Annotated in this window: 100 protein-coding genes, 2 tRNA genes and 3 pseudogenes (2 of these 105 only partly in view); 48 read left to right on the plus strand and 57 right to left on the minus strand. The window is 39.0% G+C overall.

Annotated elements, in window-relative coordinates:
- On the plus strand, positions 1 to 610 hold the 3' portion of the coding sequence (locus CNR22_17380) for a hypothetical protein (protein PBQ33473.1). The gene continues 3,500 nt to the left of window position 1, outside the view; 610 of the gene's 4,110 nt are visible here — the last part of the coding sequence; its start codon lies off the left edge, out of view; it ends in the stop codon at positions 608 to 610.
- Between the two features lie 74 nt (positions 611 to 684).
- Positions 685 to 760: transfer RNA gene (locus CNR22_17385), tRNA-His, on the plus strand.
- Between the two features lie 395 nt (positions 761 to 1,155).
- On the opposite strand, the gene CNR22_17390 is transcribed toward CNR22_17385, so the two are convergent.
- The 3 genes from CNR22_17390 to CNR22_17400 all read right to left on the minus strand — a co-directional run bounded on the left by CNR22_17390 (position 1,156) and on the right by CNR22_17400 (position 4,714).
- Complete coding sequence (locus tag CNR22_17390) at positions 1,156 to 1,374, minus strand: hypothetical protein (protein ID PBQ33474.1); 219 nt, start codon at positions 1,372 to 1,374, stop codon at positions 1,156 to 1,158.
- Between the two features lie 112 nt (positions 1,375 to 1,486).
- Positions 1,487 to 1,963: a GyrI-like domain-containing protein gene (locus CNR22_17395; protein PBQ33475.1), complete on the minus strand. Its 477-nt coding sequence runs from the start codon at positions 1,961 to 1,963 to the stop codon at positions 1,487 to 1,489.
- A gap of 93 nt (positions 1,964 to 2,056) precedes the next feature.
- Positions 2,057 to 4,714: a DNA topoisomerase I gene (locus CNR22_17400; GenBank protein ID PBQ33476.1), complete on the minus strand. Its 2,658-nt coding sequence runs from the start codon at positions 4,712 to 4,714 to the stop codon at positions 2,057 to 2,059.
- Between the two features lie 190 nt (positions 4,715 to 4,904).
- On the opposite strand from CNR22_17400, the gene CNR22_17405 reads away from it, so the two are divergent.
- The 7 genes from CNR22_17405 (at position 4,905) to CNR22_17435 (ending at position 11,505) form a co-directional block, all read left to right on the plus strand.
- Positions 4,905 to 6,341 carry a tRNA (N6-isopentenyl adenosine(37)-C2)-methylthiotransferase MiaB gene (locus tag CNR22_17405; GenBank protein PBQ33477.1) on the plus strand — a complete coding sequence of 479 codons (1,437 nt, stop codon included), beginning with the start codon at positions 4,905 to 4,907 and terminating at the stop codon, positions 6,339 to 6,341.
- 94 nt (positions 6,342 to 6,435) lie between these two features.
- Positions 6,436 to 6,795 (plus strand): four helix bundle protein, encoded by a 360-nt coding sequence (locus CNR22_17410; GenBank protein ID PBQ33478.1) that lies wholly within the window; start codon positions 6,436 to 6,438, stop codon positions 6,793 to 6,795.
- Positions 6,796 to 6,865: 70 nt separating this feature from the next.
- Positions 6,866 to 8,092 carry a sigma-54-dependent Fis family transcriptional regulator gene (locus tag CNR22_17415; protein ID PBQ33479.1) on the plus strand — a complete coding sequence of 409 codons (1,227 nt, stop codon included), beginning with the start codon at positions 6,866 to 6,868 and terminating at the stop codon, positions 8,090 to 8,092.
- 43 nt (positions 8,093 to 8,135) lie between these two features.
- Positions 8,136 to 8,645: a hypothetical protein gene (locus CNR22_17420; protein PBQ33480.1), complete on the plus strand. Its 510-nt coding sequence runs from the start codon at positions 8,136 to 8,138 to the stop codon at positions 8,643 to 8,645.
- 5 nt (positions 8,646 to 8,650) lie between these two features.
- Positions 8,651 to 9,694, plus strand: a complete 1,044-nt coding sequence (locus tag CNR22_17425) for a hypothetical protein (protein PBQ33481.1) — start codon at positions 8,651 to 8,653, stop codon at positions 9,692 to 9,694.
- A gap of 110 nt (positions 9,695 to 9,804) precedes the next feature.
- Complete coding sequence (locus CNR22_17430) at positions 9,805 to 10,158, plus strand: preprotein translocase subunit SecG (GenBank protein ID PBQ33482.1); 354 nt, start codon at positions 9,805 to 9,807, stop codon at positions 10,156 to 10,158.
- A gap of 75 nt (positions 10,159 to 10,233) precedes the next feature.
- Positions 10,234 to 11,505, plus strand: coding sequence for an aspartate kinase (locus tag CNR22_17435; protein ID PBQ33483.1), 1,272 nt, complete (start codon positions 10,234 to 10,236; stop codon positions 11,503 to 11,505).
- Positions 11,506 to 11,566: 61 nt separating this feature from the next.
- On the opposite strand, the gene rfbB is transcribed toward CNR22_17435, so the two are convergent.
- The 4 genes from rfbB to CNR22_17455 all read right to left on the minus strand — a co-directional run bounded on the left by rfbB (position 11,567) and on the right by CNR22_17455 (position 15,677).
- Positions 11,567 to 12,619 (minus strand): dTDP-glucose 4,6-dehydratase, encoded by a 1,053-nt coding sequence (gene rfbB / locus CNR22_17440; GenBank protein ID PBQ33484.1) that lies wholly within the window; start codon positions 12,617 to 12,619, stop codon positions 11,567 to 11,569.
- Between the two features lie 43 nt (positions 12,620 to 12,662).
- Positions 12,663 to 13,949, minus strand: a complete 1,287-nt coding sequence (locus CNR22_17445; GenBank protein PBQ34940.1) for a UDP-N-acetyl-D-galactosamine dehydrogenase — start codon at positions 13,947 to 13,949, stop codon at positions 12,663 to 12,665.
- A 37-nt stretch (positions 13,950 to 13,986) separates the two neighbouring features.
- Entirely contained in the window at positions 13,987 to 15,021 is a 1,035-nt protein-coding gene (locus CNR22_17450) for an oxidoreductase (GenBank protein ID PBQ33485.1), read from the minus strand.
- A 74-nt stretch (positions 15,022 to 15,095) separates the two neighbouring features.
- Positions 15,096 to 15,677, minus strand: coding sequence for an N-acetyltransferase (locus CNR22_17455; protein PBQ33486.1), 582 nt, complete (start codon positions 15,675 to 15,677; stop codon positions 15,096 to 15,098).
- A gap of 120 nt (positions 15,678 to 15,797) precedes the next feature.
- Between CNR22_17455 and CNR22_17460 the strand changes: the two genes are divergently transcribed.
- Both CNR22_17460 and trxA read left to right on the plus strand, forming a co-directional pair.
- A complete protein-coding gene (locus CNR22_17460; protein PBQ33487.1) occupies positions 15,798 to 18,482 on the plus strand; it encodes a hypothetical protein in 2,685 nt (894 codons plus the stop codon).
- A 107-nt stretch (positions 18,483 to 18,589) separates the two neighbouring features.
- Entirely contained in the window at positions 18,590 to 18,907 is a 318-nt protein-coding gene (gene trxA, locus CNR22_17465; protein PBQ33488.1) for a thioredoxin, read from the plus strand.
- A 72-nt stretch (positions 18,908 to 18,979) separates the two neighbouring features.
- Here trxA and CNR22_17470 read toward each other — a convergent pair whose 3' ends face one another.
- Positions 18,980 to 21,079, minus strand: a complete 2,100-nt coding sequence (locus tag CNR22_17470) for a hypothetical protein (protein ID PBQ33489.1) — start codon at positions 21,077 to 21,079, stop codon at positions 18,980 to 18,982.
- A 177-nt stretch (positions 21,080 to 21,256) separates the two neighbouring features.
- On the opposite strand from CNR22_17470, the gene CNR22_17475 reads away from it, so the two are divergent.
- The gene (locus tag CNR22_17475) at positions 21,257 to 23,665 is read left to right on the plus strand and encodes a transketolase (GenBank protein PBQ33490.1); all 2,409 of its coding nucleotides are present in this window, start codon (positions 21,257 to 21,259) and stop codon (positions 23,663 to 23,665) included.
- Positions 23,666 to 23,720: 55 nt separating this feature from the next.
- A complete protein-coding gene (locus tag CNR22_17480) occupies positions 23,721 to 24,305 on the plus strand; it encodes a hypothetical protein (GenBank protein PBQ33491.1) in 585 nt (194 codons plus the stop codon).
- 77 nt (positions 24,306 to 24,382) lie between these two features.
- Here the strand turns inward: CNR22_17480 and CNR22_17485 are convergent, their stop codons facing one another.
- On the minus strand, positions 24,383 to 25,654 hold the full coding sequence (locus tag CNR22_17485) for an AAA family ATPase (protein PBQ33492.1): 1,272 nt from the start codon (positions 25,652 to 25,654) through the stop codon (positions 24,383 to 24,385).
- A 76-nt stretch (positions 25,655 to 25,730) separates the two neighbouring features.
- On the opposite strand from CNR22_17485, the gene CNR22_17490 reads away from it, so the two are divergent.
- Together CNR22_17490 and msrA are read left to right on the plus strand one after the other, a co-directional pair.
- Positions 25,731 to 26,282: a hypothetical protein gene (locus CNR22_17490; GenBank protein PBQ33493.1), complete on the plus strand. Its 552-nt coding sequence runs from the start codon at positions 25,731 to 25,733 to the stop codon at positions 26,280 to 26,282.
- A gap of 22 nt (positions 26,283 to 26,304) precedes the next feature.
- Positions 26,305 to 26,979 carry a peptide-methionine (S)-S-oxide reductase gene (gene msrA, locus CNR22_17495; GenBank protein PBQ34941.1) on the plus strand — a complete coding sequence of 225 codons (675 nt, stop codon included), beginning with the start codon at positions 26,305 to 26,307 and terminating at the stop codon, positions 26,977 to 26,979.
- Between the two features lie 119 nt (positions 26,980 to 27,098).
- On the opposite strand, the gene efp is transcribed toward msrA, so the two are convergent.
- Positions 27,099 to 27,662, minus strand: coding sequence for an elongation factor P (gene efp / locus CNR22_17500; GenBank protein PBQ33494.1), 564 nt, complete (start codon positions 27,660 to 27,662; stop codon positions 27,099 to 27,101).
- A 72-nt stretch (positions 27,663 to 27,734) separates the two neighbouring features.
- The gene (locus CNR22_17505; protein PBQ33495.1) at positions 27,735 to 28,706 is read right to left on the minus strand and encodes an acetyl-CoA carboxylase carboxyl transferase subunit alpha; all 972 of its coding nucleotides are present in this window, start codon (positions 28,704 to 28,706) and stop codon (positions 27,735 to 27,737) included.
- A gap of 237 nt (positions 28,707 to 28,943) precedes the next feature.
- On the opposite strand from CNR22_17505, the gene CNR22_17510 reads away from it, so the two are divergent.
- Genes CNR22_17510 through CNR22_17525 form a run of 4 tightly spaced genes read left to right on the plus strand, consistent with a single transcriptional unit; the run spans position 28,944 to position 31,968 of the window.
- On the plus strand, positions 28,944 to 29,756 hold the full coding sequence (locus CNR22_17510; GenBank protein ID PBQ33496.1) for a hypothetical protein: 813 nt from the start codon (positions 28,944 to 28,946) through the stop codon (positions 29,754 to 29,756).
- The gene (locus tag CNR22_17515; protein ID PBQ33497.1) at positions 29,756 to 30,802 is read left to right on the plus strand and encodes a cytochrome-c peroxidase; all 1,047 of its coding nucleotides are present in this window, start codon (positions 29,756 to 29,758) and stop codon (positions 30,800 to 30,802) included. The genes CNR22_17510 and CNR22_17515 overlap by 1 nt, the downstream gene beginning before the upstream one ends.
- 17 nt (positions 30,803 to 30,819) lie before the next feature.
- Positions 30,820 to 31,194 (plus strand): hypothetical protein, encoded by a 375-nt coding sequence (locus CNR22_17520; GenBank protein ID PBQ33498.1) that lies wholly within the window; start codon positions 30,820 to 30,822, stop codon positions 31,192 to 31,194.
- 6 nt (positions 31,195 to 31,200) lie between these two features.
- Positions 31,201 to 31,968 (plus strand): MBL fold metallo-hydrolase, encoded by a 768-nt coding sequence (locus CNR22_17525; protein PBQ33499.1) that lies wholly within the window; start codon positions 31,201 to 31,203, stop codon positions 31,966 to 31,968.
- A gap of 10 nt (positions 31,969 to 31,978) precedes the next feature.
- Here CNR22_17525 and CNR22_17530 read toward each other — a convergent pair whose 3' ends face one another.
- Together CNR22_17530 and CNR22_17535 are read right to left on the minus strand one after the other, a co-directional pair.
- Positions 31,979 to 32,590 (minus strand): hypothetical protein, encoded by a 612-nt coding sequence (locus CNR22_17530; protein PBQ33500.1) that lies wholly within the window; start codon positions 32,588 to 32,590, stop codon positions 31,979 to 31,981.
- Positions 32,591 to 32,921: 331 nt separating this feature from the next.
- Positions 32,922 to 33,329: a hypothetical protein gene (locus CNR22_17535; protein ID PBQ33501.1), complete on the minus strand. Its 408-nt coding sequence runs from the start codon at positions 33,327 to 33,329 to the stop codon at positions 32,922 to 32,924.
- Between the two features lie 336 nt (positions 33,330 to 33,665).
- On the opposite strand from CNR22_17535, the gene CNR22_17540 reads away from it, so the two are divergent.
- Both CNR22_17540 and CNR22_17545 read left to right on the plus strand, forming a co-directional pair.
- The gene (locus CNR22_17540) at positions 33,666 to 34,142 is read left to right on the plus strand and encodes a diguanylate cyclase (protein PBQ33502.1); all 477 of its coding nucleotides are present in this window, start codon (positions 33,666 to 33,668) and stop codon (positions 34,140 to 34,142) included.
- Between the two features lie 12 nt (positions 34,143 to 34,154).
- Entirely contained in the window at positions 34,155 to 36,185 is a 2,031-nt protein-coding gene (locus tag CNR22_17545; GenBank protein PBQ33503.1) for a DNA ligase (NAD(+)) LigA, read from the plus strand.
- Here the strand turns inward: CNR22_17545 and CNR22_17550 are convergent.
- The 8 genes from CNR22_17550 to CNR22_17585 all read right to left on the minus strand — a co-directional run bounded on the left by CNR22_17550 (position 36,182) and on the right by CNR22_17585 (position 47,585).
- Complete coding sequence (locus CNR22_17550) at positions 36,182 to 37,000, minus strand: SAM-dependent methyltransferase (GenBank protein ID PBQ33504.1); 819 nt, start codon at positions 36,998 to 37,000, stop codon at positions 36,182 to 36,184. The genes CNR22_17545 and CNR22_17550 overlap by 4 nt on opposite strands.
- A complete protein-coding gene (locus CNR22_17555; protein ID PBQ33505.1) occupies positions 36,990 to 38,351 on the minus strand; it encodes a hypothetical protein in 1,362 nt (453 codons plus the stop codon). The genes CNR22_17550 and CNR22_17555 overlap by 11 nt, the downstream gene beginning before the upstream one ends.
- Positions 38,352 to 38,483: 132 nt before the next feature.
- Complete coding sequence (locus CNR22_17560; protein ID PBQ33506.1) at positions 38,484 to 39,011, minus strand: hypothetical protein; 528 nt, start codon at positions 39,009 to 39,011, stop codon at positions 38,484 to 38,486.
- A 104-nt stretch (positions 39,012 to 39,115) separates the two neighbouring features.
- The gene (locus CNR22_17565) at positions 39,116 to 40,285 is read right to left on the minus strand and encodes a 3-hydroxybutyryl-CoA dehydrogenase (protein ID PBQ33507.1); all 1,170 of its coding nucleotides are present in this window, start codon (positions 40,283 to 40,285) and stop codon (positions 39,116 to 39,118) included.
- A gap of 3 nt (positions 40,286 to 40,288) precedes the next feature.
- Complete coding sequence (locus tag CNR22_17570; GenBank protein ID PBQ33508.1) at positions 40,289 to 42,154, minus strand: hypothetical protein; 1,866 nt, start codon at positions 42,152 to 42,154, stop codon at positions 40,289 to 40,291.
- A gap of 10 nt (positions 42,155 to 42,164) precedes the next feature.
- Positions 42,165 to 44,045, minus strand: a complete 1,881-nt coding sequence (locus CNR22_17575; GenBank protein PBQ33509.1) for a hypothetical protein — start codon at positions 44,043 to 44,045, stop codon at positions 42,165 to 42,167.
- Between the two features lie 25 nt (positions 44,046 to 44,070).
- Complete coding sequence (locus CNR22_17580) at positions 44,071 to 45,645, minus strand: hypothetical protein (GenBank protein ID PBQ33510.1); 1,575 nt, start codon at positions 45,643 to 45,645, stop codon at positions 44,071 to 44,073.
- Between the two features lie 179 nt (positions 45,646 to 45,824).
- A complete protein-coding gene (locus tag CNR22_17585; GenBank protein PBQ33511.1) occupies positions 45,825 to 47,585 on the minus strand; it encodes a hypothetical protein in 1,761 nt (586 codons plus the stop codon).
- Between the two features lie 63 nt (positions 47,586 to 47,648).
- Here CNR22_17585 and CNR22_17590 point away from each other — a divergent pair, with 63 nt between their 5' ends.
- Together CNR22_17590 and CNR22_17595 are read left to right on the plus strand one after the other, a co-directional pair.
- The gene (locus CNR22_17590; protein ID PBQ33512.1) at positions 47,649 to 48,722 is read left to right on the plus strand and encodes a hypothetical protein; all 1,074 of its coding nucleotides are present in this window, start codon (positions 47,649 to 47,651) and stop codon (positions 48,720 to 48,722) included.
- A gap of 77 nt (positions 48,723 to 48,799) precedes the next feature.
- Positions 48,800 to 49,111: a hypothetical protein gene (locus tag CNR22_17595; GenBank protein PBQ33513.1), complete on the plus strand. Its 312-nt coding sequence runs from the start codon at positions 48,800 to 48,802 to the stop codon at positions 49,109 to 49,111.
- Positions 49,112 to 49,435: 324 nt separating this feature from the next.
- On the opposite strand, the gene CNR22_17600 is transcribed toward CNR22_17595, so the two are convergent.
- The 14 genes from CNR22_17600 to CNR22_17665 form a co-directional block, all read right to left on the minus strand.
- Positions 49,436 to 51,220: an ABC transporter ATP-binding protein gene (locus CNR22_17600; protein ID PBQ33514.1), complete on the minus strand. Its 1,785-nt coding sequence runs from the start codon at positions 51,218 to 51,220 to the stop codon at positions 49,436 to 49,438.
- 138 nt (positions 51,221 to 51,358) lie between these two features.
- Complete coding sequence (locus tag CNR22_17605) at positions 51,359 to 52,111, minus strand: hypothetical protein (protein ID PBQ33515.1); 753 nt, start codon at positions 52,109 to 52,111, stop codon at positions 51,359 to 51,361.
- 121 nt (positions 52,112 to 52,232) lie between these two features.
- Positions 52,233 to 53,015 carry a hypothetical protein gene (locus tag CNR22_17610; protein PBQ33516.1) on the minus strand — a complete coding sequence of 261 codons (783 nt, stop codon included), beginning with the start codon at positions 53,013 to 53,015 and terminating at the stop codon, positions 52,233 to 52,235.
- 201 nt (positions 53,016 to 53,216) lie between these two features.
- The gene (gene clpB, locus CNR22_17615) at positions 53,217 to 55,829 is read right to left on the minus strand and encodes an ATP-dependent chaperone ClpB (protein PBQ33517.1); all 2,613 of its coding nucleotides are present in this window, start codon (positions 55,827 to 55,829) and stop codon (positions 53,217 to 53,219) included.
- 175 nt (positions 55,830 to 56,004) lie between these two features.
- A complete protein-coding gene (locus tag CNR22_17620; GenBank protein ID PBQ33518.1) occupies positions 56,005 to 58,314 on the minus strand; it encodes a hypothetical protein in 2,310 nt (769 codons plus the stop codon).
- Positions 58,315 to 63,432, minus strand: a complete 5,118-nt coding sequence (locus CNR22_17625) for a hypothetical protein (GenBank protein ID PBQ33519.1) — start codon at positions 63,430 to 63,432, stop codon at positions 58,315 to 58,317.
- 57 nt (positions 63,433 to 63,489) lie between these two features.
- Positions 63,490 to 64,059: an NADPH-dependent FMN reductase gene (locus CNR22_17630; GenBank protein ID PBQ33520.1), complete on the minus strand. Its 570-nt coding sequence runs from the start codon at positions 64,057 to 64,059 to the stop codon at positions 63,490 to 63,492.
- Positions 64,060 to 65,080: 1,021 nt separating this feature from the next.
- A complete protein-coding gene (locus tag CNR22_17635) occupies positions 65,081 to 65,890 on the minus strand; it encodes a short chain dehydrogenase (GenBank protein PBQ33521.1) in 810 nt (269 codons plus the stop codon).
- 1 nt (position 65,891) lies between these two features.
- Complete coding sequence (locus CNR22_17640) at positions 65,892 to 67,070, minus strand: acyl-CoA dehydrogenase (GenBank protein ID PBQ33522.1); 1,179 nt, start codon at positions 67,068 to 67,070, stop codon at positions 65,892 to 65,894.
- A gap of 31 nt (positions 67,071 to 67,101) precedes the next feature.
- Positions 67,102 to 67,758, minus strand: coding sequence for a hypothetical protein (locus tag CNR22_17645; protein ID PBQ33523.1), 657 nt, complete (start codon positions 67,756 to 67,758; stop codon positions 67,102 to 67,104).
- Positions 67,759 to 67,880: 122 nt separating this feature from the next.
- Entirely contained in the window at positions 67,881 to 69,539 is a 1,659-nt protein-coding gene (locus tag CNR22_17650) for an FAD-binding dehydrogenase (GenBank protein PBQ33524.1), read from the minus strand.
- A 15-nt stretch (positions 69,540 to 69,554) separates the two neighbouring features.
- Positions 69,555 to 70,373 carry an aldo/keto reductase gene (locus CNR22_17655; protein PBQ33525.1) on the minus strand — a complete coding sequence of 273 codons (819 nt, stop codon included), beginning with the start codon at positions 70,371 to 70,373 and terminating at the stop codon, positions 69,555 to 69,557.
- Between the two features lie 258 nt (positions 70,374 to 70,631).
- Complete coding sequence (locus CNR22_17660) at positions 70,632 to 70,946, minus strand: hypothetical protein (GenBank protein ID PBQ33526.1); 315 nt, start codon at positions 70,944 to 70,946, stop codon at positions 70,632 to 70,634.
- Positions 70,947 to 71,013: 67 nt separating this feature from the next.
- Positions 71,014 to 71,535, minus strand: coding sequence for a methyltransferase type 11 (locus CNR22_17665; protein ID PBQ33527.1), 522 nt, complete (start codon positions 71,533 to 71,535; stop codon positions 71,014 to 71,016).
- A 215-nt stretch (positions 71,536 to 71,750) separates the two neighbouring features.
- Here CNR22_17665 and CNR22_17670 point away from each other — a divergent pair, with 215 nt between their 5' ends.
- Both CNR22_17670 and CNR22_17675 read left to right on the plus strand, forming a co-directional pair.
- Positions 71,751 to 72,071 (plus strand): hypothetical protein, encoded by a 321-nt coding sequence (locus CNR22_17670; GenBank protein PBQ33528.1) that lies wholly within the window; start codon positions 71,751 to 71,753, stop codon positions 72,069 to 72,071.
- 5 nt (positions 72,072 to 72,076) lie between these two features.
- The gene (locus tag CNR22_17675; GenBank protein PBQ33529.1) at positions 72,077 to 72,259 is read left to right on the plus strand and encodes a hypothetical protein; all 183 of its coding nucleotides are present in this window, start codon (positions 72,077 to 72,079) and stop codon (positions 72,257 to 72,259) included.
- 36 nt (positions 72,260 to 72,295) lie between these two features.
- On the opposite strand, the pseudogene CNR22_17680 reads toward CNR22_17675, so the two are convergent.
- The 3 genes and pseudogenes from CNR22_17680 to CNR22_17690 all read right to left on the minus strand — a co-directional run bounded on the left by CNR22_17680 (position 72,296) and on the right by CNR22_17690 (position 73,587).
- A pseudogene (locus tag CNR22_17680) lies at positions 72,296 to 72,409 on the minus strand (Crp/Fnr family transcriptional regulator).
- Between the two features lie 178 nt (positions 72,410 to 72,587).
- The gene (locus CNR22_17685; protein ID PBQ33530.1) at positions 72,588 to 72,992 is read right to left on the minus strand and encodes a cupin; all 405 of its coding nucleotides are present in this window, start codon (positions 72,990 to 72,992) and stop codon (positions 72,588 to 72,590) included.
- 133 nt (positions 72,993 to 73,125) lie between these two features.
- On the minus strand, positions 73,126 to 73,587 hold the full coding sequence (locus CNR22_17690) for a hypothetical protein (GenBank protein ID PBQ33531.1): 462 nt from the start codon (positions 73,585 to 73,587) through the stop codon (positions 73,126 to 73,128).
- Positions 73,588 to 73,822: 235 nt separating this feature from the next.
- Between CNR22_17690 and CNR22_17695 the strand changes: the two genes are divergently transcribed.
- From CNR22_17695 to CNR22_17725, 7 genes are all read left to right on the plus strand, one after another.
- Positions 73,823 to 74,044, plus strand: coding sequence for a hypothetical protein (locus CNR22_17695; protein PBQ33532.1), 222 nt, complete (start codon positions 73,823 to 73,825; stop codon positions 74,042 to 74,044).
- A 196-nt stretch (positions 74,045 to 74,240) separates the two neighbouring features.
- Positions 74,241 to 74,783: a YbhB/YbcL family Raf kinase inhibitor-like protein gene (locus CNR22_17700; protein ID PBQ33533.1), complete on the plus strand. Its 543-nt coding sequence runs from the start codon at positions 74,241 to 74,243 to the stop codon at positions 74,781 to 74,783.
- Between the two features lie 141 nt (positions 74,784 to 74,924).
- Complete coding sequence (locus tag CNR22_17705; protein ID PBQ33534.1) at positions 74,925 to 75,764, plus strand: AraC family transcriptional regulator; 840 nt, start codon at positions 74,925 to 74,927, stop codon at positions 75,762 to 75,764.
- Between the two features lie 679 nt (positions 75,765 to 76,443).
- On the plus strand, positions 76,444 to 76,791 hold the full coding sequence (locus tag CNR22_17710; GenBank protein PBQ33535.1) for a hypothetical protein: 348 nt from the start codon (positions 76,444 to 76,446) through the stop codon (positions 76,789 to 76,791).
- Positions 76,792 to 77,002: 211 nt separating this feature from the next.
- On the plus strand, positions 77,003 to 77,407 hold the full coding sequence (locus CNR22_17715) for a heat-shock protein Hsp20 (GenBank protein ID PBQ34942.1): 405 nt from the start codon (positions 77,003 to 77,005) through the stop codon (positions 77,405 to 77,407).
- Positions 77,408 to 77,488: 81 nt separating this feature from the next.
- On the plus strand, positions 77,489 to 77,980 hold the full coding sequence (locus tag CNR22_17720; protein PBQ33536.1) for a hypothetical protein: 492 nt from the start codon (positions 77,489 to 77,491) through the stop codon (positions 77,978 to 77,980).
- 721 nt (positions 77,981 to 78,701) lie between these two features.
- Positions 78,702 to 79,151: a hypothetical protein gene (locus tag CNR22_17725; GenBank protein ID PBQ33537.1), complete on the plus strand. Its 450-nt coding sequence runs from the start codon at positions 78,702 to 78,704 to the stop codon at positions 79,149 to 79,151.
- Between the two features lie 262 nt (positions 79,152 to 79,413).
- On the opposite strand, the pseudogene CNR22_17730 reads toward CNR22_17725, so the two are convergent.
- From CNR22_17730 to CNR22_17775, 10 genes and pseudogenes are all read right to left on the minus strand, one after another.
- A pseudogene (locus CNR22_17730) lies at positions 79,414 to 80,259 on the minus strand (DDE transposase).
- A 133-nt stretch (positions 80,260 to 80,392) separates the two neighbouring features.
- Positions 80,393 to 80,749, minus strand: coding sequence for a transposase (locus CNR22_17735; protein ID PBQ33538.1), 357 nt, complete (start codon positions 80,747 to 80,749; stop codon positions 80,393 to 80,395).
- Between the two features lie 166 nt (positions 80,750 to 80,915).
- Positions 80,916 to 80,990: transfer RNA gene (locus CNR22_17740), tRNA-Glu, on the minus strand.
- A gap of 421 nt (positions 80,991 to 81,411) precedes the next feature.
- Positions 81,412 to 83,031: a hypothetical protein gene (locus tag CNR22_17745; GenBank protein ID PBQ33539.1), complete on the minus strand. Its 1,620-nt coding sequence runs from the start codon at positions 83,029 to 83,031 to the stop codon at positions 81,412 to 81,414.
- A gap of 196 nt (positions 83,032 to 83,227) precedes the next feature.
- Positions 83,228 to 84,235 (minus strand): hydrolase, encoded by a 1,008-nt coding sequence (locus CNR22_17750; GenBank protein PBQ33540.1) that lies wholly within the window; start codon positions 84,233 to 84,235, stop codon positions 83,228 to 83,230.
- Positions 84,236 to 84,238: 3 nt separating this feature from the next.
- Positions 84,239 to 85,252, minus strand: a complete 1,014-nt coding sequence (locus CNR22_17755) for a hypothetical protein (protein ID PBQ33541.1) — start codon at positions 85,250 to 85,252, stop codon at positions 84,239 to 84,241.
- Positions 85,252 to 86,694 (minus strand): membrane-bound O-acyltransferase family protein, encoded by a 1,443-nt coding sequence (locus CNR22_17760; protein ID PBQ33542.1) that lies wholly within the window; start codon positions 86,692 to 86,694, stop codon positions 85,252 to 85,254. Before CNR22_17760 ends, CNR22_17755 begins: the two co-directional genes overlap by 1 nt.
- A gap of 97 nt (positions 86,695 to 86,791) precedes the next feature.
- Complete coding sequence (locus CNR22_17765) at positions 86,792 to 88,084, minus strand: toxin HipA (GenBank protein ID PBQ33543.1); 1,293 nt, start codon at positions 88,082 to 88,084, stop codon at positions 86,792 to 86,794.
- A complete protein-coding gene (locus tag CNR22_17770; protein ID PBQ33544.1) occupies positions 88,084 to 88,440 on the minus strand; it encodes a transcriptional regulator in 357 nt (118 codons plus the stop codon). Before CNR22_17770 ends, CNR22_17765 begins: the two co-directional genes overlap by 1 nt.
- A gap of 736 nt (positions 88,441 to 89,176) precedes the next feature.
- On the minus strand, positions 89,177 to 90,580 hold the full coding sequence (locus tag CNR22_17775; protein PBQ33545.1) for a hypothetical protein: 1,404 nt from the start codon (positions 90,578 to 90,580) through the stop codon (positions 89,177 to 89,179).
- 464 nt (positions 90,581 to 91,044) lie between these two features.
- On the opposite strand from CNR22_17775, the gene CNR22_17780 reads away from it, so the two are divergent.
- From CNR22_17780 to CNR22_17790, 3 genes are all read left to right on the plus strand, one after another.
- Complete coding sequence (locus tag CNR22_17780) at positions 91,045 to 91,524, plus strand: hypothetical protein (GenBank protein ID PBQ33546.1); 480 nt, start codon at positions 91,045 to 91,047, stop codon at positions 91,522 to 91,524.
- Positions 91,525 to 91,652: 128 nt separating this feature from the next.
- Positions 91,653 to 92,729, plus strand: coding sequence for a radical SAM protein (locus CNR22_17785; protein ID PBQ33547.1), 1,077 nt, complete (start codon positions 91,653 to 91,655; stop codon positions 92,727 to 92,729).
- Between the two features lie 383 nt (positions 92,730 to 93,112).
- Positions 93,113 to 93,478, plus strand: a complete 366-nt coding sequence (locus tag CNR22_17790; GenBank protein ID PBQ33548.1) for a hypothetical protein — start codon at positions 93,113 to 93,115, stop codon at positions 93,476 to 93,478.
- Positions 93,479 to 93,783: 305 nt separating this feature from the next.
- Here CNR22_17790 and CNR22_17795 read toward each other — a convergent pair whose 3' ends face one another.
- Positions 93,784 to 94,536 (minus strand): short-chain dehydrogenase, encoded by a 753-nt coding sequence (locus CNR22_17795; protein PBQ33549.1) that lies wholly within the window; start codon positions 94,534 to 94,536, stop codon positions 93,784 to 93,786.
- A gap of 244 nt (positions 94,537 to 94,780) precedes the next feature.
- Here CNR22_17795 and CNR22_17800 point away from each other — a divergent pair, with 244 nt between their 5' ends.
- Complete coding sequence (locus tag CNR22_17800) at positions 94,781 to 95,056, plus strand: hypothetical protein (protein ID PBQ33550.1); 276 nt, start codon at positions 94,781 to 94,783, stop codon at positions 95,054 to 95,056.
- Between the two features lie 21 nt (positions 95,057 to 95,077).
- Here CNR22_17800 and CNR22_17805 read toward each other — a convergent pair whose 3' ends face one another.
- From CNR22_17805 to CNR22_17820, 4 genes are all read right to left on the minus strand, one after another.
- Positions 95,078 to 95,740, minus strand: coding sequence for a hypothetical protein (locus CNR22_17805; protein PBQ33551.1), 663 nt, complete (start codon positions 95,738 to 95,740; stop codon positions 95,078 to 95,080).
- Positions 95,741 to 95,756: 16 nt separating this feature from the next.
- The gene (locus CNR22_17810) at positions 95,757 to 96,539 is read right to left on the minus strand and encodes a hypothetical protein (GenBank protein ID PBQ33552.1); all 783 of its coding nucleotides are present in this window, start codon (positions 96,537 to 96,539) and stop codon (positions 95,757 to 95,759) included.
- Positions 96,526 to 97,185 (minus strand): hypothetical protein, encoded by a 660-nt coding sequence (locus tag CNR22_17815; GenBank protein PBQ33553.1) that lies wholly within the window; start codon positions 97,183 to 97,185, stop codon positions 96,526 to 96,528. Before CNR22_17815 ends, CNR22_17810 begins: the two co-directional genes overlap by 14 nt.
- A gap of 192 nt (positions 97,186 to 97,377) precedes the next feature.
- Positions 97,378 to 98,226, minus strand: coding sequence for a hypothetical protein (locus CNR22_17820; GenBank protein PBQ33554.1), 849 nt, complete (start codon positions 98,224 to 98,226; stop codon positions 97,378 to 97,380).
- 206 nt (positions 98,227 to 98,432) lie between these two features.
- Here CNR22_17820 and CNR22_17825 point away from each other — a divergent pair, with 206 nt between their 5' ends.
- From CNR22_17825 to CNR22_17835, 3 genes and pseudogenes are all read left to right on the plus strand, one after another.
- Positions 98,433 to 99,482: a hypothetical protein gene (locus CNR22_17825; protein ID PBQ33555.1), complete on the plus strand. Its 1,050-nt coding sequence runs from the start codon at positions 98,433 to 98,435 to the stop codon at positions 99,480 to 99,482.
- Between the two features lie 94 nt (positions 99,483 to 99,576).
- Positions 99,577 to 100,599 (plus strand): hypothetical protein, encoded by a 1,023-nt coding sequence (locus CNR22_17830; GenBank protein ID PBQ33556.1) that lies wholly within the window; start codon positions 99,577 to 99,579, stop codon positions 100,597 to 100,599.
- Positions 100,600 to 100,801: 202 nt separating this feature from the next.
- A pseudogene (locus CNR22_17835) lies at positions 100,802 to 101,141 on the plus strand (hypothetical protein).
- A 56-nt stretch (positions 101,142 to 101,197) separates the two neighbouring features.
- Here CNR22_17835 and CNR22_17840 read toward each other — a convergent pair.
- Positions 101,198 to 101,671 (minus strand): hypothetical protein, encoded by a 474-nt coding sequence (locus tag CNR22_17840; protein ID PBQ33557.1) that lies wholly within the window; start codon positions 101,669 to 101,671, stop codon positions 101,198 to 101,200.
- 457 nt (positions 101,672 to 102,128) lie between these two features.
- On the opposite strand from CNR22_17840, the gene CNR22_17845 reads away from it, so the two are divergent.
- From CNR22_17845 to CNR22_17860, 4 genes are all read left to right on the plus strand, one after another.
- The gene (locus CNR22_17845; protein PBQ34943.1) at positions 102,129 to 103,481 is read left to right on the plus strand and encodes a regulator; all 1,353 of its coding nucleotides are present in this window, start codon (positions 102,129 to 102,131) and stop codon (positions 103,479 to 103,481) included.
- A 12-nt stretch (positions 103,482 to 103,493) separates the two neighbouring features.
- Positions 103,494 to 106,361 (plus strand): hypothetical protein, encoded by a 2,868-nt coding sequence (locus tag CNR22_17850; protein ID PBQ33558.1) that lies wholly within the window; start codon positions 103,494 to 103,496, stop codon positions 106,359 to 106,361.
- 315 nt (positions 106,362 to 106,676) lie between these two features.
- The gene (locus tag CNR22_17855) at positions 106,677 to 107,135 is read left to right on the plus strand and encodes a response regulator (protein PBQ33559.1); all 459 of its coding nucleotides are present in this window, start codon (positions 106,677 to 106,679) and stop codon (positions 107,133 to 107,135) included.
- 136 nt (positions 107,136 to 107,271) lie between these two features.
- Positions 107,272 to 108,156 (plus strand): hypothetical protein, encoded by an 885-nt coding sequence (locus CNR22_17860; protein PBQ33560.1) that lies wholly within the window; start codon positions 107,272 to 107,274, stop codon positions 108,154 to 108,156.
- Between the two features lie 124 nt (positions 108,157 to 108,280).
- Here the strand turns inward: CNR22_17860 and CNR22_17865 are convergent, their stop codons facing one another.
- Positions 108,281 to 108,502: an iron-binding protein gene (locus CNR22_17865; protein ID PBQ33561.1), complete on the minus strand. Its 222-nt coding sequence runs from the start codon at positions 108,500 to 108,502 to the stop codon at positions 108,281 to 108,283.
- Positions 108,503 to 108,753: 251 nt separating this feature from the next.
- Between CNR22_17865 and CNR22_17870 the strand changes: the two genes are divergently transcribed.
- Both CNR22_17870 and CNR22_17875 read left to right on the plus strand, forming a co-directional pair.
- Positions 108,754 to 109,983, plus strand: coding sequence for a hypothetical protein (locus CNR22_17870; protein ID PBQ34944.1), 1,230 nt, complete (start codon positions 108,754 to 108,756; stop codon positions 109,981 to 109,983).
- Positions 109,984 to 110,011: 28 nt separating this feature from the next.
- A complete protein-coding gene (locus CNR22_17875; GenBank protein PBQ33562.1) occupies positions 110,012 to 110,458 on the plus strand; it encodes a hypothetical protein in 447 nt (148 codons plus the stop codon).
- A 44-nt stretch (positions 110,459 to 110,502) separates the two neighbouring features.
- On the opposite strand, the gene CNR22_17880 is transcribed toward CNR22_17875, so the two are convergent.
- On the minus strand, positions 110,503 to 111,171 hold the full coding sequence (locus CNR22_17880; GenBank protein PBQ33563.1) for a hypothetical protein: 669 nt from the start codon (positions 111,169 to 111,171) through the stop codon (positions 110,503 to 110,505).
- A 213-nt stretch (positions 111,172 to 111,384) separates the two neighbouring features.
- Positions 111,385 to 112,107: a hypothetical protein gene (locus CNR22_17885; protein PBQ33564.1), complete on the minus strand. Its 723-nt coding sequence runs from the start codon at positions 112,105 to 112,107 to the stop codon at positions 111,385 to 111,387.
- A gap of 85 nt (positions 112,108 to 112,192) precedes the next feature.
- Here CNR22_17885 and CNR22_17890 point away from each other — a divergent pair, with 85 nt between their 5' ends.
- From CNR22_17890 to CNR22_17900, 3 genes are all read left to right on the plus strand, one after another.
- Complete coding sequence (locus CNR22_17890; protein ID PBQ33565.1) at positions 112,193 to 113,221, plus strand: MBL fold metallo-hydrolase; 1,029 nt, start codon at positions 112,193 to 112,195, stop codon at positions 113,219 to 113,221.
- An 18-nt stretch (positions 113,222 to 113,239) separates the two neighbouring features.
- Positions 113,240 to 113,545, plus strand: a complete 306-nt coding sequence (locus CNR22_17895; GenBank protein ID PBQ33566.1) for a hypothetical protein — start codon at positions 113,240 to 113,242, stop codon at positions 113,543 to 113,545.
- 136 nt (positions 113,546 to 113,681) lie between these two features.
- A protein-coding gene (locus CNR22_17900; GenBank protein PBQ33567.1) for a hypothetical protein crosses the window boundary here: on the plus strand, positions 113,682 to 115,343 show its 5' portion. The gene runs 207 nt beyond the window's last position; the window shows 1,662 of its 1,869 coding nt (coding positions 1-1,662); its start codon is at positions 113,682 to 113,684; its stop codon lies beyond the right edge, outside the window.

Consider the following 115,343-nt stretch of genomic DNA (forward strand, 5'->3'; position numbering starts at 1 on the left):
TTCTGTAACGATAACAACTTCTGATATTGTAAACAATCAAAACTGTAAATTCTTATTAATCGCTGCAGTGAGGGTAGATGTTTTATCTGCTACCCAAATCGGTGCCTTTGCGAATCCTACATTAATTGATGTGGGGGATAATAGTACCTTGACCTATGTAGGAGATCCCGGTGCTTTTGTTACCTGGCTACCACCGGGAAGTACAAAGCCAGCTACAGGTTATACCGTTACCGCGTCGCCTGTTATCCCTACAACCTATACGGCTTCTGCACGACGTGGAGAATGCGAGGAAGATGTAACTGTTCATGTAGATGCCTATACGGAAGGTTGTATCGAAAGTGACGCGTTTATTCCAAATACATTTACACCAAATGGTGATGGAGAAAATGATCTTTTCCGTGTGAAGGGATTAAAATTGTATGAAGTCAACCTCGCTATTTATAATCGTTGGGGAGAAAAGGTGTTCGAAACCAACGACCTTGAAAAAGGCTGGGATGGTAAATACAAAGGTAAAGCTGTTGATGTGGGGGTATTTGGCTGGTACCTGAAAGTGAAGTGTTTAAACGGCGCCGAAACTTTTAAAAAAGGAAATGTGACTTTGATCCGATAATTCTTATATTTTTTTCTATTCTGTAAGAAAAAAATTATGTAAATTTGCCAACCTTAACTGAAAGGTTAAACACGGTAGGTATAGCTCAGTTGGTTAGAGCATCGGTTTGTGGTACCGAGGGTCGTGGGTTCGAGTCCCATTACTTACCCAAGCAAAAACAAAAGTAACCCCGCTCCGCGGGGTTTTTTTATTTTAATCTAGTCGTGTCGAAAGCTTGCTTTCGTAAGCGAATGGATTAAAATAAAAACGACGAAGTCGACTTTAGTTTTTGCTTGGGGGAACCCGCGTAATATCGGGACCGGCGTAGCCAATCCCATTAAAATTCATTAACGTGCTTTCGTAAGCGAATGGATTAAAATGAAAACGACGAAGTGCGGCAGCGGACATCCTCGCTCAAACTTTTACAAAAGGTTTGCCGTGTTTTTGCTTGTAGGAAGCCGCGTAATATCGGAACCGGAGTAGCCAATCCCATGAAATTCCTTGACGTGCTTTCGTAAGGAAAAAAAAATCAAATTCTTTAAATAGAAGAGAGCGCTGGAGCTTTTCTAATCTGAAAATCTCATACTTGGAACAATAGTTCGTTCAATGGATTGAAGAGCCGCCCTTTTAGCGCCATCCATCGTTGTGATTTTTTGTCCGCCAGCCTGGTTGGTGCTCCTGCGTAAATCTGGTTTTAGCGGATCAATATAAGATACGATTCCATCTTCAAGTATCACCTCGTAATTTTTGTTCCGGAACTGAACATTGGTTTTTTGAATGGTCATGACGCTAGTGGTTAGTTTTTACTATTTTAAAAGTACAGTCTCATTTCGCGAAAAGGAAAAAGGTTATAAACCGGTATCCGAGAGTTTTCAACTTTTGTTATGATTTTACCTCTTATTTTTTTCGGATAGGGATCCAAATCTCTTCTTCTGAGGCGGGGTCGTTGTTTTTGTATTTTGCTCCGAGGACCTCGAAATGCGGACGACTATCAAGCAAATATTCTGATTGCGGTAACCAGGTTCCTAAAATATATTGAAAGATGGACGGATCTGTGTTTAAGCCTTTGTAATGAAATACAGCGTACAAGCCTTCGGGTAAAATGAAACTCTCCATTCCTTTCGGCACCTGTTGATCATTGGAAACTTCTAAAGCAGCCCATTTTGTAAATTCTTTTTTTGGATCAAAATATTTGAAAAAATCCGCACCGTAAGATTGAACGGAATAAAGGTGGCTGCCAACAACATTTTGTATTTCTTCTTTTCGCGGCATAAAGCTTCCCCAAAGCTGAGGAGTAGTGTTCCCTGCAAAACTCATCGACCTTTGCATTCCAATAAGTTTTTTACTTTGAAGAGTTGTAATTTCCGGTAACATATTCTGAAGTGTCTTTTTCTTTTATGGAATGAAAATACAAAATCCGTTTCTTGTTTGGAAACGGATTTTGTAAGTGTATATAAATTCCACTAATTATTTTTTCTTTTTAGCAGCCGCCTTGCGTGGAGCTGCTTTTTTGCTGGCGGCTTTCTTCACCGTGGTTTTTTTTGGAGCTAATTTCTTAACCACTCCTTCTTTTTTTGGTGCTGCTTTTTTAGCTGCTCCGGTAATTTTTTTGGCCGACCCTTTTTTTCCTTTTTTATCAAAGGCTCCAGGCAACTGAATTTCAATCATCTTCTTCACATCTTCCAATGTTAAAGTACTGATCTCTTCAGGTGTGTATTTTCCGCCTTCTTCTTTAATAAGTTTCAGCATGTTTTTACCGAAACGGATAAATGGTCCCCAACGGCCGTTTTCTAAAGCGATTTTATCTTCGGGCCATTGTTGAATAAAACGGTTGGCTTCTTTATCTAATTTTTTACCTACCAGTTCGTCAATGTCTGACTGCGATAAATTATCAAAATTGTAAGCGCGTGGTACATTTATAAATAAATCTCCGTGTTTAATAAACGGACCAAAACGTCCTTTGCCTTTAGTAATAGGCTTTCCATGAGAATGTGCAATCGGTGCATCTGCCAGTTCTTTTTCAGTGATCAATTCTACCGCGCGATCCATATCTACTTTTAAAGGATCTTCTGTTCTTGGAATTGAAATATAGGCTTCACCCCATTTTACATAAGGACCAAAACGTCCAACACCAATCACCACTTCTTTTTCTTTGTAAAGACCAAGATTCATTGGTAATTTAAAAAGATCGAGAGCTTCTTCTAAAGTTAAATTTTCAATACTTTGTTCTTTTCTTAAACTGGCAAAAGTTGCTTTCTCTCCTGTTTCTTCGTTGGTTTCGCCTATTTGCGCCAGCGGCCCAAATCTTCCAATTCTAACGATAACCGGCTTGCCGCTTTTAGGATCTTTTCCTAAAGCACGTTCTCCACTGGCACGTTCACTGTTTTCGCTGGTGTTTTCTACAGTCTTATGAAAAGGTCTGTAAAATTCTTCCAGCATGTCGGTCCATTTAATTTTTCCCTCAGCGATCTCGTCAAATTCTTCTTCCACGCGGGCAGTAAAATTAAAATCAAGAATGTTTGGGAAATATTGAATTAAAAAATCGTTTACCACTGCTCCGATATCGGTTGGAAATAATTTATTTTTTTCAGCCCCTGTATTTTCGGTTTTGTTTTCTTTTGTAATGGTTGTGCCTTCAAAAGTCAGCATGGTATAATTACGCAATGTTCCTTCACGATCCGTTTTCTCAACATAATTACGTTTTTGAACCGTGCTGATAGTTGGTGCGTAGGTACTCGGACGACCAATACCAAGTTCTTCTAATTTTTTTACCAGGCTCGCTTCGGTGTAACGAGCAGGATGATGCGTGAATCTTTCGGTAGCTGTAATTTCTCTTACCAGCAATTTATCCCCTTGATTCATTGGAGGAAGAATCGATGAATTTTCTTCGTCTTCGGTTTCATCATCGTCCTTGCTTTCCATGTATACTTTTAGAAAACCATCGAACTTTAAAACTTCCCCTTGAGCTACGAATTGTTCGGGAGTAGTGCTGATTCCAACTTTTACGGTTGTTTTTTCAAGTTCAGCATCGGCCATCTGACTGGCAATGGTGCGTTTCCAGATTAAATCATAAAGACGTTGTTCATTGCGTTCCCCATCAATTTCTGAAGTAGAAATATAAGTGGGACGGATGGCCTCGTGAGCCTCTTGTGCGCCTTTACTTTTGGTTTTGTATTGACGAGGATTGTGATATTTTGCTCCGTAATTATTTGTAATAGCCTCTTTTGCTTGTGACATGGCGGTTTCCGAAAGGTTCACTGAATCGGTACGCATGTAGGTAATCTTTCCTGCTTCGTATAAACGCTGTGCTACAACCATTGTTTGCGAAACACTAAACCCTAATTTACGGGAAGCTTCCTGTTGTAAGGTTGAGGTTGTGAAAGGCGCACTAGGTGTACGCTTTGCAGGTTTTGTCTCAATACTATTGATGGCGTAGATAGCACCTTTGCATTTTTCTAAAAAAGCATTGGCTTCTGCTTCCGTTTTAAAACGGTTGTCTAATTCTGCTTTTAAAACACCTTTTCCCCCTACACTAAATTGCGCAGAAACTTTAAATGCTGAGGTAGATTGAAAGCTTTTAACTTCGCGCTCACGTTCTACAATTAACCTTACTGCTACAGATTGCACACGTCCCGCAGATAAACTCGGACGGATTTTTTTCCATAAGATAGGCGATAATTCAAACCCTACCAGGCGGTCTAAAATACGACGGGCTTGCTGTGCGTTTACCAGGTTTATGTCTATTTCACGGGGATTTGCAATTGCTTTTTGAATGGCCGGCTTTGTAATTTCATGAAAAACAATACGCTTGGTTTTGCTTTTTTCAAGTCCCAAAGTCTCGTATAAATGCCAGCTGATAGCCTCTCCCTCACGGTCCTCATCGGATGCGAGCCATACCATATCGGCACCTTTACTTAGTTTCTTTAATTCGGCAATTACCCGCTCTTTATCTGGCTGTACTTCGTATGTGGGTGTGAAATTCTTTTCCAGGTCAATCCCAAAGCCCTTTTTTACCAGGTCACGTACATGTCCAAAACTCGATCTTACCGTATAATCTTTCCCTAAAAATCCTTCTATGGTTTTTGCTTTTGCGGGGGACTCAACAATTACTAAATTTTTGCTCATACCTTATATATATGTGTCAATTTTTTGGGGTAGACCCAAAAAGTCTATTTTAAAATTGGCAAAGAAAAAAAATAATTCAGTTAAAATGCAAGCTAATCTCATTTTTAAATAACAATTTACAAGAATTTACGCTTAAAAACGTTAAAAATATGTCAAATTGTCACTTATTTAGTATTTTTGCCCCTTGAAAATGAATTCAGAGAATAAAATTATAGACGAAAAAGTTCAGGGAACACCTTTCATGGTCGAAACTAAAAATCCGGCAGGGAAGAAAATGTTTTTGGAAAGTTATGGTTGCCAAATGAATTTTGCGGATAGTGAAATTGTGGCTTCCATTTTAATGGATAAGGGCTATAGCACAACCAACAAATTTGAAGAGGCCGATGTTATATTTTTAAATACTTGTGCTATCCGCGAAAATGCGGAATTACGTGTGCGTAACCGTTTGAACGATTTTAAGAAAGCAAAAAAGGCAAATCCAAAATTATTAGTAGGCGTTCTTGGTTGCATGGCAGAGCGTTTAAAATCGCAATTTTTGGAACAGGAAAAACTGGTTGATATTGTTGTTGGTCCTGATGCCTACAGAGATTTACCCGGACTTATAGAAGAAGCAGAAGATGGACACAAAGCCATTAACGTTATATTAAGCAAAGAAGAAACCTACGCTGATCTTACTCCGGTGCGCCTTGGAAGCAATGGTGTAAATGCCTACATCAGTATTATGCGCGGTTGCGATAATATGTGTAGTTTTTGTGTAGTTCCGTTTACAAGAGGGCGCGAGCGCAGCCGGGATCCTGAGAGTATTGTGGCAGAAGCCGCAGATCTTTTCAGCAAAGGTTACAAAGAAGTTACCTTATTAGGTCAGAACGTAGACAGTTATCTATATACAGGTGGCGGATTAAAAAAAGAAACACTTACCGAGGAGCAAAAAGCAAGCTCCGTAAGTTTCGCTCAGTTACTGGAACGCGTGGCATTAGTAGATCCAAAATTACGTGTACGTTACTCTACATCACATCCAAAAGATATGACAGACGATGTACTCGAAGTCATTGCCAAATACCATAACATTTGTAATTACATTCACCTGCCGGTGCAAAGTGGAAGCAGCAGAATTTTAAACATGATGAACCGCGGTTATACGCGCGAATGGTATTTAGATAGAATGGCGGCCATTAACAGGATCATTCCTGGTTGCGGTATCAGTACGGATATCATTACCGGTTTTTGTTCAGAGACAGAAGAAGAGCATCAGGAAACTATCAGCTTAATGAAAGAAGTTCAATTCGATTACGCCTATATGTTTTCTTATAGCGAACGTCCGAAGACTCTTGCAGAACGTAAGTATGCGGATGATGTTCCGGAAGAAGTAAAAAGTCGTAGACTTGCTGAGATTGTTGAATTGCAAAGAAAGAATAGTGGAATCAAAACGCAGTTAGGATTGGGGAAAGTTCACGAAGTTTTAGTGGAGGGATTTTCGAAAAAATCGGATCAGGAATTGATGGGAAGAAATCCACAAAATACCGTAGTTGTTTTTCCAAAAGGAAATTATAAAAAAGGAGATTATGTGAATGTGCTGGTAACTAAGTGCACGACTAGTACATTGATAGGAGAGGCAGTAACAGAATAGGGAATCACGATTTAAGAGCCAAGAAGCAAGAAAGATTGTTTGACATAAAGTTTAAAACTCAATTAAAACGGATAATAACTAAAAATCATCGGTCATGGCGCACAACTTTTTAAATTTAATGATTTGGCAAAAATCAATGGACTTAACGGATTTGGTTTTCTTTTATAATAAAAATATGCCTTCAGATGAGCGGTTTAATCTGACAGATCAAATGAACAGAAGTTCTTGCTCCATTCCTTCAAACATTGCAGAAGGTTCAGGTAAAAGAACAAAGAAGCATTTTGCTGAATTTCTTTCTATCGCAATTTCTTCAGCTTATGAATTGCAAACTCAGTTATTGATTTGTCAAAGAAGAAATTATGGTAAAAAAGAAGAATTGGAGAAATGTTTAGTGTTAGTAGTTGAAATACAAAAAATGATTTTTTCATTTAAAGAAAAAATTGAAGGTAATTAATAACCAATGCAATCTTGAATCTTGATTCTATCTTCTTGATTCAGTATGGCGGTGGTTTAGAAATCTTAGAATGAATACTCAGGAATTAAAACAAAAATTCGGAATTATAGGAAATAATGTGTTGCTTGAACGTGCTGTAGATATAGCCCGCCAGGTAGCACCCACTGATCTTAACGTTGTAATAAACGGAGAGAGCGGAACTGGTAAAGAAGTATTTCCACAAATCATACATCAAAACAGTTCAAGAAAACACGGTCCGTATATAGCGGTTAACTGTGGTGCAATTCCCGAAGGAACAATAGACAGTGAATTATTCGGTCACGAAAAGGGAGCATTTACAGGAGCCACAGAAGCCCGTAAAGGTTATTTTGAGGTGGCTAACGGAGGAACTATTTTTTTAGATGAAGTAGGAGAGTTGCCGCTGGCTACACAAGCGCGCTTATTGCGTGTGTTGGAAAGCGGCGAATATATAAAAGTAGGAAGTAGTAAAGTTCAGAAAACAGACGTGCGTGTGGTAGCTGCAACTAATATTAATTTTTACCAGGCTTTGGAAAAAGAAAAATTCAGGGCCGATCTTTATTACCGCTTAAATACGGTTCCTATTTATCTACCGCCGTTACGTGAACGAAAAGATGATATCCATTTATTGTTTCGCAAATTTGCAAACGACTTTGCGGCTAAGTACAGCATGCCTGTATTGCGCCTGATGAGTGATGCGGAGCAAGTGCTTGTTAATTATTATTGGCCGGGAAATATACGCCAGTTAAAAAACATCGCAGAGCAGGTTTCCATTATTGAGAAAAGCAGGGAGATAAATGCCGAAACACTTTTAAAGTATTTACCCCAATATAATTCTACCAATGTGCCAACCGTTATGAAGACGGAACCTAGTTTCTCGAACTTTGAAAACGATCGCGAAATTATTTTTAAAGTGTTACGGGATAACCGCACCGAAATTAACGAATTAAAGAAAATCGTTTTTGACCTTGTATCGGGAAATGGGGGCAAAGTAAATAATGAAACTGTGCAGATTTTAAACAGACCTTACGAGTCGAATGAAAATCAGAACGCTTCTGGTACCGGACTTACTATTCATACACCATTAGGACTTCCAAACACCAATAACCCGCAGGTAATTGAAGTGGAAGAAACTCTCTCTTTGCAGGATAAGGAGATTGACATGATAAAAAAGGCGTTGCGTAAACACAAAGGAAAACGCAAAAACGCAGCAAAAGAATTAGGGATCAGCGAAAGAACACTTTATCGTAAAATAAATGAATATGCCATTGAAGAATAAATTTTCTTCAGCAAAATGATCTCAGTATATTTCAAAAGCAAAAATGAACCTAAGAATATTAAAATACGCGCTCTTTTTTTTAGTAGGAATTTTGTTTTCCTGCAAGCCACAGGTGTCGCTTAGCGGGGCTACTATTCCGGTAGAAGCGAAAACCGTGAGTGTTGGTTTTTTTACGAATAACACGAGTTTGGGTGCGCCCAGTTTATCGCAGCGTTTTACGGAACGTTTGCGCGATATGGTGTCACAACAAACATCACTCGCCCTGATGCCGAAAGACGGCGATTTGCAGTTCGACGGATATATCGCAGACTATCAGGTAACACCTGTAGCCATTCAGAGTAACGATCAGGCTAGTTTGAATCGCCTTACAATCAGTGTGCAGGTCATCTATCATAATAAATTTGATAAGACTAAAGATTTCGAGCAGTCTTTTGTACGCTACGCAGATTACTCCAGCGCTCTTAGCATTTCATCAAAAGAGGCCGAGCTTGTGCAGGAAATTTACAGGCAGATCACAGAAGATGTATTTAATAAAGCTTTTAATAACTGGTAATATAGATGCAGCCTGCCGAGCTTATAAAATACATTCAAAATCCTTCTTTGTTAGATAAAGAAAGTGTAAAACATCTTCAAAAACTAGTCCACGATTTTCCGTATTTTCAATCGGCACATGTTTTATTGAGTATGGCTTCCCGTAAATGGGACGCTTCTATTTATCAACAGAGCCTTAAAAAAACAGCGATAGTTACAACTAACCGCGCGCATTTATTTAAACTTATTCACCAGGTTGAAAATGAAGTTCCGGTAGCTAGTAGTAACCAGCAAGGTGAAGTTGTTGAGGCAAAACAGAAAGTTGACACTCACCAGGAAGATTCTAAACAAGAGCTCGACATTTTAAAGGCAACCGAAATTTCGACCGAACCAGTTATTGCCGTTAAAGTTGAGGAGCTGGAATCTGAACCACTTGAGAAAAAAGAAATTGAACAGGAAATAAAAGTAAAACCTGTTTTGAATGCAGAAGAAATCTTAGAACGTGAGATTGGTAAAGAGGTTGTAAATTCTTTTGTGGAGAAAGAAATTTTAAAAACACCCGAGCTAAATAAAACTCCTGTTAAAGTAGAAGATCCTGAAAGTTTTGCAGACTGGTTATCGTTTCTTAAAAAGAACAATGGTCAATCCTACAAACAAATTGAAGAGCAGGTAAGCTTTGAAAAGGCAAAACAGGATGCCAAACATACGCCGGTAGTTAAAGCCGAGAAAACTGCGGAAGTGCAGGAAAAAGACTCCGATAGTGTTGTAAATCCAAAAGAAGAAGTACAGGCCCGTAAGCTAAAGAATAAAGCTATTATTGATAAAATCATTGAAAGCAGTCCTGGAATTATCCGTCAGAAAGAAGAACAAAGATTTTATGCCCCTGATATTAAAGCTAAAGAAAGTCTGCTCGAGAACGAGCATTTGGTTACCGAGACGCTTGCTAAAATTTACGCTTTGCAGGGAAGTGTTAATAAAGCGATCCGCGCTTATGAGATCTTAAGTATAAAATCTCCCCAAAAAAGAGCCTATTACGATGGACTTATTCAAAAATTGAAGAATAATGCCTAAAAGCCTGAGAACCAAAGGTCCCGAATTGCTCAAAAAATTTGAAATTTCCAGAAAATGTGCTTACTTTGCACCTCTTATTAAATTTAATATAACCAATAAAAAATAACAACATGTTTTTCTCGATTATAACAATCATAGTTTGTGTATTACTAGTTTTAGTAATCTTAGTTCAAAACTCAAAAGGTGGTGGCATTCAAAGTCAGTTTGGTGCAGCTACACAAATTATGGGTGTTAAAAGAGGTACTGAATTTATTGAAAAAGCAACCTGGGGTTTAGCTATCGTATTAATCCTTTTAAGCGTTTTAATGTCACCACAAGGTACAGTTGTAGATACTACTTCTGAAGAAGGTGGATCAGTTGCAAAAAGAAAAGCTCAAACAGCTCCGGCATTGCCTGCACAACAACAGGCTCCTGCAGCTCAACCAGGTGCACAACCAGGCATGCCTGTTGAACCAGGAAAATAATTTTAATATGTAATTTCAAAAGCCATCCTTTTTGGATGGCTTTTTTGTTTTTATACCTTTGCTCAAAATTAAGTTATGCAGGTTTTTAAGTTTGGTGGTGCTTCGGTTAAAGATGCAGAATCCGTAAAAAATGTCTCTTCTATTTTAAAACGTTTTGCAAAAGAACCAACGGTTGTAGTGATTTCTGCAATGGGTAAGGTCACTAATAAGTTAGAAGAACTTACAAATGCCTATGTGCATAAATCTGGCTCCACAGAAACACTGCTTGAGGAAGTAAGGGAGTATCATGCGGATATTTTAAAGATTTTATTTCCTGATAAAAAACACAGCATTTACAACGATGTGGAAAATGTATTTGTAGAATTGTTATGGATTCTTGAAGAAGAGCCATCATTTTCCTATAATCATCATTACGATCAGATTGTTTCACAAGGGGAAATATTGTCTACCAGAATTGTCTCAGCTTACTTAAATACGGATGGCGTTAAAAATAAATGGCTCGACGCAAGGGGGATTTTGCAAACGGATAATTCTTACCGGGAGGGGAAAATAGATTATGACTTAAGTTCTACTTTAGTTCAGACGCAACTTTTACCTGCTTTAAAAACGAATGAAATGGTCCTTACACAGGGCTTTATTGGCGGCACTTCCGAAAATTTTACAACTACCTTAGGAAGAGAGGGAAGTGATTACACGGCAGCCCTGCTGGCTTATTTTACAGATGCCAGGCAGGTTGTAATTTGGAAAGATGTGCCGGGTGTTTTAAACGCAGATCCAAAATATTTTAAGAATACAAAAAAGATAGATGTATTAACCTATCATGACGCGATTGAGTTGACCTATTTTGGAGCGTCAGTTATTCATCCTAAAACAATTAAACCTCTGCAGAATAAAAATATTCCCCTGTACGTAAGGTCTTTTTTAAAGCCTGAAGAGCCTGGAACGCTTATTAAAGATGGCGAAAAAGGAAATACTATTACCAGTTATATTTTTAAAGAGAACCAACTACTTTTATCTATTCAACCTAAAGATTTCAGTTTCATAGCGGAAGATAACCTGAGCGGCATCTTTAATTTATTCTCCAAACACAATGTGCACATTCACATGATGCAGAATTCTGCCATTAGCTTTAGTGTTTGCACGGATAATGATATTCAAAAGATAGAGCCTTTAATAAACGATCTTCAGCAGCATTTTAAAGTTTTGTACAATACAGATGTGCAACTAATGACTATTCGTAATTACGACCAGGAAACCATTGCAAAACTGAGTGAGAACAAATTGATCTTAATAGAGCAGAGAAGCCGAAACACACATCAAATGGTTATGAAAGAGGAGCGCTCCTAGTTTTTGGTTTCTTGTTCCTGTTAAATTTAATCAGAAACAAGAAACCCGGAACAAAAACTCCTTAACGCTTTACGTATTGTGATTCGTAGTAATGTGCGTAGTTACCTGAAGTAACGTTATTTAACCACTCGTCGTTTTTCAAATACCAGTCTACAGTGCGGTCTAAACCTTGTTCGAATGTTACTGAAGGAACCCAGCCAAGATCTTCTTTTAATTTAGTAGCATCAATAGCATAACGCATATCGTGACCAGCACGGTCTTTTACAAACGTGATGAGTTTTTCATTAGTGCCTTCAGGGCGACCTAATTTTTTATCCATCACTTTACACAGCAAACGAATAACGTCAATGTTAGTCCATTCGTTGTGACCGCCAATGTTATAAGTACTTCCTAATTTTGCTTTGTGAAAAACAGTATCAATTGCCGTAGCGTGGTCCTCTACAAAGAGCCAGTCACGCACATTTTCACCTTTTCCATAAATAGGTAGAGGCTTATTCATTTTGATATTGTGAATGCAAAGGGGAATTAATTTTTCAGGAAAATGGTTTGGTCCGTAATTATTACTGCAATTTGAGATCACCACAGGTAAACCATAAGTGTCGTGGTAAGCACGCACAAAATGATCGCTGCTGGCTTTTGAGGCTGAGTAGGGACTATGTGGATCGTATGAGGTCTCTTCTGTGAACATTCCCGTTTCGCCCAGTGCTCCATATACCTCGTCAGTACTTACGTGATAAAATTTTGTGAATTTAGAAGTGTCTTCTTTGTAAAGTTCTTTCGCGGCGTTTAAAAGATTCACGGTGCCAATAACATTGGTCATCACAAACTCTAAAGGATTTGTAATGCTTCTGTCTACATGACTCTCTGCAGCGAGGTGAACTACTGCATTGTATTGCTCTTTTAAAAAGAGTGCATTTATAAAAGGAGCATCAACGATGTCGCCCTTAATAAATGTATAGTTCGGCTTATTCTCAATATCGGTAAGGTTTGCCAGGTTGCCCGCATAAGTTAGTTTATCTAAATTATGAATAGTGTAATCTGGATATTTGTTTACGAATAAACGCACCACGTGCGATCCGATAAATCCTGCTCCTCCTGTAATTAGAATCTTCATGCTTGTTGTTTTAACTTGTTAAACTTTAGGGCTCCTTTTTGTTTTATAAACTCCAGTAATTAAGAGTTTTTATTTTGTCTTTATAGATGCCTTTAACATCTACTAAAATTCCTTTTTTAGAAAGAATGGAGTCGAAGTATTTTTCATCAAGGGTTTTATATTCCTTATGATTTACGGCTACAATTACCCCGTCGTAACCTTTAGCGAGCTTATTTAAACCAAAACCATATTCGTGTTTTAATTCTTCAGAATCAGCATGTGGATCAACGATCTCTACCTTTACACCAAAAGACTTTAATTCTTTTACAATGTCAGCTACCTTACTGTTACGGATGTCGCTTACATCTTCTTTAAATGTAGCACCCATAACAAGGACTTTTGATTTTGAAATGTTTTTGCCGGCAGCAATGATTTTTTTAACGCAGGTTTTGGCGACATAAAATCCCATGCTGTCGTTTACGTAACGTCCGCTATTGATTACGCGTGCGTGGTAACCTAAAGATTCGGCTTTGTGAGTGAGGTAATAAGGATCAACACCAATGCAATGTCCACCTACTAAACCCGGAGAGAATTTTAAGAAATTCCATTTTGTTCCGGCCGCTGCTAAAACATCGTAAGTGTTGATATTCATTTTATTGAAAATGATCGAAAGCTCATTCATCAAAGCAATGTTTACGTCACGTTGGGTGTTCTCAATAATTTTTGCAGCTTCGGCTACTTTAATACTTGAGGCGCGGTGTGTGCCTGGTTCCACAATGATCTCGTAAGTTTTTGCAATGTTTTCAAGACTTTCTTTATCGCAGCCAGAAACGATTTTTAAAATTTTTGTAATGGTGTGTTCTTTATCACCCGGATTAATACGCTCAGGAGAATAACCTACTTTAAAATCTTTTACAAATTTTAGTCCTGAGTGTTGTTCTAAAACAGGAATACAATCCTCTTCCGTACAGCCCGGATAAACTGTAGATTCATAAACAACATAATCTCCTTTTTTAAGAACCTTCCCAACAGTAGTAGAAGCACCAATCAAAGGTTTTAAATCAGGTAAATTATGCTCATCAATCGGAGTAGGTACGGCAATAATAAAAAAGTTAGCTTTTTTTAAATCTTCAAGTTTATGTGTGAAAAGTATATCAGCGTTCGCGAAATCTTTTTTAGTGAGTTCGTTACTCGGATCAATTCCTTTTTTCATCATATCTACACGACCCGCATGAATATCGAATCCAATGACTTTGATTTTTTTTGCGAAAGCTAATGCAATAGGTAAACCTACATAGCCAAGGCCGATAACTGCTACCGTTGCTTCTTTTTTCAGTATTTTAGTATAGATGCTCATAAGAGGGAATAATTTTAAAAATGGGGTTTATTTATTTTATAACGTTAGTAGGTCTTAATGCGTAAATGCGTTCAATGATATCAACCACTTTTAATCCTTCAAGGGCATTGGTAGAAATCTTGTTGGTACCCTGTAAAGTACGTACAACATTCTCTATCACGCTGTGGTGATTGTTGGCCGAGCCCTTGTAGGAGCCGTAATCATTGGCAGGATTTGTTTCACCAAGAACGGGCATGGTATAATCTTTAATATTGCAAACCTCTATTTGGTCCATGTATTGACCTCCAACTTTCACGCTTCCTTTGCTGCCAACAATGGTAAGTGATGATTCCAGGTTTTTATCCCAAACGGCAGTAGAGTAGTTGATACAGCCCATTCCGCCATTCACAAAATCAAAGCTCACAAAACCACTGTCTTCAAAAGCCGTTGTTTTTTGATGATTAAAATCTGCAAATTTAGCCTGGATGTTTACAATATCACCAAAGATCCAATACATAATATCGATCCAATGACTGAATTGTGTAAACAAAGTTCCGCCATCCAGATTCTGAGTGCCTTTCCAGTTGCCTGGTTTGTAATAACGTTCGTCGCGATTCCAGTAACAGTTTAGCTGTACCATGTAAATATCGCCAATGATTTTATTTTCTACTACTTCTTTTAGCCAAACACTTGGCGGTGAATAACGGTTCTGCATCACACAGAAAACCGTTTTGTGATGATGCAAAGCAGAGTAAATAATTTTCTCACAATCAGCTTTACTAAGAGCCATTGGTTTTTCTACAACCACGTGTTTATTTTGTTCCAATGCGGCTAATGCGTGTTCGGCATGTAATCCATTGGGTGTACAAACATTTATAACTTCTACTTCAGGATGCGCCTCTAATAAATCAGGAACGGAAGTATAAAATTTTTCATTAAGGTTTTCTAATCCTAATTTTTCTTTTGGAAGCAGGTCGCAAACAGCAACAAGCTCGCAATCAGGGTTTCTTCTCACCATTTCAGCATGACGTTTACCAATATGTCCCTGCCCGATGACTGCGAATTTTATTTTATTTTTTTGCTCCATTTTATTCTATGAATACTATCACAATTGGTGATGAGTTAGTGTTTGTGACATCACAATTTGCGATGTCAAAGTAACTATGAAATACGCTTAACTAAATTATTTTCTAATTTATACTTCTGCCCGCTTTCTTTGCAGGTAGCATTTCCTTCTTTGTCAAAATCTAATTTATGTCCAAACTCGCTCATCCAACCGGTTTGACGGGAAGGGTTTCCAACAACTAAAGCATAATCAGGAACAGTTTTTGTAACTACTGCCCCGGCACCTATAAATGCGAACTGACCGATGTCGTGCCCGCAAACAATAGTAGCATTTGCTCCAATAGAGGCGCCTTTTCCAACATGTGTTTTTGCGTATTCCGCTTTACGGTTAACTGCACTTCTTGGATTGATGACGTTTGTAAAGACCATCGAAGGTCCCAAAAAAACATCGTCATCGCAAATAACGCCGGTGTAAATAGAGACATTATTTTGAACTTTAACATTGGCGCCAAGCACTACATCAGGAGACACCACCACATTCTGACCTAGATTGCAGTTTTTTCCCAATTTACAATTGGGCATTACGTGTGAAAAGTGCCAGATTTTTGTGCCTTCACCAATTTCACATCCTTCATCAATAATTGCCGTAGGATGCGCAAAATAATTTTTAGTCTCCATCTTTTTTTAGGAGTACAAAAGTAATAAAATAGCCCTGATGTAAAAATATAATTTACCTTAGGATGTGGCTGAAAATAAGGTCTTAAGATTATTTTAATATATTTGTAAACTTTAGAAATTATGAGCTTTAACTATAAAAAATACCTTCCGTATGCCGCAGCAATTGTGGTTTTTGCGATCATTACCTTAATATATTTTAAACCCCTGTTAAGCGGTAAAGAATTGAGGCAGGATGATATTGCCCGCCACAAAGGAATGAGCAAGGAAATATCGGACTTTAGAAAACAGAATAACGCAGAACCCTTGTGGACGAATTCCATGTTTGGAGGGATGCCGGCTTACCAGATCTCAACCAAATATCCAGGCAATTGGTTAGGGTTCCTGGACGGTACTTCTGAGCATTCCGGGTTATTCAAACTCTTTCTTCCAAAACCAAGCGGCTATTTGTTTTTGTATTGCCTTGGGTTTTTTATTTTGCTGTTGTGTCTGGATGTAGCGCCATGGCTGGCACTCTTGGGAGGAGCGGCTTATGCCTTTAGCTCCTATTTTCTGATCATTATTGAAGCAGGACATAACTCAAAAGCCAATGCTCTTGGGTATTTGCCAGCCCTAATTGGAGGCGTGATTCTTTTATTTAAAGAGCGTTATTGGCTGGGTATGGCAGTTACAGCCCTATTTACAGCGATGGAACTCAATGCTAACCACGTTCAAATTTCCTATTACGGCTATATTTTAATTGGTTTTATTGTTTTAGGCTATTTCTTCACAGCACTCAAAAACAAAGCAATGCCCTCGTTTTTTAAGGCCTGCGCACTCCTATTGCTAACCACGGTTATAGGATTTTTACCTAATGCCGGAAATCTTTTAAGCACGAACGAATATGGCAAATACAGCACCCGTGGTAAAACTGAATTAACAATCAAATCTAATATTAAAAAAGATAAAAAAAGCCTTGATGAGTCGCCCTCAGGTGGCAATGAAATAGCTTCTGAACCCTTAAAAGAACAGTACGAAAAAAATACGACTACAGGTCTGGATGCTGATTATGCCACTCAATGGAGTTATGGTATAGGAGAGACCTTTACGTTTTTAATCCCAGATTTTAAAGGAGGGGCAAGTGGGGCTATTGCTTCAGCAGATCCAAAAGCGCTTAAAAAAGTAAACCCTGAAATGCGTGAGGATGTGGCCCGTTCGAGCGCCTACTTCGGAGATCAGCCATTTACAAGCGGACCTGTTTACATTGGAGCAATCATTATGTTCCTGGCGTTCTTAGGGATGTTTATTGTTAAGAACCCTATTAAATGGCCCTTGTTTTTTGCCACACTTCTTACCATTGCCCTGGGCTGGGGAAGTAATTTTATGAGTCTGACCGATTTCTTCATGCACAACATTCCCGGGTACAATAAATTCCGTGCGGTAGCCATGATCATGGTGGTTGCAGAGCTTACTATTCCCTTGTTAGCTATATTGGCTGTTGCTGAAGTATTAAAAATAAAAAGCTGGGATCAAAAAATCTTCCTTCGCCTGATCAAAAAAGAAGTAGCACTTAAAAAATTAGTGATTATTTCTGCGGCTGTATTGGGAGGTTTTTGCATACTAGGCTATTTCGTTCCTGATCTTGTAAACACTTTTCACGCGTCTAATGAAGACAGAGATATGATCAGGCAGATTGCCCGACAAGGAACTTCGGAGGAGCAGGCGCGTCAATACGTGGGGCAAGTCCTGCCCGAAATCGAGAAAGCCAGAACTGCCATCTTTCAATCGGATGCTATTCGTTCTTTCATTTTTATCGCTTTAGGATTTCTGCTGATCTTCCTGTACTACACTAAAAAAATCAAAAGTGAATTATTTTTAGGGGTTCTCGGACTCTTTATCGTTATTGATCTTTGGACGGTTGATACGCGTTACCTGAATGCCAAGTCGTTCGTGAGCAAAGAGCAAAATGCAGAGATGATTGCGACAAAAACGCGCGCCGATGAGGAAATTCTAATGGATAAAACATTAGATTACCGTGTCTTAAATTTAAGTGTAAATACTTTTAACGATGCCTCCACTTCTTTTTACCATAAATCTATTGGTGGTTACCATGGAGCCAAACTTAAAAAATATGCTGAACTGATCGATTTTCAATTGGAGAACTCTTACAATCCTGATACGGAAATTCAAAGATTTTATAAAAATGCTGGTAAAGCTTTTCAGAGTGATAGCGCTACAGATGCTCTTCTTTCAAGCCTCCAGGTAATTAATATGCTTAACACCCGTTATTTTATTTTACCGGGTGGCGAAGGACGCGAAGAAATGCCTTTATTAAACAAAGCGGCAAATGGAAATGCCTGGTTCATCAAAAATCTGTTTGTAGTGCCCACTGCAGATGATGAAATTTTAGGTTTACGTAAACTCAATACAAAAACTCAGGCAATTACTACTGAGAAGTTTACAAAAACAGATAAATTAAATGCTGCTTATCCGGGCGAAGGTCGTATTAAACTTATCTCTTACCAACCCAACGATCTGGTTTATGAAAGCGAGGCTAAGCAGGATGAATTTGCTGTGTTTTCTGAGATATATTATCCCGAAGGATGGAATGCTTACATAGATGGACAGTTAAAACCACACATTTCTGTCAATTACATTTTACGAGGTATGAACATTCCGGCAGGTAAACACACCATCGAATTTAAATTCGAACCATCCACTTATACCAGGGCCAACACTATTGCGTTAATTGGTTCTATCCTTCTGCTGATAACGGTTGCGGCCGGAGTGTACTTTCACTACAAGAGGAACAATGTTATTGTTAGTTAAATGGCATATATTGTTGATTACGTCAGATAAATAACTGACAGAAAGACTCTAAATTTGATCTGGAACAGAAATTGTATAGTAATAAGCAATCATAAAAAAATAAAGTTATGGCATTAGAAATCACAGACGCAAACTTCGAAGAATTGGTTTTAAAAAGTGATAAACCAGTATTAGTAGATTTTTGGGCAGAATGGTGTGGACCATGTAGAATGGTTGGACCAGTAGTTGAAGAACTATCAAAAGAATACGAAGGTAAAGCAGTTATCGGAAAAGTTAATGTGGATTTAAATTCAAACATTAGCGCGAACTACGGAATCCGTAATATCCCAACACTTCTTTATTTTAAAAACGGTCAGTTAGTTGACAAACAAGTGGGTGTGGTTCCAAAATCAGCTTTAGCAGCTAAGTTGGACGCTCAAATGTAAAATCAAACATATCTTAATAAAAAATCCCGTCTCTAAAAAGGCGGGATTTTTTGTTTGTATACAGTCTGAGATTTAGTTGACAATAATTTTGCGACTCATCTTAACCCCATTCATTTCTAAATTAATAAAGTAAAGGCCAGGAGCTAATTCAGAATGCGTGTTTATTCGCAGCTCGTGTGCTCCCTGGTAATAGGTGCTTTGCGGCAGTGACAGCAGCTGGGTGCCGCTTAGAGAGCTTACAGTGTAACTTATTTTGGCGGGATCGGATAACTGAAAACTTAAATTAAACTCAGAAGATGAAGGATTGGGATAAACAGTTAAGTCTATAGCTTTTGTAAGTTCATTCATCCCAACAGGCGTTTGAAAGTTTACTTCATCCAGGTAAAAACGGTTGCCGTAGCCATTGCCACCAGCATCTTCCTGGAAATAAAAACGCAAGATTACATTCTCGTCGGATAGAAAGGGGAAGAATTGTGGTTGTTGTGTTAGAATTTTTTCTTTCCATTGTTCAGGCTCAGGATAAAATAATGCCGCGCTTATCCCTCCTGAATTTTGCGATAAAGTGGTGAGTGCGGGTGACCAAACATCCGTCCAGCTGCCACCGCAATTGCGACTTGCCTGCACTTTAAAAATATCTTTAGTGCTGTTGTATTTCATAGCGTAGGCATATTTGAAACTAAACTGTGCGCCCTGGTTGTGTTTAAAATCATAAGAAGGACTCTGAAGGATCTCTACAGAATTTGCACTCAAAAGTTCTCCCGGAACATACATGCCATTTGATCCTTGAGAAGCCTCAGTTATTACGGCCCATTTGTAGTTGGGGGTTGTGGGATTAATAACCGTCCAGTTTGCAGGGGGTGCCACCGAGGAGGCTTCGAAGCTTTCTGAACTACCCGAGTTTATTTGCGTAACCCCATCCGCTACTGTTATGGTAATAGTTTTTAAACTGCTGCCATTTGCATTCGCTACTAAACAACTAATGTGCGTTTGTCCGGTAGTTGTGAAAAGAACAGAAGTGGAAGACGCAGAACTGTTAGCAAGTATAGCGCCGTTATCAGCGCTCCACGAATAACTCGTTGGGGCTGCATTAAAGGTGAAACTTGACAAAGATAATGTTCTGCCCGAACAGGCTGTAAAAGACGGCGCCGCCACTATAGCATGGTCGGGAGCACAATTTGTTCCGGGATTTGTGACTCCGGTAGCCTGAAGATTCGTGGGAGCGGATAAATTATTTCTTCCGTTCACAACAGAGTTAACGCAGGTTTGCATCCTGTTAGATTGTCCAATAGTATACATCCTCTGGCAGTAGGCATATTCCATATAATTCTGAACGTTCTCCACAATGCCCTGGTTGCAAGGAGCAGAAGTGTTAAGGTTACAGGAAGTGTATCCCTTAGTAATGGGTGTATCGTTTACACCATCGTCTCCACAGGCCACTCCTGGAGAGTTGGTTCCTCCCCAAACATGATCCAGGTCAAACCAATGTCCCACCTCATGTGTCAGAGCTCTCGAAAGATAAGAACTACCAGTACCTATGCTTCCAACGTAATTACTTAAAATTACAATGGCATCCATTGCAGAAGGAACGCCTGAGCCAGGTAAATACGTGTATCCCGCAGCACCTGCAAACATAGACCTCACCACGTAAATGTTCAAATACTTATGCGGTGGCCAGGTGTAAGCATACTGAGAAAAATTTCCATTCCAATCGGTATTCGGGTCATAATGACGTATAATTCCATTAGTACAATTTCCATTAGGATCTTTAGTTGCCAGTACAAAATCAAATTGCGGATTTCCGATCAAGTGTTTAAACGGCCCCACCACACTTGACGTATCTGCGTTATTCGCATTAAAATCGCGAGTAAGAATATTTACCGCGTCAATAACCTGGGCATCTGAAATATTCTCACCAGTACCGGTATGTAAAATGTGGAATACCACCGGTATAGTGTAAACGCCTGCTGACAAGCTTTTTCCGGCAAGGTGCCCATTGGACTGAACGAGAACCTTGTCTTTTTCTGCCAGATTTTTTTTATGCTTTTCAAAATCTTCTTTTAATTCCGGATGCTTTGTAAACCATTCATTTTGTTTTTCAGTAGTATAACAAAAGTTTTGGGCCAATAGATTGCAGCCCAATATGCAAAGCAAGGATGAAAAGATTTTTTTCATGAACTAAAATTAAATTTTGTTTTTGAGGAGCATTAAAGATACTTAAAATTAAGGCAAGGTTATCGCTTTTTTACCTTTTGTGAATTTAGATAAGCCGCAAATAAAGGGCCACTAAAACCCCAAAATAGTTTTTTCAATTCCAGTCAATCTGTTATATTTGTAATAATATCATTTATCATGGGAAAACAAGACAGCGCAGCAAGGACAAGCAATTTAAGCTTCGAAGAATTTAAAACGATAGTACTTAGTGATTTTAAATTAGTGAACGAAAGTCGCCAGGCAAGTTTATTAGGAAGAAAAGAAGTGTTGACGGGAAAAGCTAAATTCGGAATTTTTGGAGATGGAAAAGAAGTAGCACAAGCTGCCATGAGCAAGGTATTTAAAAACGGCGATTTCAGAAGTGGTTATTACCGTGACCAGACTTTTATGTTTTCGATTGGAGCTTTAACCATTCAACAATGGTTTGCCGGGTTATACGGACATACAGATCTTTCTCACGAACCGATGAGCGCCGGGCGCCAGATGGGAGGTCACTTTGGTACGCATAGCCTTAACGAAGACGGAACTTTTAAAGCTCTTGTGAATCAAAAAAACTCAAGCAGCGATATTTCTCCAACAGGCGGGCAAATGCCGCGTTTATTGGGATTAGCCTATGCATCACATTTTTACAGAATAAACAAAGAGTTACAAACGGAACCTTTTACAAACTATAGTAACAAAGGAAATGAAGTAGCTTTTGGAACAATTGGTGATGCTTCAACAAGCGAAGGATTATTCTGGGAAACAATCAACGCCGCCGGAGTACTGCAGGTGCCAATGCTGATGAGTGTTTGGGACGATGGTCATGGGATTTCTGTTCCTAAAAAATATCAGACTACAAAAGAAAGTATCAGCGAAATTCTAAAAGGATTTCAAAGAGAAAACGGTGGAAAGGGATTTGAAATATTAAAGACCAAAGGATGGGATTATGCACATCTTTGCGAAACTTATGAAAAGGCGGTAAAGATCTGTCGTGAAGAACACGTACCTGTTCTTGTTCACGTAGAAGAAGTAACTCAGCCACAGGGGCACAGTACAAGCGGCTCGCACGAGCGTTATAAATCCAAAGAACGTTTAGACTGGGAAGTAGAGTTTGATTGTATTAAACAAATGCGTCAGTGGATCTTAACTAACGCGCTTGCTAATGAAGAAGAATTAGTGAAGATTGAAGAAGATGCAAAAGAGGCTGTTAAACAGGCGAAATCAGCAGCCTGGAGCAATTACCTTGATCCGATCAAAGCAGAGATAACCGAAGTAACAGCTATTTTTGATGAAATGGGTGGCGACGATATAGGAGCTATTAAGAAAGAATTACAAAGCATTAAAGAACCAAACAGAAGGGACATTCATTCGGCTGTAAAAAATGTTTTGAGAACCACATATAAAAACAGTTCGGCGGCAAGAGAAGCACTCATAAACTGGTTGGAAACTTCACGTCGTCAAAACAGTGACCGTTACAGTTCTCACCTGTATTCACAATCACCAATGAAAGTGCAGAATATTTCTACAAAAGCTGTAGAATATGGAGAAGATAAGGTAATGGATGGGCGTGAAATACTGCGTGAAAATTTTGACGCCATCCTTAAAAAATATCCGGAGGTAATGATCTTTGGTGAAGACTCAGGGAAAATCGGCGGGGTGAACCAGGGCCTGGAGGGTTTGCAGTTAAAATATGGCGAACACCGTGTTTTTGATACAGGAATTCGTGAAGCAACCATTATGGGGCAAGCTATAGGATTAGCACTGCGTGGACTCAGACCTATTGCCGAAATTCAATACTTAGATTATTTGTTATACGCTTTACAGCTGATGAGCGATGATCTTGCAACTTTACAGTGGCGCACAAAAGGAAAACAAAAGGCTCCTGTACTAATCCGTACCCGTGGACACAGGCTCGAAGGCGTTTGGCACAGTGGCTCGCCAATGGGAATGATAGTGCATGCCTGCCGTGGTATAAACGTTTGCGTGCCGCGCAACATGACCATTGCGTCTGGTTTTTATAACACTTTACTTGAGGCGGATGAACCAGCATTAGTTATCGAACCTTTAAACGCTTACCGTTTAAAAGAAAAACAACCTTCTAATTTTGGAGAATACAAAGTTGCTTTGGGCGTTCCTGAAATATTAACTGAAGGAAAAGACGTGACATTGGTAACTTATGGCAGTTCGGTTCGTATTGCGCAGGAAGCTTTAAAACATTTGGAAAAACATGGCATTTCAGTAGAACTTATCGATGTGCAAACGCTTATTCCTTTCGATATACATAAAAGCTTAGTTGAATCTGTTAAAAAGACTAACAGGCTAGTGGTTTTAGACGAAGATGTTCCGGGTGGAGCAAGTGCTTATATTTTGCAAAAAATCATGGAAGAACAAGGTGCTTATAAATTTCTTGATTCGGCACCCCTTACAATTGCTTCAAAAGAGCATAGGCCGGCTTATGGCAGTGATGGCGATTATTTCAGTAAACCGAATGCAGATGATGTTTTTGATATGATTTACCGACTTATGCACGAGAGTAACCCTGCGCAATTTCCGGTGATTTATTAAAAAAAACTGTATTTTCGTAGCCTTAAATTATACCGAGGTATATTACACAAAAACAATGGCAAAGAATTTTAAACTAAACATCCTTATTGCGGCATTTATTTTTATTTCTTCGTTTGCTTTCGCACAAACGCCTGAGCCTGCGAAACAAGAAGATGAGTTTGCGAATAAAAAAGTAGAAACCAAAATAACGGAAGTTATTCCGACAGATTCATTAGCCGGCGGCGAACTTGTAAAGCGTGCTGTAGCCTGGATAAAAGTTGAAAGTCTGAAGTATAAAAAATCTGCAGGAACCACAACGGGAACTAAAGTGGAATGTGTTGCCAGTTTTCCGGTAAAACCTAAAGAGCTTAATCCGCAGGTAGATTACACCGGTAAAGTTACCATGAAAGTGGTGATCGAATGCAAAGACAGTAAGTACCGTTACACCATCTCTGATATTAAACACATCAGTAAAAGTGGAAATGTTAACGGCGGAAGCGTTGATAACGTGGTTCCTGATTGCGGAAGCATGGGCATGAACGATATTATTTGGAAAAGATTAAAGGGCGAGATGATGCGCGGCGCAGGTCTTGTTGCGAGTGATTTAAAAGTCGGGATGTCTGTTATAGCTACCGATAAAAAGGCCGAAGACGAGTGGTAATTATAGGTAATGCTGCAAAGCGGCAAATGTTTCTTTTTACACACATTGTCCATCTCACTTCCTACACTTTCCATTAGTTAATACCCATACTTCTCCTGCCACAACTTTTTGAGATAAGCCCTCTGTTCTGCTTCACGCGCGTTGTTACCGGGCTCATAAAATTTTTTCCCGCTTAATTCTTCAGGTAAAAATTCTTGTTCTGCAAAGTTGTTTTCAAACGAGTGAGCGTATTTGTAATCTTTTCCATAATCAAGATTCTTCATGAGTTTTGTAGGAGCATTTCTCAATTGTAAAGGCACAGGAAGATCGCCGGTTTGATCTACGGCAGCAGAAGCTTCTGCAATACCCATGTAGCTGGCGTTGCTCTTTGCACTGCAGGCTAAGTAAGTAACGCACTGCGCAAGGATAATCCTGGCTTCAGGCATGCCGATTACTTTTACCGCGTTAAAACAATTATTGGCAAGCAATAAAGCATTCGGATTTGCATTACCAATATCCTCACTCGACAGGATTAAGAGTCTTCTGGCTATAAAAGAAGGATCCTCACCGCCTTTTAGCATGCGCGCAAGATAATAGAGCGCGGCGTTGGGATCACTTCCCCTGATTGATTTTATAAACGCAGAGATAATATCGTAATGTTGTTCTCCATTTTTATCATATAAAGCAAGGTTTTGTTGAATGGTATTTAAAACAAGTTCGTTGGTTATAATAATCTCGGCTGAAGCAGAACTGTTTACTACAATTTCAAGAGCATTTAAAAGTTTCCGCGCGTCTCCGCCACTTACCCGCACTAACGCCTCATGCTCTTGTAGATCGATTTTTTTCGCAGACAAATACTCATCATCACGGATAGCGTTCTGTAAAAGACTTACAAGTTCTTGTTCTTCCAAAGATTTTAAAACATAAATCTGACAGCGCGATAATAAAGCGGGAATTACTTCAAAAGAAGGATTTTCTGTAGTGGCGCCGATTAAAGTCACCACACCTTTTTCTACCGCACCTAACAGCGAATCTTGTTGCGATTTGCTAAAACGGTGAATCTCATCTATAAATAAAACAGGTTTACTTTGATTAAATAAATTATTGTCGCTTGCCTTTTCAATCACTTCACGCACATCTTTTACCCCGCTGTTAATAGCACTTAACATGTAAAATGGTCGTTTTAATTCTGCAGCAATAATAAGTGCCAGAGAGGTTTTACCAACACCCGGAGGACCCCATAGAATAAGGGAAGGCAACAGGTTTTGTTTTATGGCGCTGCGCAGGGCGCTGTTTGAACCTATGATGTGTTGCTGACCTATATACTGGTCGAGGGTTTTGGGGCGTATACGTTCGGCTAAAGGCTGCATTTATATTAATTATATTTAACGGTTAAGTAAATAATAAATTCCTATTTTTACGTATAAAATTTCTACAAAAATTGTTATGAGTAAATTAAAAGCAACTTCTTTCCGAACGGGCGTTTTGGGTATTGTTCTCTTATTAACCCTTGCAGCATTTAAAGGTGAGAAAGATTCTTTACATAAAAGAACTTTTAACATCATGTTGGATGAATTGAAAGATGGAGTTCCCGTAAAAGCGGGGAAAAAAGGGATTGCCGATAAATTTTATTTTAAAGAAGGGAAAGTTTTCAGCGATTTTTTAAATGAAAAATTTGGTTACAAATGGATGCGTTACCGTATTAACAAAGATTCTATTTTTACCGATTCTACAGACACAGAAGTACGTTGGTTAGAAGTTGAGTCGTCAGCAACCAACGAAGACAATCAAACAGTGATGATAAATTTTACTTCAGTTGAATGGGATCTGGATGGAACTGTCAAGATTACAAAAAACGATAAGATTAAAAAATACTATGATATTGTTGGACGCGAAAAAGGCGGAAAGCCTAAGAAGCCAAAAAAACCAAAAGCGAATAAAGTTTTTGAAATTGTTGAGCCAGGAACAGAACCAAGCACTGAGGAAAATCGTAAGTAAGAGCATGAAAAACCTATCAGGCATAAAAATAGCTGTAACGATGGTTGCAGCTATTTTTTTTATCACCGCATGCGGACAGAATAAACCACAGGAAACAAAAAAACTAAGTATGAAAACAGAAGAAACAAGCACTAAAACCCCAAACATTCCGGCCATAAATTCAGGCATAGATACAGCAACTTTCGGAGCAGGTTGTTTCTGGTGCATCGAAGCAGTATTTCAACGTCTGAATGGCGTAATTAGCGTAAAGAGTGGCTACAGTGGGGGACATGTGAAAAATCCATCGTATCGCGAAGTTTGTAATGGAACAACAGGACATGCTGAGGTAGCGGAGATCGTATACGATAAAAGTAAATTGAGCTTTGATGAATTATTAGAGGTTTTTTGGAAGACTCACGATCCAACTACTCTAAATCAACAAGGTAATGATCACGGAACCCAATACCGCTCGGCTATTTTTTATCATACGCTTGAGCAGAAAGAAAAAGCAGAGAAATATAAAAACGAATTAAATGCGGCAAAGGTTTATCCTGATCCCATTGTTACAGAGATAGTTCCTTTTGAGAAATTTTACGTGGCAGAAGACTACCATCAAAATTATTACAATCAAAATGGCGAACAGGGCTATTGCAAATTTGTAATTCAACCAAAGGTGGAGAAATTTGAAAAGATCTTTAAAGATAAGATGAAGCACTAAGGGGTTTCGGGATATTTATTCGGATTGTTATTAATTAAAAAAGCGGAAGAGACATCTTCCGCTTTTTGTTTTAAAATCCTAAGTCTAATCTATTGCTTAAAAACTATTAACTATAAAACTTATTTCTTAATACGTTCAACATATTCACCTGTGCGGGTGTCGATTTTCACCCAGTCGCCTTCGTTTAAAAATAAAGGAACACGAATTTCTGTACCGGTATCAATTTTTGCAGGTTTTAATGTGTTAGTCGCTGTATCGCCTTTTAATCCTGGTTCTGCATAGGTAATCTGAGCCTCTACAAAAGTCGGAGCTTCAGCGAGGATAGCATCATCGCCTTCAAAGCTGATCTTTACTTCCATACCTTCTTTTAAGAAACGTCCGCTATCACCAAACATTAACAAAGGAATATGCACTTGTTCAAAAGACTCATTATCCATTACCACAGCAAATTCTCCTTCGGTATAAATAAATTGCATCATGCGAAATTCCACACGTACAACTTCTACGCTTTCACCGCTTCTGAAACGGTTTTCTGTTTGTTTGCCATTTTTTAAGTTACGCATTTTAGCCTGGTAAAAAGCACGTAAGTTACCGGGAGTGCGGTGTTGGTAGTCTGTAATTTGAACCAGTTCTCCGTTAAAGCGGATGATTGAACCTACATTGATGTCGCCTGTATCTGCCATGTTTTTTTATTTTAATTTTTATTTATTCCCGATAGCTATCGGGGTTAAGCTTTATGATATTAATTTTTCTAATTAGAGATCCTCTTCAGAAAGGTCGTGAACTACCCCCATTGCTGAGAATTTTTCAATACGTTGATCTATGCGTTCCTCTGGTTTTAATTTCCCCAAAGTTGCCAGATGTTTTTTAATTTCTTCTTTTACGGTTGCAAAAATCAGTTCATGGTTGCGGTGAGCTCCTCCAAGGGGTTCAGGGATGATGCCATCAATCAAACCATTTTTACTCATGTCGTGCGAAGTTAATTTTAATGCTTCAGCGGCTTTTTCTTTAAAGTTCCAGCTTCTCCATAAAATAGACGAACAAGATTCGGGAGAAATTACAGAGTACCAGGTGTTTTCCAACATTAAAACCTTATCGCCAATACCAATTCCCAATGCACCTCCACTGGCTCCTTCGCCAATGATAATGCAAATTACCGGAACCTTTAACTGAACCATTTCCAAAAGATTACGGGCAATGGCTTCTCCTTGTCCGCGTTCTTCAGCTTCCAGCCCGGGATAAGCACCCGGTGTATCAATAAAAGTAACGATGGGTTTATTAAATTTTTCAGCCATTTTCATAAGACGTAGGGCCTTACGATAGCCTTCGGGGTTGGCCATTCCAAAACGTCTGATCTGGCGCATTTTTGTATTGATACCTTTTTGCTGACCTATGAACATTACTGTTTGTCCGTCAATCTCTCCAAATCCACCAACCATAGCTTTGTCATCGCCCACAGTTCTGTCGCCATGCAGCTCCATAAAACTTTTGTTGGAAACCGCATCTATATAAGCTAAAGTGTAGGGTCTTTCAGGATGACGGCTTACCTGTACTCTTTGCCAGGCGCTCAGGTTCGAATAAAGTTCCTGCGTCTTCTCGTCCATGTGCATTTCCAACTCTTTGATTTTGTCCGATAAATCAACTTTGCTTTTAGAAGCTACTTCCTTAAGCTTTATTAATTCGGCTTCCATCTCCTGAATTGGCTTTTCAAAATCCAAATACGTCATTCTTTATTTTAAATTAGTTAGGGCGCAAAGATAGAAATTTTTAAAAAATAGGGCGGGTTCTGTTACAGGCTTAAAATACTGATAATCAGTATACAAAGAAAAAGAATTAAAAAGCTTGACGTGCTTAGAGCATAATTTGAAACCACTTAAGCAATAAGACCTGCAACTTATCAAACATTTAGCTCCGATAATTGTACTCAGGTATTTTTTTAAGTATCTTTATAAATCTCTTATTCTATGAAAAATTTATTCAAAGTTATCGTGTTTGTGCTTCCTGCAATGTTGGTGTTTCCTTCTTGCGAAAAAGATAAAAAAACAGTTGAAGACCCTGGAGTGCCAGCGCCAATAGCTGGAGGATCTTCCACAATTTCGGCAACCGGTACCATGAAGGTTGAGTTTCATAATATGGTGGATTCTGATCCATTAGAGTATGGTAAGATGTATAAAAATCCACATGGTGATCCTTATACCATTAGCAAATTCAATTATTATATCAGCAACATTGTTCTTACTAAAAATGATAATTCAAAAATCACAATTGCCAATCAATACCAGATAATCGAGCAGGCAGATGATACAACGCGCACAATTAAACTAAAAGGTGTTCCCGAAGGTTCTTATAAGGCAATTCGTTTGATTTTAGGTGTTGACAGTGCGCGCAATAAATCAGGGGCGCAGTCTGGTGGTCTTGACGTTAATTATGCTTCTGATATGTACTGGGGCTGGAACCAGGGTTATATTTTTCTGAAGTTAGAAGGTACATCCGATTCGTCAGCTACAAAAAGTATTACTTTTCACATGGGTGGGGCAAGCGGTGTCTATAAAACACAGCGCGAAATAAATATCGATTTTGTAGCAGCTGAGGCAAATGTTACAAAGACTTCTACACCGACATTGCATTTGAACGTAGATGTAAATGAGATGTTTAAAAGTCCGGCTTTAATAGCTTTCTCTGTAAATTCGAACGCGCAATCAGCAGGCACAAAGATCGCAAAAACCATCGCTGATAATTATGCGGATATGATTAAATACGGTAGTATCAAAAATTAATGATCAAAAAATTCATACTTGCATCTCTTCTTATAGTTTCAGTGATTTCCTGTAAAGTAGATCCTAAAATTCCTGTTGCCGACAACCTTGTACTAACCGTGCCTGAAGGGTGGCCGCAACCGCATTATAATTTTGAAGAGAATCCGATTACGCAGGATCGTTTTATTTTAGGCCGTGCTTTATTTTATGAGCCCATGCTGAGTGTTACAAACTCTATATCCTGCGGCACTTGTCACCAGGACTTCGCTGCGTTTGCCAATAAAGGTCATATTACAAGTCACGGGGTGGTTGTAGATGGCGTGGAGCGCGAGGGTACACGAAACAGTCCCGGACTTTTTAACCTGGCGTGGCATCCCACCTTTATGTATGATGGAGGAAGTAGTCACATTGAGTTACAGCCTGTAGCTCCCATTACCAACACGCTGGAAATGGCAGAACAGATTCCTTCGGTAATTGCTAAGTTGCAGTCTTCACAAAAATACCGCAGCCTTTTTAAAAATGCTTATGGTGATGAAGTTATAACAGGTCAGAGACTTTTAAAATCTTTGGCTCAGTTTATGGGATTAATAACTTCTTCAAACAGTAAGTTCGATCAGTATAAACGTCACGAAAAAAATGTTCAGTTAACTTCTGAAGAAGAAAGAGGATATGGCTTATTTCAGGCTAATTGTGCTTCGTGTCATAAAGAACCGTTATTTTCGGATTTTGAGTTCAGGAGTAATGGCTTAGCGATTAGCCGGGTTTACAAAGATAGTGGCAGGGCTCATGTAACATCACTTCCTGAAGACCGTTATAAATTTAAAACGCCAAGTCTTCGTAACGTGGCGCTTACTGATCCTTATATGCACGATGGGCGTTTCGCTACTTTAGAACAATGCCTCGATCACTATACCAATCCGGCGAAGCAGACAGAGAATCTTGATCCGTTATTAAAAAATCCTCTGCCTCTTACTCCACAGGATAAAAAAGATATCATTTCCTTTCTGCATACCCTCAGCGATTTTGAATTGATAAAAGATCAGCGTTTTGCAGATCCTAATCACTAAAAAAAGTAAGTACTACTATGAACAAATTATTTTTTCTCAGCGCCCTGCTTATTATCGGTATCAGTTTTTCCTGCAAAAAAAATCAACTGGGAGGGAAGTCAACTGTGAGTGGAGTTGTGGCTCATCACTCTAAACCAATTGCCCGAGCAACAGTCTTTATTAAATTTAATACAAAAGAATTTCCCGGATCTGACACTACGGCTTACGACGATAAAATACGTGCCGACGAAAATGGTAATTATTCTTTTAAGTGTTACAAGGGCGACTACTATTTGTACGGATTCGGTTATGATTTTGGCATTGATCCTCCTTACACAGTGGTTGGTGGCGTTCCGGTTCATATTCGTAACAAAGAAGACCTCGAAATCAATGTGGCTGTAACGGAAGATTAACTATTTATGCCACTAAAAATTACTTTTTTAGGAACAGGTACTTCACAGGGAGTTCCCATGATCGGATGTCATTGCGAAGTCTGCAGCAGCGAAGATTCACGCGATAAACGTTTACGCTCTTCTATTTTAATAGAGACTGAAAAAACAAGAATTGTTATCGATTCAGGACCGGATTTCAGACAACAATTGCTGCGTGAAAAAACTAAAAAGTTAGATGCAGTTGTATTTACGCATGAGCACAAAGATCATATTGCAGGATTGGATGAAGTGAAAGCTTTTAATTTTATTCATAAAATGCGAATGCCTGTGTATGCCACGGAGCGTGTACAACAGGCTTTAAAACGTGAATTTGCTTATATTTTTGCTGATGAAAAATATCCTGGTATTCCCGAAATTGATCTTTATGAATTTAATAACGAAACTTTTGCCGTAAATGATATTGTTTTGGAGCCCATTAATGTTTTGCATTATAAGCTGCCTGTAAAAGGATTTCGCGTAAATAATTTCGCTTATATCACCGACGCTAATTTTATTGCAGAAACGGAAAAGAAAAAATTACAAAACCTGGATGTTCTTGTTTTGAACGCACTGCGCAGGGAACCACATATTTCTCACTTTACTTTTGAGGAAGCGATTGCTATGGTTCAGGAATTAAAACCTAAAAAGGCCTACTTCACGCATATTTCGCATCAGTTGGGATTGCATGAAGCATTGAATAAAGAACTGCCGGCTAATATTGAGTTGGCTATGGATGGGCTGCAATTGCTAGTGTGATGTCTGGCAATTAGGCCGCAACACGCTGCAGAATAATCAAACAAGGTTTATCAGAAGTCACCTTTACAATGTGTCCTAAATTCAGAGGAACTGCATAATAGTCTCCTGCTACTAATGAATATGTCTTTTGATCAGTAACAATATCGCAACTGCCTTCAAGAATCAGGAATTTTTCAATTTCTTTATCGTGTATTTCGTAAGGAGTTGAGGTTACTAATCTGACAATCGCAGTCATTTTAGAAACTTCGTGACCAATAATTTTAAGTTCAATGTCTTCTGTACTTTCTGAAAGATCGAGGTCTTTTCTCATTAACCACTCTGAAAAGTCTTCCGCTGTTGATTTTTCAGACAATTCAGGTGGAAAAGCCGGTGCTTCACCAAGCGTTAAACGTTCTGTATAATCTATAGTGCCCATTAAAAGTGCTTTGACATCGCTTTTAGGAGCTGGTACTTTTTCCTGGGCTACCGTTAGCAGAGCTTCCGTAATAGCATCTAGTTCTTCATGAATTTCTGGATACGAAGTTGCCCACTTCCTGATAGAAAGATTTTCTTCCTCAGAAGTTAAGCCCAGAATGTATAATTCGAGAATGCCTGACTCTAAAAACTCTTTTATATTTTTCATTTTGTCTATACTCTAAGTGCGGTTTAAGCATTCACCGTGTGCGCAGTGCTTAATCTGATTTTTCCCTGGTTGTGTGTGGCAAATAGGGCGGTAAAATAGGATTAATTTATACTTATTACAAAGATACGATAAGGAAGGCTGCCTGGATTTAGTTTTTTTGGATTATTGTCGTTTGATTTACCACTCATTCTCACATTATCCAAAGATCGGATAGCTATAGGATACATTGATTCCACAATGAAACCTAAGCTGCCCTGGAAACAGGAATTATTTTTTCCTTTATTTCAATAGTAAGCCAATCTCTGGGGCCTGGCCATCTGTGGCAGGATTTTTAATCGAATTTAAAAAAGAAAAATACAAGCGCCGCCCATTCCGGATCTACATTTCGGGCGTAACCAATGGTACTGTGTGAAGCGTTTTCTACCGTTCCATCTTTGCGTACATATCCTTGTGTAGAATGCGATGCGTTTTCAATTGTACCGTCAGCCCGCACGTAACCAACAGTACTGTGACTGCTATTTTCGATGGTGCCATTCGATCTGATGTATCCAATAGTTGTGTGTGAGGCGTTTTCAATAGTGCCGTCTTTGCGTATATAGCCTTTGGTAGCGTGACTGCTATTTTCGACAGTTCCATCAGCACGTACATACCCTGTTGTAGAATGACTACTTGATTCAATGGTTTGGGCCAAAGAACTAAGAGCTAAACACAAAAATGAAATTAAAAATATCTTCCTCATTCATAATAAAGATATAAAATCATCCTGATGACGGTAAAGTTTTTTTGGTGTTTTACACCGCGAAAGAGCAACTATACGCTATATCCTCATAGATACCGACTTTTTGTTTTTTTATAATCTCTTTGCGCTCCTTGCGTCTCTGCGCTAAAAATTCAGGTGGATTGATAAATTTAGTATGTAGATGCTTTCTATATTCTCTTTGCGCCCCTTGCGTCTCTGCGCAAAAAAAATCCAGACGAAAGCGAACAATTTAGCATGTTGATTTTTTTTTATATTTTCTTTGCAATCTCTGAGTCTTTGGGCAAAAAATCCTTTGAGTTTCTATAAATTTACATCATGGCAGAAGATCTTATACTTAAAGCAACTACAAAGGAAGATAAATACAAAGAACTTCTTCCCCAGATCAGAGCTTTGGTGGAAGATGAAGCAGATGTTATTGCAAATCTTGCGAATATTTGTGCTGCTTTAAAACAGAGTTTTGATTTTTTTTGGGTGGGGTTTTATCTTGTGAAAGAAGACCAATTGGTACTCGGACCGTTTCAGGGACCCGTTGCATGCACACGCATTCATAAGGGCAAGGGCGTTTGCGGCACTTCCTGGGAAAAGAATGAAACCGTAATTGTTCCCGATGTAGAGCAGTTTCCGGGACATATTGCCTGTAGCGCACTAAGCAAAAGCGAAATCGTTATTCCATTAGTGAATTCAAAAAATAATGTCTGTGGTGTGTTAGATGTGGACAGTGATACACTAAATTCATTTGATACCACCGACGAACTCTACTTGAAACAAATTCTTTCCTTTTTAAAATTTTAAGATAAAATTCTTATGGATAAAGCCTCCGCAGAAAAGAGAATTCATGCGCTTTCCAGCGAAATAGAGCAACACAATCATAACTATTATTTGTTGGACAATCCAACCATCAGTGATTTTGACTTTGATAAATTACTGGAAGAGTTGATAGCACTTGAAAAAGAATTTCCTGAATTTTTATTTCCAAATTCTCCGAGTCAAAGAGTAGGAGGAACAATAACCAAAACATTTGCATCGGTAAAACATAAATATCCAATGCTCTCGCTTTCTAATAGTTACAGTGAAGATGATTTACTGGAATTTGACCGACGCGTGCGCGACGGGCTTGGGATGCAGCTGGGCGGCAGTTTCGAAGGACAGGTAGATTATGTATGCGAATTAAAATTTGATGGTCTGTCGATTAGTTTGACCTACGAAAATGGCCATTTAACGCAGGCCATCACCAGAGGCGACGGCGAGAAAGGAGACGATGTAACTACCAATGCAAGAACCATAAAATCTATTCCCTTAAAATTAAAAGGCGGGTATCCGGCTAATTTTGAAATACGCGGAGAGATCTTTATGCCGCGTCCTGTATTTGACAACATAAACAAAGAACGCGAAGAGATAGGCGAGGCGCCGTTGGCCAATCCACGAAATGCCGCCAGCGGTACCATGAAAGCGCAGGATTCAGCTTTTGTGGCGAAGCGGAAATTAGATTGTTTTTTATACAATGTACTAGGAGATGATCTGCCATTTCAATCGCATTACGAAAATATGCAGGCCGCGCATTCCTGGGGATTTAAAGTTTCTAAGGATGCGAAATTGTGTCACGGTATTTCCAAAGTTCTTGAATTTATTCATCATTGGGACGTGGAGCGCCACAAGCTTCCCTACGATACGGATGGTGTCGTAATTAAAGTGAATGACTACCGGTCACAAAAAAATCTTGGCTTCACAGCTAAATCGCCGCGTTGGGCCATTGCGTATAAATTTAAAGCAGAGCAGGTGAGTACTGAGCTCTTAGATATAACTTACCAGGTAGGGAGAACCGGAGCCATAACACCTGTAGCGAATTTAAAACCCGTTGCCTTGGGTGGAACCACTGTTAAGCGAGCGTCTCTGCACAATGCTGATATCATTGAGAAATTAGATGTCCGTATTGGTGACCAGGTGTTTGTTGAAAAAGGCGGAGAGATCATTCCGAAAATTATTGGTGTAGATCTTTCTAAAAGAAAAAGCACTTCTACAAAAACGGAATACATTACAACTTGTCCGGAATGTAGTGCGACATTGCAAAGGCAGGAAGGGGAAGCAAATCATTTTTGCCCCAATGAAGCAACGTGTCCACCTCAGGTAAAAGGTAAGATGGAACATTTTGTAGGAAGAAGAGCAATGAACATTGATAGTTTGGGCGCTGAAACCATTGATCAACTTTATAAAGCGGGATTAGTAAAAACTATTGCCGATCTCTACGATCTGAAAAAAGAACAATTACTTTCTTTAGAACGCATGGCGGAAAAGTCTGCACAAAATTTGCTGGATGGTCTGGAAGCAAGTAAACAGGTGCCCTTTGAACGTGTGCTTTATTCTATTGGCATAAGACATGTTGGAGAAACCACTGCGAAAAAAATTGCTAAGAAAGTAAAATCCTTAGATGTATTAATGTCTTCTACTAAAGAAGAATTACTTCACATTGATGAGGTAGGGGGCATTATAGCGGAAAGCATTGCTGAATTCTTTATGAATGAAGACAATAGAAAAATAATAGATTGTCTTAAAGCGGCAGGGCTGCAATTTGAATTAAGTGAAGAACAGCAACAAGGTGGAAGCGAAAAATTAAAAGATCTGACCTTTGTAATAAGTGGGGTTTTCACGAACCACAGCCGCGATCAGCTAAAAGAAATGATCGAAGCAAACGGCGGAAAAAATTCCGGTTCTATCAGCGGAAAAACGTCTTACCTATTGGCCGGTGATAATATGGGTCCCGAGAAATTAAAAAAAGCAGAGAAGTTGGGTGTGAAGATAATTTCTGAAGAGGAGTTTGTGGGGATGATTCAGGGTTAAGGGACTTTTGTGGTGCTGCGACTTATCAATAACCTCAAATCTACCTTCTCTTTAAATTCTTCTTTGAAAAAAACCATACCGAAAGAAAAGGTATCAATGCTTAAAGTGACTGAAGAATTTCTTTTTATTTCCTCCCATGCTCTTGTCATGCCCTCACTCCAATAGATATCATCAAAAATAAACACAGAGTCATTGTTTCTCTTCTCAAGAGCCTGCTTGAAGTAAGACATGGTTGCCTCGTAGGTGTGATTACCATCCACATAAAAAAAGTCAAGCCGCTTTAAATCTCTTAAAACTTCAGGCAGAGCTTGTTCGAAAACAGAATGGATGAATTTGATGTTTTCTACGTTCATGTTTTTTGCATTCAGCGATGCAAAATCATGTAGCTCTTTGCTTCCCTCAATAGTAAAAACCCTGGCGTCTTTGTTAACCTTAGCCAGATAAAGTGTGTTTAAACCCAAAGAAGTGCCGAGTTCTAAAATCGATTGACTTTTTAAAAAGTTAATGAGTTTGTAAAGTAGTTCCGATTGTTTTTGTGTACTGATACCTTTTGCTGCTATGTCTTTTATTTTGCGTTTATTGGATTTAAAAGTTTTAGAGCCTGCACCAAAATCTTCAATAAGAAGTTCTGTTTCGTTTGCCAGTAAAGCGCTTCTTGTGTTGTTTAATTTTTTAAAATCGTAAAATGCATTTGTATTATAAAAAACTTCTTCGCAAAGTTGATAAGCGAAAGGAGAATGAACACCGTGACCGTTTCTCTTAGCCACGAAAAAATGCCTGGCAAAATGTTTTATCTGGTGCAGGTTAATAGGCATAACACAAACACTGTAAAGTTTTAACGGGTTCGGTAGTTTTATAATCCGGAAGATTTTCTTTCTCCATAAAATAAACACTTAAAGAAGTTATCCTTTTTTTCTTGTGACTTTTGTTCCATTCTTTTACAAGATAAGCACAATACAAGGGACGTAAAAAAGTGTAGTGATCACTCTGCATATTTTCAGCTAACTTCCGCCAACGGTCGCTGCTGTAATTGCTTACTATGCGTTTTGGTTTCGAGTAATCCACGTAGTCCTGGTTGCGGCGCAAGTCCCACTGTCGCCCGATAGAATCTCTCCCATGATACACAAACCAGCCATCTTTTTGAAGCACCCCCGGTGAAAACATGCCCCAGTATTGATTTAAACGTAAAGAGTTTCCTACATAAGCCAATTCATCTTCCGGCTCGAAGGGAAACCATGGTGTAGTTGAGAGATTAATGAAGAGGCAGAGAAAAATTAAAAACCCACAGAGAATCGCCCGGCTCCAGCTTACAAAAAAAAGTTTTTCAGTCTTTATGATAAACGAAGTTTTTTTTATCCGGAAAAACTTTTCAAGACGGTCCATGGCAAATGCGGGGAGCAGTGCGACGGCGGAAACTATTCCAATGATGAAAAATAATCCGACATAGAGCGTCAAACCAATGCCGAGGTGAATGACAACTAATAGCAGGAAAGCGATGAAACGCAGGCGACCATTTTTAGAAGGAAGTAAGATTAAAGGAGCGATCAAATATTCGCTATATAGAACAAACCAGGTAAGGCATTTTAAAAGAAGTGGATAGTGGTAGATCCATTCCCCTAAAGGAAGGCGGAGCTGTTCAAGACTCAAAGCGTAATACATAGCACTGCCTTCGCTATGCCATTGCGGACTATATTTTAAGTTGGCGGAAAAAAAATAAACCGATGCTATAAGAAGAAAATAAGCAAAATTAACCAGCAGGTTTTGCCGTTTAGACATACTGATTTGTTTAGCATCAACAGCGTAAAAACTTTGCCAGGGTAGAAATATTCCCCACATTAAAACCAGTCTTAAAAGATCGTCACCGGCCTGTAATACAAAGAGATTGCGGTTATGCAGTGAGATAGTCATGAGCCAGACAAGCAAGGTAAAAAACCTTGTTTTAAAACCAACAAGCAGGCACAGGGCAAATACAAAATGCAGCGCAAATAAAATAACTTCAAAGGCATAAGAACCATTTTGAGTATGAAGACTCCAGTAGCCCGTGTTCCATCCAAAATTATGAATAAGCTCTGTTGGCCAGATACCTTCATCGGTATAATGCGCTTTAAGATCAGCAAAACGAATCAGAAGATCTGTTAGCACTATCAGCGCTATGCCAATACGCATGAGAGATAGCGCCCTTAAATCAAGCGCGTAATGCTTAAGAAAAAAGAAACGTATTTTAAGTAGTTTAAACAGAGCTCTGAAAATAAAAAAAGCAGAATAAATCTGCTTTTAAAAATTTGGTTTTATTCAGGATTAGTTGCAGCCTAAAACACCTGTAACTGTGACCTGTGGAAAATTAAAATCTTTTTGAGTACAAACTACATTTATCAAATTCGCATTTATAGAAGTGGAAGAGGTGCTAACTATAACTGAGCCACTTTTACCAATCCAATAAACCCCTGCCGGCTGATTAGGAGCATTTAAAACCGTCATTTGGCAAGTTCCGCTACCAGGAATCTGAGAGATAGCATAAGTACCACTTGTAATGGCAGTATTAAAAACCAATATAACATCAATATTATCTTTAGTACCTTTTAAGGATAAACTTTGGGAAGACGCGCAGGTAGGATTACTCCAGCCAATGTCGCCTACTAGTAAACTTGTATTTTGCGTTGCTGGACTTGTAAAGGTTGTAGAGCCAGTTACAGTTTGGTTATTTGGATAAGGATTACCTGTAGCACTGTAATCAGGCTTAATCGCGCTTGAACTGTTTTTATCTTTACAGGAGAACGTGAAGCTGATAACAATCGCTAACCCGATAAAAGCCAATAGGTTTTTCATAGAAGATACTTGATACACTCAAAAATAGTTAAAAATTACGGATCTGGCAAATTTTTCAGGATCCGGCAACATTACTCTTGAATTTACATGTGTTAGACTGTTTTTTAGTAAAAAGTCTTCTTAAGTATAAAGTTTTGCTTAAGAACCGGACTGATTCTATAACGGTCTTCTTCATAAAAATCTTTAAGAGCAGAGAGTTGTTTTACCACATTATCTACCCCAAGCTCATCGGCCCACTTTAATAAACCTTTTGGATAATTTACCCCTTTTGTCATGGCCAGGTCAATATCTTTTGCCGAAGCAACTTTTAAATAGAGAGTATCGGCTGCTTCATTAATTAACATTACCAGGATGCGTGTAAAAATTTGTTGTCCGAGAGTTTTATCTTCTTTTGCTTTGGGTAGCTCAGCTCCCGATGAGTAATCGTAAAATCCACGTCCGCTCTTTCTGCCAAGAAACCCAGCTTCTAAAAGACGTTTTTGTGAAAGTGCAGGTTTAAATTTGGGGTCGAAATAAAATTGCGTCCATACGGTTTCCGTTACTACGTAGTTTACGTCGTGGCCGATAAGATCCATTAATTCAAAAGGCCCCATTTTAAATCCACCAATTTCTTTCATGGCCCAATCGATGGTAGGCATATCGGCAATCCCTTCTTCGTATATGCGCAGAGCTTCACTGTAAAAGGGACGAGCAACACGATTAACAATAAAGCCCGGAGTATCCTTTACCACAACGGTTACCTTTCCCCAGCTGTCAATTAACGCTTTAGAGGCGTCGGTAATTTTTTCGTCCGTAGCAATCCCGGGAATAATTTCTACCAGAGGCATGAGTGTGGCGGGATTAAAAAAGTGGATCCCAATAACCCGTGACGGCTTGGTGCACGCTGAACCTATAGAAGTTATGGAAAGAGAAGAAGTGTTAGACGCAAGCACGCAGCTTTCTTTTACAATTTTTTCAAGCGAGGTAAATACCGATTTTTTAATGTCCAGTTTTTCAACAATGGCTTCAATAATGAGATCACCATCAGCAAGTTCTTGCAGATCGTTCACAAAATGAATGTTGCTGAGAATACTGCTTTGTTGTTCGGGACTTATTTTTTGTTTTTCGGCAAGTTTAGATAAAGAGGCTTTTAGATTGCCACTTGCTTTATCGAGTGCACTCTGATTGTTGTCGTAAATTTTTACTTTGTGACCTGCCGTGGCCGCCACTTGTGCAATACCGCTGCCCATTGCCCCGCTACCTATTACACCTATAATTGAATTTTTTGAGAACATAAATTAATTGATAATTATTTTTTGATTTGTTTTAGAAGAGCCTGAAATGATTTCTACAAAATAAATTCCTTTCGGAATATCCTGCAGAGACACCGTTGCTTTTTGAAAATTGTTTTTCATACAGATAACTACTTGTCCAATCTTATTATACAGACAAAAATCAAAGGAAACTGCAGACTCAATATTTATAACACTTTGAGCAGGATTTGGATAAATGTGCACAGTATTGTTTTCAGAAAAAGCAGCAGATAAACCGGTAAAAAATGAAACACAAGCAATTGTTTCGGAAGTGCAACCAATAGCATCTTTGAGCTGAGCCGTGTAACAGGCCGGCGCAAGGTTCTGAACAGACGTTGTATGAACACCTGAAGGGAGCCATGTGTAAGTGTAGGGTGCTATGCCTCCGCTTACTGTTACAGAGGCCGCGCCATTCGTACAAGTGTTGCAGTCGGCATTGGTAAAAGTTATAGCGCCGTTCAAAGTATTAGGGCTGATTAAAATAGTTTGTGTGGAGCTTGCAGAATTGGTGGCATTGGACGCCAGTAATGTTATAGAGAAGATGCCCGCAGTGTTAAAGGCAAGACTCAAGTTAGTTGTGCCCGTGCCTATTGCCGTACCACCTGTATAACTCCAGGTATAACTTGTAGCGCCTGAACTGGTATTGGAAAAGTTTGCAGTAGCTCCTACACAAAGTGTTTGTGCCCCTGTGGCAAATCCTGCTGATACCGGTTGGTTTTCGTAGAGTGCTGTTTTTAAAAGAAAGATTCCGTTGCTCTCATCTAAAGCGAAAATTGTTTTACTAGGAAAATAAGGATAGGCGCCCCATTGTCCTTCGTAGTCGTTATTTGAGGGCCAGGTATTATTATTGCCGCCTGCAGCAGGGTAAGTGTCAAAATAGCCTGCTAAAAACGGACTGGCTGGATTCGAAATATCGAAGAGCTGAAGACCATCCTGATAACTGCTTACAAAGCAATACTGATTATTAACGATGAAGGGATTGTGTGGTGTAGTTTGCGGAAACTGATTAGTGGTTGCCAAAACCTGGATGTTAGAAAGGTTAGTCACATCTGCTACTTTAATAGGCATACCTACTGGAATCTCATCTGTAAACACAAGGGTTTGTCCATCGGGTGTAAGTGCACTGCTGTGGTTGTAGCCTGACGAAGGATAAGAGGTAAGCGAACCTAATTGTGTAAAGGTGTTTGCAGAGGTTAATTTGTAAATGTATAAACCCTGGTAACCACAGGAGGCATAGATGGTATCGTTACGCACAAACATGTCGTGTACATAATTGATCAGAGGATAGTCTTGTGAAAGTCTTCTGATAAGGGTCGGACTCGCAGGCGTAGCAAGGCTATACACATCCATACTTGAAAAAGTAGAGCTTCCCGAAGTGGTAGCGGCAACATAAAGTTTGTTTCCGTCTACCCATAAAGTATGGCCTCTTTTGAACAAAAGCTGGCTGTCGTAAACCTTGTGCACGCTGTCAGGCAGGTATTGCATATCGAAAATCTGGAAACTGTTTGTACCCGGATCATCGCTTATTACGTAACAGTAGTTTAAATATGTTTTTACTTCTCTCCAGGTACATCCTTGTTTGCCGGCACGAAAGCTTGATACAGTTGGTGTGGCAGGACTGCTAATGTCTACCCAAAAAGTACCACTGGATGAACAGGCTATGGCGTACTCTTTGTTTTTTGAGGCCTGGTACCAGCCCCAGCAGCCTGAATACTTATTTCCATATTGGTTTAAATTTGTTTCGGGATCAAGATGTCCCACCAAAGTGAAATTGGATGCCGCATAAGTTTGCGCTTTGCTGTGAATAACAAACAAACTCAGGAAACATATATAGAGCAATTTAAATTTCATGTTGCCTTTATTAATGGTGAATGATTAATTTCCTGCTTTTTATAACATCATTTTCTGTGACAGAAATAATATAAGTTCCATCTAAAAACGCCTTGGTATCGAGCACTTCATCCACAGGTCCCGAAAATTTCTTTTCAAATATAAGCTCACCTAAAATGGATTTTATTTGTACAACCGTTGATCCACCTGAAAGATAACGGAGCGTTATTTGGTTGGAAGCAGGGTTCGGATAAATTGCAGGTCCCGCATCGCCGCTGAGCATTGGTATTCCTACTTCTGTATAATAATCAATACACACACTTTCCGTTGTTTTGCACTTGTATGCATCCTGGATAGTTACGGTGTAGCATCCTGGTAGAAGATTTTTTGGTTTCGCAACATGACTTCCCCCTGGCATCCATGTATAGGTGTAAGGACTTGTTCCACCAGTCGCGGTAACAGCTGCCATACCCGTTGTACAAGTGCTGCAGCTAGCCTGTGTGTACGTTGTGGTAGCGGAAATCCCCGAATTTATAACTGTAATGGTTTTTGTTACAGAGGCGTAGGTGGCTGCGTTTGCCGCCAATAAGGAAACTGTGTAAGTTCCAGTTGTTGGAAAAGAAATGCTGGCATTTCCTAAAGTAGAGGTTGCAACAGTGCCGTTTTGAAAGGTCCACGTGAAAGTGTTAGCGCCCTGGGAATTGTTATAAATTTCAAGGGAATTGCCTAAACAGATTTTAGCGGGCAAATAAAAGTCTGCTGTTACCAAAGGTTCTGTAAATAAGGTTGTGCGGAGTAGAAAGGCTCCGTTGGTTCGGTCGAGGGCAAAAATATTTCCACTTGGCAGATATGGGTAAGAACCCCATTGGCCGTCATAAGTAGAGCTACTCGACCACACATTGTTATTTCCTCCCGATTGAGGATGTGTATCAAAATAGCCTGCTAAAACCGGTGAGGCGGGTGTGGAAATATCAAAGAGCTGAAGGCCGTCCTGGTAGCTACTCGCAAAACAGTAAGTGTTGTTTCCCATAAATGGGTTGTGCGGTGTGGTTTGTGGAAATTGGTTAATGGTAGCCAGTACCTGGATGTTTGAGAGATTGGTAACATCCGCTACTTTAATAGGAAGTCCGGAAGGAACTTCATCCATAAATACAAGTGTGCGTCCGTCGGGCGTAATAGCACTGCTATGGTTGTAGCCTGACGAAGGATAGGAAGTTAATGAGCCTAACAAAGAAAAAGTATTTGCCGCTGTGAATTTGTATACGAATAAGCCCTGGTACCCGCAGGAAGCATAGACAGTATCATTCCGCACCAGCATATCGTGCACGTGATTAATGGTCGGATAGTCTTGTTCGAGTTTACGAAGCAAAACAGGAAGCTCAGGATTGGCAAGGCTGTATACCTGCATACTGGAAAAAGAATTTCCAAGTGTGGCAGAGCCAATGTATAGTTTATCGTTGGTAATATGAAGTGTGTGGCCTCGGGAAAATAACGTTTGTCCGTCGTAAACCTTGTGAACACTGTCTGGGAGATAATGCATGTCGAAAATCTGCAAACTGTTGCTGCCCGCATCATCACTTATGACGTATAAATAATTGCGGTACGATTTTGCTTCACGCCAGGTGCACCCTGATAATTTTCCGGCTTTGTATGCAGAAACAGATGGAGTAGCCGCAACAGTCACGTCAATCCAATAGGTTCCGCGATGTGAGCAGGCAATAGCAAATTCCTTGTTTTTAGTGGGATGAAACCAGCCCCAACAGCCAGAATACTTTTGATTATCGGGATTAAAGGTAGTTTCGGGATCGGTTACACTTACCAGCGTAAAATTGGATGCTGAATACTGCGCACTTATTTTTATCGTAAAAAAAAGAACACAACAGCTAATAAAAAGGTAATTTTTAAGTTTCATCAGATAGGGATTAATGATTTGATGGTTAATGACTCACGAGTAATTTTTTTGTCCTGGTAATTTCGTTTTCGGTTATGGAAATAAAATAGGTACCATTTTGCAGATCTTTTACATCAAGGTATTCGTTGACATTACCATCGAAGTGTTTTTCGAGAATAACCTGCCCTAGTATATTTTTTAATTCAAGTTTTGTTTTGCTTTGAGAAGAATAGTGAACAGCAATTTGTGTGGCCGCAGGATTTGGATAGATGATGAGTTCTGCATCTGCCGGTTCTGTTTTTTCAAGGCCAACAAAATTCTGCAAAGTAGTGGAGAAGGCTGGTGCTGCATTTAAAACAAACATTCCGTTTTGCATGTCGTTAGCGATAATAACACCGCTTGGTAAAAAAGGGTAGGCGCCCCAGTTGCCCCGGTAAGCCGTTGTTCCGTAATTGCCAATGTTATAGCCGCCTTGCGGATGGGTGTCAAAATAGCCTACAAGATTAATCTCGTTTGGTTTAGAAATATCGTAGATCTGTAAACCGTCCTGGTAACAGGAAACCACGGCGAATTTACCCCGGATGTATGGATTGTGCGGTGTTGTCAGGGGCATGGGATGCCAGTCTTTTAGGGGCTGAATATTTCCGAGGTTCTGTACATCTACAAAATGAATGGGAAGGCCTTCCGGAACTTCATCGCAGAAAATAAGATGTTTGCCATCGCCTGTCAAAAAACTGGAGTGATTGTAACCGTGCGTGGCATAGCCAATGTAAGAGCCAAGCTGGGTAAATTTGTTCAGAGCGTTTTCCCATTTAAAAATAAAAAGCCCCTTGTTGCCACAGGAAGCAAAAATGGTATCGTTGCGCACATACATATCGTGCACATAGTCGATCAAAGGAAAGTCCTCATCTAATTTTCTCAGTAATACCGGAGCTTCGGGGTTCGCAAGACTAAAAATCGCCATGGATGTAATAGATAAAGGCAACTTCTCTATCATAGCGCCGATGTAAAGTTTATCCTGATCAATCCAAATGGTATGTCCTCTTCTAAAGAGGGTTGAGTCGTTAAAAACCACATGAATACTGTCCGGTAAATACTGCAGGTCTACAATCTGAAAACGTTTGGCCTGGTCGTCGTCGCTAACAATGTAACAGTAATGCGAATAGGTTTTCATTTCCCGGTAAGTACTCTGAGGAGCTCCGGCAAGAAAACCACAAAGGGTTGGACTGGCAGGCGAAGTTACATCGTAAAAAAAAGTTCCGTTACTGGCGCCCGAAATTCCATACTCTTTGTTTTTGGAAGCCTGGTACCAGCCCCAGCAGCCTGAGTAGCGGCGGCCATCATAACCCATGTCGCCTACATTGGGTGCCGATATACTTAGGAGGTTGATGTTAAAGCTTTGAAAGATCTGTGAAGGGGATGCAAAAGATGAAAATAAAATCAGTGCAAACAAACTATTTTTCTTCAGTTGTTTTGCTTTACTATAAAGAGCATGGTATATCTTTGATTGCATAGGAACAAGTATATATACAAATATAGTTTTTTTGACCTGAAAATTCTTTAAGGGTAGGAGCTTTTTGATAAGTGGTTGTCTTAAATTTAAAACTCCTTTAAGGAGCATCTGGATGGAACTAAACCATCAACTTTCTTTATTCGAACAGTCAGCATAAACTAAAATCGATCTAAGAATTAGCAATTTAAATTTTAATTAAACTGAATATAGGAGAGCGCTCAAAAAGCAAGGTAACGCGGTACTGTAAACAAATGGCACATTGCTTCATAAGCCTCCGTTAAGCTTATCTAAAACAAAGCCGTTAGCCCAAAATGAATTTTGCCATTACGAAGGTCAAAGCCATTGCCAAATTGGTTTCCGAGACCGTAGTTTAAAGAGAGGATACCCGCTTTGGTTTCGAAATTAATACCTGCGCCAAGACTCACTGGAATATCGCTAATGTATTGATGATTGCTGTTGTTCTCGTACCATGCACCTTCTGCAAAAAGCAAAAGGTTAGAGTTTTGAGAAAAAAGAAAACGGTATTCCAATGTGGGAATTATGTAAGACGAGGCGAAAATACTTTCTTCGTCAAAACCTCTCAGTGTTTTTAATCCGCCAATACGAAAAAGTTCGTTTTTGAAAATGGTGGAGTTTCCAAATACGGACGCGCCCTGCACGCCAAATTTAATGACGCTGTTTCCCTTCAGGTTAAAATAAAAAGCAAGCGTTCCATCTACCTGGAATTGCGTAGAACGTAAAAGTAAATCATCGTAAACTACCTCGTTTATTTTCGGATTTTTTTTTATGTTACGGTTACCGGTTTGGGCATTGAGGGCGAATGCTGCACCCTTACGGGGATTAAAACGGTAATCTAATTTTTCGACAAAGATTCCGGCGCCATAAGAGTTTGTGGAAATATCTGCATACTCGGGCAAACTGCTCACAAAATCGAGGCCGCTGGTTGAAATGAGATTGGTTGCGCGTTGTTTGTAGAAGATCTTGAAGTTGTTGAGACCACTAAAATAATATTGCAAACCTATGTTATTTGTAATGTCGATAAAGGTGGTGTCTTTACGGTATATTTTTAAAGCGTAATCTACACCTACAGGTGTTCCAAATAAAAACGGATAAATTACCCTGCCACTAAAATCCTGTGTTTGCGATTGCAGGCGACGCCATTCCAGATCAAAGGTTTCGCCGTTGCGAAGTATGCCATTAATGAGTTTTAATTTCACATCGCCGGTAATAACTGTTTTTTTTGTGTTGGCATCGGGCAGCAAGCCTATTATCCCGTCAAACTGAGAGGCGTCTTTTTTGTCGAGAAATAAAATTAATTTGTTCGTACGGTCGCTGAGTTGCACGCGCTGTGTTTGTTTTTCGGTAACAAAAGGAAGCTGACGTACTTTTTGTGAAATGCTGGCTATAACCTCTTCGTTGTAGGGCATATCACGCTTTATAGAAAGGTAACGGTTTAAAAAACCCTGGTTTATTTTAGCAGTACCCACTATACGAATGGAATCAATTTTAAAAAATTTATTCTTCCTTACATTCAGAACCGCAGAAAGTTTATTGTCGTTTGTAGTAACGCTATCAAGGTTTACCGAAGCAAAGGGGTAACCGTGATTTTCATAATACAAAATTATTTTTTCAAGACTCCTTGCCACTTCTTTGTACCTAAAAGATTTATTGAAGTATAATTTTTCGCTGATGCCCAATTTGGAGGCCAGGCTGGGATCGAGATTTCCCAAACGCAGGTGTGCTGTTTTAAATAAGCCGTTGGCTGATATGTTTGCGGTAACAGTAGTACTGTCTGAAAAAATACTGTCGGCCGAAGCCAGCAAATAGCCCTTGTATTGCAGGGTTAGTAGAATGTTATCAATCTCTTTAAAGGCGTCGGTTTTGGAAGCATGTTTTTTTGTGTAGTTGAGTTTGGTGACCGCATTTTTTTTTTCGGACGTCAGTACTTTCAAAAACACAGCTTGCCCATGCATAGTTTGCACAAAAAACAGCAAAAGCAGAAATCTAAAATATTTAATAGAAGTAGTCACCACAAAAGGTCCCGACACTTACCGGGCGCAAAAAAAAGAGTATATTTATAAGACTCCAAAGTATTACAAAAATAATCAAACATGAAGAGAAATTATTTTCTATTTGTATTAAACGTTTGTGCAGGCTTTATTATTGCGCAATCACCTATCACGCTCGGCAATTCGAACATGCCTGGTGGTAACGATACACTGCGTTTTACCAATTTCCAGGTAAATTCAGCTGGAAATTATACACAAACCGGCACCAATTTTAGCTGGAATTTCAGTTCACTCGTGTCAACAAGCGAAGGTATTCGCAGCTTTAAGAGTGCCCTTCAAACACCTTATGCATTCTTCTTCTTAAGTACTTCTGCCTATGGTGAAAAATTAGCTGATACTATTGGCGCCGGGCCACTGACCTTAACTAACTATTATAATTTTTACAAGAAACAAACGAGTCCGAATGCGTTTATTGCCGATGGAGTGGGGATGACTTACAGCAGTTTGCCCATTCCTAGTTATTATTCGGATAAAGATGAACTCTACATGTTTCCAATGACCTATCCTAAATACGATAGCACAACCTTTAAGTTTACCACTTCTACCGGCGGATTTATTCCGGTTAATTACTCTAAAGTAGGCTATCGTGTAACGGTTGTAGATGGCTGGGGCACAGTAACCACGCCTTACGGGACAGAAAATTGTTTACGGTTAATTACCACTCAGTATGCCATGGATTCTATTAAAAATACCATTATTCCTATTCCTTTGGGCTTTCCCAATTACCAGAGAAGCTACCAGTGGCTGACCTTAAACAGTAAAATACCCTTCGTAGAAATTACGGGTAATCTTGTGGGCGGGACCTTCACGCCAACACAGTCGCGTTACAGGGGGTATGCGAAAGAATCCACGCCTACTTCTTTAAATGAGGAGGAGCTTCAAAAAGTCATTCTTTATCCTAATCCGGTAAAAGATAAATTAAACATCGAAGGTTTTGTTACTTCTAACCTTAGCTATGAAATTTTTGCCAGTGATGGAAAGCGGGTAAAAACCTTTAATCCGGCATCTTTTGCGCTTGAGAGCCAGGTGGATGTTTCTACCCTTGCAGCGGGAATTTACTTCTTAAAAATTACAGATGATCAGACAAAAAAATATTTAAAATTCATCAAAGAATAAAAAGGCGATTTTTCGACCAAAATTTATTTGATTCTAATATAAATCTGATTATTTTCGCACCATAAAACTTTAAACTTATGTCAGGCCATTCTCACGACGAACACCACTCTATGGAGCAAAAACCAGTATCTTTTACGGTACCTTTCTTTTTAGCTGCTGCTTTTGTATTAGCAGTTGTTCTGTTTTTAAGTCTATGCGATCCTAAGCCTCATCACGCCGGAGCGGAAGGTCACGGAGCGCATGGTACAGAGGCGCACCATGAAGCGACGGGAGAAGCAAGTCCTGAAGTTGCAGCACCTGCTCATCACGAAGCTGCCGCGCATACAGAAAGCACAGACTCAATGCCCGCTGAAACTGCAGTTCCTGCAGCTGAGCCAGCGCATCACTAAAATTCTTTTAGTTTGAAATAATTGAAAGCCACCTTTATAGGGTGGCTTTTCTGTTTTGAGGGGATATTTAATTCGTTTTTGTAGAGTGTCTTATTCCTCTTTATGAGATTTTCGGGATTATTATTTCACAGGCTGACCAACGTAAAGAAAAGTAAGCTAAGTATTGCGATTCGGATACTTCCAGGGTGAATAAAACTGTTTCTTAAATGTGTTTTCACTTAAACTCCTAAAGCTGCTAACGTTTGAGTTTTTAAGTAAGACAATTTTTTGCTTTGTTTACATCACTGTCTTCTTTGGGGGGAACAGGAGCCTGATCACTTACCGCTAACCACCAACCTCTTTTTTGCGCTCGCCGATTTGTTGTCTCCACATGGCGTAATACAATCCTTTTTCTGCAATCAAATCTTCGTGTTTACCTTTTTCAATAATGTTTCCTTGTTCAAGAACATAAATTGTATCGGCGTGCATGATGGTAGATAAACGGTGTGCGATTAAAATGGTGATCTGAGATTTTGTCGCGCTTAAAGTACGCATGGTTTCTGAGATTTCTTCTTCTGTAATAGAATCTAAAGCAGATGTAGCTTCGTCAAAAATTAGTAGTTTCGGATTTCTTAGTAAAGCGCGCGCAATGGATAAACGTTGTTTTTCTCCACCACTCAGTTTAATTCCACCTTCTCCTATCGTTGTGTAAATGCCGTTTCCCGCACGATTTAACAGAGTGTAACAGGCCGCTTTTTTTAGAACTTCCAGTAATTCGTCATCGGTAGCTGTTGGACGCACAAATAATAAATTGTCTTTAATTGTTCCACTGAAGAGCTGTGAATCCTGCGATACAAGTCCTAGTTGCATACGAAGTTCTGTCAAATTTATTTTTGTAGATTCTATTCCGTTGTAAAGCACTTCTCCTTTATTCGGCTGGTATAGACCTAATAAAAGTTTTACTAACGTTGTTTTGCCACTACCGCTCGGACCAACAAAAGCAATCGTCTCACCTTTCTTAATATTCAGGTTGATGTTTTTTACCGCGTAACCCTTATCTAGATTATGGCCAAAGAAAACGTCGTGAAAAGAAACCGTTTCAATTTCTCCTAATTTCGATGGACTTGTTGGAACAACTTCGGACTCTGAATTTACAAGCTTAGCAAAATTATCCATGCTTACTTTCGTTTCGTTGTATACAGCAATTACGTTTCCTAATTCCTGAAGCGGATTAAAAATGAAGAAAGAGAAGAACATTAAAGTAATTAGATCTCCGACTTTAATCACTCCCTGAAATACAAAACAATAAAGTGCGAAGATTAATAGTGTTCTAACAAGATGAACGGTTGTGCCCTGAATAAAACTAAGAGAACGGATAAAACGCACTTTTTTTAATTCCAGTCCCAGAATTTTTAAGGTGGTAGCATTTAAACGTTTTTCTTCTTGCTCAACAAGACCAAGACTCTTTACCAGTTCAATGTTACGAAGTGATTCTGTAGTAGCTCCGGCAAGCGCTGTAGTTTCTCCTAAAATTTGTTTGGAAATGGTTTTAATTTTTTTTCCTAAAAAAGAACTAATACTTGCAATGATAGGAACAGTAGCTAAATATAGTGGACCAAGAGCCCAGTGAATGTTAATAGCATAAACAAAAACGAAAATAACGCCTATTAAAGATTGAAATACAAGTGTGATAAAAAGGTTTACAAATTTTTCTGTATCTGTTTTTACTTTTTGAAGTTTTCCAAGCGTTTCGCCACTGCGCTGGTCTTCGAAATCTTTGTACGGGAGGGATAAGGCTTTTTTAATTCCGTCGGTATACATTTGGGCACCGGTTCTCTGGATGACGATGTTGGTAAAATAATCCTGGAAGTTTTTTGCAATACGCGACATCATGGCTGCGCCAATAGATAAGCCAAGGAATACCGAAATATTACGCATAAAATCGTTGATGTCAGCACCAACTTTCCAGAAATAGGTTCCTTCACTTTCGTGTGGCGATCCGAACTTATTAATTAATTTTCCGGTAATGATAGAATCGCAAAGAGAAAAACATTGATTGATCGTTGCCAAAATCAACGCAAAGATCAAAAGTTTTTTATGTTGTTTTAAGTAGGTTAAAAGAATTTTCATGCTATAAAATAATTTGCAAATGTAGGAAGATTTAGTTCATCCTTTTTTAGAAAGAGGCGACTAATGTTAAATTATCTTACAGGTAAATTTATTTACATTCAGCGTTCCCACTTCCAGGAGAATACTGTTAAGCTGATACTATTTTACGTTTAGCATAAAGATTGTAGGGTAGGGAGTTCCAAAAGAAGTATAAACAAAGGCATTTAGTCTGTCGCTTTTGTAACGCGCGCCTTTGGCTGAAACCGGGTAAATTTTCATGTATACTGCTGAATCTTTTTTGAAAGTGTAGGTGTATTTTAAAAGTTGATAACTGAAAAACCGTCCGTAGTCTGTGGAGTCTGCGATAGATGCGAGTGCATAATTCTCGTAGGAGTCGGGATTTGCAAGATCTATTTTAGAAGATTTTCCAATAATTGCGACGATGTTTGCGTTTTTATTTAAAGAAGCGGGACTCGCGTTGTAAAAAATGCCGCCAACAGATCCATTAAACCAGGTAGTATCTTTAGCATAAGCCGCACTTAAAGTAAAGGCAGGTATATCAGAAACACTTGCGTTGTAGGTGGTAGTGTCTTCAAAATTATAATGAATGTTTTCGGTCTTGATGAGTCCGCAACCGGGTTTTTTAACTGCCAGGGTATAAGTACCGGAGGGAACATTTGTAAGCTTGTAAATTCCGGAGGTATCTGTAATGCCAGTGAAATTGGTACCTTCGAGGCTTACAGTTGCAGTATTTAAGCCAGAAGTATATTTGGTGCCGAATTGATCGTAGTGTGTAATTTTCCCGGTGACCGTGCCTGTTGTGATAGTGGGTGTTTCCGGTTCGGTTTTATCTTCTTTTTTGCAGGAAATCAGGATGGCAAAACAAAGTATAGTAAGAAGGATTTTTTTCATGACGATCCAAATTTAAAGATACTTTTCGCAGTATTAAAATGCGGTTGCTCTTTTCTTACAAGTGGTTAAAATAAAAAAGCATGAGGAATTGTCCCCATGCCTTTTAAAAATATAGAAAATATTAAGGTTTTGTAATGGTAAAGGTTGTAGGTATTGGTGTACCGCCGCCCGTAAGAACTTGTTTATTTAAAACGTAGTTGTAATACCCCGAACCGGTGTTTGACATTGGATAAATCTTAACATAAATAATATCGCCGCTATTGAACGTATTAAAACCACCATTACCGTAGTTGAACATCTGGTACGAGGTAGTTGTATTGGCTGGGATGTTCATGTAGTAATCAAATTCATAGGTAGAAGGATCTGAAATATCCACGGAAGCTGTCTTGCCAAAAAGTGCTACAGCAGCTCTTTGTTTAGTATTGGTCGCGTAATATAATCTGGTAAGTACTCCAGAATTTGAAAACTGCGTGGTGTCTCTGGCATAGCCGCCTGTGAATGTGTAAGAGGCTTTATCGTAAACATTTTCATTCATATATAAGGTTCCTGCTCCTGCAAAAACTATTTGATTGATCTTGTTAAGTCCTGAATTAGGCCTGTCGTAAACCAGATCCAGCACACCTGCGCCAACATTAGTGAGGGTGTAATTCCCGCTCGCGTCTGTTACAGTGGAAATGGTAGTTCCTTCAACGCTTACTGTAGTTGTATTTAGATTTGTGGTATATTGAACATTGTATTGGTCGTACTGTTTCACTTTACCAGTTACAATTCCGGTTCCGGCACCACTGCCTGAACCTGCGGGGCCTTGCGGACCGGCAGGACCTTGTGGACCCTCTGGTCCGGTTGTTTTTTTACACGAAGCTAAAGCTGCCACACAGCACACTGCCAAAATAATTTTTTTCATAGGTTTTTTTTAGGTTTAGAGCGGTAAAAATATCCTTTTAAATCTTTCATACAAGGGACTTTCGTCGAATAAACCAGAATTTAATTCACAAAAAGCGTGTAATTAAAAATGGCTTAACTTTCAATGGAGTTTTAACCCGTTTCCCTAAATAAAAAAAGGAAAGGCAGAGCCTTTCCTTCAATTTTTCCTGTATAAACTACATTAGACTGTTGGTACAGATTGGTTTCTGAAAACCAATGTATTATCAAACATATCTAAAATTATCTCATTGTCCTTGTTCACTTTTCCAGCAAGCAATTGTTTTGATAATTCATTTAGAATTTGTTTTTGCATCACACGTTTCACGGGTCTTGCGCCGAACTGAGGGTCGTATCCAAGTTGGGCCAGCCAATCGAGGGCTTCGTCGGTAGCCGAAATTTTCAGATTTTGTTCAGCCAATTGTTTGCGAATGCCTTCAAACTGAATTTTCACAATTTCAGAAACATTTTCCCTGTTTAACGGTTCGAACATAATCACTTCATCAATCCTGTTCAAAAATTCTGGGCGGATAGATTTTTTCAAAAGGTCATAAACCTCAGATTTTGTTTTTGCTAAAACTTCATCTCTGTTAATTTCAGTCATCTTTTCAAAATTTTCCTGAATCAAATGCGAACCAATGTTACTGGTCATGATAATGATGGTGTTTTTAAAATTCACCGTTCTTCCTTTGTTATCGGTTAAACGTCCGTCATCTAAAACCTGCAATAAAATATTAAAAACATCAGGATGCGCTTTTTCTATCTCATCTAACAACACAACACTGTATGGTTTTCTGCGCACTGCTTCCGTTAATTGTCCACCTTCTTCATAACCCACATAACCTGGAGGCGAGCCTATTAAGCGGCTTACGGCGTGACGTTCCTGGTATTCGCTCATGTCGATACGCGTCATTGCATTATCATTGTTGAATAAAAAATCGGCCAATGCTTTTGCTAATTCTGTTTTACCAACACCGGTAGTTCCTAAGAAAATAAAAGAACCAATCGGGCGTTTAGCATCCTGCAAGCCGGCGCGACTTCTGCGCACAGCGTCTGAAATACTTTCGATGGCTTCGTGCTGGCCTACCACGCGTTTGTGTAGTTCCACTTCCAGGTTCAGTAATTTATCTTTTTCGCTTTGCAGCATACTTTTTACCGGAATTCCCGTCCAAGCGCTAATTACGGAGGCAATATCTTCGCTATCCACTTCCTCTTTTAATAATTGCGAGCCACTGTCTTTAGCGGTTTGCAAAGTACTTTCGAAGGCTACCAATTTAGCTTCAGCATCTTTTATCTTACCATAACGAATTTCTGCCACCTTACCGTAGTCGCCTTGCTTTTCGAGGTTGTTAGCCTGCGTTTTAAGATCTTCAATTTCAGCTTTGATCTTCTGTACATTGTCGATCATCTCTTTTTCCGATTGCCAGCGAGCTCTCAGGGCCGAACGTTTATCTTGTAGTTCAGCGATTTCTTTATTTAGTTCTTTTACCTTATCATCTGCATTTTCACGTTTTATTGCTTCACGTTCAATTTCCACATGCATGATTTTTCTTTCCACTTCGTCTAATTCAATTGGCATAGAGTTGATCTGCATTCTTAATTTAGACGCTGCTTCGTCCATTAAGTCAATAGCTTTATCTGGAAGAAAACGGTCGTTGATATAGCGCTGCGATAATTCAACTGCTGCGATAATGGCTTCGTCTTTAATACGCACATGATGATGCGTTTCGTATTTTTCTTTAATTCCACGCAAAATAGAAATGGCATCTTCTGCACTCGGTTCATCTACCATTACTTTTTGAAAACGACGTTCTAAAGCTTTGTCTTTTTCAAAATATTTTTGATACTCATTTAAAGTCGTAGCACCTATTGCTCTTAATTCACCGCGTGCTAAAGCAGGTTTCAAGATATTTGCTGCATCCATCGCACCTTCGCCACCCCCGCCGGCACCCACCAAAGTATGGATCTCATCAATGAATAAAATAATTTCCCCATCGGCACCGGTCACCTCTTTTACAACCGATTTTAAACGCTCTTCAAACTCCCCTTTAAATTTGGCACCTGCAATTAAAGCGCCCATGTCTAAAGAAAAAACCTGTTTTGTTTTTAAATTTTCGGGTACGTCACCGTTAATAATTCTATGCGCGAGTCCTTCTGCTATAGCTGTTTTACCAACGCCAGGTTCACCTACAAGGATGGGATTGTTTTTTGTACGGCGCGATAAAATTTGTAGTACGCGGCGAATCTCTTCGTCTCTTCCAATCACCGGATCCAGTTTTCCGTTTTGTGCCTGTTGATTTAAATTGATCGCGTATTTATTTAAAGAGTTGTAAGTTTCTTCGGCAGACTGACTTGTAACACGTTCGCCTTTTCTTAATTCGGTAATGGCAGCTTTGACTTCTTTTTCTTTCAAACCCGCGTCTTTCATGAGATTTGAAGTGCTGTCACCAGCGTGTAATAAACCTAGTAACAAATGTTCTATAGATACAAACTCATCGTTGTACTCTTTTAAGTAAGTGGTAGCCTTTGCCATAGCTTTGTTTGCAGCTACGGATAAATGGGGTTGCCCGCCGCTAACTTTGGGATAAGAGTTGATAACACTATCCACCATCTTGCCAAAGGAGGAAGGGTTGACGTTTAATTTTTTTAGAATAAAAGGGGTTACGTTTTCATCTACTTCCAGTATTCCTTTTAATATATGTGCAGGTTCAATGGCTTGCTGTCCGTTATTGGTGCTGAGCTGCACAGCCTGTTGGATGGCTTCCTGCGATTTAATTGTATAATTGTTAAGGTTCATAACTGCTATTTTTTATAAGAGACAATCACATTTTGTTCCAGAGAAAAAGTACTGAAATTTAGTCCGGTTTTTCCATTTTCACCTGTCTAAATGACTTATTAAGAAGGATTTGTATGCCGAATTAACAGGCATTGGCAATTGTTTTTCATTTCCTTGAGGAAAATAAATTCACAGCCTAGAAAGGATAGCCAATGGCAATGTTAAGCACAAGGTTCTGGCCTCTCCAGGCTCTATCGCGGAAATTAATCTGCTTCACCACCCAGCCATTATTTTCCTGCACGTATGGTCTGCGCAAAGGCATACCTAAATCGAAACGCAATACAAAATAGGTGATGTCGAGACGTAAACCAAATCCAGTGCCCAGGGCAAGTTGTTTGTAGAAAGTACTGAAATTAAATTCGCCACCCGGTTGTTCGTTGTTTTTGTGAAGCAGCCAGATATTGCCGGCATCGAGAAACACGGCTCCTTTTAAAACGCTAATGATGGTAAAACGGTATTCAGCATTTGCCTCAAATTTAATGTCACCTGCCTGGTCTAGAAAAGCTTTGTTGCGTAAACTATCTGGTTTTCTATAAATTCCCGGACCAACTGTACGGGGTAAAAAAGCACGGATACTGTTAGATCCGCCGCTGAAGAACTGTTTGATGTATGGCATGGTTCGTGAGTTGCCATACGGGATGCCTGCCCCGGCGAGAACGCGGGTGGCGACGTTACTGTTTTTATTGATGATATAATGGTAGCGTCCGTCGGTTGAGATTTTTGAATATTGAGAATATCTGTAACCAAACAAAGTATAGGGATTATCTTCGGAGGGCCTTCTGCCCGTGGCCAATCTCTGAATGAAATAAGCGCTGTTTCCGGAGATGTCGGCAGTGATATTAAAATAATACTGATGCTGCAGTGAGCTATTCACAAGTGAATTGTAAGTGAAAGCATAATTTCCTCCTAATGTAAATTGCTCTTCAAAGCTTTGTCTTAAAAATGGATTTTCAATAAGGAGGTCGTCAAATATTTTGGTGGTATTTATAAGGCGGGCAAAATTAATCGCGATAGGATTTAATTCGTGCTCTTTGCGAATGGTTTCTTTCCATGTATAACCGTAAGAAAAGTTAACCGCATTCATGTTAAAGTATTGTACCCGGTTTAAATTACGGAAGCCAAGGTCGAATTTTGTGCGGGGAACAAATTGTGTGGAAACATTTTTTATAGTAACAAAAGGAATGACAAATTGCGGAAGGTAAAGCTGCGTGTTAGCACCGACTTCATAAGAGTTCAGTCCTTTTTGCGCGCCCGAGAATTGAGTTTCGTAATTGGTATTCAGGTTGAGGATAAGTAATTCGGCTCCCCTGAATAAGTTTCTGTTTTTATAACTCGCAGTAAGAGCCGGACCAGTGTAGTTATTAGATTTTGTTACGGCTTCCACTTCTAATTGCAGAGATCTGCGTGGTGTGGGAGTCATATTAATATACACGTTTAACCTTCCAACACCATCCATAATAGTATCGGTAAAACGCACGTTAACGTAGCGAAAAACGCCCATTCCCATTAAACGGCTTACCGTTAAACTATAGGCTTTACGACTGTAAGGATCATTCTTGCGCAAAAACACATGTCGTGTTACCGCAGTTGGAATAAACATACTGTCTTTATTCAAATAATAATACCCATCAATTTTCACAGTGTCACTTATCGCCCTGGTTACTGTATCCTTAAGGCGGAAAGAAGGATTAATGTAGATGTTGTTGAGATAGTAGCGCACGGTAGCTTTGTACGGAATATCTTTTTTTAAAGTTACTTTTACATTAATAGTTTTATTTCTAAGATTTGTATCTGCTTTAAATAAAATGTAATCTGGATTGAAATAATAAAACCCTTCATTTTTCACAGCGGCGTCAATGCGCGAACGTTCTCCTTTTAACAGATCAAGGTTATATTGTACACCAGGTTTTATAAAAGTTTCTGATTCAGTATCTTTAACTCTGATACTCATTTCGTCTTTTTCTTCAGGAAAAACGGCCTGGTTGATGGAGTAAGGTTTGGTGACCATCACCGTATAATTTACAGAAACCGTTTTCTCTTTTTCCTTTACTTCAAAACGGGAATTGGCATCAAAATAACCCAGGTTATTTAAACGGTTTACCATGATATCCGACACTACCGTTGGATTTCCGGGATCATATAAAACAGGTGGTTCACCAATTTTATTTTTGATCATTTTTTTAAATTTCTTTTTAGGGTTTTCGCCGGCCTTGTAGTAAAACCAAAGTTTAAAACGAATTCCTAAAATGGTTTGATTCGGTTTTGGCCTCAAAACCTTTTCCATTTCTGATTTTATTTGTTTTTTATTAACCTGATCATTTGAATTCACGGTTATTTTGGCTCCAGTGTATAGTTTTTCGCCAGGCTTTAAATACTTTGTTGTATTGCAGCGTGCAGAAAAAAGGATCATTCCCACTAAAAGAAATATTTTAAAAATTCTTGTCACTTATAAATTTTCAGTTGCTTGTTTTTGCGCTTCCTGTTGCTCCTTTTTTTCCTGTTTTTCTTTTTCCAACTTCTCTTTTTTCTTCAGACGTTTCATTTCCTTTCTTTCCTTTTCTTTTTTTGGTTTTGAAAATAATTGTTTGAAGGTGTTGAAATTTCTGGTATAAACTACTCCCGCAGCGGTTTTGGTTAATTCTCCTTCAATTGGATTTTCATATTGATTTTCGCGGGAAGCTTCTAATTTATAACGGCCATCTTCTGTAAGTTTGTAGTCAATGCTGATGTTTCCAGCCACATCATTGGCTGAATTTTGAGATGCTTTTTCTCCTTCAAGGTCAACATTCCCCCCAACACGCACAGTTACTTTCTCATTGAACAATTGTTTGGAAACACCTACTTGTAATTGTGTTCGGCCTTCTGCTTGTCCTGTAGAATAATCTTCAAAGGAATTAACACCCAGATCAAGATTTACAAAATTGACATATTTATCAGAGAGCGAACTTAATTGTTGTGTAAGAGCTTTACTGGCTGTAGACCTGGAGGTAGAAGACAGTCCGCCGCCGCCGCTGCTCTCTAAAGGATTCTCACCTATAAATCTTCGTAAAGTAAGTAAGGCAAATACTTGTTTATTTAATTGTGTTTCGTCTTCGCGCAAATTTGCAAGTTTTGTATTTACCGCTCCATTCAATGCGCCGCGGTCGCCCGGCGCCAGCTCAATATCGAAACTTATTTCAGGCGATGACAGAAATCCATTCATTTTTAGGTACACCATAAAAGTCAGCAGATTTCTGTATTTATTTTTCTCCATTTCAGAAAGTCCTGCTAATTCATTTTGCACTAAATCTAATGGTGATGTTTTAATCGTGTATATGGCGGTTAAATCTACATAAGCATCCAAAGGATCGCCCGACCAGGTAACCGAACTTCCAGGTTGGATTTTAAAACTTCTTTTTACAACGTTTTCCAGAGATAAAAAATAGCCTCCGTCTTCAATATTGTATTTACCCGAGAGACTTGTTTTACCGCTGCGATCCAACCCAAAGTCTAAAAGTCCACCACCCGTGATATACAGAGAATCTCCTGTACTACGGTCTACAATCATTTTTAACTGTACCGATTTGTCAAAGTTTACAGAAGCATTTAATTCAATGCCTTTTATTTTGGAATCAGCGTCTATCGAATCGTTGCGACGCGCCATAATGCTGATGTCTTTTTCGGAAGGATTAATAAATTCAACCACACCTTTGCTCTCGTTTTTACTCACCTGACTTTCTGGTTTCACATAAGTAACAGACGAGCCTTTGTTCAATTTTATTTTCGCGTCTACCGTTGGCGCATCTGTTGTTCCTTTGATTTTGATATCGCTGTCCAGAATAATCTTACCATAATATAAAGGATTGTCTTCACGCGTAGTGTTCAAAGCCAGGAAATCGTTTGTTTTCAAACGCAAATCCAGTTCTATGTTTTTCAGATCGCGAATGTCTATATCTCCATTTAAAGTAGCAGTATGATCTAAAGTGTCTTTTAGTGTAAAATTATTGAATTGTATTTTTTTAGATACAAAATCTATTTTCGAATCTGTGACCTTGAGGTAAGAGTCAATGAATTTTGGTCTGAAACCTGCGTCCTTAAATCGAAGAGAGCCTTCTATTCCGGGCAGCGTGGCGGGACCTTTTACATTTAATTTTCCATTAATGTTTCCCGACATATTTGTAAGCTGGCCAAAAGTGAAAGGTTCCACACTCGCAAGGCTAAGATTTCGAATGTCCACTATCATATCAAGATCGTTTGTTTTTGAGGCTCTGTAAAATCCTTTCATAGCGATGTCGTTACCGTTGCCCTGAACATTGAGCTCAACATCATATTTTGCAGGATCTTCGTAATTACTAGCTTTTAACTTTATAGTTCCAACAGGTACTGATTGAAAGACAAAATCTTTTATAACAAGGTCTGATTTAAAAGCTGAAGCGTTATTTTGTTTCTCAAGAATAACGTTTCCATTTATAGTTCCCTTTGCGAGCTCTTTTTTATTCTCCATCATGCGTGAGAGCGTAGTAATTTCAAAGTTTTTGAAAGTTATTTCTAAAGGGCTTTGTGGTTTTTTTTCTTTGCTATTTACGCCAAGCGACTGCGGACCATTGGATAGCACTACATTATTGGCATACATGCCTTCTTTTCCAAAATGCAGGTAGTTAGCCTTGTCAATAGACCAGTTTTCGGCGTCCAAAATTAACTTGGGATCTAATTTTAATTCAAAATCTTTATTCAAGCTTTTTAAAACGCCGCCAATAGCAAAAAGTTTTGCACTGTCGTCTTTTGCAATATTAAATTGAAAACCGAGAGTGTTGTTTTTTAGTTCACCTCCAAAATAAACGTTTTCAAATTTTAAAGTAGGATTCGAAACTTCTGCAAGAGTTAGGGCATAATTTAGTTTTTGAGGATCAGACTTAATATCAAACCTCAAACTATCTAGTATAATTCCAGAGTACTTTACTTGCGGAACATCCACATTCAAAATAATATCTTTTGCCTCGCTGTTGTAAGAACCTTTAATGGCAATGGCACTTAGTTTTTCCAGTTGGGGTACAAAATTTTCGGTTATTGTATAGGGATCATTGATAGTGAGATCGAAATTGAATTTTTGTTTAGTAAGTTTTTGTGCCGGGGCGCCATCCTGCATATTAAAATAATTGCCTAGGTGCTGTTTCAAAACATAGGGAAGTTCTGCGAAGAGAATGTCGCCGGTAAAATTAGCATTCATGATTTCTGAACGCAAACGCAAATCAGAAACACCCTCTTTAAACTCTGAGATCACTACAATGGAATCAATGGGGTATTTTTTGTTGTTACGTATAACCAAAGCATTTCTAATACTTGCGGTGCCGGTGGCATTCCGGCCGGGTTCACTTCCAATGTCTGATTGAATGAGCGCACTCACACGCAAATCTGTTTCCGACAGATTTAAGGCTTTTAAGTCGGCTCCTTTTAAATCTAAAGTAAAAGTATATTTAGGATGCGTTTGCTCTATATCTACGTGCCCTTTGAATTCAAAGGCGAGGTTATCGTCTTTCATGGAAGCGGTTCCGTTAAACGATTTTTTATTTATTGTTCCGTCAAGATTGAAATTTTTGTATTCATAGTTTTTTAAAAACGCTTTAAGAAGGCCCACATGCAGTTCTGCATTTATGTTGCTGGTATCAAACCCGCTTCCTTTCACAGAAGCTGTGAGCGTTACCGGGCCAATCGTTTTTGATTGATTTAATAATTTTCCGAAGTCAAATGCGTTGATATCTATTTTTCCAGAATAAGGTTGCTCCTTATTTCCTGCTTTTGGATTCATTTTTACATTGGCAGCGAGATCTCCAAAAGATGTTTTTACAGCAAGATCAGCATCAAAATTTTTGACATAACCCTTGTAAGTTCCCTTTAAACTTAAATTTTCGGGAATGCTGATTGTTTTTGGAATCAGGGAATCCAGAACCAGACTCTCAATATCTTTTTTTGTGCTTGTGATTTCGAACGCTGCAGAGGCGTATAAATTTTCAGGATCGATGACATTTTTCAAGGTCCCATGGAGTTTCAAAGAAGTACTTTCTTTTGTCTTTATTTCCAGTTTTGTAAAATTGAGGTCATTTAGTTTTCCTTCAATTTTACCTGACAAATTCACAACAGCATTTTGAGTTTCTCCTTTTAGCGGGAGTTTTTTCAAAAGATCGGGAGAAAAATATAAAATGTCTTTGAATGCAATGCTTGTGTTTTTAAATTCCGCCTGCAAACCCAGCTTGTTTATTGAGTCTCCCAAAGCTTTCAATGAGGGGTAGGAGAGAGCAAGATGATCTGTAATTCTACTGTTATTTATTTGCAGGTCGAGGTTTTTTAATTCGGCATGGGTTGTATCGTAACTGATTTTAGCTTGAAACTTTTTTAACTGGAAACCACTTTGTTCGTTGAAGTGCAGATCTTTTAAATTAAAATCTATTTTTTTGACATTGGCATAAAGGTCATTTCCCTTAAATGTAAAATTACTTACATCTAGATGATTAAAATCTAATACGTTTTTTTGGACGGGGGTATTTCTGTTATCATAACCTAAGGTGTTTTGGTCAAGATCAAGTGTGTTCAAGGTCACGGTCCAGTCTGGTGATTTACCTGAGACCTGTTCTTCAACAGCCTTGGCAATAGTATCCTGTATCGCGATTTTATTTTGTGTATAATAAATAGCTGTATTTTTCAGGGCCAGTTTATTCAGATCTATTTTTTCTTTTTTAAGATCTATTTTCTTAACGTCCAATAAAAATTCACCAAGCACTACTGCGAGATCCTGACCGCTGCTCTTGTCTTTGTAAGTTGCCTGTATGCTTTCTAACTTTAATTTGTTAAGACCAATCTCAAAATCGAATGGCTCAGATGCGCTTGTGTCTTTTGCTGTTTGAAGCGGTTTTTCGCGTGTGACGAAAGCTTTAGTGCTTTTTAGATCAATGGTATTGACATGTATGATCTTTTTATTCAGATCAAATTCGTCGATATGCGTTTCAAAACTTCCAAGGTTTAAATCAGCGTTCATGCCGCTGGATTTATCGTGAAAGGTGAAATAAATATTCTTGAGAGAAATATTTTTAATGGAGAAAATTATTGGTTGGCTTGTTGTATCGGTATCTGCCGAAGAATCTTTCTCAGCAGAAGCAAATGCAGCCGGAATAAAACTAAAATTAAATTTTCCACCGGGTAGCTCTCTGTAAAGATGTGCAGTTAAAGTTTCAAGCTCTACAGAATTAAGCACTATTTTTTTATCTATCAGATCCCACAGGTTAACATCCACTTTGAGGGAATGGCTATAAAGCAGTGTGTCGTTCTTTTCATCTTCGATGTATAGATCGGTAAGCGACACAGATTTAGGAAAAGCAATCGTGATATTTCCCAACTCCACCTTTGTTTTTATTTTTTTTGAAAGATAGTCGGTAGCTTTTCCGGTGACAAATTTTTGCGCTTTAGGAAATTGTAGTGTAATAAAAATAATAAGTACCAGCACTATTGGTGTAGCTACGATCCACAAAATGGTCTTAAGAATAATGATTGTAATTCTTTTTCCTTTTGATCTATTATTTTTTACGCTTGTCAAATTTTGATGTGTGCTTTGTTCTCAGAGTGTGTTTTGGTCGGTAGCCCAATTTCGTCCTTATTTCAAGGTTCTCATTTTGTTTAGCCCAATGGCCCACTTTTCAAGTTCATCCAGCATAACATTAGCAGCTTTTAAACTATCCATACCCGGAATAAATTTTCCTTCTTCATTAAAATATTTGCCAAAATTTGGTAGGTAAAGCGATTCGGTCAAAGGCATCATCTTAAGCGCTGTAACCACCGGTATCAACATTTCAGAAGCTCTGCTTCCGCCTGCAACTCCTCCGTAACTTACGAAAGCTACAGGTTTATAATTCCATTCTTTGAAAAGAAAATCGAGAGCGTTTTTTAAAGGGGCAGAATAACCGTGATTGTACTCAGGATGAACGAAAATAAAGGCTTCTCCCGCATTGATTTTTTTGCTCCATTTTTTCGTACGCTGGTGTTTGTATTTTTGCAAAGCCGGCATTTCTGGCTCATTATGAAAAGGAAGATTTTCTTCTTTAAGATCAATAAAATCGATCTTAAATTTTTTGGAATCCTTGGTAATTTTGAGAATCCAGTCTGCAACTGCCGGTCCTTTTCTGCCGGGTCTTGTACTGCAAAGTATTATTTTTAATTTGATCATAAGTACTCAACTAATTGGGGTCGGGGACAAATAACCCCAATTTTCCCCACTTTTTCATCAGAATAATTCCTGGCCAGATGGATCCATTTTGTTGTTAGGGCTAAAGGCTTTTCAACAGGGGATTCAAACGCATCAAAAAATTAAACTGTGTTTTGTACTTAAATAAAGTCAATAGTCGTGCCACTATTGGTTTTTAGAGCTGAAAATAAAGGCTGTGACCTTTGCATGCGCGGGCCAAAAGCTCTAATGATCTTCCCGACTATCCCAAAGCCATCCCGATGCTGCAGGCATGTGACAGGCTGCTCGAAGTGACATCGGTGGCAGTTGATGTCGGTTCGAGCACGTCGATGTCAGTTCGGGAAGGATCAACATCCAGTGGATATTAAGGCCAGCTGAAGGGCGGTCGATGTCAGTTCGGGCAGGATCAACATCCAGTGGATGTTAAGGCCAGCTGATGGACGGTCGATGTCAGTTCGGGCAGGATCAACATCCAGTGGATGTTAAGGCCAGCTGAAGGGCGGTCGAAGTCAGTTCGGGCAGGATCAACATCCAGTGGATGTTAAGGCCAGCTGATGGGCGGTCGATGTCAGTTCGGGCAGGATCAACATCCAGTGGATGTTAAGGCCAGCTGATGGACGGTCGATGTCAGTTCGGGCAGGATCAACATCCAGTGGATGTTAAGGCCAGCTGGTGGACGGTCGATGTCAGTTCGGGCAGGATCAACATCCAGTGGATGTTAAGGCCAGCTGATGGACGGTCGATGTCAGTTCGGGCAGGATCAACATCCAGTGGATGTTAAGGCCAGCTGATGGACGGTCGATGTCAGTTCGGGCAGGATCAACATCCAGTGGATGTTAAGGCCAGCTGGTGGACGGTCGATGTCAGTTCGGGCAGGATCAACATCCAGTGGATGTTAAGGCCAGCTGATGGACGGTCGATGTCAGTTCGGGCAGGATCAACATCCAGTGGATGTTAAGGCCAGCTGATGGACGGTCGATGTCAGTTCGAGCGTAGTCGAGAACTAAAGAAACAAATCAATCATCAATTTTTCATTGGGATTGATAGCATATTTACTAAAATCCGTTACGCCATTTTCTCTGAGAATTTCTTCATCAATAAAAAAGTTTCCGGTTGTGGATGTGCTGTTTTTCTCGAAAATAAGAAGCGCCGCATCTGCCATAATTTCTGGCGTGCGGCTTTTGTTTATCAAGGCATCGCCACCCAATAGATTCTGCACAGCGGCTGTGGCTATCGTCGTTCGCGGCCACAGAGCATTAACACCTATTTTATATTTTTTTAATTCTTCAGCAAGACCAAGAACTGTCATACTCATGCCATACTTAGCCATGGTATAAGCCAGGTGTTTTCCAAACCATTTCGGGTCAAGATTTAAAGGTGGCGACAAGGTAAGGATATGTGGATTCCCGGATTCTTTCAGTAGGGGAATACAATATTTAGAAACCATAAAAGTTCCTCTTACATTAATGTTGTGCATTAAGTCGTATCGCTTCATTTCTAACTCCTCTGTGGAAGAGAGATTGATGGCGGAAGCATTATTTACAAGTATATCAATGTGGCCAAATGTTGATTTTACTTTTTCAACAGCGGCAACAACGTTTGCTTCATCACGAATGTCAACCTGCAATGGCAAAGCTTTCACACCGGCTTTTTCGACCTCCTCAGCAACAGAATAAATTGTCCCTGGAATTTTCGGATTCGGATCGGTAGTCTTGGCTGCAATAACAATGTTGTAACCTTTTTTCGCCAGGCCAAGAGCTATCTCTCTTCCAATACCGCGACTTGCGCCGGTGATGAATGCTGTTTTTGCCATGTTACATATGTTTTGAAAATGAAGGTTGATATTCTTTTTTATCAATTACCATTTTAGCGATTACTTCTGCCAAGATCTCTGAAGTACCGCCACCTATTGGTCCGAGTCGGCTGTCACGGAACATGCGTGCTAAAGGATATTCTTCCATATAACCGTATCCGCCCAATGCTTGCAAACAAGTTGTCATTACTTCGTCGGACATTGCCGTAGAAAGCATTTTTGCCATGCTCGCTTCTTTCACAGGATATTCACCCTCTACAAGTTGATGACAAATACTGTAATTAAAACGTTTGTGCATTTCTATTTGAGAAGCCATCTGAGCTACGCGGTGACGCAACACCTGAAAACTATCAATTGTTTTTCCAAACGCCTGACGTTCGCCCATGTATTTAATTGTGTAGTTAAGTGCCCACTCGGCGGCGGCATGCGCATTAATAGCCATGATGAGACGTTCAAGAGCAAAGTGCTGCATGATATAGGGAAACCCTTTTCCTTCTTCACCCATTAAATTTTCTGCGGGAATACGAACGTTATCGAAAGAAATTTCTCCCGTGTCAGAAGCTCTCCAGCCGAGTTTATCGAGTTTAGAAGCGCTGATACCAGGTGTAGCACGGTCCATGATAAAAATACTGATGCCTTTTGCGCCCTTATCTAAACTTGTTTTAGCAGCAACAACAAGGTAATCGCTATAAACACCATTCGTGATAAATGTTTTTGATCCATTAATCAGGTAACCATCTTTATCTTTTATTGCGGTAGTTCTCATCCCTGCAACGTCAGAACCAGCAAAGGGTTCAGTAATGCAAAGACAACCGATTTTATCTCCTGAAATACTTGGAGCAAGATATTCGCGCTTAATACGATCATCACCTTCTGCATTTAAATGCTGCATGGCAAGATAAGAATGCGCCCACATCGCAGCCGCAAATCCACCTGAGTTTACACCTTGTAATTCTTCCAGGAAGATAGTCGTATAAAAAAGATCAAGACCCAATCCACCATATTGTTCAGGATAAACCAAACCAAAATAACCCATGTCGCCCATTTTTTTCCAAATGTCGCGGTCAATTTTTCCGGTTTCTTCCCACTTGTTAACGCGTGGGGCAACTTCTTTGGCAAGGAAATCCCTGATTCCTTCTCTGAACAAATTGTGTTCTTCTGTGAAATAGTTTGTCTTCATAATTTTTGTCTAGTGTGTTATTAGCTGGAATTTAAAACGTAACGAATTGATTTATTTTTTTATTAAATGCCTTTCCTAAACTGTTGTAGTATTTGATACCAAAATATTTTTTAAAAGAGGCTAATCCTTTTTCAGTAAAATAGGGGATGATATTTATCCAGATCACTTTTTCGCAATTGTCTTCGTTTTTATCTTTACGGATGGTCTGTTGCGCAGTCCAGAAAAAAGAAAGCATCCAGGTAGAAATTGCCAGGTTGTTATAGGCCCCGGGAATAGGCTCTTTTTTCATATTTCCTACTTGTATAGAAAAAGTGATAGCTGCTTCAAAATCTTCAATACTGCGGTCAGCCATAGTCTTGAAAATCTTGCTCACATGAGCATGTTTCATTACCTGGTTATCGTGAAAAATAAAAGGATATTCTTTTTGAAATTTTATGTAAACCCTTATTTCTTCCCGTAAATTTTGAAAGGAGGGAAACTGACGTGTTTTCTGCTTTACAAGGTTAATGCGTTCCCACATTTCATCCACAATAGCTATCAGTAAAGCTTCTTTGTCTTTATAGTGATAAGTGATATTTCCCCTGCTGATACCGAGCTCATTAGCGAGCTCAAATAAATTCACAGAGCCATAACCCGATTCATTAAAAATCTCTACGGCTTTTGATTTTATTTTTTCTTTGGTTGTCATGTATGGAAAGTCAAATATACATAATTTTTAAAAATAACTAAATAATTAGTCACTTTTGACAAATATTTAGCCACTAAGACACTGAGAGCACAAAGGGTCATTAAGATCATCACGAATAGAACTTATCTTAACGAATTAAGAATAGCTCTCGCAGCGGTTCTTCCTGAAAAAATACAGCCTCCTAAAAAAGTTCCTTCCAATGCTCTGTAACCATGCATGCCACCACCACCAAAACCTGCGGCTTCACCCGCGGCATACAGACCTTTAATTATTTTCCCGTCTCTACCAAAAACTTCTGCGTTTAAATTGGTTTCTAAACCTCCTAAAGATTTTCGGGTAAGGATGTGTAACTTCACTGCAATGAGTGGCCCGGCTTTTGGGTCCAGGATTTTATGTAAAGGTGCCGTTCTTATTAATTTGTCTCCCAAATAATTCCTTGCATTTCTGATTGCTTCAATCTGCAAGTCTTTACAAAATTTATTGTCGAGTTGTTTATCGCGGGCTTTAATTTCATTTTCTATTTTTTCGAAATCGAGTAGAGGCTCTGTTGTAAGCCTGTTCATGCCTGCAACAAGGTCTTTTAAATTGTCTGCCACTACAAAGTCTTCTCCTTTTTCTTTAAAGGCTTCTACCGGTCCGGTGGCCTTTTTACCGAAAGCTCTGCCTAAAACGAGTTTGATGTTTTTACCGGTGAGATCCGGATTTTGTTCGGAACCAGAAAGAGCAAATTCTTTTTTAATTATTTTTTGTGTAAGAATAAACCAGGAATAATCATAGCCTGTCGATAGAATATGTTTGAGTGTTCCTAAGGTGTCAAAGCCTGGAAATAAAGGCACGGGGAATCTGTTGCCTTTTGCGTCAAACCACAAAGACGATGGGCCGGGTAAAATACGAATGCCATGTTTTTCCCAAACGGGAGAAAAGTTTTTTATACCTTCTGTATAATGCCACATGCGATCTCCGTTAATGGAGTTAGCTCCTGATTTTTCTGCAATGCCAATCATTTTTCCGTCCACATGCTCCGGCACGCCTGACAACATGGTTTCGGGAGCTTTGCCTAATCTTTCCGGCCAGTTTTTTCTTACCAGATCATGGTTCGCCCCGATACCCCCACTTGTAATAATAACAGAGTGCGCTTCAAAATGAAAGTCCCCAAGAATGTTTTCCGAATTTTTTTCACCCCGCTTAACATTTTTATTTTCTAAAACACTTCCGCTTACGCCCTTCACAGCGCCGTTCTCAACTATTAAATTTGTAACACGATGCCTGAATTTAAATTCTATGAGTCCTTTCTTTGCAGCGGCTTTAACGCCTTCTACAAAAGGCGCGATCACACCCGGACCTGTTCCCCAGGTTACATGGAAACGTGGAACTGAATTGCCATGTCCAATGGCACCATATCCACCACGCTCGGCCCAGCCCACTACAGGGAAAAATTTCAAGCCTTTTTCTTTGAGCCAGGAATATTTTTCTGTTGCAGCAAATTGCAGGTAAGCTTCGGCCCATTTTTTTGGCCAGTGATCTTCATGTCTTTCAAACCCTGCTGTGCCCAGCCAATCATTGGTAGCGAGTTCAAGACTATCTTTAATTCCCATTCTTCTTTGCAAAGGAGAATCAATAAAAAATAATCCTCCAAAAGACCAGAAGGCTTGTCCTCCTATGTTATTTTCTCCCTCCTGATCGATCAGGATCACGCGTTTTCCTTTTTCTGCAAGTTCATTTGCTGCTACAAGTCCCGAAAGTCCTGCGCCGATAATTATTACATCTGTTTTGGAATTCATAGGAGGGGTGAAATTTTACATGTTTAAATAGGTCAGCATTCTTTTTCGTGTTGCTGCATCCGGCAATTCTCCGTTTCCGGCCGTAAAATTATCTTTGGCGTGTGCGGGATTTGAAGTTGCAGGAATAACACAAGTTACAGCAGGATGGGACATAAGAAATTTTAAAAAATAAGCGCTCCAGTTTTCTATTCCCAGTTCTTTGGCAAACTCAGGAATTTGTTTGTCCTTAACCAATTGAAAAAGCCGCCCTTCTCCAAAAGGCCTGTTTATAAGGGTCGCGACGCCATTATCGGCTGAGGCGTCAAGGATTCTTTTTTCGGCGTGACGGGAATCGATGGAATAATTAAACTGAACAAAATCTATGGGTTCTTTACGGATAATTTTTTCTAGTTCTTCATGCATGCTATCCGTGTAGTGAGTTATTCCTATGTAATGAATAATTCCTTTTTCTTTCCAGTCGCGCAAAGTAGAAAGATGCGTTTTCCAATCGGTAAGGTTATGAATTTGCATCAGATCCATAGTGCTCCGGTTCATCTTTTCCATGGAGTCTTCCATCTGTCTTACTCCGGCGTCACGACCATTGGTCCAGACTTTCGTAGCATAAAAGAGATCATTTTTAAAAACTAATTTTTCGGTGAGATCACCAATAGCCATTTCCGATTTTCCATACATGGGAGAACTATCGATAAGTTTTCCTCCCTGAGCGTGCAACTCTGTTAAAACGGAAGTAAGTTCTGAATTTTCTGAGGCGTTGGCCACATCAAAGCTCTGCCAGGTGCCGAGCCCAATAACAGGTAAAGATTTTCCGGAAGAAGGGATTATACGTTGAATCATTTTAGTTTTCTGGAACTCTAAAGTACAAGAAAATTAAATGAATTCAGAGCAGTGCAATATAGATAATAGTCGCAGCCACTATCAGGTTGATAACTGTGTCCAGCAGCTTTTGTTGCCGCATAAGTTCTTCCTTATAAGTTTTACTCATTGTGTGTGTGATTTTTCCGACTACGGGTAAGCCCTGCAATGGCCTTAACAACTGTAAGACGGATAGGGATAAAAGAATATTGTTTGATTTACATTTATTAACAAAGAGCTTTAACTTCTATCCCTCTTCTCAAGCGCTTCTAGAATTTCATTGGAAAGAAGTCCACTTCCACCGCCGTAATGTTGAATGATGATTATAGTCGGATTGTAATTTAAAAAGAAAGTACGCAGCTGAACATCTGAGCTTTCTTCAATTCCACCACCGAGTAAAACAATATCAAATTTTTTAGTTTGAAAGATTGCTATTGCCTCATGGTCTTCGTTTACACAAGTGCCCGACCAGGAAGGGTTTGTGTTCACCAGACGCTCGACTGTTGCGGCAATTTCTTTGTTCCGTCCTATGATGAGTATTTCTATTTTGTCCATCTCACTTTATTGATAGGCAAATATAAAGCAGGGAAAAATTTCGCCTCTTAATATAGGATAAGAAATTCTAACTCTTTTTAACCAGGGCCGAATAAATCCTACCGGAACTATAAAGTGATTGTGTATCCGCCATTTTTTCTACAGAAAAAAATCCTAACTCTATAAACAGTTTTTTTAAATTCAGAAAGCTGATGGGATAAGGAACCCAGGGATTTGCTTTGTCTGTATCGTATTCTATGAGGATGAATTCTGCATCAGGCATTAGATATTGACTTAATTTTTTAAGGAGCTTTTTCTTGTCTTCTACAAAATGAAATGAGTTAGCCATAAGAATGCCATCGAGATTTTTAAGGTCTAAATGTTCTTTTTCAAAATTTGCTTTTTGAAAGGCTATTTGTATCTCTGGTAAAGAATCTAACAAAAGACCATCGCTTTTATCCACTGCATAGATTTTACTTCCAGGAGAAAGTTGTCTTGCTAATGCTTCTGTGAAAAACCCTTTGCCACAGCCAAGGTCTGCCCATTGCACTATCTTTTCTTTTTGAATAAAGGCTTTTTCTAAAAGTAGGTCAGCGGTTTTATTTTCCATTTACTATAAAAGTAGGAATAATCTTATTAGGTTATAAAGTAGTGGAGCTTTGAGAGTCAATAGTCACTAGTTGCGAGTCAGTAGTAATTAAGTGTAGTAGAAAGCTAACTGTTGAATTGCTGAAACTATAAACTCTAAGTCTTCTACACATTTACCCTTTTTCAGGTATTGGTTTTAGTTAAGGGAAAGAATAATTTTATCGGAATCAAAATGCTATGTGCGAGTTCCAGGTAATAACAACTAATTCTTTCGGTTGCGTTGTAAAATGTTCGCATTGTGAAGATATACATTTGAGTTTTGGTAATGTACTGGCAGTTATTGATAACAGTGAGTTTGAGCAATTAAAGTGGGTAGTTGAAAATCTCTACATTAAAAAATATAGGGAAATCGTGGATTCAGGAGAAAAAATGTATTTGAATACTGATAGCGAAAAATTTGCCCTTGCCTTAAATGCGCATGAATTACATGAGCTTAACACTTTACTGCAAGAGGCCAGTGTGATGCTTGAAGTCTACACAATTTTAGATATAAAATAAATTCTATGGAAGCACAAATCAACGCTTTGGAGAACATGGCTCTCGCAGAGAATCGCCTTAAATGGTTCATGGAAATGTTAGCGATTAAAAGAGATGCTGGCATGACTCGCATTTATTCTGCCATTTCAACATGTGAAACCGATTCTAAAAAAAAGGAGGCAGAGCGGGATGAGGACCTTAACTTCTGAATGAAAAATGTTTCGGCGAAGTCTAAGGTAGCGTGTTTACCTGATACGACTCAATGACTGAGGTGTAATTTTCAGGTACGACGCAATGTGCTGTTGCGGCACGTGCAGGGCTAAATCGGGATACCGTTTTATAAATTCGTTGTATTTTTCGTATCCTTTTTTGAGCAATTGAATGGCGGTGTGAGAACCTACGAAGCCACTGATTCCGGTGAGCAGTACTTTTTTAGAGTTTTTCATGACCTGTAATGTTGAATTAAAGGTAAAACAACCCAAAGAGCCAGACTTAACAATTGGTAAGAAATAGCGGTATGAATTTGGTTCTTTTGTTTTAGAGTGATGCTTTTTTGTATTGCTCTTCGCTTACCTGCTCCATCCATTCTACAGCTGATCCGTTTAATTTTTCCTGGATGGCGATATGACTCATCGCGGTGGTTTTTGTAGCACCGTGCCAGTGTTTTTCATTGGGCATAAAATAAACAACATCTCCCTGGCGAAGTTCTTCAATTTTACCACCCTCGCGTTGGGCCCATCCAAATCCGGATGTTATGATGATGGTTTGACCGAACGGATGCGTGTGCCAGGCAGTGCGTGCTCCTGGTTCAAAAGTAACAAGTGCTGTTGATAAGCGAGAGGGTTCAGGGGGCGTAATCAAAGGGTCAATTCTTACCGTACCGGTGAAATAGTCTGCTGGACCTGTTGTAGAAGGTTGTGAGCCGTTTCGTATAATTTCCATGCCGTAAGTTAAGCTTTATCTCTCGATCACATCAAACAACAATTCAAAAAAATAAGCTATTCTCTATGAGTACAAAGCGTAAGGGATAAAATTGCTTTTTTCATGCACGGAAGGAGTTCTCCTAAGCGTGAGGTCAGTTTTCGGTTATGGAGTTTTGTGACGTCGTAGTAGTATTTTCTAGTAAAGAGTCCGCATAAGAAACGATTTCATTAAAAAAGAAATGGTGTCTTAGTCTTCTTGTCAGCCAGTTTATAGTTATGAGAAAGGTAAACATGACTAAAACAACCACTATTTCTCTTGTACCGATTGCCAATGTCAATGCAATCATTAAACCAATTATAAATGTTTTTAAATAATATATTTTATAGATCAAGGTAGTATCGCTGTCAAACCTGAACTCGCCTTTGTCTACCATCGCAAACAAATTCCAGTTATTTACCCAAAACGGAACAGTGAAATGTAAGTCGTCCCACGACAAATAAACGTCCGCTTTGACTTTATTTAAAATGGAAGCTTTTACATGATCGATTAACTCACGCTTCTCTTTGTCAGAGAGGGCTCTTTTGAATTTATGTCTGTAACTATTCGTCAGCATTAAGATTACACTTCATTGGTGCATAGTCGCCGGGCTTTCCATTTTTAATAGTTGTAAACGATCTGATCCTTTAGATTGTCAGGCGCCATGAAGTTAGGTGAAATTTTCAGTCAAACTACTTAAAGACTGTTTTTTAAAAAATCCCCACAAACATATCCCGAATTGTCGATTAAACCCCCCAGCATTCCTACAATTTGTAGCAAGCACTCTGTGCACAGGCTCGTACCTTTGTGATATGGAATTAGCGGAGGCGGAAAAGAAATATCTTCATAAAGTAGTTTGTCATATGGCAACAGGTTTAACCTTCGAGGTAACAGAATTGGTAGAGTTGGGACGCTTAACCAAAGACCGGATAGAATTGCATTTTAAACATCTGGTAGAGGAAGAGATTCCGATAGGTCAGCAAAGTAGCGCCACTTTACGAGAGATAGAAATTCATTATAGGATTGTCACTTAGTGTTTAGCTATGGCGCTAGTCCTCCATAGCTATGGAGCAGGGCATTGACGGACGCCCAAAAATTAACCCCAATAACACTAATAAAGTTCAACTCGCGGCCAAAATATTAAATTGACCTTTTAGAAATACTTTTTGGACGTCAACCCATCGTTTTCTGGATTTTTGTGGAACTACCTTTGTTGAATAAATTAAACAAATGAAAAAAATCATGACAACATTAGCAGCAGCAGCCGTATTAAGCGGAAGTGCAATCGCACAAACTTTTACTTTAAAAAGTAGCGAACTCGGAGGACAATTAACAAATAAACAGTATGCAAACGGCATGGGATTCTCAGGCGAAAACCAATCTCCGCAACTTAGTTGGGACAACGCTCCTAAAGAAACTCAAAGTTTTGCCATAACGATTTATGATCTGGATGCACCAACCGGAAGCGGTTTTTGGCACTGGGTAGTATTTAATATACCAGCAAACGTGCACGAATTGAGATCTGGAGCTGGTGACTTAACAAAGCACTTAATGCCGGAAGGAGCTATTCAAAGTAATACAGATATGGGTAAGCCGGGGTATGTAGGTGCTGCTCCAAATGATGGACCTGCTCACCGTTATGTAATAACAGTTTATGCGCTTGGCAAAAAACTAGAACTTGATAAAAATGCAACTCCTGCATACGTTGGTGTCAATATGTACTTTGCTACTTTAGCCAAAGCATCTTTATTGGTATACGGTCAAAAGCACTAATTCTTTTTTTAATGTCCGGTAGCAATAATGTTGCCGGACATTTTTTGCATTTCTGTAAATTGATTTTTAGATAGGCGAAAATTTTAGAAACGTTTGAAATTGAGTAATTTTAAAAGGTATTCCAATTACATCTACGACACTATGAAAAAAGACGCATTTCCTTCTGCTATTCAAAAAGTAACAATTGGCTATTACGACTCTGATGTTCCGAAAGTCAATAACCGTATTAAGTTAGAGCAGAATTTATTTAGTTTTTTATTAGAGGGAGAAAAGTCTGTTCAGTATGCAGATGCAAAAATAACTATTGATCCTTCTCAGTTTTTGTTGTTGTCGGCGGGAAATTGTTTAATGAGTGAAAAAACAGTAGCTGCCGGTGGCCGTTACAGAAGTGTATTGATTTTCTTTGACAACAGCACGTTAGTTGATTTTTTTATACAACACCCATTAACTCTTCAACCCAAAAATACTACGCGGGAAGAAAATGCAATAGTAGTTTTTAAAAAAGATGCGTTTCTTACTCATTTTGCTGAATCGCTTGTAGTAATGCTCAGTCATGACCAACCCGTTTCGCTTAAGATGATGAAGGTAAAGCTGGAAGAATTACTGCTCTACATTAGTGAACATTATCCCGGGCAAATACAGACACTTCAAAATTTAAGTCAGCGGGAAGACACTGAACTTCTTATCAGGCAGGCTGTAAGTGCTAATATCGATTCGCGCACTAGCGTAGCAGAGTTAGCGTTTTTATGTAACATGAGCCTTTCTACTTTTAAAAGACGTTTCGTGAAAATTTATCAAACTTCACCTAACAAATGGCTGATTGATAAACGCATGCAAAAGGCAGCAAACATACTCAAACAAGGCGAACAAACTGCCAGCCAGATCTATCTCGACCTTGGCTATGAAAATCTATCGAGTTTTGTCCAATCATTTAAGCAAGTTTACGGCGTAACTCCAAAACAATATCAGTTGGCTAATTGATGCTAAATTTTAATACAGCGCATTAGGGTTTGAGCAGACGCCTGAAGTACCCGTGTTTGCAGCCAATTTTACAACTCGCAGAAGTTTAATCAGGTGGTACCCACAAACCGGATTAGAGCATCGCTTAATATTACCCTCTGCCATACACACTCTTAAAAAAAAAATTCTATTTGTTCTCGGTTTTCGTGTGGGACGACGTTTATCTCCTGTAAATACAGATCCATCGTCTCGCCTTCGGAGTGTTTTTTATAAGCTGTAAGGTCGAAATCTCAAATCGCCTCGTGACATTGCATTATAAATAATCACTTAAGGGATGATCGAAGATAAATTTGCTCATCCATTTTCATATAGTGAACGTTACTTTCGCGAAAATGTTGTAACGTCTACTGTTTGGATGAAGAGAGCTAAAAAAACGATAATACACGAGGATAAAACCCACCTGATTTTCATTCGGCTAAATTTTTCTGGTTTGAGTACAAATCGTCATCTAACCTGATCTTAAAGATAAAAACTTGTAAAAATAGCCACGTACATTTTATAATTATTGGCGAGGACGGAAAATTAATGGCGGTTTAGAATCTTCTAAAAATATTAACTTTCTTTAAAAAAATACGATTTGGTAAAGCAGTTTTTGACGTAGTAATTTTGTGTCACTTATAACATTTATATCAAAATCAGTATGGAACCTGTAATTGCTAAATCTGTTTATAACACGCTCTTTCGTTTAAGTCACCCATTAGTGGAACATCTCAACAACAATTTGGTAAACGCGCATGTAGTAAAAGACGACATTCTTCCGAAGAATATAGTCAGTGTAAATTCAGTTGTGGAATATGTGAGTGAGCCTTACAATCGCCCCGTCCGGATTAAGATTGTGCTTCCGGAACATGAAGATCTTGCAAGGCGAAATGTTTCAGTTCTCGCTCCTATATGCAGGGCCTTGCTTGGCTTTAAGGAATCAGATGAGTTGGTTGTGAAAATGCCATCTGGTAAAAAAAAGATCAAAATTTTAAAGGTCTATAATTAGGAAAAAAGAAAAAATGACAGTTTTTCTGAAATTTTTTCACAAAAAAAAGAAATCCTGGCGCAAAAAATAGCCTGGCACTTAGTTTGAATTTTTAAGAGAAAATAAATTATTAACCCGGTGAAGCGGTCCGGACAGCTTCACCACAAAACAAAACGAAATCATGACACTAATCAAAATGATCAACCCTGCAGTGGGTTTAGAAAAGAGAAACATGCTGATGCCATCGATGGAAAATTTGTTCAGTAGTTTCTTTGGTAATGATCTTACGAATAAAGATTATGCCGCTTATGTACCATCGGTTAATATTACCGAGAATGAAAAGAGTTACAGCATCGAAGCAGCGGCCCCCGGCTTTGAAAAACAAGATTTTAATGTGCAGCTCGAAGAAGGAATTCTAACCATTAGAGGCGAGCACAAACAGGAAAGTGAATTCAATCATAAGACCTTTGTACGCAAAGAGTTTAACTATGGATCATTTAGCCGCAGTTTTAATCTTGTAGACCTTGTGGATGAAGAAAAGATAGACGCTAAGTACGAAAATGGGGTCTTAAAAATTGAGCTTCCAAAAAAAGAGAACAAAAACATAAAAAATGTCACACAGATTCAGATTCAATAAGATTGAAGAGGTCCGAAAGGTGTGGAAATTTTTCGGGCTAATTTAGGAAGTGATTTATGAACCATTGAACCCTTAAATAAAATGAAAACTTTAAATGTGATTCTATGTTCTTTGTTATTACTGATGAGTTCATGTAACGCTCAAAACAAACAGGATGGCACTAAAGAACTTTCGTTTGCTAATAGCACACAAAAAGAAACAGAAACTCTTTCCAAACCTGTAGTTCGTTTCAAAGTAAATAAGCAGTATGATACCAACGGTAACGTTATAAGATACGACTCTACTTACAGTTACTCTTATTCTGGTACCGGAGAAATGGACACGGAAATAAAAAAACTATTGGGTAATTCAAATTCACATTTTGATGTGCCCTTGAATTTTTTTGCGATGCCAGAGTCAGCTGAAGCTCCCAGAGATTCAACTTTTGCACCTCTGTTCCAAGACTCTTATTTTCAAAGACAAATGCAGATGCATCAGAAGTGGATGGATGAAGTTTTCAGGCAGTTTCATTCGGAGCAAAGACTGCCGGGACCGGATGATATAATTGAAAAGAAAGGGCAGAAAGAAATCTAGTTTCCTTAAAACGGCATCAGTAAATGATGCCGTTTTTTCATTAACACAGTTTATCACCAATTCACTTGGTAGAGTAACTTCAACGAAACGTACTGTATTGCCTTTTAGCGAGCACGCGACGATATTCAGTCTGTAGAAAACAGTGTGCCTGCGAATTGGAAAAATAGCGCATCATTTCAACAAGTGGCTATCTAGAAAGGGCTATAGATTTTTAGTGTGGGTAAAATCCAACTTTGTTTTCTTCCCCACCTCTCTTGCACCTGATCCAATTTTTGCGCTTCACCCAAATAGAGCATGTAAACTACAAATTCCATTGCTCTAAAGCCTCCAGCATTAGCTGAGGGTTAATAGTCCTTACAAGCGTTAATAACTTGTTGATTTTTGAGGATCAGCTAGCTCTGGACGCCTTATGAATTCAGGTTTTTAGGATTTTCAAAAATTTTCATCGTTGGATAAAGGAAGATCAAATACGATAATCCACACTAACAAGATCCACCTGAAAATTCACCTGTTTGGTGTAGCCCAACTGGGAATCGATATATGTCAAGCTCCCCAAAATGACGCAGGAATGTCACCCTGAGCACAGTAAAAGTCTTGTAAACGTTTGATCGGGTAGGTGGGTTTCGCTTTAAGAAGAGGAACAGTTCATCAACCGTCACCCTTAAATAGTCTGAACAGATCATCAGGCATACATTTAGCATAGTAGGATCAAATACTTACTATGACACAAATAAAAATATTGGTGAATAATATCCATGATGTAACACACCGCGCTGCTGCCGAGACAGAATTAAACGTTTATTTAAAAATAGGCTGGAAACTGCAAGAAACCCACCAGCATACGGATGCTGATAGCGGATCTTTTATGTTGACCACCATTCTCACAAAAGAGAGTGATGAGACAGAAAAAACAGACGACAATAAGCAGGAAGCAAAGCAAAGCGAAGACAAAGGTCCCGGTTTAAAAACCGATGAGAAGAATACCGTAAAGGAGGTTAAAGAAGAAAAAGAAAAAACGGAAGAAGAAGAAAAAGAAGAAGAAAAAGAAGAAGAAACAAAAGAAGAAGAAGAAACTAAAGAGGCTCCTCGAACATCAACAGACGAACCAGGATCGAAAGAGGAAAGATCAGAAGCTCCAAAAGGCTTTAAGATCAAAGAGAAGGAAGGCTAATCACTCTTATTTGTTGAGATAACACTCAATAGGAAGAAGATTAATGTAGAGCCTACTATTCGATCGTCAAAATAAAAAAAGTGGTAATGGAAGTCTCACCTTTAGCGATTCTCAAGCTCAACTTTTTTTCCGAAATTGTTTAATGTCACAACTATTACTATTTCAGGGTTAAAGCTAGGAATGAATGAGAAGCAGTTGAATTCGATTTACGCGAAATTCAACAGCAAAATAAAGGATCAAGTCCAAAAGCTGTGGAGTAAATTTAGGCAAATAATTTTGAGAGCCTAAAAAGGAAGAAATTTACATCTGTAACTCCTCTGTATTGGGCTCTAAAAGCTTTAATTTTCGCATTGAATGATTCAGCTCAGGCATTGGTACTTCGGTTATTAAAATAGTTGAGTATTCTCTTGTAATTGTTTTCAATGGTTCTGGATAGGGTATTGAAGGTCTTGAACCCAGCTTGGGCAACCTCTTCATGCCATTTGGCTAATCTTGTAAATGCATATATTTTTTCTTTTGTATTACTGTAGATCCAGGATAATTTCTGAGCCAAACCGTATGCTTTTTTGATATCAGGATAGCGTTCAAAGAGTATATTAGCTCTTTGTGATTGTTCTAAAGTCCAGTTGTGTTCTGCTTTGTAAAGTAAATAGCGGCTTCTTGCGAGTAGTTGTTTGAGAGTCTCACCATTACTTAAAATTTCAGGGACATAAGCTCTTTTGTTTTTCCGGGATTCGTCAATGCCAATATTTTCAGCCTCTATAGCCTCCCAACGATGTCTTATTCTTATTTCCTGGAGTGCTTCGGTAGCTAACTGTTGAACATGGAAGCGATCGATCACCATGCTTGCATGAGGAAAACATTTTTTTACGATCAGTCCCATGTTACCCGCAAGATCCAGCGTGATTTCACGAACTCTCTTTCTAAGATGTAAGGGAATGCTTTGTAGCAATGGGATTATGCTCTCCGAGTGAGTTCCCTTTAAAATCGCAACTATGGTACCCTTCTTTCCTTTTGCAGCTTTGTTGGAGAGGATCGTGTAAAGCTCTGAGTGTGATAAACAAGTCTCATCAATGGATAAATAAGGACCAATGTTTTCAGGGAATATAATTCCTTGTTCGGCTTTATTCTTATATTTCCAATCGTTATAATCGCTTAGTTTTTTACGATAGTAACGCTGAAGCTTTTTACCATTAATGCCGTAAAATGAGCCTATAGTTTTAATGCTATGCGCATGTGTATCAACTAATTTCTTTTAAAAAAGCCGCAAAATCGTTTGTGATTCGCGTGCCTTTTGTTATGACATCCCAATTACGGAAAACTACCTTTCCTGTATCTTCATTAAGCCAGCGACGACGTTTCACGTGCAGAAAAACATTATGTCCACGAATGGGAAAATCTTGGATTGTTACCTGGTCAAAAAATCCTTTTGAAGTTAATCTAGCTCTCGCGTATTCTGAAGGAACATTGCTTATCTCCTGTAAATACAAATCAATGCGCTCGCGTTCTGAGTCTTTTTTATAACCTGTGAGTTCAAAATAATCGCAAATAGCTTCAGGCAATACCATTTTTAAAAAGTCATTGTAGGACGGGTCCATAAATAGTTTTAGTCCCGGTAAAATTCAGATTATTTTTTCTTCCCCACAACTTTTGAGCCTGATCCCTGATCCCCTGATCCAGACATACGGATTCGTCAACCAATCCGTCAACCAAAATTAAAAAATCCCGGCAAATACGTGATTTACCGGGATTCTTTGCTACTTCTTGTAGCCCGTACGGGAATCGAACCCGTGTTTCATCCGTGAAAGGGACGTGTCCTAACCCCTAGACGAACGGGCCAAATGACTTATGAACGACATCCATAAGTTGGATTTGGGATTGCAAAAATAGGTAATTAATTAAAATAAAAAAAATAAATTTTAAATTATTTTGGAACTTGCTGTTTTTGTGACAAATACGGAAACAGCACCTAGCCTTTTAAAGGCCAAAAACCGGAATTTTTTACCAGCGGACCAAAAATGCATGAGATTTGGTTAAAGTTTATACTCCGTTTCTACAGGTCTCTGTTCCGGAAAATAGTCATCGTGCGAAACTTCATTCAGAGTGCCCTGGTGGGCATTGAGCGCTACTGTCAGATTTCCGGATTCCGGATATCAGGATTATTCGTGGGTTCATGCACTGCATACTTTTAACAATAGCTGGGTTTACCGCAGGTTGATCTTTCAATCAGGAGATAATTTCGCACTACTTCACTATTTGTTTACAATCTGTTTAATTTCTCGAGTTTTTCTTTGTATTCTTTCACGCTAACCGTCTTAAAGTCTAAAGCATCGAATGGCTGTTGTGTAACTGTGGTTTCATGAAGGGCCATCATAAGTTTTCCTTCCTGTATTTTTAGTGCAACAAGGGTGATTGGTGCGTTGAGTGGCACTCCGTGAAACACACCCAGACTGTTACTCGACAAAATGGATTTCATAGCCTTAAAAACAATTAATAGGCTGGCTTTTTCTTTTAGGTTTACCATGTAATCTACTTTAGAGGGAGCACTGTAAAAGCGGTCGCAATTAATCCAACCTAATTTAGGAGTACTGAGTAATAAATACTCTTGAGCACTTTGTAAATCGCTGGAGGCGTTTTTTTCGGAGTTTAATAATCTTTCCTCATCAGCAAGCCTCAATTGCGCAAGTTTTTTATCATATTCTACTTGCAATTGTGACCTGTATTTTTGTTTTTTCCGAAACTCCGTTACGGTCAAAGCGTCCTGGTAATAGCTCTTAATTTTTTCAAAACTGGTAAGTTTAATGCTGGGATTTAAAACAACTCCTACAGTCACCATACTGTCTGGATTGCCCTTATGCAACTTAAAAAGTTTTTGATAATACTCGTGGTTGAGATAAGATTTAAAGTTCAGAGTAACATCCACAGAAAGATTCACCTTCATGTCTTTGTAGCGTGTTGGACTATAAATAGTTTTAAATGTTATCTGTTGCGAACTACCGCCAACATTGTAACACTGCAGATTGCCTAGAGTGTCAATATAACCGAAGGCTTTTCTGGTAACAACTCCCACATATTGCATCAGATCCCTGAGAGAGATGCTCATTTCAGCCTGGAGATTTTCGGGCTCCGTATTTATTACCGCTGGTTTTAATTTATAGGTGCCTTCCGGAAAAACAAGGCTATTCAAAGGTGCCATATAGGGCGGGAGATCACTCTGACGGCGACTCCAATATTGGGCAAGTCCGGCTATGCCATTTCGTGGTACCCAATTAATCTCGCTGCTATCGTGAGAGCCGTTAAACAGTTGCATGCCGTCAACACTAGAAGCGCCGTTGGGAGGCATAGCCATGCTAATGTTTTTTCCGGGTTTTAAAATGCAGCTGTCTTTTGTTTCCTTACTGATCACGTTAATATTTATCATGCCGCCACTTTCCAGCAAACGCTTATTGCTTGTAGTTGTTAACCCGGCTACAAGCATGTCTGAAATGGTATAAAATTCTTTTATGGAAATTTTGACCTGGCCATTCACTGGTTTTTGCGTGGTTGCATTTAAAAAAGCGTTTGCTGGTATAGAAAGCAAAGTGCCTTGCTTGCATTTAATAACAGTGTCTCTGTTTGTTTTTATAACAAATACAGAAGACCTCCTCCGTAATTGCCGGTTTACATCGGAGAGATTCCTGAGCTTTTTTTCCGGCGCGCTATAAGGCCTGGCAAATTCGAAGGCGCTGCTATCCGAATCTTCTTCCGTCGATTCTGGTGAGCTGTTACTTACTGTCAACGAATCGCTGCTGAGGCTAACATCTGCTTCGCTCGTTACCGAGTTGTGACAGTAGGTTAGAAATAAACAAGTGCAAGCGAAAACAAGTAGTCGTTTTTTCATGATCTATGTATTTATATAACCATAACACTGGCTGGTGAAAAAGTTACAGGCCTGCTATAGTTTACTTTCTTTAATCCTTTTGTGGAATAATGATTCGCATCTCAGATCTATTAAAAGGAAGATAAGTTGAGCTGATTCATGTAGTGTAAAACTATCAAATTTATTAAGGGAAATAGCGGCCGGACAAATTGTAAATTTAAAAAATTATGAACGAGTCGTAAGCCATCATGATTCGAAACGCTGTCCCGTCTCCGCGGGTTTTCCCTATTAAAAAGTCAAAATCTTTTTTCACATCGTCTGCCAGTTTGGGATAAGGAATTAAACCCTCAGACAATGGTTTGAAAAAATTATCCCAATGAATCGGTATCAAAATTTTTGGTTTTAGTGTTTCTACAGTGTTTTTATAATAATCGTTTTGAAAAGTACTGTCCTGTTTACTCAATGTAGCAACTCCCAAAAATAAAATATCGGCACGCACCGAATCAAGCGCATGCTCACTAAAATTGGTGCTTGCTTTTACATAAAGTTTGTGGCTGCCATGTTCGATAAGCAAATCATAAGCCCCACCTTCTACAAAGTCTTTACGGCTGGCTGGTTGTTTTAATGGACCATGAATGCTTTTACCTGTATCGTCTTCTTTTGGGAAAGTTAAGGGAGGAGTATGCTTAGACTTAAGGACAGTAATTCTGAAGTTTCCAAGTTGTTGCACAGTGCCAGGCTCGAATAATTTTAGTTTATCTTCTGAAAGCCCGGCGCCTCTGCCAATGTTAAGCGTCGATTCTGAACCATACAACAGCGCTTCTGTATACTTTGCAAAATAAGGGGCGTCCATTGCATGGTCATAATGGGAGTGGGCAGTAAAAATTCCTTTTAGTCGATTTATCCTGAGATCGGCGATTACCGATTTTACAAGCGTTGTATCAGATCCTATCTTTCCAAAGCCAACCTTTAATAATGACGGACGTGACACAAAACCATCACTTAAAATTTGTGTTTCCCCATCATCCATTAAAAGTGTAGCCACGCCTAAATAAGTAATTTTAAGTTGACCTTTTTCTGAAGTTTTTGTCGACTGGTTTTTAATGCGAAACTCTGAATACTCCTCCAGGTTAGCCGAAGGACGGAAGATGTAAAAAATTAAAAGAAAGCATAAAACGAAGAGTCCAAGGAATGAGTAAACTGTTATTTTTAGTTTTTTCCGCATCTGCTACTTTTCATAAATTTTCTTCATAATGTCTTTACCAACCTCCATACTATAATGAAAGGGATCGTAAAAGTTATGTAGGTCTTTTGTATACTTGTTGGAGCCGGAGAAGTTATAAACTCTGTTTTTTCCGAAAATTCTCTCCAGGACTTCTAAATCTTCGGGGTGCATAGTATAACAATTAAATTTCGGACTAATAATAATCTTGTAATCCGTTTTTTGTTTATCAAGAATATGTTTCATTTCCAAAAGCATGTCTTCTTGGTTTTTTAAGATCACTTTTTTGTCTGGCTTTTCTGTACACTCCAGCGTGGGACCATTACTTCTGAATTTTGAATAATAAGCTGCTGAATCTGCGAGCCGCGCAGTCATTTGACTCATAGGATACAAATCATTAGTTTCAGGATCAAAATAAAGTCCTTCACCATCGAGCGCGCCTTTCATGTAAGCTCTTTTTTTGCCAAAGAGTGAATAATCAATACATTTCACAAAGAAAAAATCGGACAGATAAGCTTTGAAAAAGGTATAATAAAATTGTTGTTTACTCGAACCTGTTACTCTTGGATCTTTTATGTAAAGATGAAAATCGGTGCGGTCTGTTGTTTGGGTTAAGAGTGTTTCGTCAATAACAAACAGGGCGTTCTTGAGTGTGTCTTTTTGCTGATCAACAAATTTTACTTTTGAAAGAAGTCCGTAAAGTGATTCATTAAATGCCAAATATAAATAAGGCCTGTCAGTTGCATCAAGGTGTTTTTTCCATTCTGCTGTTTTGTAGGCCATAGCTCTTGAGTTGCCGAATATAAAGGAGTTGTAACGTCTTTTTTCTCGGTTCTTTAAATAAGTTTCAGTGGACACTACATCGGCATTTAGTCCGGCAAGCACACTAGTATAGCGCTTGTATTTTTTTACAACCATAAATGGATCGATCACAACAAAGGAGAGAATGAGAACAATAAAGGGAATCAGAAATAAACTTAGTTTGATTCCAAATCTGAATATGCATGTTTTTTTTTGCATCAGAATTGGAAATAAATAAATTGAGAGGAACTTGAATTAGCAAATAATAAAATGATAAAAGCAATAAAATAGTAACTCAGCCAGCGAACAACAGCACTCTGACGGTTAATAGCAGTGAGCAGATTTTCCTTGTACCAGAATTCAATTAAGATTAAAAGAAGAATCGATGCAATGGCAATAAAAAACTGGCTGCGATCAAGCCCCATGTTAAAGCCTCCTGACTGCAGTTTTATATTCTGAAAAAGATGTGATGAAATATAAAACGCATCCTGAACTGTTTCAGCACGGAAAAAAATCCAGGCAAAACTCACCAGGCAAAAGGTAATGGCAACGTTTATACCTCTCAAAAGTCTGGGGAAATGATTCAGTTGCAGTCTGGCGGTAAAAGTGGCCCTCATGTTTTTTGTCATTAAAGCCAGCACTAAAAAAGTACCGTGTAGCGCGCCCCATAAAATATAAGTAAGGTTAGCTCCATGCCAGAGTCCGCTGATTAAAAACACTACAAACAAATTAAAATAGAGTCTCGGAATCTTAACTCTGTTGCCTCCAAGTGGAATGTATAAATAATCTTTAAACCAGGTGGACAAAGAAATGTGCCAGCGTGTCCAGAATTCAGAAACAGAAGAAGAAATATAGGGACGGTTAAAATTCTGCATTAAGGTGAAGCCCATCACCCGCGCCGCGCCAATGGCTATGTCAGAATATCCCGAAAAGTCACAATAAATTTGAAAGGTAAAAAATACAGTCGCAATAATTAAAGGAGTGCCACTGTACGATTCAGGACTGCCATATACAGTAGAAACAAGCTCAGCAAGCCGATCGGCAATCACAATCTTTTTAAAGAATCCCCAGAGCATCAATTTTAATCCATTGGTGACATCGTCGTAATTAAATTCCTTTTTTTCATAAAACTGCGGTAAAATATTTTGCGGACGTTCTATGGGTCCCGCCACCAATTGCGGATAGAACATCACGTACAGTGCATAAATTCCAAAATTACGTTCAGCTTTTTGATTACCGCGGTACACCTCAAAAGTATAACTCATAGCCTGGAATGTGTGAAACGAAAGTCCGATAGGCAATAAAATACTGAGGTAAGGAATAGGGTTGGAGTACCCCGTCAGATTTATGAGTCCACTCAAACCATCATTCAGAAAATTGAAATATTTAAAGATCGCAAGTACACCCACATTTGAAACAATACTTAAGATGAGGTAGTATTTTTTTCTCTTAGGATCTTTTTCAGACTCCAGCAAAATTCCTGCAAAATAATCGATGAGGATGGTAAAAAAAAGAATAAGAATATATTCAATCTTAAAGAACATATAAAAAATGCAACTGGCAACAAGTAACAAGGCCCAACGGAATTTATGCGGCATTAAAAAATACAGCAGCGTTACTAAAGGAAAGAAAATAAGAAACTCCAGTGAATTAAATAACATGGTTTAAGTGCTTTGTTTATCAGGGTGAATGTACCGTCAAAATAAAAAAAAGCCGGCAAATGCGCTAATAGATTTATCAGCAGTTTGCTATTATAATTTACAGTAAGATGAGCGTTTTCTCAATAGCTTTTAGCAGCTTGCTTTCTACATTAACCTGCTTTGCATAACTAGCCCAGTTATTAACGACTGCAGCAACCTGGTCAATAATTTTTTCCGGTTTTTTTATGGTCATTTGCGAAGCAACTTCTAAAAGATCACTTCTTAAAATAGTCTGGCGTTTTCCATTTACGCTGAGCGCGTGCTGACTCACCCAGGTGCTTTCGGGACGATAAGCATGACAAACATCAAACGCTGGTGATAAGGACCAGTTACCAGACGGGTTCATCAGAAAGGCAAAATTTTTAGTATGATCGTCGCAGTTGCGGGCCATCACGTTAAATACCATCCTGCGAAAAAGCTGTTCAGCTTGCGGATAGGGCAGGCGCAACATACGCATAGTTTCAAAAAGTTGTTCGTAGCTATAAAGGCTTACTTCATTAAAATCGAAATGACGCATGGCACAAAAGCTTTGCACATGTAATTTTTCCTGGCCTTCGACCCTATCGAAGCGTTTAGTCATAAAGTGTGCTCTGTTATTTTCTTCCAGGAGTTGACTTTCCATCATCTCAATGCCGCAATCTTTTGCCATGAGGTAATAAGCCATTTCAACTCTTCCATAACCATGCGAAGAGCCAAACTGTGAGTCGTGTATTCCATCAAATTTGATTATCCAGTGACTAAATCCCTTGGGAGCATTCGCTTGCCCGCTTCTGACTTCTTTTGTCTTTGAATTATAGGCTATAACGGCTTTTGCTCGGGCTCCCCCGGCAGAGGTTCCAATTTTTAAAACATCGAGCAAAGTTTTCTTTTCTTCTGCTTTTAATTTTCCACTAAAATCTTTTTTACCTGAGAGTATAGCATCCGCAACCTGAAGTAAATTACTGATCTCGATTTTTGTAACGGTATTATTTGCTTTAGGAATAACAGGTTCAAATTCCAAAGCGCCCATTCCGCGGCTTCCAATAAAACAAAGTAACTCCACGGGGTTTAAACTATCCGAAGCCCGACCTTCGCGAGCCAGCCAGGCATTGATAAGAGCGTTGCCATATTTGTCCGGCAAAACATCCGCAAGCAAACCGGGAAGCCCCCTGAACGTTTTAAGCGTTCTTAATTCAGGAAATCTAAAGATTTTTTTTTCAGCATGCTCCCTTGGCATTTTAACCGGAGCAGGATCTAAGCCTGTTTTTAAAAAAGCAGGATCGTATTCAAAAGAACCCACCTGGGTTTCGGTATTCCAAGCAATAGCTCCTACGCGTTGTCCCCAAAGAGTTATAAATGCACTCGTAATCATTACCAGTCAGATTTGGGTTTTGGTTTAGAAGCAGGGGATCTTAATTTCGACGCCCTTTTACGTTTTGCCATTTCAAGTTCCGCCAATTGCAGAGGACTAAGCTCTTGTTGTACAATAAAAGGGTCGAGCATGTACAGAAGATTAAGAGACCTCAGGAGCTGAATAAAAGTAATAAGGTTAATCCGTTTACCTTTTTCAAACTCGATAAGCGTAGAACGATTGATGCCAGATTCTAAGGCCAACTGACTCTGCGTCTTATTTTGATCGAGGCGGTGCTGTTTAACGAATTCACCAAGACGGGCAAGATAAGCTGTGTCGCCTAAAGCCTGGGTGTAGATGTTTATTTTATCCGACATTAGTGTGTTTTTTGTTATATAATGTTGGTTAATTACAACAAATGTACAGAATTTTTGTAAATAAATAAATAAACTTTATTTGTCTAGTCTTGAAACTCAGAAAGAAGAAGTGAAAAATACCTGCAATGGCTTGTTTTAACGGCGATCAGGTAGCCTTAAATAAAAACACCCCGGCATTTCTGTCGGGGTGTTTCGTTCTTTTACCCAAAAAAAACGAGAATAATACTATTCCTGTTTTAAAGATAGGAGATGGAAAACCAGAAAGCAAATAAAAAAGGGAAATTTTAAAATCAAAAGGGGGTATTTTTCGCGAACCTAGGGTAAACCCGTAGTATTTTGCTGCTCTTTGTTTTAGTTATGTGGCTTACCACATACCTGTCTTATTCTTTCCTACTACTTCCAATTTAGAGTTACCCTCTTCTTATAGCAACCAGAATGTCAATCGAACTTTAGATGCGTATAAAAGTTTTACTTTCCAAGCAAGCTGGCTAATTTTGCTCACATAAAAAGAACAGAAATGATTTCAAAAGGAAAGCCCCGCTAGCGGGTAGCTAAGGCGGGGCTTTAAATCTTCCTTTTACCCAAAAAAAAGGAAAACTTTGAGCTGTAAAATTAATTATTCCTTCTGCATAAAACAAGCATCTTGGGAATAAATTTTTTAATACAAATGATTTTTTAAGATTTTTTTTATTTTGCTGCTAACAATTAACGATTGCTAACACTTATTTTTTTAAAATTAGTCAAAATCGTGAAACTCTTTACCAACAGGCTTCTCTAGACTAATGATTTTTTTTCTGCCCTGACCCAAATGTTGGCGGATTAAAGAATCGGCATCCGGGTAATAATCTGCCGTTTTTATAAAACCTTTAAATTCTTCAGGATCAGAGATTTGTTCAAAGCTATCGTAATAGCCGTAGCCCTTATAACGTGCGTTTTCCACTACCACCACCGAATATTCGCCTGCAGTTCTTCCTTTGTCGATAATGGCAAAGTCTTTTTGTTTAAAAAGATAGGCGTCCAGTATAATCTGCACACGCTTGTTGTAGACCTCAATATCTTCTTGTTCAGCGCAGATGCCGTTGCATTTTTTTATCTGGTGATTAAAACACACCGATTCTTCGCTACTGAGGTGACAGTAACGCATGCACAATTCATAAGTTTCAATCCAACTGTCAACACGTTCGCGGGCACTCATGTAGGTATTAAAAGTGGCAAGAGCATTTTCACTTTCATCAAAGGGTACTATTTTTAAATTGAGAATTCCTTTTTTATCTTTAAAATAATCGATGCAGTGTGTAAACTCTTCCGACTTACGCATACGGTTATATAAAGGCTTATGTTTTTTTATTTCACCCGATTCTAAAAGCAATGCTATAAGTTCACTACCTGTTACCACGTAGTCTACGTTATAAAGATCGTTCAGCATTTTTTTACTTTTTTTCTGATCGCTGTTAAAATGACCTTTTGCACGGTTGTACATATTCGTGCTTTTTCCAATGTAGATAATCTCCCCGGCGCGGTTCCTGAAATAATAAACGCCACATTCTTCGGGTAATTTATCGAGAATGTATTGTTTTATTTTATCAATGCGACGCACCATGATGTCTTCTACACCCATGTTTTTGTATTGGGGATGTTGCGTTTTTAAACGGATCAACAAATCAAATAAAATAGCTGTTGCTTCTGCATCTCCTGCCGCGCGGTGTCTGCCAAAGATCTCAATGTTTAAAGACGCACAAAGATGCCCTAAACTATAAGATATTCTGCCCGGAATTAATTTCCTGCTCAAGCGCACAGTGCATAAGGTGTCGCGTTTGTATTTAAATCCCAGAGAATTAAATTCCTCTTTTATAAATCCGTAATCGAAAGAAACGTTGTGTGCCACGAAAATGCAGCCCTCTGTCATCTCATTTATTTTTTTTGCAATCTCGTAAAATTTTGGAGCGTCGGCCACCATCTCGTTTGTAATGCCGGTGAGTCCGGTAAAATAGGGACTAATATTGCATTCGGGATTTACGAGTGTGGTAAATTTTTCTATCACGCTTAAGCCATCGTGTTTCAGAATACAGATTTCTGTAATGCGTCCTTTCCGGAATTCAAATTTGCCTCCGCAGGTCTCTATGTCAATAATGGCGAACATTGTAGTAGTATCAAAATTAAAGTATAAAATCTAGATCTTAAAAAAATGCTACAATTGATAGCAATAGACGCAGAATTAATACAAGGTTTAACAAACTAGGTAGTTAAACTAATCAGATTTAATTAGCGTAATTTTTTGGGCGCCTCCTCCTAAAGCAGTCCCAATAAAAAATCGGGACGCTTTAGGAGGTCCTGCCCTGCGCTATATCCCGCTCGCCCGGCTAAAAGTGCCTATGCCTCGCCTTCGCTCTGCATAAAATGTTTGTGCGGGGTCTTTTCTAAGCAGAAAAGCCTCCGCCAAACAGGCACTTTAGAGCCGGTCTTCACGGGGATGCCGCTCCGGTCAGTGGCGCAGGGCCGTACACGCGTGTTCCTTAAAATTGCCCATTACTAAGGTTTTTAACATATCAAACGTTTTTCTTCTAATGGCACATGATTTGCGACCTTCTTGTAAACTAGCGAACTATGAAAACACTTTACTCCCTCTTTATATTTTTTTTAATGCTGAATGTTCTTTCAGCTCAAAGTCCTGCCTACGAAGGAGGGAAAGAACCTGTTGCTTATCAGCCGTCGAAAGAAGTACTGGATAAATTTAAATCAGATTATCCTCAGGTAACTGCTACCTGGAAAATTGAAAAAAACTATTACGTGGCAGACTTTGCAGACACCGCTACTTTTAAAGGCATTAGCATCGTGTACGATAAAAATGCCAACGTTGTTCGCAGAGAACTGGAAGTGGAGAATTCTTCTTATCCGCAAAACATCAATACTTATTTCGTAAAAAACTATCCGGGTGAAAAATTCAGAACCTGGAAGTCTACCGATGACAAAGGCAGTCAGACCTATTGCATAAAAAGACCAGATGGTCCTTTATGGTTTGATGCGCAGGGAAATTATTTAGACCCTCAAAAAAAAAACGAGCAGGCAACCGCGTCGGCAGAGTAAATAAAAAATAAAATTTAGAAAGTCAGTAGGTTGTTACTGACTTTTTTCTTTGTGTTAAACCGGGTTTTTGAGATATACTACAAATTATAGCAAGGTATTGCTACGCGCTGGGTGTAACTTAGCGTATCATGGAAAACCTTGCAACAGTAGACAATTTTATGAAAGGGCGCGGCGCCCAGGTGAACACGCATAATAAATTTTTTAAGCAGCAGTATGTGCAGGACCATGTAGAAGGTCTGGACGAAGAATTTTTAGTAAAAGAAAAAACCGAAATTATTTACACCTGGCCCAAAGCCATCGTGAATAAAGTGGAGAGTGATGATTTAGGTTTCGGGTATTCTATGAATCCCTACCAGGGTTGTGAGCATGGCTGCATTTATTGTTACGCTCGAAACACGCATGAATTCTGGGGTTACAGCGCAGGGTTGGATTTTGAAAGAAAGATCCTGGTAAAGAAAAACGCGATAGAACTCCTGGAAAAAACGTTTAGTAAAAAAAGCTGGAAGCCTAAACCTATTATGCTTTCGGGTAATACCGACTGTTACCAGCCCATAGAAAGAGAGTTGGAAATTACGCGTAACATTTTAAAGACTTGTTTAAAATACAAACATCCCGTTTCGGTGATCACCAAAAATTCTCTTATTAAAAGGGATCTCGATATTTTAGCGCAGTTGGCCGAACATAATTTGGTACATGTGATGGTGTCTATTACCGGCACAGATGAAAAGGTAAGACAGCTTTTAGAGCCACGCACAGCCAGTTATAAAAGTCGTTTTAATGTGATTGAAACTTTGGCTAAATATAAAATTCCCTGTGGTGTGATGGTGGCACCTATTATTCCGGGGATTAATTCGCACGACGTAGCGAGTGTTTTAGAACAAGCCGGTGCAGCGGGCGCCACAGCAGCGGGCATGACGATAGTGCGTTTGAACGGAGCGGTTGGAGATATTTTTAAAGATTGGTTATTTAAGAGCTTTCCCGATAGGGCCGAGAAGGTATGGACGCAAATTTGTGATTGTCATGGTGGAAATGTGAACGATAGCCGGTTCGGCGTGAGAATGCGCGGCGAAGGAAAAATTGCCGACTCTATTGTGCAATTGTTTAAAATATCGAAAGCGAAGTACATAAAAACGCGTGATGATTTTAAATTGAATTGCGAGGATTTTAATTACAAAGCGAATGATATACAGTTGAGTTTGTTCTGATCTCGACTACGCTCGATCTGACAGCGACTGGGCTCTATCTGACAGCGACTGGGCTCGATGTGAAAGCGACTAGGCTCTATCTGATCTCGACTACGCTCGATCTGACAGCGACTGGGCTCGATGTGAAAGCGACTGGGCTCTATCTGATCTCGACTACGCTCGATCTGACAGCGACTAGGGTCGATCTGACAGCGACTAGGCTCTATCTGAACATTGAGCGTAGTCGGAAGCCGTTGTCACTTCGAGTGTAGTGAGAAGCCGTTGTCACTTCGAGTGTAGTGAGAAGCCGTTGTCACTTCGAGCGTAGTCGAGAAGCCGTTGTCACTTCGAGCGTAGTCGAGAAGATGCACTATTTTTAACTCTAACCCAAAATATAAAATCCCATGCAGAAATTTTTATACGTCTACATCCTTAAATGCTCTGATCATTCTTATTATACCGGCGTTACAAATAATCCCGAAAGAAGACTAATAGAGCACAACACTGGTTTTAATAAAGATTCTTACACATACTCACGAAGGCCCGTTGAGATGCTTTATCTGGAAAGATTTACAGATTATAATTTAGCGATTTCCTGGGAAAAAAGGATTAAAGATTGGAGTAGAAAGAAAAAAGAAGCTTTAATAAATGGATATTGGGATGAATTGAGAAAGGCAGCTGAATGCCAGAATGCAAGTTCTCATAAGATTTTTTGGAATCTTTTGCGTTCGATAAATGTACAAGAAGATGTTACCTCGAGTGAAATGTAAAATAGAAATGTTACACTGTTCTCGACTACGCTCGAACTGACATTTTCGACTACGCTCGAACTGACAGTTTCCGACTACGCTCGAACTGACAGTCTCGAACACAGTTCTCGACTACGCTCGAACTGACATTTTCGACTACGCTCTAGCTGACAGTTTCGAACATGGTCTAACTGTTCTCGACTACGCTCGAACTGACAGTTTCCGACTACGCTCGAACTGACAGTTTCCGACTACGCTCCATCTGATCTCGACTACGCTCTATCTGAAATAGTTTCTGCAATGTCACTTCGAGCGTAGTCGAGAAGTTACTGTGCGAGGTAACCGCCATCTACATTGTAGTATGCGCCGGTTACGAAAGAGGCTTTGTCGGAAGCTAACCACAAAGCTAGTTCTGCTACTTCTTCCGATGTTCCCAATCTTCCCATGGGGTGTAATTTTTCTAACGAAGTCATGGTTGCTTTGTCCAGCGTATTTGTGAGCAGAGGTGTTACTATGTAACCGGGCCCTATAGAGTTGATGCGGATTTTCTGATCTGCATATTCAACAGCTGCTGCTTCGGTTAAACCTATTACACCATGTTTAGAGGCGACATAAGCCGGAGAGCCTTTTGTTCCTACTTTTCCAAGAATAGAGGCTATGTTTATGATGTTGCCGCCACCTGCTGCCAATAGCGCCGGTATTTGGTAACGCAAACCATAAAACACTCCTGATAAATTAACCGAGATCACCTTGTCCCAACCTTCAACAGGATATTCTCCTGTAAGACCTTGTGGACCGCCGATGCCGGCATTGTTCACCGCAATGTGAAGCGCTCCAAATTGTTTCACGGCTTCTTTCACCACTTTCTCACTGTCTTCTGCTTTTGCTGTGTTGGCTGTTACAAAAATGGCTTCCCCGCCTTTTGCTTTTATTTGAGAAACGGTTTCGTTCCCGCCTTTTTCGTCTACGTCCGACACAACAATTTTTGCTCCTTCAGAAGCATATAACAATGCGATGGCTCTGCCAATACCTGATCCGGCACCGGTTATAAGCGCTACTTTTTTTTCTAATGTTTTCATGAATTTTTATTTAGTGTTGGTTAGTGAATCTAAGGTAGCCAACATCCAAGGGAAGAAACTTGATGTAAATCGGTTCTGTGACTGAATTAAGCTTGTTTAACAGGAGTCTGCAATGCCATGCCAGGATGTTTATCTACAGGTTGTGGCTGCTAAACTTTACAGCTTGCTTTCTTACCGGGAAAGATTTCGTATCTTGTTTCTAGTAAATTCATCGTGCTTAGTTTCTAAATTTTTCTTTTTGCTTATGTTCGGTCTGCCGCTATTAACTGTATTAGCCCTTGCTTTCGTTGTATGGCGATTTCTGACGTATTTTAAAAAGAAAAGTCACGAAGAACAAGCGCTTGAAAAAAGTCTTGAAGATGAAACCATTTATGTGGAAGGATTAGGGCAGGTGGCTGTAGAAGATTTGAATCTGAACGCTACTCCGGAAGACGCGAAGTCTTTGCCAACAAAGGAGTATGAACCGCCTGCGAATTCGGAAAAAAGTAAGATTTTAAAAAAAGATTCGAATGAAAGGTAAGAGACCTTAATATTTTCCTGTCTAAAGCAATTTAAAAAGATCGTGTTTTAAAACAAAAAGCACGAGTCCGGTTTTTGATTTTATGCCAAACTTTTCGAAGACGGCTTCGCGGTACCCGTCTACCGTTCGGTGTTGCACTTTCATTTCATGAGCAATTTGTTCGTAGATGTATTCTTTTTCGTGACAGACTAATTTTAAAAACTCCCGTTCGCGTGCAGTGAGTTGTTCCAATATTTTTTCCTGCTCTGTTTTGGTAGCATTCAATAAATTGTTTCTTAAGGATAAACTTAAAAACTCATTGTGATAATAACCGCAGCGAAAAATTTCTTCAATAGCATCTTTCAGGGTTTGTGCACTGCAATTTTTTTGAAGATAACCCCTTGCGCCATTCCTGAATAATTTTATGATCTTATCTTCTTCGGTATTGAGTGTGAGCATGAGCACTGGAGTTGTGAGGCCACTACGGTTTAATTCCGTCAAAACTTCATCTCCATTCATGCCAGGTAAATTCAGATCCAGCAAAATAAGATCGGGTGTTTTTTTAAAGGGTAAGCTTGCTAAGAGGGCCTGACCGCTATCAAACTCATGGATGATTTCGTAAGGACCGAGTTTTTGAATGAGTTCTTTTAATCCATTGCGAACTATAACATGATCGTCTACGAGAATAATGTTTTTTGTTTCCATTTGGGTGGGCTGTGTGTTAAACTAAGGTGCTTATTTTTTTCAGAATAAACAAACTTCCATTGCCGGGCGAAGATTCAATCTCACATTCTAGACCAGCCAGCGCGCTGCGTTTCATAATGTTGCGGAGTCCGGAAGCACGCTGCGAAGCTAGCACAGCCTCTTTGTCAAATCCTTTGCCATCGTCTTTCACACGGAGTTCGAAACCATTTACGAGGCTGAGGGTAATGTAAAGATTTTGCGCTGACGCATGACGCAAAGCGTTCTGTGTAATTTCCTGGAAGATGCGGAAAGCCATCAGCTCCTGATTTTTTTCTAAGTTGGTGTTGCCCGAAACCCCTTGCCAGTGGATCGTAAAACGCCGCAAGGCACGCAAACGATCCACTTCTAATTGCAAGGCTGACAACAATCCTATATGTCCGAGGTAATCGTTATTTAAAGTCCGGCTCAGCAAGCGCAAATGCTGCGTGACTTCGCCCAGGTATATCTCAATGGGTTTAAATCCTTCCACCAAATCAGGATGCTCGAGCTTCTGATTTTCAATTTGAATGTGCATGGCGGTAAGCAGCTGTCCTATATTATCGTGCAGCTCTTGCGCGAATTGGCTCATGATGTGTTCGCTTACTTCTGCTTCTACCTGGCGGAGTTCGCGTTCGAACTTTAATTTAGCATTTGAAATTTCGTTTTTTTGCCGACTTCTTCTTTTCGCTGAAATTATAAAACTGAGTAAAAGTACAACCGTTAGAATGAGGATGATAAGGGTAGTGTATATAACAAATATTAGAATATCAGATCTGTCCATTTTCGCTACCCTTATTGTAATTAATTCTTTTTCCCGAAAGAATAAAACCTATTGCCAGCAATAAGTAACGGAAAACAGCCAATAGTACAACAATCTTTTTAAACAATTCTTTGCTAAGAATGATGTCGAGATGCATTAACTGTTTCATTGCGGCCAAACAAGGAATCGATCCAGCACAAAAAACAACTAATCCGAAACTAATAACTGTTAACGAGATGTCAATTTCATTATTTTTTGAAGGGTTAAGTCGTTGATAAAGAATAAAAGTATAAATACACGAAATAAAAATGTACTCGGTAAGGGCAGCCATATAAACAAAATCGGAACTTAGCTTAACCACTATTAGCTCAGGAATATAAATCAGCAAAAATGCGCCAAACATAAGAGTTAGAATCCAGACGATGCGTTTTGACTTTAATTCTATTCCGGCTGCTAAAAAAAGTATAAAGGTTTCTACAAGGGTATAAATATTATAGATCCAAACATTATTATTACTATTCATTACGGCGCTATCAAAGATTAAATAAATGATCGCCTGGAGCAAAAATAATTTACCCGCCAAATTTATCTTACGATAAAAAACCAATCCCGCTGAAACTGCCAGTATGGTTGTTGCGGAATCTTTAATCAATAATTCTAACTGCATGTTAATTAGAGATCGTAGATTAAATATAAAGTTTTTATCTGGCATGAAACTATTATTTTTTAATGAGAAACTATGTCACGATCAAACCATTTCATAACTGGGTTTATGTTATTGATTTTTGCGAAAGGTTTATACGCCGGCACAAACTAAGTCAGTAAAGCTTTCTATTGATACGCTTTAAACTTACGCTGTTTAAAGGCAATTATACGTCTTCATTATTCTATACACGGGATTGCAATTTGGAGGGCAAAGATGCGCCAGATTAGCGGCACTATTATACGCAGAAAGTATCAGGTTGTTTTTTACATCTGAGTCAAGGTCTTCCAAAGCTAAAAAGAGAGTGTGTTTTCTACGCCAGTGTGGAATAACGTTTTTATAATTGGCAACTCCATTATATATATAAATGTTTTTATTGTAATCGGGGTTGGTTTCGCAAGGAAATATCATTTCATAAAATGAGAATATTTCCTGAAAGCTAAAAATAACACTTAATGAGTCTGCTTGCCACTCTGTAGAATCAAGATTGAGTGTGTAAAAGTCGGACGCGTAATATCTTTGGATCCAGATTTTTGCAATATACTCGTTAGTATAGATTGCAAGCTGCTCAGTACTTATTTCGCTGATTTCGCCATTTGCAAATTTGTAAACCTGAGCATCAGGCGTTGTATTTGTATAGCTAATATTGGCCGGTACCGCCGGATTGCTCGTTCGGGTAAGTTGAATAGGCCTGAAAAATAGCTGAACCGTGTCACCCTCTAACCCGAAAATTATTTGCAAAGCCCGGACATTAACTGAACAGGGGTCTTCGGGAAGTTTTTTAAAAAGTTGGTAAATCAAAGAAGCGTTTATTACCAGAGGTTGATCGTTAAGAGATTCCAAATTGCCATTACTTGCTTCGTATCTGATACAGTTAGCAAATAAAGTTCTTTCAGTGCCGATCTGATCATAATTCTTAATAAAATCAGTGAGATCAATTTTGTCTTCTTTAAGCGTATCGAAGTCGATACAATTACTTGTTTTGATTTGATTTTTCATATTCATAAATGTTTTTCTCTGCAAACATGCATCCTAAAAAAAGAGAAAACAAATTTTCGCTAAGCACTTATTCCCCTTTTAAGCCGGGATTAATCCCCCCTTTATTTTACACAAAGCACCATTGATTTTAGAGTTTGCTGAATCCATCTTTGTTATGGATTTTTTTAAAATCGCCTGAAATCCAATTAAGAATAATTACATAAATGAGGAAAATGAAAAACATGAACAAAAAATTAGCGCTACAATTTATTCTTCTGATAGCGTTTAATCTTTCTCTTTCTGCAATTTCAAATTCAGTTGATTCTGCAGATACATATGAAGAAAAACTTCCAGACAATAAAATGGAATTGAATGAAATTATGGAGGATATCAAAAGAAAGATCAATGAGCTTGAGAATAAAACTTTACTCTACGAGAGCTACGAGAAGGCTGTCAAAGATTTTGGCGAGAGTGTTCTAAAATTTGATGAGCAAGCTATCAGCAAAGAGTTCAGTAATATGGAAGTCATATTGAGGAATAAGCCACTTGACAAACAAAAACAGTACCAGGAAGAACTGAATTTTTTAAACATCCTCAGCGGTTTTCCGGGCCGATGGAATTTCTTTACGAAGCCGGAATACACTGACATTAGCAGCCCCGCATTTTACGATAAAACGAATTTTCCGCTTCAGAAAACTCTCGCTTCGCCGCTAATTACTCAAATGCAAAAAAACCATTATAGCAATATAAATCAAACTTTTGCGCCTATCATTAATACCATCGAAGATCTGAATGCGATAGAGGAGGTTTTCAACAGTACGTTTAAATCTGAATTACAGGAAATAAAAAGCTTGTTAGATGAAGAAAAAAAGAGGATAATAAGCGCTCGGGACGAAATCCGGATAAAGATCGCTGCTTTGAGAAAACAAAGAGGGTTGATAAGGTCTAAGCTTGAAGAGGATACACAAATCAATTTTTTAGCTATCCGATTGGGTCTACCTTTGTTCTGCGGCACAATACTTTTGCTGTTTCTGGGGCCAAGCATATTAAAGCTCATCCGTAAATCAAACTCAGATCAACCAACAAGTTCAGAATCCAGAAGCACGTTACTCGAAATCAGTACAGTTCTTTTATTAACTATGTCTATCCTGATATTAGGTTTGGCACAACGTCTTACCGGGGAAGTACTCGGAACATTAATAGGCGGAATATCAGGGTATGTGCTGAACCGAATAAATACCCAAAATAGTCAGGCGCCCTCAACCCCGGCCAATCCAAAATAACAAGGAAGCTATCTCTAAATAAAAAAAATAAATTATCGAGTTACGGAGTCTGCTGAAAATCCGATGAAGAGTAAGCACACTAAATTAATTTTACATGAAACCAATCTACTTACTTTTTGTTTTTTCACTTTTTTTTACCTGCAGTTATAGCCAGCAAGTCATGACTATTCCGGTTATTAGACATAAACCTTTACGGGTACCGGATTATAACGTGTCCAAACTGAATGAACAAATTAATATACTCAACTTAAGGCAGGATAGCATTGTGTTCTTGCAAAGAGATTTAACAGAAGGTGCAGGTAGGAAAAACAGGTACAACAAGTTGTTCAAACAAACCGCAGAGAAAATAGATAAGGCTATTGAAGAAAATAGCGAAATCGATTATCCTAAATTAATAGCAAGCTTAAATGAAACGCCGAATTTTGTAATTGCAGGTGTAGGAGGAATTAGTAATATTTCTGATGCCGGAACAGCCAATGGTAATTTTTCCGCAGGCCTTAAAATCAGGCTAACAAAATATAAACCTTCTAACTATTTTCCTAAATTAATCGATCCCCATTATGTTTATCTGGGGTTTAACACAAAGACACATTTTACCGAAGACTCTGCGGTGCTTGCTAAATCGGTTCTTTTTCCAGATATAAGTCGCAGGGATTTTGTATTCTCGTATAACTTTGAATTACTAAACCCAAAAAATGGGGTAATTATACAACCTGTCTTTGTAGAATTTGGTTTAAATAAATACAGTTACTTAAAAGATAGTACTGAAAACGCATTCAAAAGCGAAAATTTTAGTTTGGGTTTTAAAATCTCGAAATCTGGGTTATTTAAAATGGGTGCTGACAGTATTAAAGCTGGTATCCAATTCTTCCCATATTATTCGGTTATCAATATCCAGACTAAATATCAGCAACCTTATTACGATGCCCTATCTAAAAACTCTGCCATAACCTGGCACTGTTTGGGTGTTCAAGCGCTTATGCAACTATCAGATGTTGTACTATTTTGTAATATGAAATATGTGTTGAACAAGAATAATTCAGAAAGACCACAAGATCTCAGAGGGTTCACTTATACCATAGGAACAATGATAGGAGTGGATATCTTTAGATTTTAAGCAGGAAGAAGATACTTTGAGTAAGTAGTTTCTACAAAAATGCAAAGAAATACGCTCGCGCTAATGGCATTGGTAGAGAAGATATTCAAAAGTCCGTCGGCGCCTTAGCAATTGCTAAATCCAACAAAGGTGGCTTATAACCACAACTTAATATTCAAAAGGAGCGCCCGCGTAAGTCAAAAATTTAAATGGTAGAACCAACATTGTCTTAAGCAACAGCAAGAACTCGCTGAATACACTACAAATACGCTCTCGGCAGGCACAACACTCCAGTAATTACATAAAGGGTTTTGTATTGGATAATAAGTGCTTGAAACAAGCACAAAGTTTTGGCAAAAACTACTGTGATGAATTACTGGATCGTATACGCAAAATACCGCCCAGCAAACCACGCTTTTACCTGGAAACTGCAGATATCTGCGAATAGTGCAGGACTGATTATAACACAGACGTCACTATTACTCAAACCTTTTCTAAAGACAGTGCAAAATAAATTACATTTTGCAATTTGCGGGAAAACAGCAGCGCAGATAATTGCTTAAAGGGCTAGGGATATAAAAATTACTTTAAGTTATATTAAAGTAGCTGCAATTTTGTTCTACTCCCCTGGAGGAACAATCACCAACTTAAATTTTAACGACGTAGGTTTAGTAGGCATCTTACCCGTGCTGGAGGTAATAAAGACCTCGACCTCTGAAAGCGCGTATTTAAAAGTAACATTCAACTCTGTGGTAGAAAACGGAATTGCTTTCCATTCACTGCCATTGGTTCCCAACTCTTCGCTCATGTATAGCATTACGAAGCCATTGTCGACCACTTCCTTTGTTAAGCTTACGGTGTGGTAGGTGTAATTAAAATTTTTTGCGGTGCTGTCTGTTTTCCAATTGCTGCCAGTAGAAAAACTAATTGCTTTTACATTGGCATTTCCCTGTGCTCCCGTTTCTCCTTGCACGCCTGCCACGCCTTGTTCGCCGGCTGGGCCCACAACTGTTTTTTTACAAGAGATAAAAGAGCCGCTTAAGAGAAGCGTTAGTGTTAAACTAAGAAACGAAATGGATGTGTAGGTTTTCATGATTTTAAGTGTTAATGCGTTAAGCCAGATTTAACCAAGCTCGTGCCGGATTTCAGAGATCTGGAAATCAGTACTTTGTAAATCATCGAGTGCCAAAATATTCCCGTATCCGGCCGCTTTTCCAGTTTCTGGAGATATGCCGCACATTTTTGATGGCCCTGCCAAAGCGAATTTCATGCAGCGTTTGAAGAATTTTTAAGAACGTGTTTAAGAATTAACGAGTTCGCCTTTGATCGAATCTGGAATTTTTTCCAAAATCTGGAAAGAACGACCTCTTGTCTGGAATGAAATGCGCTGAGAATTAGTCTATTAAAAACAAGGCACGCCATTGGTAGTGAGAGCCTCAAACATCCCTTGAAGAAGGAAGGTTTTTGTTCAATTGAAAAGAGAATGCCACAGTTTGATGAACACTAGCAAAAGCTTTTCCTTTTCGAAAGTATGTTTAAGCTCCAAAGCTATGAAAGATTTAAAAATTGTTTTAGTAGAAGATGATTCCTGGTACGCTGAGTTACTAAAGCATCATTTATCGCTTAATCCAGATTATGAAGTGAGCATTGCCCTTAACGCGAAACAATGTCTCGATGAACTGCATAAAAAGCCGGGAATTATTTGTCTTGATTTTGATCTTCCCGACATGAAAGGCGACTTAGTGTTGGAGCAGATCCATGCCTACGATCCCTCTATTCCCGTTATCATTATCAGTGGCCAGGAGAATATGAGCGTGGCTGTAAATTTTCTAAAAGCCGGGGCAAAAGATTACATTATTAAAAACAAGGATACAAAAGAAGCGCTCTGGAATGCGATCTTAAAATTACGCGAGAACATTGAACTTAAAAAAGAAGTAGAAGAGCTTAAAGTACAACTCGAACAGAAACATAGTTTTGAGAAAAGTATCATTGGCCAAAGTGCCGCAATTAAAAAAACATTTTCGCTCGTAGAAAAAGCCATTGCCTCAAGCATTAGCATTTCTATTACAGGAGAGACAGGCACGGGAAAAGAAGTGTTTGCAAAAGCCATACATTACAACAGTGAGCGAAAGAAAAAACCTTTTGTAGCTGTGAACATGGCCGCCATTCCATCAGAATTAATCGAAAGCGAATTGTTCGGCTATGAGAAAGGCGCCTTTACGGGAGCTAACAACCGTAAGATTGGAAAATTTGAGGAAGCAGGAGACGGCACTTTATTTTTAGATGAAATTGCAGAGCTCAACCTTCACTTACAAACCAAGATACTGCGGGCTTTACAGGAACGGGAAATAGTAAGGGTAGGAGGGAACGAGCGCATCAAATGGAATGCACGTCTGATAACAGCTACGCATAAAAATCTGGTGGACGAAGTAAAAAAAGGAACTTTCAGAGAAGATCTTTTTTACCGCGTGATGGGTTTGCCTATAAACTTACCACCTTTACGGGAGCGGGGACAAGACATCCTGGTACTTGCACGATTTTTTGCAGAAAACTTTGCCAAAGAAAATAAATTAAAAGTCTTAAACTTTTCAAAAGCAGCCACTGCCAAATTAATGCAGTACACCTTTCCTGGAAATGTGCGCGAGTTAAAAGCTGTTATAGAACTCGCTTGCGTGATGAGCAACGGCATTGAATTAACCGAAGAAGATATCAATTTTTACAAGGTAAACTCCGACGATCTTTTCACCGGCGAAGAAAAATCTTTGCGCGAATACAATCTGGATATTGTACACTTCTTTTTAAAGAAATACAATAACGATGTGCTGGAAGTAGCCCGGCGCCTGAGTATGGGTAAAACCACCATTTATACAATGTTAAAGCAACAAAACGCTAGTTTCACTTAAATCCGCCAGAATATGTTATTTCATCCTCTACTTGAAAAATACATCCACGATCATTTGCCGCCAACAGCGCTCAGGGATGAGAGTTTGCAAAATTTTTTACAAGCCATTCAAACTTGTTTGACTATAAAGCAGGAAGAAGCAGAAGTATTGCGTACTCAGATCACCGAACGAAAAGGCATTGAAAAAGAACTGAATCGCACTGTCAATCTGTTGGTGACACTGCTTACCAATTTACAGTCCGGAATTTTAGCAGAAGATGAAAACCGAATGGTTTTATTTGCCAACGATTTGTTCTGTACAACCTTTGGCATTACAGATAACCCCGAAAGTTTAAAAGGAAAAGACTGTGCACGTCTTTTAGAAGAAGGCAAAGCGGTGTTTCAGCATGCACAGACTTTTACAGAACGCGTGGAAGAAATCATACGGGATAAAAAAATAGTGCTGGGTGAAGAATTACAATTAGTAAATGGCGAATTTATCGAACGTGATTTTATTCCACTCTATATTCACAACCATTATAAAGGACATCTATGGCATTACAAAAATATAACCAGGCGCAAAAAAGATGAGCAGCAGTTGCGGGAATCAAATGAAAAATTACAGCTGCTTTACCACCTGATCAACAATACCTCTGATGCCATCCAGGTAGCCCAGGAAAATGGAAAGTTGTTTTATGTAAACAAGGAAGCCTCATCAAATATAGGCATTGCTCAGGATGATGTATCGCAGTATACCGTTAGCGATGTGGAGGCACTGTTTAAAGAACCAGGCATGTGGCAAAAGCATGTAGAAGAAGTTAGAAATTTAGGTAACCTCACTATTGAGGGCGAGCAATTTAACCAAAGTACCGGACAAAAATTTCCTGTGGAAGTAACCGTGCGTTATGTCACGATCAGCGGAACTGGCTATATGGTAGCTAATACCAGGGACATTACCGGTAGAAAAAAATCAGAAAAGCTTTTAAAGTCGCAAGAAGAAAAATACAGGAACATTATCGCTAATATGCACCTTGGTCTTGTAGAGGTAGACACAGAGGAGCGCATACAATACACCAATCATGGGTTTCAGGAGATCTGTGGGTATAGCAGCGAAGAACTTCTGGGTAAGAAAGCCAGCGATTTGTTTGGCACAGATGAGGTAGCCAGGGAGATTGACGCGATGAAACAGAAACGCGCAAATGGTATTTCGGACATGTATGAACTAATGGTGAGAAATAAAAACGGTGAAAAAAAATGGTGGATGATCAGCGGTGCGCCTAACTATAATGACGATGGAGAACTTATTGGCTCTATCGGCATTCATCTCGATATCACCGATCAGAAACGTCTGGGTCTTGACCTGGAGCTCGCCAAAACCAGGGCCGAACAGGCTTCCAAGGCCAAAGAAGCTTTCCTGGCAAACATGAGTCACGAAATAAGAACCCCATTAAATGCGATTAACGGCATGTTGCGTGAACTGCACCGTGACGAACTTAGTCCGAAACAAAGTACTTACGTGAATAACAGTCTCTCTGCCTCGAAACATTTACTGGCTATCATAAATACGATTTTAGATATTTCAAAAATTGAAGCGGGGGAACTGGAGTTAGAACAAGACCATTTTATATTGCAGGAATCTGTTGACAGGACTACGGCGATGCTAAAAGGACGGGCTGATGAAAAAGACATCTACCTGAAATCATGGGTTTCGCCAAAAATCAGCGAAGTAGTGGTGGGGGATGCCGTGCGCATAGAACAGATTTTATTAAACCTCATTGGTAACGCGATAAAATTTACAGACAAAGGTGGCGTGCAAGTCACCGTGGCTCTGGCAGAAGACAGAACAGATTCGCAAACACTCGAGCTGGTTATTTCCGATACAGGCATTGGTATGGAGCCCTCTTATCTGAAAACCATCTTTTCCAAATTTTCGCAGGAAGACCGTTCCACCTCCAGAAAATACGGCGGCACCGGACTGGGGATGGCCATTACTTATGAATTGATTCAGCTGATGCAAGGTAGCATCGAGATTCAGAGTGAGAAAGGTGTGGGAACAAGTTACACCATTCACCTGAACTTACAGAAAGGACATCGCGACAGTATTATAAAAGCCCCGGAAGCCATTTCGGAAAAACAATTGCTGGATACTAAAATTCTTTTGGTAGAAGACAACGATATGAACAGGCTGGTAGTTCAGAATACACTTCGCTTTTACGGCTGCGATGCCACCGAAGCAGTAGATGGCACCGAAGCTATTGCCCTTTTAAAACAACGGAGTTTCGATATTATCCTGATGGATATTCAGATGCCGGGCATGGATGGTATAGAAGCCACACAAATCATAAGAAACGAACTGAAAATTACTACACCCATCATTGCCCTTACCGCGAACGCTTTTAAGACGGAGATCGAAAAATGCAAATCAATAGGGATGAACGATTATGTAACAAAGCCCTTTGAAGAAAGTGCGCTGTTGAATACGATCTTTAAACTCTTAAAGCGCCCCGAACTTACCGTGCAAACAGATTTGGAAGCTTCTAAACCTCCAAAAAACGAGGTCTTGTACGATCTTTCTAACCTCGAAAAAGTAAGTAGAGGTGATACAGCCTTTGTAAGTAAAATGATCAAACTGTTTATAGAACAAACACAACTCCACCTTACAGGTTTTAAGCAATTGCTCTTGGAGAGTAATTATAAAGAGATAGCGCGCATTGCTCATAAAATAAAACCTGGTGTTGAGAGTATGGGCATTGTTTCTCTTTCTGAATCATTACGGGAGTTAGAAGCCATTTCTATAGATAGCGCCAATGCGGAACGGGTCCAGGTTCTGGTGCAGGAGATTTCAGAAGTTTTGGAACAAGTAGTCGCAAAATTAATAAGCGCCTACCAGGCACCAAGCTAGCTACACTATCGCTTACCGGGATGCGGGCATACTTATTTCTGAAAGGTATTCTGCCTGGCATTACCAATAACGTAGCTTTCCCCGTGAGAAGCGTGGACATACGGTTCCCCATCCATAACGCTATACTTTTTTTACTGTGGAGCCCATAATTTCAGACAGTAAAGTATAGTTACTAAACAAATGAAGCAATTCTATGCAATGAATTAAACAAAGAGATTTCCAAAAACAACTTAAAATTCCCGATTCTGGAAATCCTATCTGTTTAGAGATCCTCACAAGCCTTGTCAGTAAAGGGTTTGAGTATCCGGCACAGAAATGGTTATCTACTACGAAATAGAAATCATGAAAAGTAAAGACCCCCTTAAAATTTTCGTAATCGACGACGATGTAATGACGCTTAACTTGTTGTTACAACATTTAAAAAATATTGGGTACAACGATGTAACCCCTTTTGAGAAAGAACATAACGGACTTAACAGCCTCTGCTTTAAACCGGATGTGATATTTATTGACTACCAATTGGAATTGCTGGACGGTCTGGAGCTCTTAAAAAGAATTCGCAGAACACACCCAACGACTTATATCGTCATGCTTTCAGGCCAGTCAAATATCGACGTGGTTGTAAACTGTTTCAGATATGGAGCTTTCGATTACATTATCAAAAACAGCAACCAGGAAAGTCGCATTAAACAAGTACTGGATAAAATAAATGAGGAGAGAAAAAAAAATGACGAAGAGAAATCGCTGTTTCAAAAGATCAAGAACTTATTTTAAAAGTCGCCGTCTTCTTCCTGGCCTGCATCTGAAATTAATTCACTGACAGTTACTCAGAAGGGTTTCAGCGGCGATTGTTCAGTTTTGGAAAAACCTTTATCTTCGGATTTCAGAACCCAAAAATTATAGAGGATTTATGATTTTAGTTGATGCAAAAGCAGTTGCTCACTCTTCTTTATTGAAGAAAACAAGTTTTTTCATTTTAGTTATCTTATTTCTGTTTCCGGCCCACGTTATAGCCCAGCGGAAATTTATTCATTTCTACAGGGATACTGTTATTGCATGTGGTGAGTACAGTGTAACAACCACAACTACTTACCTGCGCAGTGGCTTATTTTTAAAGTCAACAATAAGTATATATAATCCTACGGATCACTATCTGGTTTTAGATTACCGGTCAGCTTATGCCATGGGCGATAACGGTATTCCGGTTAAATTTTCAAACAACGAAGATCCAACTTTTTTGCCTCATGGATCTTACAGGCAGCGCTTGAAATTTAAACCTATGCCAAATACGAAGTTCGTCACTTTTCATTTCCCGAAAGTTTATGTCACGAGTAACACAGGCAAGGGATACGAGCCAATAGACCTTCTGAAAAAAATTGAGGCCATCGAAAAAGTCGGCAACATTAGTATACAGGTTTTAAAAATGACCTATTTTGATGAACAGGTACACATTAGAGTCCGTATTCGTTATGAAGGAGATAAATTTTTGGCGATAAAATTCGATAACATCTGTATTGAAGGGGATAAGAGTGGCAAGATTTTTAATAAAACCAGAGCCAATCACCGGATGCACCATCGAAAAAGTGAATATCTTGAAATGGCGACTTTAAAATTTCCCATTAAGCCTGGAGAAAAGCTTGGTAAAACAATTCACTTTCAAAATGTTTTTATGGAGTATACGCTCAGGGAACAGGAAGGTTTTTATTTAAGATATACCTTGCAGTGTGAGGAAAGCGTTGATGCGCCGTTAAAAGAGGAACTGAAGAAAGAGGAGTCTACTGAGGAGAAAGAGTAGCTGATAGTTTAAGTCGATCGTTTAGAATAGAAGGTGTAAAAAAGCGATCGCTCTAATGCAGATTAAACCTGGGGTTAAGATCTGTTCTACGGGAGAGATCGCTTTAATAGAAATTTCCTACAGCTTATTTTTTTGGAGGCAATGCAAAAGCAGTAGCCTCGTGCTCGAAATGCCCGTTATGAGCTCCATCGCAAAAGGGTTTGTTTTTTGACATGCCGCAACGGCAAAGAGAAACGATTTCACGTCCGCCCAGATCATAAGAGTTTCCGGTTTTATCCACTATTTCAAAATCACCTTCCAGGCGCAGGGATCCGTTGTTGTTTACTGTGATTTTAGTTTTAGACATATTGGTTTTTAGTTTGTGCGAAGATACTCAATTAAGCTTAACAGGATAAAAACGGATGCAGCGCTCCTGTATATTTGAATGGGAATAGTTACCGGTTTATAAGAAGAAAGCTCCACTTAAAAAAAGTCGCCCGCTTTTTGTACCATTTTCATTTTTTTTGAGTTTATAAGTAAAAGTTGTTTTTGTTTCACCTTAAACCCAAGTTTATGACTACCAGCTTGCTTTACTCTAAGAACCACCATTTCTCCAGACTGCTATTCCTGATTTTTTCTTTTTTATCCGCTCTTCATCTGTTCGCGCAAACGGAGTTTAAAACTTATGATAAAGGGCTTATATATTCTTCTGAAACCATGGGTAAACTCGAACACATTGTCGATTCTTTGAATTTGAAATATAAAGTATGCGATGCCAATAAAGTTTTTTTCTCTAAGAGCCAGACCCTTGCTTATGTTGTAGTAATGGAATCAGGAAATGTAAAGAGAGCAAAAGAAGCTATGAAAGACAATGTCACTTTCGAAAAATTTAAGAGTGAATTTCCTGAAAGTATCATTAGAATAAATGTTCTTGTTTTAAAAACTACTTATAACCGCAAAAATAAATCTGTCGTGGAGTACAGTGAAGTCGATTTTAAAACGGGGCGGGGTATGGAGATCGAAGTAAGTACTAAAGATAATCCTTCTGCAAAGGATGTCAAAAACCACTGGATCTTCGAGTATTCGAAACGAACAGAGTATTCTGAAGAATCTCTTCGGGCTTTTTATTTCCCCGGGAATTTTAAATCTGAACCTTTAAAAATGGAGTATAGCAGAATGATTGGTTATGCAGACTGCCTTATAGATACCAACACCACAAAACTTTTGAAAGACGCATCAGAGGGATATGTTTTGCTTCCCGAAAAGTGGAAGACTATGAATCAGGCAGAAAAAGAAAAATTATTAAAGGACATGCGTTCAACATATGTGATGGGTCAATGCAGCATGGATAGCCGTCCCAGAGAACACGCGATGAACATAGCTCTTTTATCTGCGGAGACAACGAACTGGGAAGTGTTCTTAAGATCTCATCTGGATATAATGAACGACCGTTTCGATCGCAGATCAGATGGGAGCTATGCATATGCCAGACGGAAAACTTATATCAAAGAACTCGAAGAACTTAATATTGACGTAGCCCACCTACTACTCGGTATATCTTTAAGAGTTGAAAACCCTGCTTCAAATCATTATTATGGCACCATCTGGCGTTTAGGAAGAGCCATTTCAGAATCGCAGCAAAGAAAACAGTTTGAAGATAAGATGCTACAGTTACTTGAGGACAATGAACTGGATGTTTATAACAGAGCACTCGTGTTTTTTCTTTATAAAAATTACCTGGTTTTTTTGGAGGATAAGTCAGAAAATAAATTAAGTAAACAACGCCTGGAAGTTTCTGTAAAAAAACTTCCACCATTTATGCGGGAGCACATGACGGTGGAAGACTAATGTTTTTAGTATATTTTGCACGTTAAGGATGCCAAACTTTTTTGTAGATTTGCAAAACCCCAGGTCTCTGATTAGTATGAACACAACCCTTAGAAAAACGCAGCTTTCCTTCAGTCACGATGTACTGAATATCAAATTTGTAGAAAATTCTGTGATCGAAGTGGAAGATGTTATTTTTATTTACTGTTACGCAATAGAAAGGTCGAAGGGGAAACCTTACGGCGTATTATTCGACACTTACTCAAAACATGAACTTACCGAAGAAGCAATTCTTTATTTTACTAAGAGCGCGCAACTTAACAATGTGATTGCTATTGCTTATATATCAAAGGATCTGATCAGTAAAATAAGATTAAGTCTGCTAAAGATTTTTGAAAGGCCTCCAGTAAAGATCAAATTATTTTCAGATGAAGAAAAGGGAAGTGAATGGTTGATCCAGGAAATTGAGGCTCTGGAGGTAATGCAGAGCGCCTAATCTGCGTTGGTTGAGAATAAAGCGAATGAGCCACCTTAATTAACCTACATCCCCGCGCCTGGCTTTTTATAAAGAATGCTGATGGCCTGACTTTGTTCGCCTAAAGCAAGAACTTCTTTTTCTTCTGCATTACTCATGGTTCCAAGTCTAACCGGCAAACTAGCACTTTGATAAGCTTCTTCTCTCAAGTCTTTAGCCAGCCTCATATTGTTTTGTGCAGAAAAAATAAGTTTACGTGTTTTTACCATTTGAGGCTCTTCTAATTTTACACTAACAATTAATTTTGTAATAGTTTCTTTATTGCTATTGAACCTTACCTGGTTCATGGCTCCAAAAATTTCAGAAGCTTCAATTTGTTTCACTAAACATTTGTTTTCAAATTTTGCCGACTCAGCAAGAAGCTGGACTTTTTCATTTCCGGTTTTTGTTTCCGCTTCTTTTTTTAGACGTCTTGATTGATAGGATAAGGCTTCCGCTAATTTTAAAAGTTCTGTACGATCGCTTTCTCCTGTGAGATTTGCCGTTTTAACAGCCAATTCGTTTTCTGCACTTTGATTATCTACAACTGTTTTGCCACCAAGCCGAGTAAGAATGCGTTTATTTTCGGAAGATGTACCAGAAGTTTGTGTTGACTCTTTTTTTTCTGTTTGTGCGTTTACTTGAAAACTGAATAAAAAAGTTGTAAAGATGAAAGAGTAGATATATGATTTCATAGAGATTTGTTTTTTGCGTGCTTGAGTGTTTACGGAGAGAAATTTTTAAAGTTTCAGCATTTAGACGAAGAGCGGTAATGTATAGATTTATAGGCCTTTTAATACTTTTAAAGGAAATGGAAGAATTTTTCAGAAAAAACACAAAAGTTAAAATGGTAAAAGAAATGTTAAAAAGAAGCCTGGGAAAGAAATGCCGCTTGGCACTTTAATGATTTACTTTTTCGTTTTAGAGGAAACTTTTACTTCGAGCTCTTTTAGAATAGCGTCGAGTAAACCTATTTCATTAAAAGATTTTGGAAGTCCCATGGTTTTGATGCCATAGTTTTTCAACTGATTGTATGTAGTACTTCCAATAGCAACAACTTTTTGTCCCTTTATGAATTTGTATTTTTCGAAGTAGGCTTTTGCATTAGACGGACTTGTAAAAACTAATACATCCGCTGTAGGAATTTCAAAGTCTGAACATTGGCTCGTTTTATAAACAAATAGATTATGGCAGATGTTTGTAAATGACAATTGTTTTTGAATGGTTTGCAACGAATCAATCGCCTGCGGAAATAAAACAGTATCGTCTTTAATAAAATCTGCAAAGTCTTTGGCAATTTGCGTTACATCCACACCATCACCAATAAAGTCTGCTTTCTTTCCAAACTCCGCTAAATACTCTGCCGACACCGCACTCATCACGCCATATTTTACATTGGCACTTACTTCCGGGTTTTGGGCAAAGAAATATTTAATAGCATTTCCACTCGAAAAAAAGATCCATTGCGTAGGAGGCGTGTGTGTAAAACGAATCTGACTAATTTTAATCAGCGACTCATGAAGCACCTCGTAACCCAAAGAGTTCAGCTTAATCAAGATCGGACTTATAGGAGTCAGGTTCCTGGAGATAAAAATAATTTTTTTATCAGAAGAAACGTCAGCAAGCGTCATAGAGAGGGGAGTATCTTTGTGTTAATGTTTGTGAGGGATAGTACAAATATAAAAATATTTAAGAAATTTAACCCTAAAAAGAGATATGTCATTAAGCATTTACGGCAAACTCCCTTCTGGTGAGCGACTTAGAAAAATTAAAAATTCCGCGAACTATAAAAACGGATCTTTTCAGAATATATCGAAAACAAATGCTATGGCTGAAGATGCCTCCTTCTTTAAAACCATGCGCGATTTTTTGAATAAAAATAAGAATGTACGACCACCAAAAGCTCTTCCTTTTATAAAAACAGATCTTAGAAAATTGCCAGATGCTCAATCGACACTCGTATGGTTCGGACATTCGTCTTATTTGCTAAAACTAAATGGCCAAACTATTCTCGTGGATCCGGTTTTTAGTGGAAATGCCGCACCTATATCTTTTATGATAAAAGCATTTTTAGGGGCCGACGACTATCGTGCTGACGATTTTCCGAAAATAGATGTTTTACTATTAACTCATGATCATTACGATCACCTCGATTTTAAAACGCTTGTTAAACTAAAATCCAAAATAGATAAAATTGTTTGTTCTCTTGGAGTTGGCTCGCACCTTGAACACTGGGGCTTTGATACCAAAAAAATAAATGAGTTAGACTGGTGGGAGAATTTTTCTGACGGTGATTTTTCCTTTACCGCAGCTCCGGGGAGACATTTTTCGGGACGTGGACTAAAACGTGGCCAAAGTTTATGGTCTGCTTTTATTTTAAAAACGAAAGAATTCAATTTGTTTTTAGGCGGTGATTCAGGTTACGATACGCACTTCAAAACTATTGGTGAAAAATTTGGTCCGTTTGATCTTGCAATTCTTGAATCGGGGCAATACAATACTACCTGGCCTAACATACACATGATGCCGGAAGAAACCGTGCAAGCCGCACTGGATTTAAAAGCAAAAGTTTTGTTGCCAGTGCATTGGGGCAAATTCAATTTAGCACTGCATGCGTGGGATGAGCCTATAAAGCGGATTCTTAAAAAAGCTGAGGAGTTAAAAGTGCCAGTAACCACGCCTAAAATCGGAGAGGTTTTGGAAATTGGATCTGCACCCATTACGGAAAAATGGTGGGAGTTTTAATATAAGGCAGATTAGAAAATGAAGAAAAGTAGAGTAAAACATAGTGCATTTGTAAAAATCTGTTTAAACGGACACAAATATTACAAAAACACCAATTGCCCCACTTGCCCTATTTGCGAGGCAGACGGTAAACCTAAACATGGTTTTATGTGTGGTCTTTCTGCTCCTGCAAGGAGAGCCCTTGAAACCAATTCTATTAAAACCCTCAGGCAACTTTCTCAGTTCAGTGAAAAAGAAATTCTTGCATTTCATGGTATGGGTCCTGCCTCCATTCCAAAACTCAGACAAGCACTAAATAAAGAGGGTTTATACTTTAAGAAATGATTTTTTCCCGCTGCAAACGGATAAATAAATTTTGACTTAAGTCAAGTTTGAGAGCAAAATAGGCTAAAACCTTCTTTATTGAGACGAGTGGTTAGAAAAGAATTGTCATTAAAAGTATATTTGTGTTTTGCAATAAATGAAAGCCTTTTTCTTATCTCTTTTTTTCTCACTGGTTGTTTCTGTTAACGCTCAGATCGTAAATGCTTATGCGAAAGTAACAGCCGTTACAAACTCCAGTGTTTTAGCAGTATCCAACGTTAATCAAACCAATCATACTTTTTTGGCCGGCGAAAAGGTTATTGTGATGCAAATGCAGGATGACGTGATCGGCACTACAGGCAATGTAAGCGGTTTTGGAAGTCTCGGAACTATTGATAATGCAGGGAATTTCGAGCTTGGTACTATTTTGTCCAGAAATCCGGCAACAGGAACCCCCACTTCTATTACATTGTCGTCAGTATTAGGTAATACATATAATATTGGCGCAAACACTTCGGTGCAACTTATTACTTTCAGGGATTTGGGAACCAATTTTACTACTACGTCAAATATAACAGGTTTGGCATGGAACGGAAATGTAGGTGGCGTTATCGGAATTTATGTCACAAACACACTGACTTTAAATCATTCGATTGTTGCTGATGGCATTGGCTTTACCGGGGGTTCTCGTTCCAGCGATGCTGATGAAGCTTGCAGTAGCGGATCTTACAGAGTCAATGACGCCAATAAAGGTTATAAAGGAGAAGGCATCTATAAAAGAACAACAGCGAATCAAACAAATGGTCGCGCGCGCATTTTAAATGGTGGTGGAGGTGGATCAGAGAACAACTCTGGCGGTGGCGGAGGAGGAAACTATACTGGTGGAGGGGGTGGAGGCTATGGTTATCAATGCAATTCGGGAAATACAGGGTCAGGCTTTGGAGGAATTGCACTCAGCACCTACATAAGCGCGAGCAGACTTTTTATGGGCGGCGGCGGCGGCGGCGGGCAAATGAATAACACTAATGGAAGTAATGGCGGTAATGGTGGCGGCATAATACTTTTAAAAGCGAATACACTGATTACAAATACTGTTTGCGGCAGCGCCATACGGATTTCTGCAAATGGCTCAGCAGCTACAAATGCCTCTAATGACGGCGCCGGTGGTGGCGGGGCCGGAGGCAGCATCTTATTGCAGGTAAACACATTTTCAGTGAGTTCTGCCTGTCCCCTGGTTAACAGCGGGAGCGGCGGAAACGGCGGGAATGTTACGGATGGTGCCAGTCACGGCGGCGGCGGTGGCGGCGGCCAGGGTGTAGTGTTATATTCTATTCCTCAGCCAACATCAAACATCACTACTTCAGTATCTAACGGAGGAGCAGGCGCTGATAACTCCGGGGGCAGCGTAACAGCTGGCAGCGGCACAGGTGTTAATAATGCGGGCATCGTCGCAGCAGGAGCAGGGCCTTTACCGATTCAACTGGTAACTTTTTCCGCTGAGAAAGAAAATGGAAAAGTGAAACTAACATGGTCTACAGCAAGCGAAACCAACAATGCTTACTTCACCATTGAAAAAAGTGAGGACGGAATAAATTATTCGGTGGTTGGAAATATAGACGGAGCAGGTACCAGCAGGACCTATAGAAATTATGGGTATTACGATTCAAAGCCTTATAGCGGAATAAGTTATTACCGGTTAAAACAAACCGACTACTCAGGCAAATACGAGTATTCACCCATTGTGAGTGTAAGATTCACAGAAACACTAGTCTTTTCTGTTTTTCCTAACCCTGCAGGGATAGACGAACCTATTTATATA

It is taken from the genome of Sphingobacteriaceae bacterium (assembly GCA_002319075.1).
Taxonomy (GTDB): domain Bacteria; phylum Bacteroidota; class Bacteroidia; order B-17B0; family Aurantibacillaceae; genus Aurantibacillus.

Coding starts and splice junctions, on each gene's coding strand:
- CNR22_17390 (PBQ33474.1), bottom strand. CDS start 1,374: ATGACCATTCAAAAAACCAATGTTCAGTTCCGGAACAAAAATTACGAG.
- CNR22_17395 (PBQ33475.1), bottom strand. CDS start 1,963: ATGTTACCGGAAATTACAACTCTTCAAAGTAAAAAACTTATTGGAATG.
- CNR22_17400 (PBQ33476.1), bottom strand. CDS start 4,714: ATGAGCAAAAATTTAGTAATTGTTGAGTCCCCCGCAAAAGCAAAAACC.
- CNR22_17405 (PBQ33477.1), top strand. CDS start 4,905: ATGAATTCAGAGAATAAAATTATAGACGAAAAAGTTCAGGGAACACCT.
- CNR22_17410 (PBQ33478.1), top strand. CDS start 6,436: ATGGCGCACAACTTTTTAAATTTAATGATTTGGCAAAAATCAATGGAC.
- CNR22_17415 (PBQ33479.1), top strand. CDS start 6,866: ATGAATACTCAGGAATTAAAACAAAAATTCGGAATTATAGGAAATAAT.
- CNR22_17420 (PBQ33480.1), top strand. CDS start 8,136: ATGAACCTAAGAATATTAAAATACGCGCTCTTTTTTTTAGTAGGAATT.
- CNR22_17425 (PBQ33481.1), top strand. CDS start 8,651: ATGCAGCCTGCCGAGCTTATAAAATACATTCAAAATCCTTCTTTGTTA.
- CNR22_17430 (PBQ33482.1), top strand. CDS start 9,805: ATGTTTTTCTCGATTATAACAATCATAGTTTGTGTATTACTAGTTTTA.
- CNR22_17435 (PBQ33483.1), top strand. CDS start 10,234: ATGCAGGTTTTTAAGTTTGGTGGTGCTTCGGTTAAAGATGCAGAATCC.
- rfbB (PBQ33484.1), bottom strand. CDS start 12,619: ATGAAGATTCTAATTACAGGAGGAGCAGGATTTATCGGATCGCACGTG.
- CNR22_17450 (PBQ33485.1), bottom strand. CDS start 15,021: ATGGAGCAAAAAAATAAAATAAAATTCGCAGTCATCGGGCAGGGACAT.
- CNR22_17455 (PBQ33486.1), bottom strand. CDS start 15,677: ATGGAGACTAAAAATTATTTTGCGCATCCTACGGCAATTATTGATGAA.
- CNR22_17460 (PBQ33487.1), top strand. CDS start 15,798: ATGAGCTTTAACTATAAAAAATACCTTCCGTATGCCGCAGCAATTGTG.
- trxA (PBQ33488.1), top strand. CDS start 18,590: ATGGCATTAGAAATCACAGACGCAAACTTCGAAGAATTGGTTTTAAAA.
- CNR22_17470 (PBQ33489.1), bottom strand. CDS start 21,079: ATGAAAAAAATCTTTTCATCCTTGCTTTGCATATTGGGCTGCAATCTA.
- CNR22_17475 (PBQ33490.1), top strand. CDS start 21,257: ATGGGAAAACAAGACAGCGCAGCAAGGACAAGCAATTTAAGCTTCGAA.
- CNR22_17480 (PBQ33491.1), top strand. CDS start 23,721: ATGGCAAAGAATTTTAAACTAAACATCCTTATTGCGGCATTTATTTTT.
- CNR22_17485 (PBQ33492.1), bottom strand. CDS start 25,654: ATGCAGCCTTTAGCCGAACGTATACGCCCCAAAACCCTCGACCAGTAT.
- CNR22_17490 (PBQ33493.1), top strand. CDS start 25,731: ATGAGTAAATTAAAAGCAACTTCTTTCCGAACGGGCGTTTTGGGTATT.
- efp (PBQ33494.1), bottom strand. CDS start 27,662: ATGGCAGATACAGGCGACATCAATGTAGGTTCAATCATCCGCTTTAAC.
- CNR22_17505 (PBQ33495.1), bottom strand. CDS start 28,706: ATGACGTATTTGGATTTTGAAAAGCCAATTCAGGAGATGGAAGCCGAA.
- CNR22_17510 (PBQ33496.1), top strand. CDS start 28,944: ATGAAAAATTTATTCAAAGTTATCGTGTTTGTGCTTCCTGCAATGTTG.
- CNR22_17515 (PBQ33497.1), top strand. CDS start 29,756: ATGATCAAAAAATTCATACTTGCATCTCTTCTTATAGTTTCAGTGATT.
- CNR22_17520 (PBQ33498.1), top strand. CDS start 30,820: ATGAACAAATTATTTTTTCTCAGCGCCCTGCTTATTATCGGTATCAGT.
- CNR22_17525 (PBQ33499.1), top strand. CDS start 31,201: ATGCCACTAAAAATTACTTTTTTAGGAACAGGTACTTCACAGGGAGTT.
- CNR22_17530 (PBQ33500.1), bottom strand. CDS start 32,590: ATGAAAAATATAAAAGAGTTTTTAGAGTCAGGCATTCTCGAATTATAC.
- CNR22_17535 (PBQ33501.1), bottom strand. CDS start 33,329: ATGAGGAAGATATTTTTAATTTCATTTTTGTGTTTAGCTCTTAGTTCT.
- CNR22_17540 (PBQ33502.1), top strand. CDS start 33,666: ATGGCAGAAGATCTTATACTTAAAGCAACTACAAAGGAAGATAAATAC.
- CNR22_17545 (PBQ33503.1), top strand. CDS start 34,155: ATGGATAAAGCCTCCGCAGAAAAGAGAATTCATGCGCTTTCCAGCGAA.
- CNR22_17550 (PBQ33504.1), bottom strand. CDS start 37,000: ATGCCTATTAACCTGCACCAGATAAAACATTTTGCCAGGCATTTTTTC.
- CNR22_17555 (PBQ33505.1), bottom strand. CDS start 38,351: ATGCGTATTGGCATAGCGCTGATAGTGCTAACAGATCTTCTGATTCGT.
- CNR22_17560 (PBQ33506.1), bottom strand. CDS start 39,011: ATGAAAAACCTATTGGCTTTTATCGGGTTAGCGATTGTTATCAGCTTC.
- CNR22_17565 (PBQ33507.1), bottom strand. CDS start 40,285: ATGTTCTCAAAAAATTCAATTATAGGTGTAATAGGTAGCGGGGCAATG.
- CNR22_17570 (PBQ33508.1), bottom strand. CDS start 42,154: ATGAAATTTAAATTGCTCTATATATGTTTCCTGAGTTTGTTTGTTATT.
- CNR22_17575 (PBQ33509.1), bottom strand. CDS start 44,045: ATGAAACTTAAAAATTACCTTTTTATTAGCTGTTGTGTTCTTTTTTTT.
- CNR22_17580 (PBQ33510.1), bottom strand. CDS start 45,645: ATGCTCCTTAAAGGAGTTTTAAATTTAAGACAACCACTTATCAAAAAG.
- CNR22_17590 (PBQ33512.1), top strand. CDS start 47,649: ATGAAGAGAAATTATTTTCTATTTGTATTAAACGTTTGTGCAGGCTTT.
- CNR22_17595 (PBQ33513.1), top strand. CDS start 48,800: ATGTCAGGCCATTCTCACGACGAACACCACTCTATGGAGCAAAAACCA.
- CNR22_17600 (PBQ33514.1), bottom strand. CDS start 51,220: ATGAAAATTCTTTTAACCTACTTAAAACAACATAAAAAACTTTTGATC.
- CNR22_17605 (PBQ33515.1), bottom strand. CDS start 52,111: ATGAAAAAAATCCTTCTTACTATACTTTGTTTTGCCATCCTGATTTCC.
- CNR22_17610 (PBQ33516.1), bottom strand. CDS start 53,015: ATGAAAAAAATTATTTTGGCAGTGTGCTGTGTGGCAGCTTTAGCTTCG.
- clpB (PBQ33517.1), bottom strand. CDS start 55,829: ATGAACCTTAACAATTATACAATTAAATCGCAGGAAGCCATCCAACAG.
- CNR22_17630 (PBQ33520.1), bottom strand. CDS start 64,059: ATGATCAAATTAAAAATAATACTTTGCAGTACAAGACCCGGCAGAAAA.
- CNR22_17635 (PBQ33521.1), bottom strand. CDS start 65,890: ATGGCAAAAACAGCATTCATCACCGGCGCAAGTCGCGGTATTGGAAGA.
- CNR22_17640 (PBQ33522.1), bottom strand. CDS start 67,070: ATGAAGACAAACTATTTCACAGAAGAACACAATTTGTTCAGAGAAGGA.
- CNR22_17645 (PBQ33523.1), bottom strand. CDS start 67,758: ATGACAACCAAAGAAAAAATAAAATCAAAAGCCGTAGAGATTTTTAAT.
- CNR22_17650 (PBQ33524.1), bottom strand. CDS start 69,539: ATGAATTCCAAAACAGATGTAATAATTATCGGCGCAGGACTTTCGGGA.
- CNR22_17655 (PBQ33525.1), bottom strand. CDS start 70,373: ATGATTCAACGTATAATCCCTTCTTCCGGAAAATCTTTACCTGTTATT.
- CNR22_17660 (PBQ33526.1), bottom strand. CDS start 70,946: ATGGACAAAATAGAAATACTCATCATAGGACGGAACAAAGAAATTGCC.
- CNR22_17665 (PBQ33527.1), bottom strand. CDS start 71,535: ATGGAAAATAAAACCGCTGACCTACTTTTAGAAAAAGCCTTTATTCAA.
- CNR22_17670 (PBQ33528.1), top strand. CDS start 71,751: ATGTGCGAGTTCCAGGTAATAACAACTAATTCTTTCGGTTGCGTTGTA.
- CNR22_17675 (PBQ33529.1), top strand. CDS start 72,077: ATGGAAGCACAAATCAACGCTTTGGAGAACATGGCTCTCGCAGAGAAT.
- CNR22_17685 (PBQ33530.1), bottom strand. CDS start 72,992: ATGGAAATTATACGAAACGGCTCACAACCTTCTACAACAGGTCCAGCA.
- CNR22_17690 (PBQ33531.1), bottom strand. CDS start 73,587: ATGCTGACGAATAGTTACAGACATAAATTCAAAAGAGCCCTCTCTGAC.
- CNR22_17695 (PBQ33532.1), top strand. CDS start 73,823: ATGGAATTAGCGGAGGCGGAAAAGAAATATCTTCATAAAGTAGTTTGT.
- CNR22_17700 (PBQ33533.1), top strand. CDS start 74,241: ATGAAAAAAATCATGACAACATTAGCAGCAGCAGCCGTATTAAGCGGA.
- CNR22_17705 (PBQ33534.1), top strand. CDS start 74,925: ATGAAAAAAGACGCATTTCCTTCTGCTATTCAAAAAGTAACAATTGGC.
- CNR22_17710 (PBQ33535.1), top strand. CDS start 76,444: ATGGAACCTGTAATTGCTAAATCTGTTTATAACACGCTCTTTCGTTTA.
- CNR22_17715 (PBQ34942.1), top strand. CDS start 77,003: ATGCTGATGCCATCGATGGAAAATTTGTTCAGTAGTTTCTTTGGTAAT.
- CNR22_17720 (PBQ33536.1), top strand. CDS start 77,489: ATGAAAACTTTAAATGTGATTCTATGTTCTTTGTTATTACTGATGAGT.
- CNR22_17725 (PBQ33537.1), top strand. CDS start 78,702: ATGACACAAATAAAAATATTGGTGAATAATATCCATGATGTAACACAC.
- CNR22_17735 (PBQ33538.1), bottom strand. CDS start 80,749: ATGGACCCGTCCTACAATGACTTTTTAAAAATGGTATTGCCTGAAGCT.
- CNR22_17745 (PBQ33539.1), bottom strand. CDS start 83,031: ATGAAAAAACGACTACTTGTTTTCGCTTGCACTTGTTTATTTCTAACC.
- CNR22_17750 (PBQ33540.1), bottom strand. CDS start 84,235: ATGCGGAAAAAACTAAAAATAACAGTTTACTCATTCCTTGGACTCTTC.
- CNR22_17755 (PBQ33541.1), bottom strand. CDS start 85,252: ATGCAAAAAAAAACATGCATATTCAGATTTGGAATCAAACTAAGTTTA.
- CNR22_17760 (PBQ33542.1), bottom strand. CDS start 86,694: ATGTTATTTAATTCACTGGAGTTTCTTATTTTCTTTCCTTTAGTAACG.
- CNR22_17765 (PBQ33543.1), bottom strand. CDS start 88,084: ATGATTACGAGTGCATTTATAACTCTTTGGGGACAACGCGTAGGAGCT.
- CNR22_17770 (PBQ33544.1), bottom strand. CDS start 88,440: ATGTCGGATAAAATAAACATCTACACCCAGGCTTTAGGCGACACAGCT.
- CNR22_17775 (PBQ33545.1), bottom strand. CDS start 90,580: ATGTTCGCCATTATTGACATAGAGACCTGCGGAGGCAAATTTGAATTC.
- CNR22_17780 (PBQ33546.1), top strand. CDS start 91,045: ATGAAAACACTTTACTCCCTCTTTATATTTTTTTTAATGCTGAATGTT.
- CNR22_17785 (PBQ33547.1), top strand. CDS start 91,653: ATGGAAAACCTTGCAACAGTAGACAATTTTATGAAAGGGCGCGGCGCC.
- CNR22_17790 (PBQ33548.1), top strand. CDS start 93,113: ATGCAGAAATTTTTATACGTCTACATCCTTAAATGCTCTGATCATTCT.
- CNR22_17795 (PBQ33549.1), bottom strand. CDS start 94,536: ATGAAAACATTAGAAAAAAAAGTAGCGCTTATAACCGGTGCCGGATCA.
- CNR22_17800 (PBQ33550.1), top strand. CDS start 94,781: ATGTTCGGTCTGCCGCTATTAACTGTATTAGCCCTTGCTTTCGTTGTA.
- CNR22_17805 (PBQ33551.1), bottom strand. CDS start 95,740: ATGGAAACAAAAAACATTATTCTCGTAGACGATCATGTTATAGTTCGC.
- CNR22_17810 (PBQ33552.1), bottom strand. CDS start 96,539: ATGGACAGATCTGATATTCTAATATTTGTTATATACACTACCCTTATC.
- CNR22_17815 (PBQ33553.1), bottom strand. CDS start 97,185: ATGCAGTTAGAATTATTGATTAAAGATTCCGCAACAACCATACTGGCA.
- CNR22_17820 (PBQ33554.1), bottom strand. CDS start 98,226: ATGAATATGAAAAATCAAATCAAAACAAGTAATTGTATCGACTTCGAT.
- CNR22_17825 (PBQ33555.1), top strand. CDS start 98,433: ATGAAAAACATGAACAAAAAATTAGCGCTACAATTTATTCTTCTGATA.
- CNR22_17830 (PBQ33556.1), top strand. CDS start 99,577: ATGAAACCAATCTACTTACTTTTTGTTTTTTCACTTTTTTTTACCTGC.
- CNR22_17840 (PBQ33557.1), bottom strand. CDS start 101,671: ATGAAAACCTACACATCCATTTCGTTTCTTAGTTTAACACTAACGCTT.
- CNR22_17845 (PBQ34943.1), top strand. CDS start 102,129: ATGAAAGATTTAAAAATTGTTTTAGTAGAAGATGATTCCTGGTACGCT.
- CNR22_17850 (PBQ33558.1), top strand. CDS start 103,494: ATGTTATTTCATCCTCTACTTGAAAAATACATCCACGATCATTTGCCG.
- CNR22_17855 (PBQ33559.1), top strand. CDS start 106,677: ATGGTTATCTACTACGAAATAGAAATCATGAAAAGTAAAGACCCCCTT.
- CNR22_17860 (PBQ33560.1), top strand. CDS start 107,272: ATGATTTTAGTTGATGCAAAAGCAGTTGCTCACTCTTCTTTATTGAAG.
- CNR22_17865 (PBQ33561.1), bottom strand. CDS start 108,502: ATGTCTAAAACTAAAATCACAGTAAACAACAACGGATCCCTGCGCCTG.
- CNR22_17875 (PBQ33562.1), top strand. CDS start 110,012: ATGCCAAACTTTTTTGTAGATTTGCAAAACCCCAGGTCTCTGATTAGT.
- CNR22_17880 (PBQ33563.1), bottom strand. CDS start 111,171: ATGAAATCATATATCTACTCTTTCATCTTTACAACTTTTTTATTCAGT.
- CNR22_17885 (PBQ33564.1), bottom strand. CDS start 112,107: ATGACGCTTGCTGACGTTTCTTCTGATAAAAAAATTATTTTTATCTCC.
- CNR22_17890 (PBQ33565.1), top strand. CDS start 112,193: ATGTCATTAAGCATTTACGGCAAACTCCCTTCTGGTGAGCGACTTAGA.
- CNR22_17895 (PBQ33566.1), top strand. CDS start 113,240: ATGAAGAAAAGTAGAGTAAAACATAGTGCATTTGTAAAAATCTGTTTA.